Source organism: Vibrio sp. T3Y01 (assembly GCF_013114525.1).
Classification (GTDB): domain Bacteria; phylum Pseudomonadota; class Gammaproteobacteria; order Enterobacterales; family Vibrionaceae; genus Vibrio; species Vibrio chagasii_B.
Genome location: NZ_VTXJ01000015.1, coordinates 1 through 115343, shown reverse-complemented (window position 1 = coordinate 115343; position 115343 = coordinate 1). Strand labels below are relative to the sequence as shown.

Here is a 115343-nt window from a genome sequence, read left to right as displayed (position 1 = left end):
GATGTACTGGAAGCTCTGGTACTAACAGGTAACCAGCAACTGGAAAGCCAACAATCATTGAGGCGATGAAATACTTATCCCAAACAGGCAGCAAGGCATTGATTCGCAGGAAGAACGCATGCAGTTTGTTGGTGCGCTGATGGCTCGACTTTTTGATAGAAACGTCTGCAGGGCTTGCTTTGTATGAACCAGATACCAAGGACAGTCGCTTATTAACAATGGCTTGTTTTGAGTTGAGCTTGATTAACCAAACCGTAGCCAGCAGCGCAGAAATAGTAAGAACAAGAATCATCCGGCTTCAAGCTCCATTGCCACCCTGAGTTGAGCGTCTAACTGGTGATATTTCGCTTTTTCGTTGAAGCTTGGTACGCACTTGGCACTCTTATATTCACCAATTAGGTTGCCTTGCTGGTCTTCCGATAGCGTTTTAAAGGCGAACAGTTCTTGAGTGACGTATTGCTCGCCCTCTAATCCTTGTACCTCGGTTATTGAAACAATGCGCCTTTTGCCATCACGCATTCGCTCTACTTGGATAACTACATCAATGGTGTCGGCGATTTGGCGACGTAGTGAAAATAGAGGCAGCGTCGCTTGGCTCATCATTAGCATGTTCTCCATTCGCACCAGTGCATCCGTTGCAGAGTTGGCGTGAAGTGTACACAGCGAACCATCGTGGCCAGTGTTCATTGCTTGCATCATCTCAAAGGCTTCATCGCCACGAACTTCGCCTAAAATGATGCGATCTGGTCGCATACGTAGGGCATTTCGTACTAACTCTCTTTGAGTAATCGGCGTTAAACCTTCTGCATTGGCTGGGCGAGTTTCTGCACGCACCACATGGGGTTGTTGCAGGCGCAGTTCAGCTGTGTCTTCAATGGTGATGATTCGCTCTTGAGGCGAGATGCTGAAAGACATCGCATTAAGCAGGGTGGTTTTACCTGCACCGGTACCACCCGCGACAAGAACGTTGAGACGAGAGCGAACGATAATATCAATAAGCTTAATCATCGAATTCGACATCGCACCAAACTGTGCCAATTGGCTCAGTGTCAGCTTCTTTTCATTGAACTTACGGATAGAGATGTAGGTTCCATCAAGCGCGAGCGGTGGGATCATGACATTGACACGGCTGCCGTCGTCTAGCCTTGCATCAACTAATGGGTTCGATTCATCGATTCGTCGACCCACTTTGCTCACGATGCGTCGCGCTAAGTTGAGAAGCTGCTCTTCATTACGAAATTGGACCGTGGTTTTTTGCAGTTTGCCTGAACGCTCGACGTAAACTTCACGGTAACCATTGACCATGATGTCAGTGACCGTTTGGTCTTCAATCAGTGGTTGTAGTGGTCCCAACCCTAGAAATTCATTTAAGAGCTGTTCTACAGAATGAGTCACATCCTGATGACCGAGTGGTAGCTGCTTAGAGACCACAATTTCCGATACCATTTCTGAAATTCGAGCTTCAAGATCGGACGCACTTAAACTCACAACCGCTGATGGATCGATTGCCTTGATGATCTCTTCATGAATCACATGATAATGATCACGTAGCGAAGGAGCGGATGTTAACGTTTCATGCAACCGAGCTTGGTTGACTTCAATCGGATCAACCGTGTTTGCTTTTTGACCAAACATTATGCACCTCGCTTCCAAAAACGGCGGCTGCTTTGCTGCGATTCACCTGTGATTAATTCAACCAAAGAATTGAATGCCACTTTCACTTTCCTGTTGCCTTTGTGGGCAGGTTGACCAAGTGATGACTTGCTCAAAAAGTGGTTTGGGGAGAACGGAATGACAACGTCTACCGGTACACCTAACGACTTTTTCACATCGTTAACTGAAATCATTGAGCCTGAATCAGACTTGGTGTGATTGAGCACAACAAGCGTTTGGGAGTCGGTTTGATTCTGAAGTCGTTTGATGATCTGGCCGGCATTGCGGATAGAGCCGAGTGTAGGTTCAACGACAATCACTCGGATATCGGCACTTTTCAGTGCGTCAAAGCCCACTTGATCACGCAAAGAGTAAGTTGGGATATCCACTAATAGGTAGTCTGAGTTTTGTAGGCAAAACTTGGTAAATTGGTCTAAAGCGCTCTTTTGTGGCCAAAATGGTGTGGCATCTAAAGGTAGATAGCCAGTAAAGAGGGTGTGCTTTGCAGATACGCTGATCCCACTACGTTCGAACACTAACGGGTCTAGTCTCTCTGGGTATTGTAAAAGCTCGATCAATGCTGAGTTCCCCTCAACATTAAGTAGCAGATCTAAATCGCCCATTGAAAAGTCTAGGTCTAGACAAGCCACTTTCTTGTTGAGCTCCGCAAGTTGCTGTGCAAGGGTTGCAGTAATGGTGCTGCTGCCTGAACCACCTTTTGCACTGACAACCGAGATGACTTTTTCATTTCGTTTTTCGCTGCTGTTTTGTAAAGCTGCGAAAGAAACGTGTTCCAGATCTTGTGGAGTCACAGGAGGTACTAGGTAGTCACTCGCGCCTGATGCCAGCATGCCACGGTAGATGAAAATTTCATCTGAGTGGCCAATAGCGATAACTTGACAACCTGTACGCTTAATCAAGCGCAGCACGGCTTGTTTCGACTCTGCCAGCTCACAATTCAACACATCGAGAAATACTGTCTTGATGCCATGCTTCAGCACGTGTCGCACTACGTCGTCTTCTTGATTTGAAGAGACAGTGATGTTGTGAATACCAAAGTCATTCAGTGTGTGCGAAAGCGCTAGGGTATCAAGTTGCTCAGACGCTGCGATCAGTACCGTTAACTGGTGTACTTGATTCATAGCGAACCTCCTTGCGTGGTCGTCGAAGAAGCATTATTTGTCTGTTGGCTTTGGGCTGGTGGAGCAAAGTAGTTATCGATACTAGACACGGCTTTCTGCCCTTGAGAACCACTGATCGGTTGACCGACGATTAGGTCTTTAGGGTTGGCGACCATTTGTGCAAGCGCGTTGGCATTTGCACACCCAAAATTGCGCTGAGTGCGGTAGGCGTTGAGCGTGGTTCTTGGCGTTTTACCCGCGTCACAGGCTGTGACTTTAGCGCGGTAAGATTCGACTAAAATAGTGATGTCGCCTTTACCTTCTGTTGCTTCGTCTGCTACCCAAATTTGTGATGGATAGAGGCCTGATTCGATAAGGTGAAGCCTTACTTTCTCGAGCTGTTTTTCACCTTTCGGCGTCGTTTTTTCTATTTTGATCATCAAGCTACTCGCGCTGCCTCGACGAGCGATAAAGTCAGAAAGATCCGCCTTTTCCTGAGCCGACAGTGTTTTCCCGGCAAGCGTTAGAGAGAACTTGTTAGTCACAGACACCACATCGACAGATGGTTGCTGAGTGGTTGGCGTAGGTGCGCATCCCGCAAACACAAATAGGGCAGGGAGCAATAAGGATAATTTATTCATGATGTCCTCAGTAATAGAACCCGTTGTCACCCAGCAAGCGAGGCTTGTGGTTGTCGGTGTATGTGTCTTGGTCGTGTGTTCTTTTACGTTGAATTCTTGGCCATGCTAGAAGACGTTCTACATCGCTTAGTGGAATGAGACCGTCGGTTGGTAGCTGCATCGAATCTGAACGAGTTGGCTTCACTAGGTAAGCCGTGACAATGATGATCAACTCTGTTTCTCGGCGAGTGAATTCAGTTGAACGGAACAGACTTCCTAGTACAGGTATTTCACCGATAAGCGGCACTTTTTGCAGTTGTTCAATGTCTTCTGATTTCAATAAGCCGCCCAAGGCAAAGCTCTGTCCGCTGGCCAATTCGATGGTGGTAGCAGCGCTACGACTAGTAAAAGAGGGGAAGTTAGTCCCATGTATCACTTGTTGGCTTTCGATGGAGAGGTTACTGACCTCAGGATTCACCTTTAAACTGATGCGATTTTGACTGAGCACCGTTGGCGTAAAGTTGAGTTTTACACCGAAGTCTTGGTACTCGATTTGAGTCGTATCAGCAGTGATCAAAGGCAATGGAACCCGGCCACCCACCAGAAACTCAGCGTCTTCGCCGGACATCGCCGTCAAGTTAGGCTCAGCCAGTACAGACATCATGCCGTTTGTCGCTAATGCATCAATCAGTGCGGTTATGCTTGGTTTAGTCCAACTGCTGATGTTCGGCAGTTTTGAGAATGAAAACTGTCCAACACCACCTGCGATAGAACCCCACTTGATCCCCAATTTGTTAGAAACATTTCTCGATACTTCAGCGATTTTCACTCGAATGTTGACCTGGTTTGGCATGGTCACAACCAATTGATTAATCAGCTCATCTTCATTGGATTGCATTGGCTGATCTTTCGTCGTCGTATTGCTACTACCTGCATTGTTTTGAGTGTTTGAGCTTTCTTGTTGCTGGGTTTGGTCAACAATAGGAGACAGGTAGCCTTTCGCTAAAGACACGATATTGTGCGCCATCATAGGTGAAGGTACTTGCCCTTTTAGCCATAGCTTTCCACCCAGAGATTCCGCTTTTACGGACGCTTCTGGGAACTTGTTTTTGACCAGTTCATTGAACTCGTGGCTGTTGTGAGTCACGCGAATCTTATTGGTATAGATGACACGTTCTTGCTCGTTCAAAACAGTGATAGTGGCACTGCCAGCTCGCTTACCAAATACCATCACCTTGGTGTTGGTTAATGTCTGGTAATCCGCAATGTGGGTGCTAGAGATGAAAATCGACTTCGCTTTTTCTGGTAAGCGAATCATTTTTGCCTCATTGATTGTTACATCAAGCGCAGATGCTGCTGACGCAAAAGAGAGGCACAGGCTTGATAGCAGGAGAATCCCCCACCAACGACAGGTACTAGCCATTGTTATCAGCTCCGGTTTTATTGTTGATCGTTTTGTTGTCGGCTCTAAATTCCACCAAACCGACGTCAGGCAGTACCTGAGTTGTGTCTGGTGAGATGGCTTTCAGCGTCGCTGAATTTGCGTGCTGAGTTTGACTTGGGTCTTCGTTTTGCCCGCGTAAGACAAGTGTTAACTTGCCTAATTGCTTAGCCAAAACAACTTGGTTTGCTTGCTCAGGGGTTACCTCTAAAGAGACACTGCTGTCGTCAGGGATACCGTTTTCATAATGATTAGATTCGCGGGCCTTTTGATAAGATTCAGCCGTTTGCTTGTCATTAAATGCCAAGACTCTCACATCATGAGCGATCGTTGTGACATACAAACCCTGCGATGAATTGCCATAACGAAGCAGCTCACCATCTTGTGAACCGAGCAGGAGAATATCTACGCGGTCGCCCGGCTCAATAAAGCCCGAATTTGATGTCACCTGATCAACAGGCACTGAGATAGCGCGATAACCTGGTTGTAGCTTTAATGAAAGCGAGTAGCCGCCTTCTGGCTCGGTAATATCCGCTTTCGACAATATCGAGTCTTTGACAAGCTTGGTACGCGCAAGCCCCGACATAGAGTGATCAGCAGAAATATCTTCTGGTGTCACATGGTCGATGTAGTTTTCCAACTCTTGTTGTGGAACCTCTTTCCATCGGAACGAGTTTGGTGTGTAGGCTTGACCTATCTCTATCGTGCGAGTTGGAACCAACACTTTGACCGTTTGCTTAACGGCTTGTTTAGAAGAAGTGGTCGCAGACTCGCTATTGGTTTGGCTCAACAGTAAAACGGATATTCCGAGCACCGAGCAAAATAACGACAGCAACATGAGTCGCTTGGCAGTCATAACTATTCCTTTAATTTGCAATAAACGGGCTTACTCTGAGGCTTGTTGTGCGTCTTTTAGCTTTTCGACTACAGTACCGTAGGCGTCACTGATAGCTTCTGTTAGCTCACCGTTCTCACCGCCAACAAAATTGAGTAGTACAACTGCCATTGCTGCTGCGAGAATGGCGTATTCGATTGCGGCTGCACCGCGTTGCTTTTTCTTGTTCAACATTTCTTGTTTCCTAGATGAAAACAGCCTCAGCAGAGGCTGTTGTAGTAATTAATAAGAGGTTTTAGTGCCTATTTGGCAACAAGTCGGTATAGGTAGCGGCCGTCGTAACTTTGAGTACCAACTTGGCTTTCATCCATGGTTGTCATATTCAATCCGAGGACACGACCATAAGGAGCGGGATCGCTGGTGATATAGGAGCTATGGTTGGAATAACCTCCACCAGTGACTTCGTTAAACTTAAAGACATCCGCATTGATAGGAAGTAATCCATACAGCTCTGCTTTCGATGGGTAGCGCCAGTTCGCTTTGCCACACACCTTTTGTGTATTTCGTGTTGAAATTAAAGGTGTTACCTCTACGTATTTCTTGAAACGACTGCTGTCTCCGTTGGTAAACAGTTGCCAAACGAGCTTACTGTCAGTGTCTTGCGCGCAAATGGCATTTTGGCGATCGGCAACAACGTTTCCTTGCATATCTAGATATTGGTATGTGTTTGCCTTCTCTCTAACCAGACGTCCTAAGATGACTGCATCTTTAGTACCGCCGACTTCCGAACGACGGACATCTTGGTAGCTGCGCTCAGAGCTGTAGTTTGTTATGTATTGTTTTGTGTCTTTTGCTTGATTCGACCAGTAGTAAAAAATTACACCACCGTAATAGCTAGATTTGTCATACTCCGGATCCAGCCCTCGGTGATGAGGGAATGCATCGGTATCGATTGTTATGGTCGAGTTTGAGCTAGAGATTGCTTTAGTTTGTAGTGAAAGTAGCTGAGACAGCGCCGGTACTTTCCAATCATTGAAGCCACATAAGTTCGCATCATTAGTGCTTTCTAACAGGCCGTTACTGCCTAAGACACTTGCTACACCAGATGCCGAAGCGTCATAAGCAAGATCGTCAGCACCTTTTGGTCGACCGTCTTTGAGCAGTGTCCAAACTCGGCGTTTGCCAGTGATGTTAGTGTCCTCAACACAACGCCAGCCTTGTTGGTAGGTAGTGCTTTTTGGTAGGTAGTTGCCTAATTCGTCCAATTTAGCGAAGCGGCTGCTTACGGTCGCATCTGCTTGAGAAACGCTAAAGCCATTGTCTTTTGCTAGTTTCAGTCCATCTTTTGCTAGCACTTTTGATTGTACTAGGTTGTGGATTGTGGCCGTCGTGTTCATCTCAGTGACAAACTTCTGGAACAATGTACTTAGGGTGGCAAACTCCGAGCCTAGCGTTTGTGTTGATGTATTCAGCTCGCTTACGAACGAATTAACCATTCCATATTGATGCTCGAGGTCTGAGATAGCCTTGTACAGGTCTAAACTTGCCTGGTGAATATCCTTAGCCAGTGACGCAGAGCTTAGTGCGTTGGTTGAGCTTGATAGAGTTACGGACTTTTGCTGCATGAACGCCAACTTTTGAGCAAATTCAGAACCAGAGACTAATGCGCTTAGTACAACGGTGTTTTGCTCTAATTTAGCGACTTGCTCCTTATACGCTTTGACCTTGTTAATGAATTCAAGGCTCTCAGCATCAGTTCGGCTTTGAGCAACAGATGCTTGAAATTCAAGAGCTTTTAGCTTTAGCTTCGTATTCTTAAGATCATCTGACCATGGTTGGGTCAAAGCCTGCAGTTCTGCTACTTTAGCTTTAGCTTCCGTTTCTAATGCAGCGTAACCTTTGCTCTTAGATTGGTTGGCGGTTAGCCAGGTTTCTAAATAAAGCTCCGTAGCGTTAATCTTCGTATCTTGTGTACTCAGAAAGGCGGCTATTTCAGTCGTAGCGCTATCTACACCAGTGAGTAACTCTGCACCTGATGGCAATTGCCATTTAGCGTATGCGTATTTGGAGTAATACTGCTCAACAGATTCTTGGCCTTTGTTGATAGTGACAGCGACGCCATTTTTATCCGCTAGCACATTCACTGACTGATTCGATACCAAGTAACCACTTCTTAGATTTGATGGCAGTGTTGCAGGATCTCTCTGCGATAACGTGATCACTTCACTAGTATCTGGAAGCGTCCAACCAGTGATATCACAAGCAATCAGTCGAGCGACTTTATCGAAGGCGGTATCGGTTTCTGAAGAGAATCGCTCCGCCCAAAACGTCGGCTCCCCTTGCCCTTTATCATCGTATTCAGCAATACAATTGAGCGAGTACGTATTCCATGATCCACCGTAACCAAAATCAGCAGCTTGTGAACGGGTTTTCATTGGTACGAATTTTAGGGCGGTAAAGCGACTGCTTGCTGCTGTTGCCCAAAGCGTGTCACTGGTCGAGTTTGCGACACCTTCTTTCGCATGTGCTTTTAGTCGGATACCGACATTAGCCTTGTCATATGCTTCAGGGCCAATGAACTGTGGGTTTGAAACAGCAGGTTGCCAAGTCAGGCCTTTGTCGTTGGTGAATTCATAGTATTCGGCTTCATCAAAGCGAACAGATTGACCATCAACGTTAGCCGTTAAGTAGTCCCATTCAAAACCATTGGTCTTGATTGGGTTTGAGCCAGTAAAAGTGTTGGTTACCTCAGGCGATGTTGGTGCTGGAATCTCAAACACTTTGGTGAAGGCTTGTGTGGTTAATGCTGCTACGCCATGAGGCATGCCATTCGTCGGGTTTTGAGCGACGCGCAATTGAACCTCACCGATACTCTTGTCGACGTTACCGATCACAACCGGTTTTGCGGTGACTTTAGTCCAAGTAGAACCTGAGTCGAGCGTGATTTCGAAATGCTCTGGTTGTGTGAATTCGCCAAAGTATGTCCAATCTAGCGTGTTGTCTATATCGTTCACCACTAGGCCCGTTGGAGCAGTGGGTGCTGATGGACGAACGGTAAACGCAGCATCATTTGTCAGCTCTGATCCACTAGGACGACCGGTAATTGGATCTCGTTTGACTCGCACTTGAATTGAGTCAATAGCGTAAGCTTGATCGTTTAATTGATAAGGTTTCTGAGTAACCGTTGCCCAACCTGTGTTGAGTACATTGATCTCGTAATCCGCAACTTCTGAGAAGCCTGTTACGAATGTCCAATCAAATGTGTCTAACCCATCGTGAGTGATTGGAGATGTTGGTGCCGATGGCTTGTCAGGTGTTACCGAATATGGCTTATCTGAGCATAGCGTTTCACCAGGATCATGTTGAGGGTCTGTTCCTGCTTTCACTCTCACACAGACTTGTCCCTTAGCAAACGTCTCATCTGGGATTGCTTGTGGGTTGCTAGTTACCGGGCTAAATGTAAGACCTCTGTCTAGTGAGTATTCGTAGAAGTCTTTGCCTGCAAACTCTGTAACTTCTGTCCACGCAAACGTGTTTTCAGCATCATCAATAATCGGCAGGGTTGGCGCAACAGGCTGGTTTTCTGAGCGAGTGAAAGCCGTACCAATCACTAGTGGATTGCCTGCGGGGCGAGCATCTTGCACATTGGATTTTACACGGATAGAGATGCTGTTAGCCGGAAGTGAAACGTTGCCAACCACATAGGGAAGTTCAGTGACAGTATTCCAACCGTTACCTAGATTAATCTCGTAGAAAGATGGCGCATCATATCCAGAGACCCAAAGCCAGTTGATCTGATTAGTGCTGTCGTTTGCAAAGTCCAGTACAGGTTTTACTGGTTGCGCCGGGGTTACTGTCATCGGTTTGTCTGACATAGCACTTAAACCAGTCGGGTGACCTAGGGAGTCGTCCTTCGCGATACGTACTTTTAGATGCCCAGCTGGAATATCTAAGTCTTGAATGCGTTGAGGTTTTTCGGTTGCTTTTACCCAGTTAGCACCGTTATCTAGAGAGTACTCGTAAAGAGATAATTCATTAAAAGAATCGACCAGCGCCCAATCGAATTCGTTGCCCGCATTGTCCACGGTGACCCAAGCGGGTGCTGCTGGGACTGTCGTAAGCGTAAATGCTTTGTTTGAAAGAAGCGGTTTACCTGCCGGGGTATTACGTGCACTAGAGGCTGCGACTCGAACCTGAATAGCGCCTTTATCGAATGCCTGTTCTCCAACCACAATCGGTTTGCGAATGACAGTCGACCAGGTGCTACCGGAATCTAAGGAATATTCGTAATCTGTGTTTTGGTTGAATCCACGCACAAACTGCCAGTTGAAAGTATCTGATGCATCATTGACTTTACCGTGCTTGGGCGCTGGTGGCTTAACCACGATTTCACTGCCGTCGATATCTTCTTGCGAGACTTTGAGCTGCTCTCGGTACTCCTTGCCGAGTTGCTCTAGAGCACTGTCTGTCCCAGACGCACCATGTGAAAGTCGATCTGTTTTGGCTTTGAACTCGACCAAATCAAGATCAGCAAGTTTATACATTGCACCTTTACGGGCGTTAACTTGGTCGACACCTGCGTCTACCGAAGCTTTTTGGGCTTCTTGCAGTACGCGAGTCACACCGCGCGCAAACATATGCACTTCACGGCTTTTTGCTGAATTTGAAGCAGAGTAATCACCCAATGCTAGGCTTTTGTCGATCCCTAGGTCGTTGGCAACAAGCTCAGTCGCATCATCGAAGCTGATACCGCTGGTCTTTGACACACTGGCAATCAGTGAGGTAACCGGGCTTACGACGTCCGAGTTGTTGCTTGGTACTTCTAAGGTAAACCCAGACTCAATTGCTTGGTTGGGGGAGTCCATATCTACGGTTATGCCTGCTACGGCTTCAACCAGCACTTTGTATTGAGCCAGATCATCGTCGACATCAAGTTGGAATTGTCCTTTGGCGTCCGTTGTCGCAATGTCTCCATCGGCAGAATCACACATCGCATTGCCATTTTTGTCTAAACAGACCTTGGCTTTGTGCAAATAACCATCTAACGCTATACCAGAAATATTCGAGGATTTTGGCTGAGTTTGTGACTGGCTAAGCTTGGGATCTGAGTCTGCACCACCACAAGCAACAAGCATTGTAGAAACGAGTGAAACACCCGCCAATTTGTATGGATTCCTTACCACTTGAACTCCAAAGATTTATAAATTACCCGCTAGAAAGGCTGAGAATATTAATTTAAATGATAGTAGTTATCAATATCATTTGATCTTTTATTTGGTTAAGTGATTTAATGGCAAAATAAAATACTACTCATACAACAATAAACTAGGTGAATCGGTCGAAAAAATGCGCAATAAATTTTTAGTATGCAAATTGTCACTAGCTATATCTAGTGCCCTAATGGTCGCAGGGTGTGGGGGGAGTTCTGATGGAGAGAATCCAGTTGGAGCGACCACTTCAGGCCATGCTTTTCAAAGTTCATTAGTATGTGCTGATGCAGATCTGAATGGTGTATGCAGTGAGCAAGAAAAACTCATTACAGACGTTTCCGGGTATGCACAACAGAGGCAATATGATGGTGCAATTTTAACCGCTTCTCCTGGTATGGAGCTGGTGACGCCTTTCACTACTTTGATTCATAGCGAGATGATGTTTAATCCAACGATTAGCAACGATATAGAACAGGCTAAAGCATCGCTTCAAAGTAAATTAGGTGATCATGTCGGTGTGAATTTTGCCTCACTAGACACAACGTATGGACCTAAAGATAAGTCTAATGTGTTGCTAAAATCGCTGAAAAAGGCACAAACTGACGGAAAGCAAGCTGCATACACAAATATTGCCCATGCTCTCGACCTCATGATCGAGCATAAAACGTTGGACCTTTCAGGCGTCGATGTCGCGGGAACTGCTTCGAGGCACTTGCAAATAGAGGATGCTCTGGTTGTTCGCGGTTCTCAATCGGTGCCAGAATTCTTTGGTGCCAAATCTATCGCTCTGAATCCAGCGAGTAGTCAGATAGTGTTTCTAACGGCGAATGATGTCGTGATGCAAATCGATAGCTCTTCACGTAATAAGCCAGTGACTCTTGATAATGGTTTGGCGTCCCAAGCTAATTCTGGCTTGATTAGTATTCGTTCTCATGACGACGATTACGACGATCATGATGACGATCATGATGACGATGACGATGACGACGATGATGACCACCATGGAGGCGGAACTGGTGGCGTAGAGATACCGGTAGAGTCTAATGAAATCATTCAGTTAGTACCTACATTGAATGGTAGCCAAGCCTATAAAGTTTATAAGCCTACGTCTTACGCCTCACCGACGGAGAGTGATATTTGTAATAGTAAAGGTGCCAACGGCATCTTCTTATCGAGTCTAACGAGTACCAATAATAATAGTGGTGCAAAGGCGTTTAAGATTGATACCTACAGTAGCCGAAGCGGAGGAACGCTGCCGCCAATTCCTACGCCGAAACCTAAACCGGCTGAAACTCCTGATTCTAGTCAATCATGTATCAACGATAACTTTACAAAAGTGATTCCACTGCTGCAAAGCGGCTCGTTATTGGCAGTTAAAAATACTGGTAGTTCGATTTACTCGCAGCAAGAGGTTAGATTACTAAGTGCTGACAAGTTAGCGATGAATAATTGGCGCCACGCACTCAAGTCCTCTTCGCCTCAGATCATGCCATCTTACGACCAAAGTGAAGCTTTGATTGTTTATAAGAATTATTTTTCGAGCGCCAATTTAGCGGCTGAGGTTATTAATACAACTAACTTATCCACCAAGATGACGATTGATAAGTTGAACCTGAAAACAGCCAATATTGTAGCGAACCAGCAAATTTTGTTGGGGCTAGACAGTAACAAGCTTGAATGGGTTTCAAACTCGATTCAGCAAACGGTACTTGGGGAGTTGGATGTCGATTCCACCATCAGTAAGATAGCAACATCGAAGGATGGCAAAATAAGTGCGGTTGCTACAGCGAACACTCTCTATATCGTTGATAACACGAATAGAACCTTGGTAGTGAAAGAGGTGTTGAGCAGTTCGGCAATCAACTCTTTGTATGTATTGGCTGAAAAAGTGATTGCGCTGACTTCTTCAGGAGTAGATTACTATCAATTCCGAAATATTAGTGGTCCTGCTCTTAAAGTTGGCAGCCAACTGGTAACAAAAGAACTCCTTAAAAAATGGGAAGACAGCGGAAACTCAAGCTGGAACTCTACTAACTTGGGCTACATTCTTTCTCAAACAGGAACGGAAAGTAGCATCTCTGATAAATTCAAAAATGTTAATCTTTCATTCTCTCCTTCTAACGCAACAACCTCGAGTGGCATCACTGGAGTGAACGTTAGCGGCTTAGAACGAGGCGAGTGGTTAACCTTTTATAAAGCCCTTTAAAGGCATTCAATCAATAAAGAAGGGAGGCTAACTCCCTTCTTTACTCAGATACTTACTACATATTCTCAGCCTGTTTCAATCGGCTTTGACGCCAGTAATTGAGCGAGGAGATAGCCGCTAAAAAGATAACGACGGCGGTCATCACATGTATGACTGACTCCGATGTCCCTTCGTACGCATTACTGCCTAAATCAATCGCTGCAGAAACGATAAATAGGCGAATAGCCGTCACCAGTGATGCTGCGATTCCTGTTAGATCTGGAAAAACTTGCATCGATTTAGCAAAGAACAATCCAATCGATAACCCTGCACCTATTGAAAACAAGCACATCGTCCCTGTTAGGATGAATGGTGAGTTGAGTTGCTCAGACGGTAATAAGAAAAAGATGAGCGTGGTGGTAAATATTAAGCCAAGCCCAGTACTTTTTAATTTATCGGTACCAAACCTGTCGATTAAGCGTGCGTTATTCAAACTCACCAAGACGAATGTGCCCAGTGTTGCCATTTGGAAAAACGGGAACTGATCAGGGCTGACTTCTAATTGCTCTATATACAATAACGACATGTTGGAAACATAAATCATATAAGCGGCAAGAATTAAGCTCGTCACTAGCGTGTTGTACCAAAAGGCTGACGAAGACAATAGGGTTTTATAGTCGCTTGCTATTCGCTTAGGCGCGACCTTCTTCCGTTTATCTTTGCTCAAAGATTCAGGTAAGAAGAAGAAACATTTGGTCGCAGACAGCAGTACTAAAATGGCGATAAAGACAAAGTTTGCTTTATACCCCATATGGAGACTTATCCAGCCGCCAATAAGAGGTGCAAAAGCCATCAAGCTGACCACTAACGTGTTGAGATCGGCAATAAGTTTGGCGGCGGGTTCTTCATCAAACAGATCAAAGATCATTGCGGTACCAACGATCACACACGCCGAACTGCCAAAGCCTTGAAGCAGTCGAAATGCTAGTAATTGCTCGATACTTAAAGCAAAAATGCAGCCGATACTTGCAGCAAGGAAGACACTAAAACCAAACATTAGTATCTTTCGGCGACCAAAATGATCCGATAGTGGTCCATAGAGTAAGGAACCAATACAGATGCCGATAAAGTTATAGCTCAGAATGCGCTGCACCATAACCGCGTCAGTGTTGAAGTCCTTCAATATATCGGGAAATGTGGGTAGATAGATATCCGTCTCCATGGCAGCACCAAGGAATATGAATACCATTAAAAATCGAAACCACTTCCCCTCATGAGAGATGGGAAACATAGTTAATCCAATGAGTTATTATTATAAAAGTCAGAAGCGCAGACGCTGCAAGTGCAGGTAGGCTTAGAATGAAATTTTGATATTGGGATACGCGTAGTAGAGAGGAGTGTTACGCAGGTTTGTCATTCCCGTCACTTGGTTGTGATCAAGTAGGATGTAAATGTAACATAATGTTTCATCATTTCAAGGTGTCGATTGCTGTTTTCACGCTCCCCTATGCAAACGATGAAAGTCATGTAATGTTGCTTTTATCCTAAGAAGTTAACCATTTGTTACTTGGCATAAAACCGGAGTATGATACTGGATTACTATTTAGGATTTGGCTGCTATGAGTGCATCGAAGGCGAGCTGGAAAACGCCGCAAAACTTTTTATTATTGATTTCGATTGTTGTACCTATCGCGTTTTCGAGCTGGATGGCTCTGTTGAACAACTTCGTGATAGAGAAAGCGAACTTTGACGGTGCCGATATCGGCTTACTACAAAGTGTTCGTGAAATTCCGGGCTTTTTAGCTTTTACTGTGGTGTTTGTGCTGGCTTTCATCCGCGAGCAGCGCTTCATGTTGGTATCGCTGGCTATGCTCACTATCGGGACGGCGATTACTGGCTTGTTCCCTTCACTTACTGGCCTTTTGTTTACCACCATTTTGATGTCGACGGGCTTTCATTATTTTGAAACCCTCAAGCAATCTTTATCCCTACAATGGCTGAGTAAAGAAGAAGCGCCAGAGATGCTAGGTAAAATGATCTCGGTTGGTGCGTTAGCATCTCTGCTTACTTACGGCTCTATCTGGGTGATGTTGGAGCAGTTAAAGCTCGATTTCGTTTGGGTATATGGCATTACTGGCGGCATAGGTTTTGTTCTGGTACTGGTGATGACTTTTGGCTTCCCTGAATTTCAAACGAAGACCCAGCAAAATAAGAAGTTGGTGCTGAGAAAGCGTTACTGGCTTTACTACGCGCTGACATTTATGAGTGGTGCCAGAAGACAGATATTCACGGTATTTGCAGGCTTTTTGATGGTAGAGAAGTTCGGTTACTCGGCGGCAGACGTTACTCTACTGTTCTTAATTAATTACCTGTTTAACTTCTTGTTTGCTAAGCGTATCGGTAAGTTCATTGGTGTAGTGGGTGAGCGTAAAGCGCTTATCTTCGAGTATGTGGGTTTGATTGGTGTGTTTGTCGGTTACGGCTTGGTACAAAGTGCAGAATGGGCGGCAGCATTGTACGTGATCGATCATCTATTCTTTGCTCTCGCTCTAGCAATCAAAACCTACTTCCAGAAAATTGCCGACCCTGCTGATATGGCTTCCACTGCGGGTGTGTCTTTCACTATCAACCATATTGCGGCAGTTGTTATTCCTGTTGTATTCGGTGTGATTTGGCTGTCTTCCCCTGCAACGGTTTTCTACATTGGTGCTGCGATGGCGGCGGTTTCTTTGGCGTTGTCTTTAAACATTCCTAAGACACCTGAAGAAGGTAATGAAGTGCGAATGTTTAGCTGGCGTTAACGCTAGGTAGAGACAAATAAAAAGCTCCAATATCGCTATTGGAGCTTTTTTTTATGTGCTAGTTTATGGTCGAGAAACGATATGCTTTAAACGGATGAACTTGAAGACTCGGATTTACGAACAGTAAGGTAAGGTGTGATATACCTTATCAACGCGAGACAAAATAAGCAGTTTTCGCTTCAGTTCTCTTGTTCAAAGGAATGTGTATAGCGGCCTAAATGGACAAGTCTCGTATGTTGGGTTCGAATCACGATTTTTGAATTGAGTATAGTGTGATAGGTCGAGTGAAAACTCGACCTTACGACTAAGTTAATACACGTGAATGGTTTATTTAATAACTGAGAAAAAGAGTGCAGCTATTGATAGTATTGTGGGAATTATCATTCCGAAGACCATAAATTTCATTTTCATCCAATATAGACTTCTCTCATACTGATGAATTCTTTCCAACAGAAATAATATACGATCCATTTTTATATCTTCACCACCAAAAATAAGTGATAGTTCACTTTCATAACCTGATCTCATTCCAATGTTCCTACTTTTTAGTGACTAATAGTATTTTAAATATAACTTTATAATAACTTACCTTGGCTCTGATTAATTATAGAGTGGTTGATACCATCAACAATGGATACGGGTATAAGTAAAGTCACCGAGTTTATTAACAGTAAAATAATCCGCTAACGTAAACTAATTAATAAATCACAATAAAACCCTAGATGTGAATATCTACGTTATTGATTCCATTAATTACTTTTCTCAAGTGAGGGTTGTAGTTTGGTTCCTCATACCTTTTCAGCTGATGTACAGTTACTTTACTGATTTAGAAAATGTACACGGCTCCAGCGTCTTTCCAAGAATTGTCACTCCAATCGAGAAGAGGATCAGAAGGATGTCCAGGTGCTCCGATAGCAAGCTCGTCAGTGCCGGGTTTAAACATCATTGATTTTCCGAACTCTTCTTTTACACCACTGACACTATCACCCGTAAAAACCCCTTCCCATGCATAGTCTCGATCACCATAGCTAGTTAGGTGGTAAATATAAACAGCACCATCTGGGTCGCCACCAACTTCTAAGGTATCAGAGCTGTGATGAAAACCAAATCCACGCCATGGGGCAAGCGGGGCGGATACCGCTAGATAACCATTGTCACTAAGCGAAATACCAGTACCAAACTTTTGCCCCTTAAACGCTTTTACTGGATCTATTGTATCGACGTTTGACCAAAACCCTTTTTGTGAATCGTATCTATAACTCAAAACTTGATCGATCCCCGGAGCTCCAACAAGAATGAGATCTGCGTCTTTATTTATAGTCACTGAAGACCCATAACCACTGTTCTCAGTTGGAATAGGTAATTTCAGTATGGTTTCTAAGTGCCAAATATCATTGTATTCGTTTGGAGAGGGATTAAGACGGTATACATAGACAGCACCACCGTGTTGGACTTCGCTTCCTGTCCCTTTTCGCATTGAATCCATAGGAGCACCAACAACTAAAACGTTGTCTTGTGCAATAGCGACACTAGCACCGAACCTTGCATCTACAGCTAGGTCATCTGGACGCTTTAGTTTCAACTCATTAGGGTGACGTAAAGTTTTTATGCCCGATTCAGGAGCTGCTGGAAAGTTGAGGTCTTTATTGATGAAGAATGAGACTTCCCCTGCATCATTTTTTTCGGGGTCTCCCATGATGATGATACCGCCATTTTCACCTGAACTAGCTAAAGCTTGCCCACTTGAATCGCTGTAATTTTTAAGCGAAAGTTTTGGACGCCCATTATTATCGTGGTGCATTTTGTTAATATGAACTAGCGCTTCTTTTTTCGTCGAACACGTAGATGTTGCAAGCATCATGTCTTCGAAAGTGTTACCTATGCCCACCAGACTATTCGTTGTTTTTTGTCCGTCAGTGTTATAGCTCGTACTATTAGCTATGTATTCATCATAACCATAATTGCCACTTTTCTGCTTTGTATAAATATCAACTACGCGAGTTGTATCTTTACCTGAATTGACAATTAAATGGTCATTTTGCCAAGTTATAGCTTCGCCAAATCGAACGTTGTTCCACTCAGAATGGTCAAGATATGTTTTAACGCGGATGACAGTTTGTTCTAGATTCTTTAATTGAAATTGTGGGGATTGAACAAGACAATAATCATTATCTTTGCAGGCTAACAGTTCATAATCAGAAGAAGCGGCATCAAAATCGACGAGGTCGATCTTTAGTTTATATGAAGTACCAGTGATAGAGGGGTCAACTACTTCGCTAATTAAACCTTGAGTCGAGGGTCTATAACGTATCAACTTATAATGTTTAATGCCTTCAATTTTATTCCATTCCAAAAGTATGCTTTTAGCTTGAATTGATTGGGATACGGTCAGAGAAGAGTTGTCTTGGTGAGTGTCTGATGATGGAGATGAACCACTTCCACATGCAGATAAGTTTAAGGCGGTGAATATAAGAAAAATGTACTTTTTGGTCATTGTGACCCTCCATAAGTAGAAAATTAACTCGAAGTGTTGATGAGTACCTGAAACTCTGTTTATTGATTAGTTGAGCCGTAGGATAATTACTAATCCCCGTTAATTCTAAATTTAAATTGTCAACATTACTTTTCAATAAACGTGATGTTTAGCACTTTACAAAGGCTTTAGTTTTCTAATTATTCAACCTACAATCGAATCAGTTACGCTAGCTTTAATGCACGTAATTTCGGAAAGTAGAGTAAACAGAGTTTATATGCGGCTGGAAGTGAGAGAGAGGTTTAAGTCGGAGTGGTAACTAAATAAAACCCTAGAGACTCATTGTGAGCCCTAGGGTTATATATACAGATTATTAGTCTAGCTTAGCCTAGTTGCTACTTACTGTTTTCAAAGAAGAGCGTAGCTTGAAGATTCCCTTAGGTGCCTTGGTCAGCAAGATGCCACAAAGTAGAGGGATCATCATAAGCAGAGATTGTTCAGATAGAACCTCACCATTGATGTAGCAAGAGATCAGTAGCGCAACCACTGGGAAGATTAAGAAGCAGATAGACGCTTGGAACGGCGTCGAAACCTGTCCTAATTTAAAGTAAGCCACAATGCCGCCAACACTCGCCACAAAACCTAGATAAACTACAGCTGAAATTGAATCCCAAGTGAAAGATTCAACATTCACGTTTTCACCAGCTGCCGACACTGCAAACAAGAAAATCGCAGCAATAAAACTTGGTACCGCGTTGTAAGTTAGTACTTCGATGCCTTTACAGTGCTTTTGAACCAACACGTACATCACCGCGTGAATCGCAACCGCAAGCCCCAGGCAAACCGTACCAATAAAGTAGTCATCACCACCCATCTGCATTTCGTTACCTAGAATTAAACACAGGCTCACAACCGCAGTAACTAGGCCGAATATTTGATGCCTTGCTAAGCGCAGCCCAAGGAACAAACCCGACATCAGCATCACAGCGACGGGCATGTTGGCGAAGATGATCGACGCTAGACCAGAAGAGATGTATTGCTCACCATAGATCATCAACGTAAACGGAATCGCGAAATACATCAGCGCAACAATAAGCAGCCATTGGCGCTTACCTTTAGGGAACAGCAGTGGTTGGTTGAAGACTTTCGCCAATACCGCAAGCAGAGGTGCTGCAAGTAAAAAGCGCAACGCAGTAGCAAAAATAGGTGGGATAGAATGCAATGCTACTTCCATAGCGAACCAAGTGGTTCCCCAAATTAAGCAAACAGAGACAAAAAGCAAGATAGTTAGCGACTTCGAATTCATGGTGACTACTCATTAATAATTATTTTAAATCATAGGCTTGTAGCGCCTTAATGACGTGGCACAGTATAAGGAGGTCGTCGGAGAAAAAGTTTGTCTTTTTGTCTCTAATTGAAATGAAATGTAGAAATTAAATCTCTAATAAACCACTGAAAAGTAAATATTTTCATAAATTGATACTTCTACAAAGTCATTGTTCTTTGTAAGGTTTAATTTTAGTTTAAGAATTGACCAATTTAGCGGCGCATAGTGATTTGGTTGAAATCAATCCAGCCGTTCGCCAACTGCTCCACAGGGTTCACGGTTTTGGCATAATTGAGCTGCTGTTTAACGTGGAAAATTGGTCGATAGATTCCGAATGTGATCAATTGCGCTTCTATGTCTAGGAAGACAGGTTGTCGTTGCTGGTAATCGGTGATTTTCCAAAGCCGTTCAAGGCTTTCATCTCGCCACTGTTTTTGCTCATCAGTGAGGCACACTTCTAATGCGATAGAGCTTTGTAGCCACCCCATCCAACTGCTATCGAGGTTATCTGAAAACACTTCGCCGCTAATTAATATGTCTGCATCTTTTAGGTTATCTGGCTGACAAAATTCAGGGAACTCGAGCACTTGATATTCGCAGATAAAACCAAGTTCATTTAACCGATCACAATAGTGGCGAGCCATTTTTATGTGGTCAAAAAGCTGATAGGTTAGGATCTTTAGCGGTTGTTTAGGCTTGCTATGCTGGTCAGCGAATTGTCGAGCCATTTGTAATGGGCTTTGGTTATTTGCCGTTTCTATCTTTGGCTGTGTTGATTGATTGGACGTCGATAGCATCCCCTCGGCGTAGCCGACGGTGTCCAGAGGTATGTCTTTCGCGATCCCTAGCAAACGTAGTAATTCACTCAGTGATTTAAGGTGTTGTGGGTTTGATAGCCAAGTGTGTCGATGTGGGTTTATTAAAGCGTACTCGCACCCCTTTTCCCACTGTTCTATCTCGGCAAGCTCGTTTGAGATGGATGAGTGTTGGTAATGTGGGTGTGAGTGAACAATATCGCAGTGCATTTCATAGTCTTTGGCTTTATCACCAACATTCCAAATTTCGATACCGTCTACCCAAGGTCGGTGCCCATGGTAGGAGCTGAAAACCTCGAGTCTGGTTAGCCATTCGGACTGTTCCACTAATTTAAAGCTGCCGCTACCAATGATTTTATCTCCTACTTTTTTGGCAACACCTGCGGCGGAGCACGATAGCAGTGATGGAAGGTAGCCTGTGTTGGCATTGATATCGAAACAGAGGTGGAGCGGATCGATAACAGTAATAGCGGAGATGCATTTAAATTGCTGACTATTGTGGTGACTGCTGCCTATCAGACGTTGAAAGTGTGCTTTGACGTCTTGCGCTAGAATCGGTGAACCGTCATGAAAGACTAAGCCTTTGCGTAACGTGAAGTGCCAACGGTGCTCTGTTTGATACCAATCAATGGCAAGATCACCGTCAAACGAGTGAGTTGACTTGTTGAAACGTAGTAAGTTACTAAAAAGGTAGCTAGTGATGTGAGCTTCAGTGCGTCGTGTGACTTCAATCGGGTCCAGACTGTGTGTCCCTCGATAAAAAGGGATTTGCAGAATATCTAGTTCAGTAGGCAAGCTTTGATAGCGGCTGATATAACCCAGTAGAAACTGATCCCGTTGTGATTCATCAACCAGATCCAATGCTTGGTCAACTTTATTCTCAGAGAGCAATTCATCTATTCGTACCTCAAGCTCACTGTCCAAGCTTTTTAATAGCGTGAGTGTGGGTAGGTTGCCTCTGCCAACTCCCGACTTCCAGTCAACCCAACCTTCGCTGACTAGCTTTTTGATCACCAATTGAGCGTTACGTTTGGTACAACCTAGCGCATTCGTTACTTCAGTTAAAGAGAGTGAAGTCGGTTGGTTAACGAGTACCCGAGAACGTAAAAATGCTAGAGCCTTCCAGTAATGCATAAAGGTGAAATCCTTGTTTAATCTTTCTATTTTTCTTCATCTTTTAATCTCGATAATAGAGTTATTCGATTGTTTTTAAAAGGAATGAGAAATGGAAAGTATAAAAGGTGCAGAGGTATCCCCCTCTATTTGGAAAAGCTCAAGCTTTATTGTTTTGTTCTCAACAGCGTTCTTTGTTGCCTTTGGTACCAAGATTTATGACCTTGCTTTGCCCTTGTTAGTTTACGAGTTGACAGAGTCTTCAGAGGTGATGGGTTGGATGAGAGCCGTCGAGTTTTTACCCAACCTACTATTAGCTCTGTTCATCGGTGTTTGGGTTGATAGGTTTAATAAAAAGCAGTGGTCACAATGCATGTTGATCGGGCAAGCAGCAGTATTGGTCGTCTCTTATATTGCAGTGAGATGGTTGCCGAACCCTTTGTACGCACTGTTTCCGTGCGCATTCCTGATGATGGCGTTTAACTATGGTTACCACAATGCGCGTATTGGGATGATGAAAAATGTTTTACCTCAGCACATGCAAAATACCGCCACCGCGAGAATGAGTTCTTTATACAGTTTGTTAGAAACTGTTGGCCCGGTTTTGTCTGGGGGGCTGCTTTTATTGTCTGCGTTACATAACGTGTTTTTGCTTATTGCGGGGATGTATGTGCTAGCGTTTTGGCAGCTCAATAAACTGGAATTCAAGCCATCAGCCCCCGTGGTTCAACAGTCGGTGCTGAGTGCGCTTAAAGAGGGATGGTTGATCTTATATGCGAACAAAAACATGTGGCACATCACCTTGGTCGTGATGGTGATCAATACCACGGGTGCAATTTTCTGGATTCAAGCTATCTATTTTGCCAAAGCTGAATTAGCGCTTAGTCATATCGAGGTGGGTTACTTGATCGCGGCGTCCGGTGTCGGTGGTTTATTAGGTTCTTTTACCGCGGATAAGGTTCGAAAGCGTATTGGGCTTGGCGTGCTACTTATTTTGTCTATTGTATTAGAGGCGTTTGGATTCTTGTTCCCTGCATTGCTGAGTCAAAGCTATTTACTGCAAGGTATGACTTCAGCGCACATGGTTGTCATTGAAAAAGGCGTATTGATGATGTCGTTCTTATGGGTGAGTGCGATTGGCGTCTACAGCAGCATTTGTATTTGGAGCTATCGTCAAGAAGCGTTCGAGGAAAAGCACCTTGGTCGTGTTGCTGGAATTACAGGGTCTTTGTTTAAACTCTTGATGCCATTTGGTCTGGCTGCTTCTGGATACTTGGTGACAATGTTTGGTTTGCCGGTACTCTTTGTCAGCTGTTTCGTGGCTCAAGTGTTGGCTGCCCTTGGGTTGATGATGACCAAGGTTCGCAAGATTCCTTAACGCTTCATTCTGGGTAAACCGTTATCAGCAGCAAAGTTATCGTATTAAGTGTTTAAAATTTATTTGGTTCACGTTCATACTGAATAAAGACCGACATAGTATGGAAATGAGGTAGGGCATTTGAAAAACACAATCGACTTAAATCTGTATCGATTTTTGGACCTGCTTTATGAGCAACAATCTCAGGCGAAGGTATGCCATATTCTGGATATCAGCCGCGCAACGTTTAATCGTCATCTTTCCGATTGTCGAGACTTGTTTGCTAATGAGTTATTCATTGCAACCAAAGGTGTTTATACGCCGACTTTGTTCACTACGCAATTGATGCTAGTGGTAAAAGAACCGCTGGAAAAGCTAGAGCAAGCGCAGCAAATATCGCAGTCGTTTATCGGTAACGATTCGAACATCGAATATGTTTTTCACGCAGCCAACCCGCTGAGCACACTGTTTACGGTCCCTTTGTTACAAGGGCTGACTAATGAGCAGTCAAAGCCCAAGATATCGATGATGGATTGGTCTTTAGATGGCGTTGAATTCCCTAAAGCAGGCACGTTAGCGATTGGTGTGTCGGGTTATCCTAATGAACTCAATGACCGCATTGTTGAGCGTAAAGTGGGTTCGTTGGAATTGTTTGCTTATGTGGCGGATACCCACCCTTTAGCAAAAAACGAAGCCATTGACCTTAACCAACTAGAGAGCTTTGATACAGTGCGCGTTTCGATGGGGTCATTGGATGCTAACTCCTACTACGAACGCCTAAAAAAACGCACCGGCTTGGTATTGCAACAGAAACTGACTGTTGCATCGGTATCCTCCGCATTGGAATGTGTTCAAGTCAGCCAGTATGTCTACGTTGGCTTTGATATGGATTTGGCTTCAATCCCAAGTGGACTGAGCAAACGACCTGTTTTATTCAATGGAGAAGCGGTGACTTTTGATGTAGGTATTCAGTATCACCGCGCTTGTTATCAGCACCCTATAGTGAAGCGTATTGAACAGATCTTAAGTGAGAGCTTAGAAAGCTATTGATTTTATGGATGACAACAACAAAAAACGCGCCGATTAAGGCGCGTTTTAGTTACTGTCTGCAGGTGTCTAATTGAACACTACAGAGCGTTACAGCTCAACTTCTTCAATGTCACTTGGCTTCCATGTTTGGTCATACCAAGCTTCTTGAGGGCCGTAGAGTCTTAGAATCGTGAACCAGCCTTTGCCCGGAACCGTCTCAATCCAGTTCGCTTCTTTGCCTTTTGGCGCTGTTGGGCCAAAGTACAAATCAACCGAGCCATCTTCATTTTCAATAAAATCATCACGCTGGTTGTTCTTGCTTGGCAGCGGCTGACTGGTTTGTAGCTCTGAACGCGTTTGTGTGTCGTAAGCTACAATAGACCAGAAGTTCTTAGCCGGAACATTCGCTGGGATATTCAATTTATAGTGCTTACCGCCATCAAAATATTCACCGTCTTTTGCTTGATCAAGTAATGCGTATTTAGAGCCTTTTTCTATCAGCTTGAGCGACATTGCTGGGGTATTCACCGTTGCAACATAGAAGAAGTAAGAACGAGCATCTAGGTTGCGTCCGCCTTCACCTTGGTCAACAAGCCATTGGTAATCGTCACCAATAAATGCAGTCTTCCATAAACGATCTTCATAAATGTAAGCCTTCTTGTCTCTTGGCTGGAAGTACAGAGATCTTGCCGTTGCGTTACCAATCGCGACGCCGTCTTTCATCAGCTTCTGCATGCGCTCATCGGGTGCAAAAGGTTTGTTCTTTTGAATACCAATGCTCGACATTAGCCCACGCAGTTCAGGGTCGATGAATGACACCGGTTCTTTGTCTAACACGGTTTTAATTTCTGAGTAGAAGTGCTCATCGTTCGCATGAATGGTGTTGAACGATTTGCCACTCCCCGAGATGAACTCCATTTCTGGCTGGTCATCTTTCTTCGCTAATGGGTAGATTTTTAGTTTCTCTTTATATGCCTTCACTGCAGCATCGGTTTTACCATCTTTCAGAAATCCGCGAGCGATAAACCAGTTGGTATAGCTGGTGGATTGTGAAACAAAATAACCTTCAGGCACTTCGCCTTCATAACCTGGAGGTAAAATCAGGTATTTACCGCCTTTGCCTTTATCTGGTCCTACGATGCCTAGGTCAGTCACAAAGCGGAAGAACGCATCGTTCACCGTAGTTGGCCCCATACCCTCAGGTACTTCAATGACGGTTGGGCCATCTTTCTCCAAGTCTAGGAAAACAGAAGCGTAAACCGTGTCGGTGTTACCGGTTAGAAATAGCGGATTCGAATCCATCAGGTTATCGAATACCACCACTTGGTTTGACGATGTTGAACCAATCTCGGCATGGCCTACACGCAGTGCTTCAACCGAAGCCATTGGAATTGCATTGAGGAACACTTCTGTTGAGCGAAGTGTATCTAAGTTGTCATACAGCTTTTGTGCAGTTTCAGCCGTTGGTGCACCATCTTTAAAGTTCAGCTCACCGATGCTGGTTTGTACTGTATCTGCCGTCATAATGCTCGGCGGGATATCGGTATTGTAGTTTTCCGTCGCCAGTACTTGATGTGAGATAAAGATACTGCTCGCCAATACAAGTGCTTTTAGCTTCGACTTAATCATGATGTCACCTTTCAGTTTCGTTTCGATGCACTTACTTTAAGCGAGTCGACAAAACATATCTGATACGCGATAGGCTCAAAAATGAGCTTTAAAGTGAGGGGTAATGTGCAAGGGTTAGAAGACGTTCGCAGAACGGTGTGAATACGCTGTAATAAACAGTTCTATAGACAAAACAAAGCCCGCACTTGGCGGGCTTATGAGTCGTAATCTAGATTTTTACTGAGTAACGGGTTTGACTGTCTTGGACTGTCGGATTGCAAGAATCAGTTGTGGTAGCAGTGACATGATGATCATGCCTGTCATGAGTGAGTATTGTACCGCAGTAAAGGATTCGCCCATTAACACCATACCTGTCACGATGCCCGCTACTGGGTTGGCGATACCACCAAAGGTAAAATCAACCACAGTCATACGTTGTAGTAGCCAAACATACATGCCGTAACCCAGCGCTGTGTTTAGCCCAATCACCCAAACCAAGCCCATTGCGTTGCGAGTATCGAAATGAGTCACAGCATTCACATAAGGCTGCGGGTCGATGAAGGCATGAACGCCAGACGCGACAGACAAGATTGCACCGCCCAAGATCAGCTGCCATGTCAGTACCTTCCACCAGTGCATACGATTACCCAGTGATTTGGTAATGCTGCTGCCAATAACGATACACATGATCGCGGCAAACATGGCACCTAAACCGATAGGGTTCAATGCGATTTGGCTTGGGTTGAATAGAATCCACGCCAAGGTGACCAGTCCGATACCTGACAAAGCTTGAATCAAATGTGGGCGCTGCTTTTTCACTACCCAATGGAAGATCATTGCGAACACAGGCACAGAGATCATACCTACGCCCGAAATCGCTGAAGGCAGCGTCAGTGCCATCACGAAGATCAAACCAAAGAAGGTCGCGATGTTGATCAGGCCTAGAGTGAAAATGATTTGCCACTCGCCTTTTTTCGGCAGTGTCGGTTTTACCGCTAGCAATAACAAACCAGCAGGTAATGCACGCAAAGCACCTAGTAATAGTGGTGGCCACTCCTGTAGCGTAAATTGCGTCACTGCATAAGTTGTTCCCCAAAAGAATGCGGGAATCATTGCTAATAATATGTTCATCTAAAATATCTTTACGTTAAGATAACTATTGTGTGAACTGTATACTGAGAACTAGTGGTTGTAAAGTATCTTTATGTTAAACTAGTTTAAAGTAATCAGACTAATAACGGAGCTAGATTGCAAATGGATGCTATCGACCGCGTTGTAGAGCAATGGGCAAAGGAAAAGCCCGAATTAGAAACTGAGCCTATGGCAATGATGGGCCGGATTATGCGTATTGCCAAGTATATGGAGACGCAAGTTGCCGACCTTCATAAAAAATACGACATGAAATTGGGTGAGTTTGATGTATTGGCGACCTTGCGACGCTCTGGAAAGCCATACCGACTAACGCCTTCTGAGCTTATTGGGTCAATGATGCTGACATCAGGTGCGATGACTAATCGTCTTGATAAACTGGAAGCTAAAGGGTTAATCAGCCGTGAGCACAGTAAAGAAGATCGACGCAGCGTCAGCGTGAAATTGACCAAAGATGGTTTAGTTCTGATTGATGAGATGATGACTGAGCATGTCGAAATGCAGAAAAAGCTCGTTAAGTCTTTATCGGCTAGCCAGAAGAAAAACACTAACCAACTTTTAAAAACTTGGTTGAGTGCCTACGAGTAGGTTCACTTATCTCTTTTTAGATTCATTAAAAAACCGAAGCCTTATGCTTCGGTTTTCTTTTTTAAGTTATCTCTATTTCTGAATTAAGCTTGAAGCATCTCGTCGCTAAACAGTTCTGCGCAGCCAATTCCGTTGATGGCGCAGCTTTCATCGATGTCTGATATGTCGCCGCTGACACCAATGGCACCGAGTACCGTTTTATCTTTGTCTCGAATCAGTAAGCCCCCTGGTACTGGTACCATGTTTCCGTGTGCGAGTACGTTCACGGCGGAGATAAATGCTGGCCTGTTGTCAGCATCTTGGGCGAGTTTTCTTGAGGAACACCCTAGTGCGAGTGCACCCCAGGCTTTAGCAATGGCGATGTCAGGTCGCATCATGCTGGAGCCATCTTGACGTTGCAGAGAAATCAGTTTGCCACCGCTGTCTAACACAGCAACAGTGAGGGGCTCTGTGTGAATCTTTTTGCCTGCTTTAAAGGTGCCATCTATGATGGTTAACGCTTGTTGTAGAGTCAAACTTCCCATGTTATCTCCTAATTTTCAGGGGCTTGGCTATTTCAAACAGAGCACTAATCAGTGCTAGTGGTCTGTTTGAATCGCCGCAAGACGCCTAGCTGGATTCTTGCAAAAGCCCATAGCTGGGTAAAGTTAGGAAGGCAGCGAACTCTTCGGCTGTAGAAAGTTGATAGAAAAGATCGGCTGTCTCTTCAAATCGACCTGCTGCGTAGCGCGAGTCACCGACTTCGTGTTTTATTGTGTTTAACTCTTGGTAAAGCCAAGAGTGGAACAGTTGTTTGGTAAAGGTTTGGCCTTCATCTAGTGTGACGCCATGATGGATCCATTGCCAAATGTTGGCTCTTGAGATCTCCGCGGTGGCGGCATCTTCCATTAGTCCGTAGATAGGTACACAGCCGTAGCCTTGGATCCAAGCCTCGATGTAATACAGCGCAATACGGATATTCTTGCGCACACCGGCTTCGTCGCGGCTGCCTTCACATGGTTTAAGTAAGGTGTCGGCATTGATGGTGTGTTCAGGGCTTTGGAAATCCATTTGATTGACTTTGCCATCAAGGTGCTTGTCGAAGATCGACATCGCTAAATCAACTAAGGCAGGGTGCGCGACCCATGTGCCATCGTGGCCGTTTTGCGATTCTCTTTGTTTGTCTTCAATAACCTTAGCGGTAACACGCTCCATCTCTTGCGGATCTTTTGCTGGAATGAAGGCTGACATGCCCCCCATCGCCAGTGCCCCACGAGCGTGACAAGTACGCACCAACAGTTGGCTGTAAGCGTTCAGGAATTCTTGATCCATTCCGATCCCGTGACGGTCTGGCAAGATACGATCTTTATGATTTTTCAGTGTTTTTATGTAGCTGAAGATGTAATCCCAACGGCCGCAGTTCATCGCAACGATGTGATCGCGCATGGCGTACAAGATCTCTTCCATTTGGAAAACGGCCGGCAGCGTTTCAATCAATACGGTCGCACGGATGGTGCCTTTTGCTACGTTGAAGTAATTCTCGGTGAAACTGAAAATGTCGTCCCACCATTGTGCTTCTTCCATGCTCTCAAGCTTTGGTATGTAGTAGTAAACGCCCAAGCCTTGCTGTGCACGTGATTGATAGTTGTGGAAAAAGTACAACGCAAAGTCCATCAGACAACCCGCGATAGGCTGATTGTTGAATTGAATCGATTGTTCAGGGAGATGGATTCCACGAGGGCGAGCGATTAACAACGCAGGGTCGCTGTTTAGCTGGTAGTTCTTTTGTTTCTTCTCATCGAAATAGCTGATGGTGCCTAAATTGGCATCTCTTAAGTTAATTTGCCCTTCGACCATGTTGACCCAAGTTGGGGAAGACGCATCCTCAAAACAGCACATGAAGACCTTCGCACCTGAGTTTAATGCGTTAATCACCATCTTTCTCTCGATAGGGCCTGTGATCTCTACGCGACGATCCAGTAACTCTGGTGGCGGTGTTGCGACTTTCCACTCTTTATTCTGACGAATAGATATAGTGTCTTTTCTAAAATTAGGTAGCTCACCGTCATCATATTGCGCTTGTTTTATGTCGCGATCATTTAGCAGGGCATGACGGCGATCTCCAAACTTGTTAACGATAGCTTCTAAGAACTTCAATGCATCTTTAGACAAGATCTCTTTGTACTCGGGGTTGTCCATATTCCCAAGCACCTGCATACACAGTGTTTCTTCTCTTTCTTTCACGTCATTCATCATTGCTTGTCTCCTTTACACAATACGATGTCATTTTGTATACAAAATGTTCTTTTTAACGGTATTTATATTGTAGAAATTGTAAACAAGCAAATGCTATTTAACATTTATTTATCATTTGATCTTTTTGGAATTTATTTTTACGTAAAGATATTTTATGTAAAGCAATGAATTGTAAGCTTTTCAGGCTTAATTGCTGTTCAATAGGATAGCTTGATGTAACAAAATTGTTTCAAATTGGACTTGATAAATGCTGAGGATGATTCATAGTACACAAAAGTTAATTTAATTGTATACAATCTGAACTGGAGGTTCGAATGGCAATTATGAAAGCGATTGAAGCGGCGGTTGAAGTGCTTAAACGTGAAGGAGTAGACATCGCATTTGGTGTTCCCGGCGCAGCAATAAACCCAATGTACGCAGCAATGAAAAAACTCGGAGGGATCGATCACGTCTTAGCTCGACATGTAGAGGGTGCCTCACACATGGCTGAAGGCTACACACGTACGAATCAAGATAATATTGGTGTGTGTATTGGTACTTCAGGTCCAGCAGGGACGGATATGATCACAGGCCTTTATTCGGCATCGGCTGACTCGATCCCTATCCTATGTATTACTGGTCAGGCTCCACGTACTCGCCTTCATAAAGAAGACTTTCAAGCGGTCGACATCGAATCCATTGCCAAGCCTGTTACTAAGTGGGCAACCACGGTACTGGAGCCCGCGCAAGTGCCACGCGCTTTTCAAAAAGCCTTTCATTTGATGCGTTCAGGACGTCCTGGCCCTGTACTGATTGACCTACCTCTAGATGTACAGTTAGCCGAAATTGAGTTCGATATTGATACCTACGAGCCGCTTGAACCATACAAACCAAAAGCGACTCGCGAACAGGTTGAGAAAGCACTCACCATGATGGCACAAGCTGAAAAACCTCTGATTGTCTCAGGTGGTGGTGTTATCAATGCAGGCGCATCTGAGTTGCTGCAGCAATTTGCTGAGATCACAGGTGTACCAGTGATCCCAACCTTGATGGGGTGGGGTTCTATCCCAGATGACCACGAGTTAATGGCGGGCATGGTGGGTCTACAAACCTCTCACCGTTACGGTAATGAAACCATGCTGAACTCTGATTTTGTATTTGGCGTTGGTAACCGTTGGGCTAACCGCCATACCGGCTCTGTTGATGTTTACACGGAAGGTCGCAAGTTTGTTCATGTCGATATTGAACCCACCCAAATTGGTCGTGTGTTCTGCCCTGATTTAGGCATTGTTTCAGATGCAAAATCGGCACTTGAGCTCATGGTTGAGGTCGCTAAAGAGTGGCGCGATGCAGGTAAATTACCAAACCGAAGTGGCTGGGTTGGCGAGTGTCAGGAGCGCAAGTCGACCATGCTACGTAAAACCAATTTCGATGAAGCACCGATGAAACCGATGCGCGTTTATGAAGAGATGAACAAAGCATTTGGTCGTGATACTTGCTACGTCAGCACTATCGGCTTGTCGCAGATTGCCGCAGCGCAGTTCCTTCATGTGTACAAGCCTCGACATTGGATCAACTGTGGTCAGGCTGGCCCGCTTGGTTGGACAACACCTGCTGCACTGGGCGTTCGAGCTGCGGACCCGGATCGCGATATCGTCGCTATCTCCGGTGACTACGACTTCCAATTCATGATTGAAGAGCTGGCGGTAGGTGCTCAATTCAATCTGCCATACATCCATGTACTGGTGAACAACTCTTACCTAGGCTTGATTCGTCAAGCGCAGCGTCAGTTTGATATCGATTACTGTGTGCAACTGGCATTTGATAACCAGAATGCGCCAGAGCTTGAGGGCTACGGTGTTGACCATGTTGCTGTTGTTGAAGGCCTTGGTTGTAAGGCGATTCGAGTTCGTGAACCAGACCAAATTGCAGCTGCGTTTGAGCAAGCTAAAGAGCTAATGAACAAGCACAAAGTGCCTGTGGTTGTTGAGCTGATTTTGGAGCGCGTGACCAATATTTCTATGGGCGTAGAGATCAACGCCATCAACGAATTTGAACCGCTTGCAGAAAGCAGCAGCGATGCACCAACCGCGCTAGCGTACAAGTAATCACGAAGTAATGTGTGTCCGTAGAGCGAGATTGAGCTCTACGGAAAGCCTCCAATAAAGCGAGGCTTCTCCAAACCACATTAACTTCATCAAACAAAGAGTAAGGACAGAATCATGGCAAAATTTGCAGCAAACTTGTCAATGTTATTCACGGAAGTTGATTTTATGGACCGTTTTGAAGCCGCCGCAGAGGCCGGTTTTCAAGGCGTCGAATACCTTTTCCCATATGCCTTTGATGCGGATGAGATTAAACAAAAGCTTGATGCTAATAATCTAGAGCAAGTGCTATTTAACTTGCCTGCTGGTGATTGGGATGCAGGCGATCGTGGTATTGCAGTTGACCCTACGCGCATTGAAGAGTTTCAAGCAGGCGTGCCTAAAGCGATAGCTTATGCGAAGAAACTGGGCTGTAAACAGGTGAACTGCTTGGCGGGCATTGTCCCACAGGGAGTGACTGCGCAAGACGCTCAGGCAACTTTTGTGATTAACCTTCACTATGCCGCAAATGCTCTGGCTGCCGAAGGCATTAGCCTAGTGATTGAAGCGATTAACACGCGCGATATTCCGGGCTTTTTCCTGAACACCACAGAGCAAGCGAAGGCCATCATTAAAGAGGTGGCGAGCGATAATCTTTCTATCCAATACGATATTTATCACATGCAGATTATGGAAGGCGATCTTACGCCGACCATGCAGCAGAATATTGGTCAAATCGCTCACGTGCAGCTGGCTGATAACCCTGGTCGACACGAGCCGGGTACCGGAGAAATCAATTATCCATTCGTACTTAACTACCTTGATGAGCTTGGCTATCAGGGCTGGGTTGGCTGCGAATATAAACCGAAAACGACAACGACAGAAGGCCTTGGTTGGCTGAACCAGTACCGTTAATTGCGCCTGGTAACCCTCAAACGTTAAGGAGAACAACATGTCTAAAATTGCATTTATCGGAACTGGCATCATGGGTAAACCTATGGCGAGTAACCTTCAAAAAGCGGGTCACGATTTGATTCTGTCGGATCATTTCAACGCTGCTCCTGCCGAGTTGGTTACAGCAGGTGCAACGGTTTGTCATTCCCCAGCCGAAGCCGCGGAACAGGCAGATGTCATTATTCTTATGGTGCCGAACACCCCTCAAGTAGAAGAGGTGCTGTTTGGTGATAACGGTGTCGAGCAAGGTCTTACTGCTGGTGGTGGTGCGACGGGCAAGTTAGTCATCGATATGAGTTCTATCTCACCTATCGCGACGAAAGCCATTGCAGCGCGTATCAACGAAGGTGGTGCGTCATACCTAGATGCCCCGGTTTCTGGTGGTGAAGTAGGCGCGATCAATGCTGCACTGACTATTATGGTGGGTGGTGAGCAAGACTCTTTTGATAAAGCTCGACCTCTATTTGAAGTGATGGGCAAAAACATCACGCTGGTGGGGGATAACGGTGCTGGGCAAACTTGTAAGGTTGCCAACCAGATCATCGTTGCATTGAACATTGAAGCGGTCTCTGAAGCGCTAGTGTTTGCATCAAAAGCCGGCGCTGACCCAGCACGAGTTCGTCAGGCGCTACTGGGCGGCTTTGCTAATTCTAAGATCCTTGAAGTTCATGGTGAACGAATGGTGGAAGGCACATTTGACCCTGGCTTTAGAATTTCGCTTCACCAGAAAGATCTAAACCTTGCGCTCACTGGCGCTCAAGAGTTAGGCGTTGCGCTGCCAAACACAGCTATCGCGCAAGAGCTATTTGGCGAATGTGCTGAAATGGGCGGTGAAGGCTGGGATCACTCTGCGCTGATTCAAGCGATAGAGAAGCGTTCTGATCACTCAATTCGCTAATCCTTAACGAGTAATCCGTCTAAATAATTGGTTTTGTCGTTTCTACTGAAATGAAAACCAATGAATCAGGGCTAGCTTCGATAAGTTAACCCCCCAGTTTCAAACAGTTTGTTTATAAATCGCGTAGTTTCGTCTCCTTTTATACGCGTTCCCGATACGAGGCAAAGGTTGAAGTTGTTCCTTTCCAACTTAATCTTAGCAGGCACCCTTTCGCCTTGTATTGGGGTTCTTTTTTCCTCCGTCAACTAAGGAGTGGCTTATGGACATTAATGCTAAGCAGTTTCTGCAAACCCTTTTCTCAAGTGCTGTAAATCAGGCACTACCCAAAAATCACATCGAACCTTTTCTTCCTCAAGACATATTTTATCGCTCGGCAAATCAAGCTGGGCGAACTGTCGTTATCGGGGCAGGGAAAGCGGCAGCATCGATGGCCGCTGAATTGGAAGCCGTATGGCAAGCCAAGAAACAGCAAGACCTTGCGCTACGTGATTTAGAAGGCTTGGTTGTGACTCGTTATGAACACCTCGCGTCATGTGAGTACATTGAGGTGATCGAAGCGGCGCACCCAGTTCCGGATGCGATGGGTCTTGAAGTCAGTCACCGGATGTTTGAGTTGGTGAGCAACCTCAGCGAAGACGATACAGTGATATGTCTCTTGTCGGGAGGTGGCTCCGCATTACTGAGTCTGCCTGGTGGCGATATTAGCTTGGCAGAGAAGCAACAAATCAACAAAGCACTGCTTAAATCTGGCGCAGCCATTGATGAGATGAACTGTGTTCGTAAGCATCTATCTTCGATAAAGGGCGGCCGACTTGCCAAAGCAGCGTATCCAGCAAGAGTGGTGTCATTGGCGATTTCGGATGTACCCGGTGATGACATCAGTGTGATTGCATCAGGACCAACCGTACCGGACACCACCACGCGCTTTGATGCCCTCGCCATATTGGAACGCTACCAGATAGAAATACCAGGCTCGGCATTTGAATGGCTGAATAACCCACAATCTGAAACCATCAAGCCAGATGACATTTGTTGGAAAAACGCCGAGCACCATATTATCGCGACTCCCATGTCTGCCCTTGAGTCAGCGGCGGCAGAAGCTGAAGGTTTGGGTATTCCTGCGTATGTGTTGAGTGATTGTATCGAGGGAGAGGCGAGAGAAGTAGCGAAGGTGCACGCAGCATTAGCTAAACAAGTCGCTAATAATAAGCACCCATTCGAGACTCCTTGTGTATTGCTTTCAGGTGGTGAAACAACAGTAACGGTTAAAGGAAACGGTCGTGGTGGGCGCAATTGTGAGTTCCTTTTAAGTTTGTACAACGAACTGAAAGGGCAGGACAACATATTCGCGTTGGCCGCTGATACGGATGGTATTGACGGTGTGGAAGACAATGCTGGGGCATGGATAACACCAGAAACTTGGCAAGAAGGTACTCGCTTAACACTCAAAGCCGATAATTATCTAGAGGCGAATAATAGTTATGATTTTTTCAAGCAAACAGGCGTCCTGCTGACGACAGGGCCCACGCTGACTAACGTCAATGACTTCCGTGCAATATTGATTATCTAGCAACCGGATAAAAGGGCCGCTCCTCTGTGTATGTGGGCGGCCATTTTTTGTTATCAATGCGGTGACCTTGAGTTCTTGAATTATCTTCTGGACTAATGAAGCACGTTGATTACTATGGTTTAAGTAATGAGCTGTAAAGGAAGTCATATGTCTAGGATCAGACAAAAGAATCAAGATTTAATCATCGAAGTGGCGTGTGAACAATTCGCTACTCATGGTTATGCCGCAACCAAAATGGCGGATATCGCGAAGGCGGCCGACATTCCCAAACCCAACGTATTCTATTACTTCAGCTCGAAAGACAAGCTCTACAATGCCGTTCTAGAAACCGTCACGCAGCCGTTACTTGAAGCCTCTCGCCCTATTGAAGAGCTGAACGATCCCGTTGAAGCTTTATCTCAATATATTCAAACTAAGTTAATCATCTCACGCGACCATCCACACGCTTCTAAAGTGTTTGCCAATGAAGTGATGTCGGGCGCTAAAGTGCTTCCGAAAGAGATCGGCGATGAGCTGTATAACCAATCGCAGATGATCCTCGATAAGTTCTCGACGTGGTCGGCAAAAGGGCTGATGGACGACGTACCTGCGCACCACCTGATGTTTACCATTTGGGCGGCGACTCAAACCTATGCTGATTTTGGCTGGCAGATTTGCAGTGTAATGCAGAAAGATAGGCTCGATGATAAAGACTACGAAGAAGCCGCTGAGTTTATCACCCAGTTAGTGATCAAAGGTTGCGGTGTGAAAAGCTAACGGTATTTGAAGGTTTATTTAGGTCTGCGATTGCGGGCCTTTTTTGTTTTTGTACAGGAGTGGCGACTAGTGTAAAGCCACTTTTTGTGACCTGTTGTGCAATTACTTATTTCTCTTTAATTTGGCTCGATTTGGTATGCCATTTTATTTAAAGATAAGGGTATAGTGTCGCGAAAATTTGCGGCACTGTTGTTCTTAAGCGCGAATAGCGCAGAACACTAAAGTGAAGCTTCTAACAATATTACACGCATAACATATAGGTTTAGCAATGACGCTTAAAAGCTTGGCATGCACCATCAGCGCCGTTTTACTGGCTGGCTGTGGTTCGACAGTGGCAACTCAAACATACAACGCCGATCTGATTATCACTAATGGACAAGTCCTGACGATCAACTCTGAAATGGATGTGATTGAAGATGGCGTTGTTGTTGTGAAAAACGACCAGATCATCGCGGTGGGTAATGAGAACTTGATTACTCAATACCGAGCTGAAAAGGTGATTGATGCTCAAGATGGCATTGTTATGCCTGGCATGGTCAATGCTCATAACCACCTTCCTATGATTGCGTTTCGCGGTTTAGGTGAAGAGGGGATTTCCAACCGATTATTCGCTTACTTCTTTCCGCTTGAAGCAGAAAAGCTAAGCCGTGAACTGATTTATAACGCGACCAAGCTGGGCAGTATCGAGCTGGCACAGAGTGGTGTCACGACTTACGCCGATATGTATTACCACATGGATGAAATGGCAAAAGCGACCAAAGAAGTTGGCCTGCGTGCGGTACTCGGCGAAACCGTGATTAAGTTCCCTGTGGTAGACGCTAAAGAACCTTATGGCGGTATTGATTATGCCAAAGGCTTTATTGAGCAATACCAAAACGACGAGCTGATTACACCTGCTTATGCACCACACGCGGTCTACACAGTGAGCAAAGACAAGCTTCAAGAAATCAACAAACTGTCTGCTCAATACGATGTGCCGGTATTAATTCACGTTGCTGAATTCCCGAATGAAGAAAAGCGCATCAAAGATGAAACTAAGGCTACGTCGCCAGTTGAATACATGGATGAAATTGGTGTGCTGGATGAGCGTGTAGTCATTGCTCACGGTATCCACCTTTCAGAGAACGATCAAAAGCTTCTCAAGCAAGCTGACGCAGGGATCTCATACAACCCAATGGCGAACGCTAAAGGCGCAACTGGCATCGCACCAGCATGGGATATGTACCGTGCTGACATGCGAATCGGTTTGGGAACAGACGGCCCTATGAGCTCGAACCAAGTCGATATCATGCGTACCCTAAGCTACGCAGCGAACATGCAACGTTTGAAGCACTCAGATCGCACCATCATGATTCCTGAGCAAGTGATCGAGATGGCGACATTAGGTGGTGCGAAAGCCTTACACATGGAAGATCAAATTGGTTCTCTGGAAGTCGGTAAGAAAGCGGACATCGTGATTGTCGAAACACAGTCAGCGAACATGATGCCGAGCTATGACCCATACGCAACCTTGGTTTATCAAGCGAACCCGAGCAACATCGATACGACGATTGTGAACGGCCAAATCGTGATGGAAAACCGCGTGATGCAAACTGTTCAACTGGATGAGATTCGTCAAAGCGTCGATGAGTTTGAAGCCGACATTACCGAGTTTGCCAAAGAACTGTCTAAGAAGGCGATTAAGTCTAAGAGTTTGATGGATTAGACTCCAAACGCTAAGTAGTTAATCGAATAAAACAAAAAAGGCCGACAAGATGTCGGCCTTTTTCTGGCTATTAGATAGCTTGGTTATTTCTCATTTCAGTTTGAACAACTGTTGCCATTCGGGATACCACTGCCTAAGAACTCAACCCTAATTTGTTCGATATCTTTTAGGTATTGGTTGTTGGCTTGGTCTGCCTCATCGAAGTTGTTGAGGGTGACATTCCACGACGAGAATGGAGTGGGTTGGAAGTACGCATACTCGAACTTATTCGCCACTGCACCATCGGTGATGATGCTAACGTCATTGGTGGTAGGATCATCCAAGCGGTAGTAAAACGCACGTGAGACTGGGTTAGAACTGAATTGGTAATCTTGATTCTGGTATCGGTCAGCATAGTTACCTGAGCTAGATACTCTCAGGTTGAGCTGCTTGCCATAAGGTAAGTTTTCCCCCTCTAAGAACACGCGTACTGTAGAGAGTCTGACTCGGTCGAATGAACATAGCTGTGCCTGTTCCAATGGAATAGTGAAGTTCAACTCACCAGTGGTTGCGAAGTTATCGAGTTGTTCTGGGCTAGAGATGGTGTAGTTGTCGATAGTGAAATCTTGTGGTGCTGGCTGGAATGAAGAGAGCGCATTCACATACTCACTTTCGATGGACGCGAGGTCAAACTGGTAGTCCAAGTAACTTTTATTCAGTGAAGGCGTGATCTCACTTGGTTTTAACGCCCAGTATTCGTATGCCTGAACATAGTTAGACAAAGCCACATACATTGGACGTTTGAAGTGCATTAGCACTCGCGAAAGCTCACGCTCGATGGAGTCGAAACTTCCACTGTCTACCTGATAACCCTCAATGGCATCACTCAATCTTTGCTGTTGATTAGCGGTGACGTTTTTGGTCAATAATAGGTCGACGAGTTTAGCTTGCTCTTGCGCAAAGTTAAGTTGAGTGGTGTTAATGGCTTTGCCTAACAGCACCTGTTTTTCGAGTTCGACTAGATATTGTCTTGCGCCTTTAATTCCCAAGCTATCAGCAAGCCTTAAATTACTGCGGATCTCGGTGATCATCAGATCCCAAGCTAGATTGCTCTCATTCAAAGTCGGAATATTAAAGTCAAAGCCATCCATCGCTTCGGAGATTTTATGAAGTTTGATGGTCGATTTCACATCGGCGGTGAGCTGCGCGATGCCCGAAATGGTCTTGGTAACGCTATCAATGATCCCCGTGACTGATTTGATATTGGTGACTAAGTTTTTCGCTTTATCCAGTGCTTCTGGCGTTTTAGCCAACTGCTCGGTGAGGTCGTTCACACCAGATAGATTCCCTGTGAACACACCACTGACGGCACTGCCAATCTCTGCGATGGCTTTGAAGATAGCCAAGGCTGCATTGAGCTCTTGCTGAGTTTTCCAGTTTTCCACGCCGACCAAGTAAGTGGTTCTTGCACTCAGTGTCACAAGCTCCTGAGCTTTGTATTGACTGTCGATTTCGGTCAGGCTGTCGCCTATTTTGTCTATATTGGATTGAGTTTGAGTGATGATCGAGTTTTGCGCTCTAAGAACGTCTTCAACGTTAGCGAGTGCTAACTTCGCAGCTTCAATCTTGTCTTCGATCACCGTACTTCTGTCTTGAATGACATCCCACTGCGCTTGATACGCGATCATTGCGTTCAGGTACGCTTCGTATTTGCCTTGGTAGAGCACCTTGTCGAGATAAGGCACATAGTTGCTCTCTTTAGTGCTGAAACTAATGAACTGTTTAAAAGCAACGGTTTGGAGGTACAGGTCTGAAAGGATAGGGTCATCTTCCACCACTGAGCCTGCGTGACGCAAACTCTGCTCAATCCAATTAATCAGTTCGAGACTAAGTTCTGGGTTGGTGTCGAATAAGCTGGCTGCCATATCAAAAGAGCGGTTAACAATGTCGGTAAAAGGTGTGGTCGCCAGTTTCATTTGCCCAGTAATGTTCGAGTCGATGGTGGTTCTGCGGTAGTGTTCTCCTGCTAATACCACAGAGGTTCCATCGCCATCTTCTGCTGAAAGGGCATCTCGTGTAATGCTGCCATCGTTTTGGAAAGCGAGGACATTAATCGGAGTGTCGATCTCTCCTGCAATCACAGTCACTGATGCCGCAGCGCCTTGTTGCCCGAGAACGAAAGTTGGGGCTCCTTGACCGACAATTTTACGGGCAAAAATGAGAATGTTTTGGTTATTCACTACCAAGTTGAAGTTTTCTGGAACCTCAATAGTATCGGCAAAAACGACGATCTTTGAGGGTTTAGTCACGTAGAGGTTCTGCTCCGCAATCCAGTCACTGAGGTTGATGTGGAGATCAGATGTAGAGCGAGAGAGAACATCGACATCTGAATAGGCAGATTGAACCCAAGTTGGGTATTCGGTGGAATTAGGCAAGTTATTAAGTTCTAACCAGTCACTAGCAAAAGCTTGTGGAGATAATGAAAGAGAAATAATAATCGGTAGAATTCTCATATTAATGTCCTGTCGAAATGAGTATTAGCCAAATTTTGGGTAGCAGAAACCAACACCTTATTTTTCATAAGGCGTGGTGTTCTGTTGTTATTTTGTTTTTATTGGTCTTGCTGGTTTAACTTATAGCGAGGCGTCGCTTTGCCGAGCTATTTGTCGATGGGTATGGACTACTCCATTTCTTGAATATAAGCATTATTTGCAAATGCCTTGGCTTTCTCGCTGATGTTATTCCAGTTCATTTCTGCAACCGATGTATTGGCTAATGCACCGATAGCACCAAGCATTGCGTCGTCTTTCATGATATCGGCATTGTTTTGAGCTTCATCCAATGCTGCAAGCAGTGATGTGAAGTCGGTATTCATTTTCTGCCAATTTAACTTCAGCTTATTAATATGTGGGATAGCATCTTCAATTTGCTGAGATATAAGATCAATGCTTTCTGAAGAGCGATGGTAAGAGTTATATACCTTTTGTGTGTAAGACAATTGTTCTTCTAAATCTTTAACTTCATTTTGCAGTTCGTTGCGAAGCTTACGCGCTTTCTCTGCTTTATCTCCGTAGACACCCATAATTGGTACGGCTACTAAAGGGAACCACGCGTAGGTGACGGCAGTAGAGGCAACCGTGACATAGTGCGTGTAGTCTTTGTTGAGTTGTGCGATTCGGGCATTGATATCGTTCACTTGCTGTTGAAGTACGCTGCCATCATCCGTTAGATACCCGTTATGGGTCCCTTCCAACACTTCAAGTTGTAGCTTTTGCGTGTCTAGTTGCGCAGAAAAGTCCAACAAGTTGTCACCCACATCGGACACCTCTTGCTGGTATCTCAATGAAAAGTTTTGCAGGCTTTTCAGATAAGCAATCGCCATTTTTCGGTTGCGTTCAACAGCCTCGATATCTTCCGGTAAGGGTGAAAATGCTTTTGCCAACATCTCATTAAGGGCGTCGCTCAAAGGGTTGAGCATGTAGTCTTTGATTTGTACGTAGTTCGCTAGGCTCAATGAGAGGTTCACGATGCTTGGATACAGGTCCTTTTTCCAGTAGAAAGCGGTGTCATGGATATTGGAATATTGCTGAACTAAAGCTTGGAAGTTAGAAAAAGGGATGTCGTTAGGAATGCTAAAAGCCGATTTCATGCTGGCTTCTGTGACGGGCAGTGCCAGTGCTCCCTCGACATACGCTTGAATCTGATACCACTCTTGCTGTTTGAGGATGAAATTGTCGGTTTCTAGATCGATAAAAACGCCATTTTCACCGGTGATCGTATCGTAGGTGATTTGAGGTATGTTCTGTTCGGCTGACGCTTGATTGACTTGAATTGGCGCTGCTTGAGAAGTGAAAGCAAAAGAGGAAAGCAGTCCAATCGAGATCGAAGATAATACCAGCGTTCGTGTGATTTTTTTCATGTTTTATCCCTGTTAGATTTGTTATTAGCTTTTCTAGAGACAATAAAATCCCCTACCATGAAATGGTATTCCTATATATTTATGCGGGTTTATTGAATTGTTTATATTGCTATTCTTGTAATTATTTTGTGGGTTTTAAATATACTCTCCATTAATATGTTTTTTGTTTTTATAAGATTTGGTCAATCTATAGCAAATTTATAATGAAAAGTTCTATTTAGATCACATATTTGAATCCATATTGTTTGATTGTTGATCTATTGAATTTAGTGATATTTAAATCATTAGTTTCTATTCTTTCTTCAGGCTATATCTAGAAAGGCGTCGGAGGTTTTTATTCTATTCACCAATGAGTTAAGTGATAGAAATGTAATTATCATAATTGTTGTGATTATTACTAAATCTGTTGATTGAATTGATGTTTATATAATTAGAACGAGCGTTTTAAATTTGACCTGTGCCAAATAAATAATAGGTTTAATATTTAGCTTTAATTAAATTAGCTGTATTTAAATTAGTAATTATTAAATTAGAGATGTTAATTATAGAGTGGATTTTGGTTGAATATTTAGGGGGAGAACAACCAATAGGATGGCGTATTTAACAGTCAGAATTGAATTTTTATTAGTAGTAAGGAAGCTTGCCCATCATAGTGAGGTACACACTGTTTGATGGACAAGCATTGGCGTTAGTTATTATTCATTGCCAGTTTTCCGAGTTTCATCGCAGCGGTGTGGTGACGGTGCATTAGCTGCTCCATGTCTACCCCAATCACAGCGCCATCGTTAACTCGCCACTTACCTGCAACCATCACTTTATCTGCTTGTTGAGCGCCGCAGAGTAGTAGTGCTGCAAGTGGATCGTGGCTGCCAGAGAAACGAATGTCATCAAGCTTGAACATCGCGATGTCGGCTTGTTTGCCGACCTCTAGCGTACCAATGTCGGTTCTGCCCATTGCCGCAGCAGAGCCTGATGTTGCCCAGCGCAGTGCGTCGAAGTGAGATACGTTTGCTGAGCCATATTGCAGACGTTGTAGATACATCGCCATGCGAACTTCGGCAATCATATTGGAGCCGTCGTTTGAAGCAGAACCGTCCACACCCAGCCCGACCTTTACACCCGCGGCCTCGAGGTCATTATTCTTACAAATACCGGAAGCCAACATCATGTTGGAAGTTGGGCAGTGGCTGATACCTATTCCTGCTTTACCCAAACGCTTAATCTCTTCTGGGTTGAAGTGAATACCATGAGCAAGCCAAGTGCGTTCATTGAGCCAGCCGACATCTTCTAGGTAATCGACAGGGCGCAGGCCAAACTTCTCAATACAGAAGTCTTCTTCGTCTAAGGTTTCGCACAGGTGGGTGTGCATCATTACGTTCTCACGCTCACTGATCTTGGCGGTCTCTTTCATCAGATCTGTGGTGACCGAGAATGGCGAACAAGGCGCGAGTGCGATTTGAATCATCGCCCCTTCATCACGCTGGTGGTAATCACGAATCAAGCGTTGGCTGTCATCAATGATGGTTTGTTCGGTTTGAATGGTGTGTCGTGGAGGTAGTCCACCTTCATCTTCCCCAAGGCTCATGGAACCGCGAGTGAATATCGCCCTTACGCCCAATTTCTCTGCCGCCTCGACTTGTAAATCAATGGCGTGTTCAAGCCCGTTTGGCAGCAAGTAATGATGGTCCGACGCTGTAGTACAGCCCGACATCATTAACTCGACAAGCGCCAGCTCAGTAGCAAGGCTCATCATCTCAGAATCGAGGTTCGCCCAAACCGGGTAGAGGCTTTGTAGCCAATGGAAGAGTTCTTTATTGAGTGCGCCGGGGTAGGCTCGCGTTAGGGTTTGATAGAAGTGGTGGTGCGCATTGATAAGCCCAGGAGTCACAACATGACGAGAGGCGTCGACGCTGTAATCTACGGGGGAGGTCGGCTCTTTGTGTTTGCCAACCAGTTCAATGATTTTATTACCTTTAATGACAATGCCGCCTTCTGCATCAGCAAGTGAGCCAGTGTAGATTGCGAGAGGATTCTTAATCCAGATGGTTTCCATTCATAGTAGTCCTTAGCCATCTCAGCCTTTTCAGGGAAGAGGGTCTTTATTTGGTATTTGTTGTTAAAAGATAAATTCGAATCAAGGGCGATGAAACATTCAGTGTTCTCATTACGCCCGTGATTCTACGGAAATCGGTTTTACGCTAGTTCAAGAATCAGTTAGTTCGTTTTTGGCTCAGGGTTATCTGATGCCGTTTGAACGTCAGTTTCTGTTGTTGCTTGTTGAATCTCTAGCTGCTCGTTTGAGTGTAGTTCTTCTTCAGCTTGTTCTTTCATTTCTAGCTCAACTTGCGCTTGGCTTTCGGCTAACGCTTCTTGTTCTTCTGCGCGTGAAGATTTAGGCAATACAAGGTTAAGAACAACCGTCATGATGGTGCCAGTCGTAATGCCAGAGTGCAGGAAGTTCGCTAAATCGTGTGGCAAGTGTTGCAGCAATCTTGGTTCGAAGGTAACGGCCAAACCAGATGCCAAACCTACACAGATTACCAAGGCATTTCGCTTGGTGTCTGCGGCTTTGATCAACATGCGGATACCCGCGTAAGCAATCATTCCGAACATCACAAAGCCCACACCACCCAAAACGGGTTTAGGGATCGTGACGGCAATAGCGGCTAATTTTGGGAATAAACCGCCTAAAATTAGTAAACCACCGGTTGCGGCAACCACGTAGCGACTTGCTACCCCTGTGATACCGACAATACCAACGTTTTGGCTGAATGAAGCGAGTGGCATTGCAGTGAGAATCGACGATAAGGTACTGCCGATACCATCACCCAGTAGCCCACGTTTTAGGTCTTTACCGCTGACTTGTGTTTGACAGTTGTTGCCCAACGCCATGAAGTCCCCTGTGGCTTCAGCGATAACCACGATGTACACCAAACTCATACTGATGATGGCACTGATTGAAAAGGTAAAGCCATATTTAAAAGGTTCAGGACCGCCAATCCAAGCCGCAGAGCCGATCTGCTCAAGGTCAACCATGCCAAGTGATAAAGCCACAATGTAACCGCCGGCTAAACCGATCACGATAGCGGAGGCCGCAACCGCGCCTTTACAATAAACCGATACGCCAATCACGATCCCCAAAGAGACCAGTGCGAGAAACAGTTTAGGTAGCGTGGCGAATTGTTCCGTGTTGGCAGGGGAGTCGCCAACCCAGTTCATGGCAACCGGTAAAATGGTTAAGCCGATTAGGGTAACCACTACACCACTTACCACGGTTGGGAACAATTTACGGACCTTGTCCATATAAAAGCTGGCACCAATCACTACGAACGAGCCAATAAGCGCTGAGCCCATAATGGCAGCGACGCCACCTTCGTTACCGATCGAAATGGCCACACCTAAAAAGGCAAAGCTTGAGCCCATTACCACGGGCAGTCGAATACCCACTGGACCAAAACCAAGACACTGCGCGACGGTCACAATACCTGACGCCAAGAGCGCAGCATTGATCAGTGAGACGATCTCGGTGTTGGGTAGGCCGATGGAAGCGCCGACAATAAGGGGGACAGCGACAATGCCACCAATCGAGGCGAGCATGTGTTGTAGAGCGAGTAGAAGGGTTAGCCCATGGGGCGGTCTTTCATTAAGGGTGTACAGAAGTTTCATTTGATATTCCTCTGCCTGCGTTTCCGTTTACAGGCGGTTGGCGGTCAAATAATGACTTCTACAAACTGCGTAGGGTCATAAAAAAGGTGCACCGAGTCGTTGGGAGCTCTGCTCTCGAGTCATCAATGCAATTAGCTTTCTTAAAAATGTTGTCGTTGCTTGGCTAGCGAGCGAGCCAAGCAACGTTTCTGAACGTTCCATGCCGAACCATTCAGGAGAGATAGGATTAACCGATGAACACTAGCTTGGCGATGAAGATAGCCGCTAGGAAGTACATCGAGATGGAGACATCTTTCGTTTTACCTGTCGCAAGCTTAAGCACGGTGTAGGTGATGAAACCCAGTGCGATACCATTAGCGATAGAGAATGTTAGTGGCATCATCAGTGCGGTAATCGCAGCTGGAGCACCATTGGTAAAGTCTTTCCAATCGACGTGCTGCATGCTGCTCATCATTACGAATGCTACATAGATAAGAGCGCCAGACGTTGCGTAAGCGGGGATCATGCCTGCAAGCGGTGATAGGAAAATCGCCGCTAAGAACAAAGCGCCAACTACGATTGCTGAAAGACCTGTACGAGCACCTGCAGCAACACCAGCAGCACTTTCTACGTAACTGGTTACTGGCGGACAACCCACACACGCACCTGCAACACTTGAGATACTATCGGCTTTGAGCGCTTTGCTCAGGCCTTCAATCTTGCCAGTTTCTGGGTTAGTGAGGTTTGCACGCTCAGCTACGCCCATTAGCGTACCGGCAGTATCGAACATGTTTACAAAAAGGAAGGCCAAGATAACGCTGATCATGGATACGTTCAGAGCGCCTGCAATATCCATTGCCATAAAGGTAGGTGCTAAGCTCGGCGGTGCAGCGAAGAAGCCATTGTATTGTACTAGGCCTAGCCCCATACCGATAAGCGTGACGCTTAAAATACCGATAAGTACCGCACCAAACACTTTACGCTCACTCAGAACCGCAATGATCAAGAATGCAATCGCAGCAAGCAGAGCTTCTGGTTTGGTGAAGTCACCCAGTGAAACCAAAGTTGCTGGGTTTTCGACGACGATGCCTGCTGTTTTCAAGCCAATTAGACCTAAGAACAAACCAACACCCGCAGTCATGGAATAGCGCAAGCTCTCAGGAATACTCTCGATGAGCCATTGACGGACTTTGTAGAAACTCATCCCGACAAACAAGATACCAGAGATAAACACCGCACCCAGTGCGACTTCCCAGCTATAGCCCATCTCACTCACAACCGTAAAGGAGAAGAACGCATTCAGACCCATGCCCGGTGCTAGGCCAACAGGCCAGTTCGCAAATAAGCCCATTAACAAACAACCGATAGCGGCACCGATACAGGTTGCAACGAATACTGCGCCAGCATCCATACCTGAAGCGGCCATGATTTGGGGGTTAACGAAGATAATGTAAGCCATCGTCGCGAAGGTAGTGACACCGCCGACTAACTCATTTTTCACACTGCTTCCGTGGGCCTTAATTTTAAAGAATTTCTCTAAAATTCCGTTATTCGCATCTTGGTTGAGTATTTCTGTTTTACTCTCACTCATGTCTGCAAGTCCTTTTATGTTGTGATCCATTTATTGAATACAGCGAAATTTCAATATGAAGTTTTAAGGTTTTTCCTAGCGCTAAGTCTCTATTGACGAGTTTCTCGCGACTCATTTTCTAACTGTTAACGTTGTTAGTATTTTTATGTGAGCGTGCTTAATGAGCATGCATCTTTTTAGATGCACGCATGAATCTGTTTATTACTGGTTGATTGAGCCTAGATCGGGATTCTAAGCATCGGGACTAACTGCCCCGATAAGTCGAGAAACTGTATGGCGAGACTAAAAGCGGAACGTGGTAGTGCGCATCGGGATCATCCAAGCCGAAACGAATAACCACATCGTCTAGGAAAGGCACGCCATCTAATTCGACACCTTTGCTTTTGTAGTAATCGGCTACATAGAACACCAATTGATATTTCCCCGGGCGGAAATCATTTCCTGCCAGAATCGGCGCATCGGTACGGCCATCGGAATTGGTGAGCACGGTCGCCAGCTTTTCTGTTGAGTCTTCGTTTACCTTATAAAGCTCTACCTTGATCTCTGCGCCAGGCAAGCCGTGTGTGGTGTCTAATACGTGTGTTGTTAATCTTCCCATAGTCCTTTAATAGCGCTTTTGGCGCTCCTCTGTTCCGTGGTTTATGTATCCATTTCGACCTTGCAAAAGAGTTCAGCTGGTCACTTTGTTATCACTAACTATGTACGAACTGTACACAATTAGTAAAGCGAATTGTTGGAAAAATGTTAACCATTGTATCTTTTTTTCTGACTTTATAGATCTTTATTATCGTTTTTTGGTGAGGTTGAGTTTTGTTAAGTTGTTGTTTTAAAGTCGGTAAATAGTTCAAATTTAACTTGAATAACAAAATCTTTACATTGAGATAAATAATTGTATACAATAAATGTACAGGGGTAAGGTTGCTCGGTTTTGAAATAACCAATAGCTGAATCATTTCGATGGGTCAGTTGAAGAGCGGCTAAACCAACCACTTATGTTAGGAGTACTTGGATGAATAAGGATTATTCAAGAAATTTGATCGGTTACGGAGCTAATCCTCCCAACCCTCAATGGCCAGGTAATGCGCGCGTCGCGGTTTCTTTTGTATTGAACTATGAAGAGGGCGGTGAGCGTTGTTTGTTACATGGAGACGACGAGTCTGAAGCCTTTCTTTCAGAGATCCCGTCAGCACAGCCGATCAAAGGCGAGCGTCACATCAGCATGGAGTCCATCTATGAGTATGGTAGCCGAGCGGGTGTGTGGCGTGTTCTTCGCTTGTTCGATGAATATGAAATTCCACTGACTGTATTTGCGGTCGCTATGGCAATTGAGCGTCACCCAGACGTAGCTGAAGCCATGGTAGAAGCAGGTCACGAAATCTGTAGCCACGGTTATCGTTGGATAGACTATCAATACATTGATGAGTCAGAAGAGCGCGACCACATGACCAAAGCGATTGAGATCATCCAACAGGTAACGGGTCAACGCCCGCAAGGTTGGTATACCGGTCGTACAGGGCCGAATACTCGTCGTTTAGTCGCAGAAGAAGGTGGCTTCCTTTACGACTCAGATGCCTACGACGATGACCTGCCTTATTGGCACACCGAAACCGGTCATCCACAACTGGTGATCCCTTACACACTTGATGTGAACGATATGCGTTTTTCAACGGCGCAAGGCTTCAACTCGGGTGAGCAGTTCTTCCAGTATTTAAAAGACACTTTTGACACCCTTTATATGGAAGGCAAAACCGCACCGAAAATGATGTCGGTAGGACTGCATTGTCGTCTTATTGGTCGTCCCGGTCGTATTGCTGCATTGAGACGCTTCTTAGATTACGTAAAACAGCATGACAGCGTGTGGCTATGTCGTCGAATCGATATTGCCAACCACTGGCACAAACATCATCCATACAACGGACAACAAAATTAGAACGAACAGCAAGGAGGCTTAACGTGACTGAATTTCGATCTTGCCAACCAACAACCATGGACCGTGACACTTTTGTCGCGCACTTTGCTGATGTTTACGAGCACAGCCCATGGGTTGCTGAGGCGGTATATGACCAAGGTTTGAATGCCGAAGACGACCACATTGAGAATCTTCATCTAAAAATGGCATCGACCTTGTTGAATGCCGACCAAGGCAAACAGTTGGCTTTGATCAACGCTCACCCAGATTTAGCGGGCAGAGCAGCAGTAAACGGCGAACTCACCGAGTCGTCGACCAAAGAACAAGCGGGGGCGGGCATTGACCAATGCAGCGCCGAAGAATTTGAAAAATTCACTTCTTATAACAACAGCTACAAAAGTCGCTTCAATTTCCCTTTTATCATGGCGGTGAAGGGAGCCAATCGTTACCAAATTCTTGAGTCGTTCGAGATGCGATTAGGAAATGATAGTGAAACTGAGTTTGCTACGGCGATTCAAGAGATCAATAAGATCGCGATGTTTCGTCTCTGGGATATGTAAGTTAACGGAGTTAACAGCTATCTCAGCCCAGTCTTAGTGCCTAAAGGTTCGATTTGTAAAAACATAAGCCACTAAGTTCTCATTTTATTATTACTTGATTAATTTCATAGGATTACACGGACATGACCCATAAATTTGAACAGTACATAAACCTTGCAGACGAAAAACTCGGCGCAGAAGCTATCTTCGCAACAGACGATTTTTTCGCCGATAAAAGCCGTCTACTCAGCCACGCAGCACCAGAGTGGAAAGACGACTTATACGACGATAACGGCAAGTGGATGGACGGCTGGGAAAGCAGACGTAAACGCGGCGAAGGTTACGACTACTGTGTCGTTCGCCTTGGTCTAGCTGGCACCATTGCTGGCGTTGATATTGATACCTCATTCTTCACAGGTAACTTCCCACCTTCGGCATCAATCGACGCATGCTATTCACCACAGGGTGAGCCAACAGACTCAACAGAGTGGCAAGAAATTCTGCCTTCAATGGCACTACAGGGTGATCATCATCATTTTGAAGACATCGAAAGCGACCAAGTATTTACGCACCTACGTTTGAACATCTATCCAGACGGTGGTGTTGCACGCCTTCGTGTTTACGGCCGACCAAGCGTTGACTGGGACGCAATAGACTCTCATCAACAGGTGGATCTAGCAGCCGTTGAGCACGGTGGCCGTGCACTGGCATGTAGTGATGAGCACTACGGTAATAAAGCCAACATCTTAGGCCCAGGCCGCGGTGAAAACATGGGTGATGGCTGGGAAACAGCGCGTCGTCGTACGCCGGGTAATGATTGGGTAATCGTGGCATTAGGTCACCCAGGTAATATCGAACGTATCGTTGTGGATACGGCGCACTTTAAAGGTAACTACCCAGACAGCTGCTCAATTCAAGCGGCTTACGTGAAAGGTGGTACCGACGATCAAGTGGAAACACAAAGCTTATTCTGGCGTGAACTACTGCCTGCTCAAAAGCTGCAAGCGCACGAGATTCACGAATTCATTTCTGAGGTAAACGACCTTGGTGCGATTACCCACGTACGTGCAAACATATTCCCAGATGGTGGTATTAGCCGTTTGCGTCTATTTGGTACGAAAGCGAAATAGGTAAGGAAATCAGTATGAGTAATGGAATACGTCGTTTAACTATCGAACCGTTAACTAAGCAAGCTTTTACTGAGTTTGGTGATGTTATCGAGTCTGATAATAGTGATTTCTTCATGATCAACAGTGGCTCAACACGTCGCTACCACAAGCTAGCGACAACGGACGTGCAAGACCAAGGCGGAGAAGCGATCATCAGCATCTTCCAAGCTACGCCGTTGAGCTACCCACTGACCATCAAAATGCTAGAGCGTCATCCACTTGGCTCTCAGGCATTCATTCCATTACTTGGTCAACCCTATTTAATTGTTGTTGCCCCAAAAGGTGGTAACCCATCGTTAGCCAATTGCCGAGCTTTCTTAAGCAACGGCCGTCAAGGAGTGAACTATCACAAAGGGGTGTGGCATCACCCGGTTCTTGCACTCACGGATCAAGACCAGTTCTTGATCGTCGATAGAGGTGGAGAAGGACATAACTGTGATGAAGTTTATTTTGAGAACGACCTGGTGGCATTGCATTTGGAAGATATGCCAACGGAAGACAACAAGGAAGAGCAACGCTTAGCTAAAGCGTTGTGATACAGGAGTTTATTATGGATCCGCATATTACAGAGTGGTTGAATTTAGCGATTCGCTGGATTCACATGATTGTTGGTGTTGCGTGGATAGGCGCATCATTTTACTTTGTTTGGTTAGAGAACAACCTTAACCGAGTTAACCCTAAAACTGGCCTTTCAGGCGACTTATGGGCGATTCACGGCGGTGGTATTTATCACCTAGAGAAGTACAAACTTGCGCCACCAGAAATGCCAGAGCACCTACACTGGTTCAAGTGGGAAGCTTACTTCACATGGATCACAGGCGTGTGTCTACTGGGTGTCGTTTATTACCTCAACGCAGAAATCTACCTGATTGCACCGGGCTCTGGCCTTGATTCAACAACGGCAATCGCGATTGGTATTGGTTCATTCGTTGCTGGTTGGTTTATCTACGACTTACTGTGTGACTCGCCATTAGGAAAAACCCCGGTGTTGCTTGGCGTTGTGCTGTTTGTGCTGCTCGTTGCTGCGACCTATGGCCTAACCCAAGTGTTCAGTGGCCGTGGTGCTTATATCCACGTGGGTGCCATTATCGGTACCATCATGGTGGGTAACGTATTCCGCGTTATCATGCCTGCGCAGCGTAACTTGGTGAAAGCGATTGAAGAGAAACGCGAACCGGATCCGGCACTACCTGCGAAAGGTCTACTGCGCTCTCGTCACAATAACTACATGACACTGCCAGTGCTGTTCATCATGATCAGTAACCACTTCCCAAGCACTTACGGCTCGGAATACAACTGGTTGATCCTTGCTGGCCTGGCAATCTTCAGTATATTGGTACGTCACTACTTCAATACCCGTCATGGCAGTCAGAAGTTCGCATGGACAGTGCCAGTAGCGGCATTGGGTATGATTACTCTCGCGTTTGTTACCTCACCTTACGCGAAAAAACAGATGACCCCGGTAGTGCAAGCACCAGTGGTACAAGAAGTGCAAGTTAGCACGACCGAATCGTCTCCAGAAGAACTTGCTGTGAATAGTACGCCTTCTGCAACGACTGATGCTCAACAAGCTCCAGCACACGCAACGCAACCTGCGAGTGCAGGTGTCAGCTTTGAAACCATCAACAAGGTCATTCAAGAGCGCTGTTCAGTGTGTCACTCTGCAACGCCTAGCCATGCCGCTTTTGCTGCCGCGCCAGCAGGTGTCATGCTTGATACGCCAGAAGAGATCAAAGCTAATGTACCTAGGATCGTTGCTCAAACCGTAACAACTCAGGTGATGCCTCTTGGTAACATGACTCAAATGACCGACGAAGAGCGAGCACTCATCGGCACTTGGGTAGAACAAGGTGCTACGATTCAATAACCGTACTTTTCAATAACAGTACTCAGAATCCTTTACCTAAGAGCATGAGTCTTAGGTGAGGCTTGGGGAGAGTTTGGTCTTACGGGCACGCGCCAAACTCATCCCACCCTGTTTCCCCGGTTCCTATAACCGGGGCTTTTTGATTTTGGATATCTGACAGGCGCTTCGAGAAGCTATAGTTGTTGCGAAGGGGATTAGATCTTACACCTTGGATTTACGTCCGTTTACCGTCTCCACCTTCTTACGTCTTGCTGCGAGTTTCTTCCTTAATTTAAGTCCAGGTCGTTCAATCAAGAAGTATGAAATGAGCGCGCATATGAATACGAGAACAATGTTGATAGGCCAAGTGGCATACCACTCACGAGTCCAAGAATTTAAGAAAGGTTCTTGCCACAGATACAGCGAGTAACTTAATACACCTAGCCACACAGCAAGTTTACTATTTAGGATAGTGAAGCTCAGGCCGTGATTAAACTGGCTATAGCGAAGAATCATAAGTGCAGCACAAACGTTGATTAATGTTTGGCCAAGTACGTAGAACCAAGCTGGGCTCAATTTATAGAGTGCGCTGGGAACTAAAATCATCGCCACAGGCACGACTATGAACCACCTAGAACTAAAACAACTGGGGAGTGTGAACCCAGCCTCTTTCATGTAGGCAATAATACAGCCCATGGCTAGTGCATCTGCAATTGCCTGAAACTCTCGGGTCATCGCTGAGGGGGAACTACCGGCTTCAAACCACATCCAATAGCGAATACAGGGGATAAATAAAACCGCTAATAGGAGCAATGACTTAGCGTGTTGTCGTCCCAGTGTCGTGAGTAAAAGTGGCCACAGTAGGTAGAATTGCTCTTCGACCGCAAGTGACCAGGTGTGATTGAGCCACCATTCGCGCTCGTGGTGATAATTCATTGTGTAGGTGACAGCGTGGAATAGGTCGCCCGGTAGCAAAGAGATGATGCCAACGTATTCTGCGATTGCGATACAAAGAATGTAGAAATAAAAAGCAGGGAATAAACGGAACATGCGCCGGATGAAGAATTGGGGAAGATTTATCTTATTGGTTAGCTTAAGTTCACTAAGCAATAGCGTTGTAATTAGGAACCCTGATATAACAAAAAATACTTTTACGCCGAAGTTACCCAAGCTATTGAGTGGCATAAATATTTGGGGAAAGTTAACTGTACCGCACAAGTGCCCTAAACAGACTAGCAATATAGATGCAGCACGCAACCCATCGAGAGATGGAATTCTATTCTCCATGTGACTTTTCCCCTTTTTGCTCGTTGTTTTTCTCAGAGTGTTTCGGTCATCACAATATGGTTTGCAAAGGGAGTGCCATTTATTATTGAGCTTATCTTGTTGTTATATTGAACTTATATTTTAAATCAATTTCTTACTTTCAAATTGCGAGTCAATTTAAGTGGGTACAATACTTTAGGCTTCATATCCGATTGAACTTTTTACCGCTCTTTCTCAATCGAAGGTCGAATGAAGCCTTCTTTCAATCGCTATTTCGTAGATAGTTCCGTATAAGCGACTTGATCTGAACCTATACCCATGGCATTTTTATTCAAAATTGACGTTCGTTAGGAAAGAAAATGGAAGATATAGTACTCACATTCTTTAGGTTCGTTGGTGCGTTCTTTCGCATGCTTTTCCAGTTCTTCATTATGGACATCATATGCTTCGGCGTGGGATGGGTTGTATCTAAGGTGTTCACTTTAGGGCGTTTTCCTTCGTTTACGCCTGACGAAAAAGAGCGGGATCGAGTGTCCAATATCGGGGCTATCATTCTATTGTTGTTTCTTTTGGCAATTGGTGTGTTTAACAGCCTTTAATGTACTAGTGCTAATTGAATAGTGAGGATGCATGCAATTTTACCCAGCAGAACAATACCAAGCTGCTTGCCGTGAGATGTTTGAACGATACGAGCGTGATATCAAGAAGCTACTCCCTACCGCGAGAGTAGAGCATGTAGGTGCATCATCCATTCCGTTAGCTTTATCTAAGGGCGATTTAGATATCTTCGTGGGTGTTGAGCTCAACGAGCTTGAGGATGCCGCAGAGCGACTCACAGCACTCGGCTTCAAAGAGAAGCTCGATACGCTAAGAACAACAGAACTGTGCATGCTGGAATCCATATCCTCTGATGATGTGGCATTGCAACTGGTCGCCAATGGTTCTGAGTTTGAGTGCTTTCTAACGTTTCGCGACAGGCTGAGGGCAAGCGCCGATTTAGTCGAAAAATACAATACACTCAAAATGTCTTGTGAAGGTTGGCCACAAGACAAATATCGTAAAAAGAAGTCAGCTTTTATTGAGTCTGTGTTGGGGCGAGAGTAGACGCGATAGTCTTCATTTTTGGTATCACTACTTAGTGAAAAATGCATTTATACAGCGTGTTAAGTCTCCACCTCTTACTTCCAAGTTTTACCTTCGTAAGCGTCCTTCCAATTTATCATTACATCTCTATCTTTATTTTATGCAATGAAACTCACATAAACTGCATTGAATACCTATTGTGACATTTGTGCATGATATGTTTCATTTGATTTTATAAAGCGGCTTTATTTATTGAAAACAAAGTGTTTTTCATACCTATTTCTACGTTTTTTATCAATAAATGAAGCTTTAGTTATCTGAAATCGCACTCTCTACATCAATAATCAACACTACCTTAGGAAAGGGCATGTCTGAAGTCATAGAAAATACACCCACAGTAGTTCTCGCATCTCGATGGTCTCGCTTTTGGGCGCTTTTTATTGATGGCCTCATTTACGCGGCTGCTATGATTCCAGTTGTTTTGTATACCGACTTGTTCGATCGAGCTGCTTCTAACGGAACGATAGATCTACACGAACAAATCATGGTGTTTGTTTATGGCTGGGTGATGTTTCTCTTGTGTCACGGCTACTTACTGCAAAATAAGGGACAAACGATCGGTAAAAATGTAATGGAAATTGCAATTGTTGATATGGATGGCAAACAACTAGGTTTATTCAACATAGTGATCAAACGAATCTTACCGATGAGTATCTTTGTCTATATTCCTGTTGTTGGTCAGTATATATCGACTCTTGATTACCTGTTTGCTTTACGTAAAGACAGACGCTGTTTGCATGACTTAATTGCAGGCACTCAGGTGGTGAGTGTTGCCGTGCCTAGAAACCTCGATTTCAGCACCATCGAATAAAACACAGTTACCAAAAACTTGATGTTACTTTAAGGATATTATGATCAATCAGCTATTCTCTGCCACTGCAATGTACAGGAACTTACCAAACAATATTTATTATTTAGCTGTGGCTAGAATGATTTTAGGGATGGGTAACTTCATTCTGCCATTCCTTGTCTTACTTTTTACTGACAAGTTGGGATACTCTGCAACGGTAGCTGGCACCTTAGCAATGGCGGGCACGGGAGGATACCTCTTCGGGAGCTTTTTAGGTGGGAGGCTATCGGATAGATTGGGACATAAACGAATCATGGTTTTTGGCGAGTTTACCTCTGCAGTCTTGTTGATTGTTTGTGGTTTTTTCGCTGATGATCCTGTCATCGTGCCTACGCTGTTGTTGTCAGCCTATTTCTTTGGTGGTTTAGCTCTGCCCGCGAGCAATGCTTTAGTTGCTGATCTTTCCACACCTAAAAATCGTGATGCAGTTATTTCGCTCAGTTATTTAGCGTACAATTTTGGTTCAGCCCTTGGTCCTATCATGGCTGGTTACCTGTTTTGGAATCATACTGAGTGGATATTCTTTGGTAACGGGGTGGCTGCTCTTTGCTGTGTTGTTATTGTTGCTACGTTTGTGAGAGTGCAAACTGGAATAGAATCGGCCAACGATAGCGAGCTCGAACAGCCGGTCTCAGGCTCTGTTTGGTCCGTTCTACGAGCAAGGCCAAGGCTTTTACTATTCACTTTTCTATGCGGATTGCTGTGGTACTCATTGAATCAAATGACAATGGCGAGCCCACTGTACTTGAGCCACGTGTTCGGAGAGCAAGGTCCTGTCATTTTTGGGCAACTAATGACTTACGCTTGTGTTTTAGTGGTGCTGATCACACCCATTTTAATGAGGTTAACCTCAAAGAAACTAGAGACAGTTAGCCTTGCTTATGCTGGTTTGATGTTTGCATTTGGTTACATGCTGGTGATGTTATATCCAACCATTCCTGTTCATTTCTTTGCTTGGTTATTTCTTTCTGCAGGCGAGGTTCTCCTTTTAACAAAAGAAGGGGTATACCTAGCAAACAACTCACCGTCGAGCCATCGCGGGCGTATTCAAGGTGTGTTGATTACATTAAGAATGCTTTTTGTTATGCCGAGCTTTGTTGTCATTGGCTATTTTATTGATGATTATGGTTACACCTTTACTTGGCTAAGTGTGGTTTTAATTTCCCTTGCTAGTGCGGTTGGCTTCTATTTTATGTCAGCTAAAGCGCAACGTTCTCCTACATTAGCTATCGACTAGTTTTTTATCAGTTAGCAAACACTATCTATTAATTTTTGGAGGTTAATTATGATTAATATAAGGAAAGCAGCTAGATCTGATGCCAAGGATATTTTTGATATTCGCAGTCGTGCCATCCTTGACCAGTGTTCCGCTTATTACTCGGAAGAACAGCTTTCACTATGGACGCCGGGCGAGATGTCAGAGGCATTTATTGCTGACGTGGGAGCAACCTTTTACGTTTCCGAAGTGGATGGCCAAGTGATTGGTAGCGGTAAGATCAATACCCAAACGGGTATGGTTGATGCGATTTTCGTAGACCCTGATTTTTACGGTAAAGGTGCAGCTAAAATGATGTTGCAATTCTTAGAGGGGCTAGCGAATCAACACAACTTGCCTCTAATGAAACTAGAATCGACTCTGAATGCAGCAGCGTTTTATCGTTCGTGTGGCTTTATTGGTGATGAGCTTTCCACTTATCATTCTCCTAGAGGTATCAGCCTCGACTGTATCCCGATGGAAAAGCATTTAATTAAAAGCTAAAGCTTGATTCCTCAGATATGCTGCTAATGCCTGATATGTTCAAATAAACAGCACTAACTCCAATTCTCTGTGCTGTTTTTACTTTCCTCTTACACTCTTTTCTAATATCACTCTTAGTATCAAATCACTCCTTGTTTAACAGCAAGTAACTCATTATGAAGAACTTCTTTGATAGCGAACTCATGCTCTCTAGCTCTTTGAATTTCGTTTTGCTATCACTGGGGCTAACGCTCCTTTTACACCTTCCTCTTTGGTGTGGGTTCAACTTGAGCCGACGAAAATGGAAACGGATGGACTATTTGTGGCCGCTACTGGCGGGTATTGGAATGCTCGGTGCTGTGTCTGAAATTCGTGCCAAAGTCGCAGGTGATTGGGTCGAGACAGAACAAACCAGAGCGGTGGCGATTTTGGAGTCGGTACAGCAGTTTTCTTTGGATAAGTTAAGAAGTGATGTCTGCAATGGACAACCATCATTAGACAATTATGGGCAGCACCATGAAGCGTGTTTGTGGTATTTGAACACCGCGATGACGTTTAAAGATGTGGATTTCACTCTATTGCCAAATGCGGCTGATTTTACGGTTCCTGCGCCTAGTGTTTCATTAGTAGAAAGTGATGCTGTGTGGGTGAGTGGTATGCTGAACCAGTATGAAAAACAGAAAAACCAGTATATTAAGACCAGAGAGGCACAGGTGAAGCAGCCACTAGAAAGTCTCTTTTGGTATGTAAGCCCTTATTTAGTTTGCTTTGCGATAGCCCTGCGCCTTACTAAGGTGACAGCGGAGCTTAAACTAGACAAGCTTGGGTAAACTACCGTTTAGATTCAGTGGGTATAGCTTTCTTTGACGAGGAAGCCTCTCGTTTTCTTTTCCGTGTTAGTCATTTTATTATTTGATAAATAACCATACGTAACTCAGTTTAAATTATTATGTGGCTAATATTACCGTCCCCTAATTTATAGACTTTTGTGTTCATTGGTTTTTTTCTTACTGAACTTGTTAAATGTTATATTTCTAGTTCTAAAGTATGATAGTTATATTATTATAAACCGTAAAAAAGTATGCGCCCCAACTTGATTCTAATATATTATTTTATCATGTGTTGTTTTGTTTGTTTTTTATACATAATATTCTGCCAGCTAAAATACTTATTAAATATTAAGGTCAGTATATGCTGGAGAAAATTAAACTTACATTTCTATTATTAACCTTGCTGTTTTCTAACTCGGTGCTAAGTTCAACGCTATTTATCAAGAATAGCTTGGACATGTCTGGAGAAAGTGGCAGCGAAGAGATGAAAGCCTTTTATTCAATTAATAAAGGTGCTTGGATTGATATTGAACAGCTTGATATGAATGACCCGAGCTCCCTGTCTAATCTCATTGGTTACACTGATGGTGATAGGTTAAGAATCAAAGTTATCACACCAACTAAGCGATTTGTTAGTCAAGGTATGTCGATACCTTACTTCCGTAACTCTCAACCTCATATGTTTGAAATTAAAGGCACGACATTGCCGGAAGAAGTGCATATTCAAATAGATGGTGTATTAGGGCGAGGAACGATCAAGCGTGCTTTTACTACCGATTCTGGCTGGCAATATCGTGTCACGACCTGTGGCGGTGCAGGTATTGTGATTGCCTGTGCTGTTGGTGATTATGGTGAGCTAGTGATGCGCTTCGCTGGTATTACAACAATCCCTGTTTTCTCTGGTTCATCTTATATTGATGAGCGATTCTTCGATAAGCTTGAGAAGGGAGAACAGATCGAATTACTCGATAATAAGGGGCACTACTTCAGCGGCTTGTTTTACCATGAGGTGAAAATTTGGGACCGAGAAGCTGGCGAGATTTTTGACCTTAAAGCTGGCGGACTAGGGCTAGGAATGGGTGAAGCAGTCTCAATTAAATTCACGCGTTGGTAATTATAAGTAATGGAAAGAATAATGAAAAAAGTAATTTTATCGCTTAGTGTGTTGTTATTTTCTGGAGTGTTAGGAACAGTCGTTCAAGCGCAAGAAATAGAAACATCTCGTGAGTTATCGTCCATGCATCAGGCTGTTATGGGGCCTTGGAATCTTATTCGTGTTAATGGTGAGCAACCGACGCACCAAGCATCAATACAAATAGCACGAGATAATATTTATGGTCGTACGGGCTGTAACCACTTCGTTACCCAAGTGACGACATTTGAACAAGGCTATTTGGCGTTCACACCAATTGCCAGCACAAGAATGGGCTGTAGTGGAACTCAAGCGATTCAAGAGAATCTGATTTTTGATACGTTCGAAGAGAGCGTTACGGTGGCTTACGACGATGCGGGTGAACAGTTGACGATCATCGGACATGACAATACGTTGGTCTTCGAACCATCAAGCTAGTTTGGATTGTGTCTAATTTGGCGGAGAACCACAGTGTGGTTTGGAATTGATTGGATGTTAAAAAGAGCCTCGATGAGGCTCTTTTTGTTATAGGTTATGAGTTGTCGGTCAAACCAAAGCTCGCATTGGCACTTCGTGGTTTACGCCGTTTTAGTTAGTGGTAATTTACAACCAACGAAGCATTCATATCGTACCCCATGGTCACATCGGTATCGCCATCGACAAGATACACATTGTCTGTGGTCAGTTTTGATGAAATCACACCTTCGACCCAAACTGGATACTGAACGGTTTCTACTTTGTAGCCTTCAGGGTAAGAGACTCTGACAATTTGGTTGGCTGGTGGTGGTGGCATATGTATACATGCTCCAGCAGTAGGAACTAACAAGAATTCGGTAGCGACGAGGGGCGCTGAGAAAGCAATTGGAACGAGGAACCCAGGTATACGCACCTTCTTACCGTCAAAGTCTTGAGTCACTGTTTCTGATGCTCGCTGTTGATTCGCGATGTACTCTGAACGCAGTTTCAGTAATTCATCGGCGCCTAGCCCTTCTGATGTTAATTTTTGCTGCGCTAAGTATGTTGAATACAAGATGTCTCATCAAATGGCTACTTTGCTTTTAAGAACATTTACTTACAGTCAGTTAACTAAAATTGTATCTAACACCAAGTTGTAATTGAGGCCCATAAATCCCGTTATTCTTAGAAGATATCGAGAATGCGGCTTTATCCGTTGCATGGAATCTCGCGCCAAACGTAAAGATCGAATGCTCTCCATTTGCACCTACCATGACATTTGCCTCTACTCGTTGGGTAATCCAGGCTCGAAGCCCAGCGTTGAATTCAATAAAGGTTTTGCTTTTCCCTGGAGCGTAAGATCCTTTGTTGTAGTGAAGCAATAGTTGAGTATTGAGATCGATGGCTTGGTTGATAGGCCCGTAAACTTGAGGCCCGATATAAACGTCATAGTTGTCTTCATCGAGATCGGCATTTGAGCTTACCCCACCCAGAAGCGCAAGGCTGTCATTGATATCTCTCCCCCCTTCCAAACTAATACCATTTGGCTTTGTTTGAATCCCAAGCTCTACAAAATCGGTAGTGAAATTTGCAGCAGACAATGCTTGGTGAGAGAAGGTACATAGCAGTAGAGGTATTAAATTTTTAATTTTCATATGACTTATAAAGACTAAGAGCAGTGGAGTGATGCGTATATATATTGTTATCTCAGGAAGATGAAGTTCGATGGGAATAAAGTCAAAGTAAGAATATTTTTTCGTTGCACACTTTCGCTGCTTTGTTCAGGGGAGTAAGGCCTTGAATGGAAAACTGAACGGTAGAGTTCGATTTTTGTCATCCACTTTTAGAGAGGCGTGCTCCCACTTTTTTGCTTTGATCGTAAGATAAATCCTGGATTTCAACTTGATATCGACAAGGCAAAAGATAGCAGTATCGGCAGCGTTACCACGCTTAAGAAGTTGCCGAACAACACCATAGAGGCGACCTTGGGTGGCTCTACGTTGAACCTTTCTGCAAACAGGTAATTCATGACTGCGGGTGGCAGCATGGTGAACAGCACCATCATCTGCAAGTGTAGAGTGGGTAGAGGAATGAAGAAGTAGATGATCGTAAAAGCGATCGCTCCAGTGAACAGAGATTGCGCTGTACATAACAAGCCGACTTTCAGACCGCTCAGCCTCAAGTTGACCATTTGTGACCCCAGCGACAGCAGCATGATGGGAACAGCAGCTTGCCCAAGCAGCGATGTGGCTTCGTAGATAGGATTCCACACTGTAATACCGGACAAATTCAATGTCATTGCTAATAAAGCAGCCAAGAATATTGGCATCTTGAAGATCTGCTTGATCGGGTTACCTTCGCTTAATAACGCTAAGCCTACACTGATATGAACACATGCTGACACCACAAACAGTAATACCGCTGGGGCTAATGCACTTTCGCCAAAGGTATACGTGAATAGGGGAATCGCAAGGTTGCCGCTATTGCGAAACATGTGTGGGGGAGCCCAAGCTTTGAAATTGAGCTTAAAGAGCTTACAGATCGGAATCATCAGCAGTGCGGGCACTAACACCGCAACCAAAGAGGCTGAAATCAGCGGCAGTTGTTCGGTGTCGAGTGGCATGGTGGTCAGTGATGCAAACACCAAAGCAGGAATACAGACATCCATGTTAATGCGATTGATTGGCTTGAAATCGGGCTTAAGCCAACGACCAACTGCAAAGCCAGCACTGGCGAGTGCAAAAACGGGAAACAGAATGCTAACGACCTGTTCGAACATAGAATTCCTTTCTAAGCGTGTGTTGTTTTGAGCGGATAATAGTTTTAAACGGACAATATTTGGTCTACCACCGTCTAACGTACCAACATAACTTGGCTGCGTCATGGGTGTTGAGCACACCACGAGTAATAATTTGTATTTCTTTGAATTAGGGACAAAAAAAGACCAGTGGCATTAGCAACTGGTCTTTTAAGCTAGGCGAATCTGGACGGGTTCTTTAACAACAAAGGTTATCTAGCATGTGTTCGTTGTTAGCGCGCTAGCTAACAAGTTTCTTGTAATCTTTGAAGTTGACGTCGTAGGCTTTCTCACCGTAGATGTAAGTCTCGCTGACGGTTCTGTCGTCACCCAAGCTCATCAGTACAAACAGTTTTTCTTCAAGCTTGGTCGCTTGTTCCATTCTAAAGCGCATCAGTTGTGTCGCATGCAGATCCAGTACCACGAAATCCGCTTCTTTTCCCACTTCCAAGTTACCGATTTTATCTTCTAAATGCAGAGAACGTGCGCCACCTAACGTTGCCAAGAACAGCGATTTAGCAGGGTGAAGTTTCTCTTGTTGAAGCTGCATGATTTTGTACGCTTCGCTCATGGTTTGCAGAATCGAGAAGCTGGTCCCAGCGCCAACGTCTGTCCCCATTCCAACACGAATACCGTGCTCTTCCATTTTTGGTAGCTTGAATAAGCCAGAGCCTAAAAACAGGTTGGAAGTAGGGCAGAAGGCGATTGCAGAATCGGTATCCGCTAGGCGTTTGCATTCACAGTCTGATAGGTGAATACCGTGTGCGAATACAGATCGTTTATGCAGCAAACCATAGTGGTCATACACATCTAAATAGCTGTCGCGTTCTGGGAACAATTCTAGAACCCAGTCGATCTCTTTCTTGTTTTCAGAAAGGTGGGTGTGCATGTATACGTCTGGATACTCTTCGAGTAATTTCCCAACCGTCGCCAACTGTTCTGGCGTACTGGTTGGTGCAAAACGTGGTGTTACTGCGTAGTGTAGGCGACCTCGGTTATGCCATTTCTCGATGAGTTCTTTTGAATCTTCATAGCCAGATTCTGGAGTGTCGGTGAGGTAATCGGGTGCATTGCGATCCATTAAAACCTTACCTGCGATCATACGTAGGTTACGTTTCTCAGCTTCTTCAAAGAACACGTTCACTGACTCTTTGTGTACGGTGCCGAATACAAGAGCTGTTGTGGTACCGTTGCTCGCCAGTTCGTCTAGAAATAGCTTTGCCACTTTGTGTGCGTAGACTGGGTTTTTGAAACGTTTTTCTTCTGGGAAGGTGTAATTCTCCAACCAATCAAGAAGCTGCTCACCGTAAGACGCGATCATCCCCGTTTGAGGGTAGTGGATGTGCGTATCAATAAAACCAGAGGTGATCAGTTTGTCTTTGTATTCTTTTACTTCGAGTGTTTTAGGTTGACGCGCCAATACGTCATCGGCATGACCCAAATCGACGATGTGGCCATTCTCAACTACTAAAACACCGTCTTCAAAATAGTCGTAAGACTCATCGATACCGACGTCTTTTGGGTCGGCTACGCTGTGTAAAATACTGGCGCGATAAGCTTTGCGTTGCGTTGTCATGTTTACTTCCTTTTAATGACTTCAGTAACGTTATGGCTACCGAAGCTTTGCGACTTGTATTAGGCGATCTTCTCTTCCAAAGGAGGTTCGCCTACATCGCTTGATTGACTGTGTTGATCGGTCAAATCCTGATTTTGATATTGTTTGGTTGGGCGCTTTTGTTCAAGCGCTTGGCCTTGATAGTGTGCGATCAGTTCACCCGCAACCGATACCGCAATTTCGGCCGGATGTTTGCCATTCACGGCACTAATGCCAATCGGGCAAACCATTGTTTCAATTTGCTCTTGGTTGTAGCCACGTTGCTCTAGGCGGAAGTCAAACTTCTTACGCTTGGTCAGCGAGCCGATCATGCCGAAGTAACGGCTGTCTTCACGGTCGATAATGGCTTTCGTTAAATCGAAATCAAGCTGGTGGTTGTGGGTCATTACTAGGTAGTAGCTGTTCGGTGGCATGTGTTTCACTTCGCCAACCGGATCGTCTGTGACTAGCTTTTTTACACCGTGAGGAAGCGTGTCAGGGAACACTTCTTCACGTTCATCAATCCAGGTCACACGGAAGGGTAGGGTCGCGACAATGTGCAGCAGCGCCTTGGCCACATGGCCAGCACCAAACAGCACGAGATGGTTCTGTTGAGTACCAATGGGTTCAAAGCTTAATGTTGCCATCCCGCCACAACATTGACCTAAACGAGCGCCTAGGTTGAAGCGTTCTACCTTGAGTGATTTTTCGCTGGCAATCAGCATCTCGCGAGCCATTTTAGTGGCCACATGTTCAAGGTGACCACCACCAATCGTAGCGATGATTCGGTCACGAGTGACAAGCATTTTGGTACCCGCATCACGTGGAACGGAACCTCTGTCTTCAAGAACCGTCACCATCACACACGGTTCGTAGTTCTCTTCCAGTTTTGCCAGTTCGTGAATCCAATTATCCTTAAACATATGTCCTCCTAAATCCCTTTTTATGCTTCCTAAGCTATTTATCGCGCTCTAAACGATCGATATGAGCCCTAAACGATCTACATGAGTCTTAAGCCGTTTCTGATTGAGCATCGACCGAAGTCGGAGCCGTTTCAGTTACTTCCTGTATCGCCATCAGAATACGTTCTGGCGTTGCAGGTGTGTTGAGCTTAGGAATCGCGCCATCGACAGCGACATAGCTTATGGCGTCTTTCAGTGCGCTCCATACCGACATACCCAACATGAAAGGTGGTTCACCCACGGCTTTCGAGTTGAAGACTGTGTCTTCTGGGTTGCTGCGGTTTTCCAAAAGGTGCGTTCTGAAATCAATCGGCATATCAGCAATCGCAGGGATTTTGTAACTCGCAGGGCCATTAGTCATTAAGCGACCTTGTTGGTTCCATACCAACTCTTCTGTGGTTAACCAACCGACACCTTGCACAAAGCCACCTTCGACTTGGCCGATATCAATCGCTGGGTTCAATGAAGCGCCCACGTCATGCAAAATATCAACACGTAGAATCTTGTTTTCACCGGTTAGAGTATCGACGATAACCTCTGAACAAGATGCGCCATACGCGTAGTAGTAGAACGGGCGACCGCGTGCTTTCTCGTGATCGTAGTAGATCTTCGGAGTGCGGTAGAAACCAGTGCTCGATAGCGAGATTTGGTTAAACCAAGCCAGTTCAACAAATGAGTTGAAGGTCATGATTTCGTTGCGGATCTGCACCATGCCGTTCTTAAACACCACTTCTTCAGGCCACACTTTGAAGTGCGAAGAAGCGAAGTCGATCAGGCGCTGCTTAATGGTTATTGCTGCGTTTTGCGCGGCCTTACCGTTGAGGTCGGCGCCCGATGAGGCTGCGGTTGGTGATGTGTTCGGAACTTTGTCTGTGTTTGTAGCGGTGATCTGGATACGTTCGACATCGACTTGGAACTCCTGTGCAACGATTTGTGCCACTTTGATGTTCAAGCCTTGCCCCATTTCCGTACCACCGTGATTCAAATGAATACTGCCATCGGTGTAGATATGGATGAGCGCACCTGCTTGGTTCAAGAAAGTCGCAGTAAACGAGATGCCGAATTTCACTGGTGTGATCGCAAGGCCTTTCTTTAAGATAGGGCTCTGCTTGTTGAACTCAGCGATGTCTTTACGACGTGCGTGATAGTCACTGCTGCGCTCAAGCTGTTCGGTTATCTCAGGTAAAAAGTTGTCTTCAACGGTTTGGTAGTAATGGGTCACGTTACGGCCTTCTTCGCCGTAGTAGTTCGCCTTACGTACTTCCAAAGGATCTTTTTTCAGGTAACGCGCAATCTCGTCCATAATGTGTTCAATGGTCATCATGCCTTGCGGACCACCAAAGCCACGGTAAGCGGTGTTCGATGCTGTATTGGTTTTGCATCGATGACCAACCACAGTTGCATCGCCTAGATAATAAGCGTTGTCTGAGTGGAACATCGCGCGGTCGACGATAGAACTTGATAAGTCTGGTGAGTAGCCACAGTTACCTGCAACGGTAATATCGGCACCTTGAATCACACCATTGTCGTCGAAACCGACTGTATATTGATTGTAGAACGGGTGGCGTTTACCGGTTTGCTGCATGTCTTCACTGCGCAGCAGACGCATTTTGGTAGGTCGGCCTGTAAGGTGGGCAATAACCGCAGCCATGCATGCTGGAGAGGCCGCTTGAGTCTCTTTACCACCGAAACCACCACCCATACGACGCATATCAATCACGACTTTGTGCATTGGTACGCCAATCACTTCCGCAACCAGTTTTTGAACTTCGGTCGGGTTTTGGGTCGAGGTGTAGACGATCATGCCGCCGTCTTCGGTTGGCATCACGCTACTGATTTGAGTTTCTAGGTAGAAGTGCTCTTGGCCGCCGATCTCTAGGTCACCAGAGATCACGTGTTTCGCTTTTGCCAGTGCGGCTTTCGAGTCACCACGTTGTTGAGTGTGGCTCTCTGTGACGAAGTGTTCTTTCTCTAGCGCTTCTTTTACGTCAAGAATCGCAGGCAGTTCTTCATATTCAATGATTGCAGCGTGTGCAGCTTTGCGCGCGGTTTCTAAATCGTTAGCAGCCACGGCAATCACAGGTTGGCCGTAATATTCTACTTTGCCATCGGCAAGCAGTGGGTCACCAGGAAGAATTGCACCAATATCCAGTTCACCCGGTACGTCTTTCGCTTGAATGGCAATTGCCACGCCTTCAAATTCGTAACACGGTGATAAATCTATTTTGGTGATGTTGGCGTGTGCTTGAGTGCTCAGGCGTGCGTAGACATGCAGCTGATTTGGGAACTCTAGGCGGTCATCAATGTACACCGCTTCGCCCGTGACTTGCTTGGCTGCACTGTCGTGTTTAACGCTTTTACCGACGCCAGTTTTTAGGTCTTGTTTTGCAATGGTAACCATCTCTTCGTGGGTCATCGCATGCTTGTTTGAATTAGACATAAGACGTTACCCTTGTTTCGATTTGGTTGTTTTTGTTCTGTTGTTCAATGAAGTAACGACGTAGCATGTTGGCCGCCGACAATGAACGGTATTCTTGGCTTGCACGGAAATCAGAGAGCGGCTCAAAGTCGTTATACAGTTCCTGCATTGCTAACTTAATATTAGCGTCTGTCCACGGTTTGCCTAATAACGTATTTTCACATCGCGCCGCGCGCTTAGGTGTTGCAGCCATACCGCCAAAGGCGATACGAGCGTAAGACACCTTGCCGTCTTCAATTTGAATATCAAACGCACCACACACTGCAGAGATGTCATCGTCTAAACGTTTAGACAGTTTGTAAGCTCGGAAGCTATCGTTAGTTGGTTTAGGAATGATGATCTGTTCAATGAATTCACTCTCTTTTTGCGCCGTCACTTTGTAGCTGATGAAGTAATCTTCAATCGGCATGGTGCGAGACTCATCACCACAACGAAGTTTGATCTTCGCGTTTAGGGCAATCAGCAGAGGAGGGGTATCACCGATAGGCGAGGCATTCGCAACGTTACCGCCGATGGTGCCTTGGTTACGTACTTGCAGTGAAGCAAAGCGATGCAGCAGTTCACCAAAATCTGGGTAGTGTTTTTTCAGTAGTGAGTAAGAATCACTGATAGGCAGGTTAGCGCCAATGATTAAATTGGTGTCGGTCTCTTCACATACCTTCATGTCTTCAACAAGGTTTACGCTGATTAGTGTTTCAATCTCACGATGGAATTGCGTCACTTCCAGAGCTAAATCCGTACCGCCAGCAACCAGCTTAGCGTTCGGGTGGGCTTGAAAAAGCTTGGCCAGCTCATCGGTACTTTTCGGGGAAAAAGCGGTGAGGTGACCAAGGCGTAAGTTGGCCTCCGTGTCTTGAATACTTTCTAGCTTCTTGATGGTGTTGCGTTCAAGTTCAGCGAATTGGTCGATCAAAGGTTGGTCTGTTGAAAGCGACATCGCAGCATCAACAATTGGTCGGTAGCCCGTACAGCGACATAGGTTACCCGCCAGTGATTCCATGACGTCTTCTTTGCTCGCATCGGGTTTGTTTTTGCCTAGTGCAAACATCGACATGATGAAGCCCGGCGTGCAATAACCACACTGTGAACCGTGAAAATCAACCACCGCCTTCTGCACTGGGTGCAATGAGCGATCTCGATTTTGCAGATCTTCTACCGTGATCAGTTGTTTGCCATGCAACGCTGAAACGAACGTTAGGCAAGAGTTCACCGAGCGGTATTGCAGTTGTCCATCAACCACCTCACCCAGAACTACCGTACATGCGCCACAGTCACCCGACCCACAACCTTCTTTGGTACCCGTCTTATTTATTTTGGTACGAAGGTAGTTGAGCACTGTCATGTTAGGTGACAGATTGTCTTCACGTCTTATTTCCTGATTGAGCAAAAAAGTAATCAAGAGACCTCCTTGTATATCGACATATTTCCATGTGTATTCTTTTTGACTTCTAGGTCAATAATTATCCATCCTGACCCTGTGGTCAACTATTTATTTACAAAAATGCAACAATGAGTTGTCGCGTTGAATTGTGTACAATTTATTTCATTGTCTATTTATTTGTTTTATAAAGAGTTGACGGTCTTTTGGTAACTTTAATGGTGTGAATGTGTTTTTATCTATGTATACAAAAATTGTAGGAGTTTAAGGAGGCGAGCGCATCGGTGTTATTCAGTTCTATAGCCTCATTCAGGCAAGTAATAACAAGGCGAACAGGGGAAGTTGTGGTGATTTTCTAACGATGGAGGAGGGCTTTACGCATAAAAAAGAGAAGTAAACGCTGAGGCTTACTTCTCTTCTGTTTTGTTAACAAAAAGTTGTTAACAAAAGATTTGGCTATTTAGTTAGCAGGATTATGACTTGCTCTTGAGCAGATCAGAGAACACCACATGCAGATCGCTCGAAGCTGTGTTGCTGTCTAGGTTGAGCTTGGAGCGAATGTGGCTTAAATGCTCTCGCATTAGGTCAACGGCTTGCTCTTCATCGCCGGACTCTATCGCATCCAGCAATCCTTCATGCTCATCCAAAGAGCAGTTCGAGTGGCTACCGGTTTCGTATTGGGCAATAAGTAGAGAGGTTTGCGATACCAAGCTGCGTTGGAAAGCCAGCAGTGGCGCGTTCTCAGCCATTTCAGCCAGTTTGATGTGGAACTCACCAGATAAACGTAAGCCAGAACCATAGTCACCTTGGTCAAAGGCGCAGTTCTCTTTCGCGACCAGTTTTCTACACTCGTCGATTTGGGCTTTGGTTGCATTCTTAACTGCTAGCTCAGTGATAGCAATTTCCATCACTTCACGTGCTTTAAATATCTGCTTGGCTTCGTCTACTGTTGGGGCTGCAATCACAGCACCTCGGTTAGGACGGATCACCACAACTTGTTCTAAGGAAAGGCGCAGCAAGGCACGGCGGATAATAGTACGGCTAACGCCAAAGATTTCTGCGAGTGCTTCTTCGCTTAATTTGGTGGCTGGTGGCAGCCTTTGTTCTAGTATCGCGTCGAAGATATGGCAGTAAACAACATCGTCTTGAGTCTGGCCTGTTACTTTCGTTTTTACACCTTTGGAGACAGAGTTTTTGAGAACTGTCATAGAGATAAGGACCCTTGTTTAGTCGAGTTGGCTTGGTCGAGAATAATTCATGAGTATTACTCTATATTGTATACATTTATCTATACAATGCCACTGGATGAAAGTGCGATGCACGCTTATTTGTTAATGACTTATAACATTTAGTTTGCAGGGAACTGTGTGCAATCTAGAGCTTTAAGTCATTCGCCCTAAAACTAGACGCGATTATCACCACAGCTGTACGCTACGATCTGGCTGATTTCGCTCAGGCTACGACCTGATTGCTGCTGCCATTCGTTGAAAGCCTTACTCGCCGCGACTTGTGCTCGCTTGGTGTTACGACCGCTATCGACCACATCGGTACTGCGTAGGTGTGCTTCAACATCTGATGACAAGATGAAGGTGTCTTTACCCATTTGGCGCAGAGTGTAGGCACCAGTATTTCCGCCCAGTCGCTTGCCGTGTTTCTTCAGATAATCCCAAAGTTCTGTGATGCGTTCTGATGGCCAGTCGGCAACCATTTGTGAGAACGAATCGGCCTCACGCTTGGCGTTGTGAATCATGGTGGCATTGGCAGGGATGGTCATCACCTTAGTCAGGTGACGAATAATGCGCGGATCTTGCGCTTTCTGTTCCCACATCTCATTCGGCAGCATTAGCATTTTTTCGATATTGAATTCAAAGAACACTTCTTCAAATTGCGGCCATTTCTTTCTCACCACATTCCATGAAATACCACATTGGAATACCTTTTCGGTAAAGGCAGCGAGCCAACGGTCGTCGGTGATCTGTGATAGCTCGGCTTGGGAAAGAGGTGCACGAACAATCTTTTCGAGCTCGGCCGCTCCACCTTTACGGTGAGCCGCACGTTGATAAATAGTGTCGAATTTTTCTTGGGTCATTGGAGGTTCCAAACTAAAGCGATTCTTTATGATATGGGGACTAATTTCTATATGAAAAGGAGCTTAAGCCATTGTCTTCAAATCAAATGAAAGCCAACTAAGAGAGTTTCAATTCCATCTGATACAAGGGCCATATTTTACCATTGAACTCTTTCACGCTCGGCTCTTTGTCGACAACCTCAAAGCCCGCTTTGTCGTAGCAGCGTTTTGCGCCGTGGTTTTGTTTGAATACGGCCAAGGTGATGGTGGTGACATTCGGTATTTCTTTCGCCGCCTCTAAGGCCGTTTCAAGCATCGATTGTCCTAACCCTTTGCCTCGTTGGTTTGGGTGAATCGCAACTCGGCAAAAGCGAAGTTCATTGTCTGACATGCGTTGAAATTCCATAAAGCCAAGTAAGTCCCTGGCGTTTGAGTTGGTGTTTGAATCGGCGTTCGGTTCAGAGTATGACTTAGGTGCAGAGAAGGTATATAACTCGACATGTGGCTCTTGAGAGCGTTCGATGATAGAGGCGGCTTCTAATGGCCAACCAAAGGTTCGCCCTCCCCACAGAACGTAGTCTTCTAGGGATGTAAACCAAGTGACGATCTCTTCGGCGTCGGATGCTTTAAAGCGGTTGATTTCCATATCCTTCTCTCTCCCTTATCGCGTGTCTCTTTTGTAATCCGTTAAACTTCTGCGCCCAACTGTTCTAGAAAACCGCGCATGTAGTCGGTGCGCTTGTTGGCTTCTAATTTGGCGGATTCTGTATTCATGGTTTCAGCCAGCTTGAACAGTTTCACGTAGAAATGGTCGACACTGTAATTCTTGTCATCCAAGTCACGCAGCTTGGCGAACGGGTCTTCGTGGTTATAGAGCTCTGCGTTAAAGCTTTGGCCAACGTATAGGCAGCGAGCAATGCCAATCGCACCGAGAGAATCTAGGCGATCAGCATCTTGAACAATCTGTGCTTCCAAGGTTTCTGGTGTGATGTTGGCACTGTAACTGTGAGTGACAATCGCATGATGGATCTCGTCGAGATAGGGCGCAGGATACTCGATAGATTTGAGGAAAGAGATCGCCTTGTCTGCCGCCATTTGTGAGCTTTTGGCTCTGTCTGGGTGGTTCTTGGGAAAGGTGAAACAATCATGAAGATAAGCTGCAGGTAACACGACTTCAAGCTTAGCTTGTTCTTGAGCACACAAAGCTTTGGCGGTTTTGACAACACGCTTAATATGGCTGATGTCGTGTGCTGCATCTTGTGTCATTTCTTGTTGTGCAAACTCAAGCAGTTGGTCTTCAAACTTTTCCTTCACGCGTCTCTGTCTCCATATTTAGACGCTAGCAATCTTGCTGATTACTTAGCATTTATCCCCAATCGACTTTAACAGTTTCAAGCGCGAGTTTTTATCTTTTATAAAAACTATACCAACAAAAAAACCGACTCTGTGAGTCGGCTTGATAGAGAGGCTTGTCTACGTTGATAAAAGCATTATCAACGGCAGTGAGAGCCTAAGCTGCAGCTTGTTGAAGCTGTGCTAGCACATCATGTAGAGAAGGGCTGATGGTGTGTCCAAGCGCTTTTACTTCGTCACATGGCTCTACTAAATCAGGGATCTGGAAACTGATCATGTTGGCTGCCATTGATGCACGAATACCGTTGTTCGAGTCCTCAAACGCTAGGCAGGTTTCAGGTGCAACACCTAAGCGTTCTGCCGCTAGCAGGTAGATCTCTGGATGAGGCTTGCCGTGAGTCACTTCGCAGCCTGTGCTTAACGAGGTGAAGTACGAATCTAGGCCAGCCAGCTCAAGCTTCTTCTTCGCGATATCTAGCTGAGTTGAGGTTGCCACCGCGATTGGAATGTCATTCGACTTTAGCCATTCAAGCAGCTCAATCACGCCATCTTTTACTGGGATGGCTTGGTTTTTAACTATCGCACTATAGCGGGTGCGCCATTCATTATTCAGTGCTGGGTAGTCTAGGTTTTCACCGTAGCCATTTCGAAAAATCTGTTCGATGGTTTTTGCGTTACAACCAATGATGCCTAGGTAAACATCTTGCAAAAACGGAACACCTTGCGCGTGACATGCTTCTTCAAAAACCTGCATACAAAGTCGCTCGGTGTCGAGCAGCAGTCCATCCATATCAAAAATAGCAGCTTGAAAATTCATATTCGTGGTTCTTTCTGTATTGTCATCGTAAGGGCGGGTATTTTGACACAGTGTATGGGGATAGGCGAGTTAGAGTTAAGTCAAAATGGCAAGAATTGTATTACAAAAATTGAGGAGAATAGGGGGAGTCCGTTATGGGTTTCTGAATGGGTGATAACGTTTAGTTATGATATTTAAATTTTATAGATTCAGGCGTTCTAAAAGAAACAATGAACATCAGAATGCATAACAATCCTAGAGTTTCACTTTAGTGAAAAATTACATTTTAGATACTTAATCGCCTGTTATCGTGACCCTAATCTTATAAAAAACAATCCATTAAAACGCTCAATGATTGTGTGATCTACCAATAAGTAACGCATTGAACATAAAGACAAAATAACCATATTCCACATTTTTAGTAGGGTTGATTATGTTGTATTTTGAGTTTCTATTTTTACTTGTTGTTCTCTATATCGGTTCTCGGTATGGCGGTATTGGTTTAGGGGTTGTTTCTGGTATTGGTTTGGTAATTGAAGTCTTTATCTTCAAGATGCCGCCAACATCCCCACCTGTCACCGTAATGCTGATCATTCTCGCGGTGGTAACCTGTGCTTCGATCCTCGAAGCAGCTGGTGGCTTAAAATACATGCTGCAAGTGGCGGAAAGGGTGCTGAGAAAGAACCCGAAACGCGTCACCCTGATAGCTCCGTTCGTGACTTACTCGATGACTTTCCTATTGGGCACTGGTCACGCGGTGTATTCAATTATGCCTATCATCGGTGATGTGGCATTGAAGAACGGGATTCGTCCTGAGCGCCCAATGGCGGCAGCTTCTGTTGCCTCTCAACTTGCGATTACCGCATCGCCAATCTCGGCGGCAGTGGTGTACTACTTAGCGCAACTTTCAGATATTCAACACTCTATCACTTTGCTTTCGATTCTATTGGTGACGGTGCCTGCAACCTTGTTCGGTACGCTGTTACTTTCTTTGTACAGCTTGAAACGCGGTAAAGAACTGAACGACGATCCTGATTATCAAGAGCGCTTAAAAGATCCTGAGTGGAAAAAGCGCATTGAAAACACGACGGCGACATCTTTGGATGAAGTGCTTCCAAGCTCAGCGCGTAATGCAGTATTGATCTTCCTATTGTCGATTGTGGTGATTGTTATTGTGGCGATGGTGCCAGAGATCAGAACCATCGTAGACGGCGACAAGCCAATCAAGATGTCGGTGATCATCCAAATGATGATGCTCTGTTTCGGCGGTATCATCTTGCTGGCGACCAAAACCGACCCACGTGATGTGCCAAATGGTGTGGTATTCAAATCAGGTATGGTGGCAGCGATCGCTATCTTCGGTATCGCTTGGATGTCGGATACTTACTTCCAATACGCAATGCCTCAGTTCAAATCGGGCATCGTGGAAATGGTAACCAACTACCCATGGACGTTCGCACTAGCGCTATTCATCGTATCGGTTGTGGTGAACTCGCAAGCCGCAACGGCACGTATGATGTTGCCTGTCGGTCTTGGTTTAGGACTAGACCCAGCACTGCTAATCGGTTTGATGCCAGCGGTTTACGGTTACTTCTTCATCCCGAACTACCCATCAGATATCGCAACAGTGAACTTCGATGTTTCTGGCACTACCAAGATTGGTAAGTGGTACTTCAACCACTCATTCATGTCGGTCGGTTTAATCGGTGTAGTAGGCGCATGTTGCTTAGGCTACGCACTGGCACAGATTTTTATCGCTTAATTTAACTTAGCTTTCTTTGATATAACCAAGACAACAACGAAAAACAGCGCCTAAATTGGCGCTGTTTTTGTTTGGGATATTTGAAGCATTGGTTTTCCGAGTCGATACTAACGAGCTTCAAAAGCCAAAGACTGAATTGCTTCTTCAATCGTTGGGAAGTGAATTTTCATCAAGCATACTTCAGCTTTTTGGAACTCGTGATTTCGAATCAGTTTAGTCACGTTTTCAACCGAATATTGCTCAGGTCGTTTGGTGATAAATAGTTGGTCTGAGCTGGATTGTAGCGAGTAGCTTTTACCTTCAGAATCAATGAGGTAATCATCTTCGCCCAAGATCATGTCTGAGCATTCTGCCTGAAAATCGTTCTCGGATGCGACGTAAATCAGTTCATCATCGCCGTCGAGTTTTACCAAAGATGGCCAACGGATCATTACAGCCTCTAAATCATGTATGTTGAAGTGTATCGACTATAAACAGTTTTGAAGATTGGATCACCTATTGATCTAGCTGTTCAAAACGCTACTTACTTAAAGAGCGGCCTAGCGGTGCAAAGTACCCTTGTATCGCGTTGTAGATTTCCTCTCTATGCGTGAGATCTGGATAGAGGGGGAACATATCCGGCTTGGTTGTACCATCGACTAGGTACGAGTTTTCGATATCTGAGCAGGATTCAATCGCAGATTCAAAAGCGCGCGCCATCATCTCTGTTGGTAACGAGAAGTAACGAGCAGACGTCGCTTTGTCGGCGATGACACTTCGAGCAACGTAATCGTGTTTATCCAAGTTATTCTCGCTAAGTAGCGTGGCATCGAACAGCGACATCAGACTCTCGTTTAATGGATGAGGTCGCACCTTTCTATCGTGTAACCAACAATCGCTAGCAAACAAGATGTGTTTACGCGGCCCTGAGGTATCACCAATCTCAAATGCTTTTTCAGCAATGTAGTGATCAAATGCATGCCAAAACTCGTGAGCGAGCGCACCGGCACCTGCGTTTTTAGCGAGCGCTAGTTCACGTTGGTTTGGGGCATAGTGTGCTTGCACACCTTTTCTGCCTCCACTGCCGAACGCTAAACCTAATGTACCGCGCAGACCAATCGCTTCAGGTGGTAGAGCCAAGATATAAGCGAGGTCCGCTAAAGAGTCGAATATCAAGTTCGCAGCCAAGTCTTTCTCTTCTTTGGTTACCCAAGCGCCCACACGAATACTGCCCATACCGAAGGTCTGTTTAATGTCCATAAAAGACACCTGATCGCCATGTCGATAGTCTGGGCCTTTGCGCGTCTTGTATTTAAAGTGGGTTAACTTCAAAGGATTCCTTAGAAATGAGTGTATGACGTAAATGCTATCAGGTACGGCCCAGTGCCTTACAAACCTAAGCCGAGGAAGTTACCACTTTTCGTAGCCAATTTCTGAATAAAATGACTTTGAGTTAGGTTGAAGGACCTACCATGAGGTGGGATCGCCTTCGCGAGTTAACGGAAACAGAGGTTCATCGGGTTTGGCGTAGCTTAGTCGGTGCAGCCTTTGTGTCACGTGATAGCTGTCTAGGCCTGATATGGTGACTGTGTCTAAAGCCTCCAGATCCAAGTACCCATCGGGCATGAAGGCACTTTTTGGGGCGTGAAGCGTGACGACTTCGCCAATCAGCATTTGGGTGTGATTACTCTCTATCTGAATATGTTCTTTCAACTCCAACCCAATTTTCAAAGCACTTTCTAATACAAACGGCGCTGAGAAGTCATCGTCATAATAAGGTGTCAGGCCGACCGACTCGAATTCGGATACTTCTTTAGGATATCGCGCAGAGGTTTGGTGAGCCTGCTTGAAAAAGTCAGCGCCAATACTGTTAATCGTGAACTGTTTGGTTTCGAGAATGTTGTCCAAGGTGTGGCGGCGTCTTTTACACGGGCGAACAATGAATCCGAATAGCGGGGGGTGAGAGCCTAAATGTACTACCGAGCTTATCACAGCCAAGTTTGCTGCCCCTTGACTGTCACAGCTACCAATCAAATTTGCACTCTTGAATCCTGACAATGAGTTGACTAGACGAGTGCGCCCTCGCTGCTCCATGGCTTGAAGATCGTTCTTTGACAGGGTGATGTCCTTCATACCTTTCTCTTCCTACTTGATTAAATGAACCTGCGTTTTTATGAGCCTATATGTACGAACATGGGCTTTTTATCGATCAAAGAAATCACGAACCCAGAGAGCCCACTTGGTGCGATCGGTTATGTAGTTCAATCGCGAATCGGGAACTGTGGTTCAGCTAGCACATGGTAGTTAGTCGTCTTTGCATAGATTTACGCATGTTGACGTCGCTTTACATGACGCAAGCTAAAGTAAGGGTGTCGTCTTTAAGAGTGTTAAAAAATGAAAACAGTCCGCAATATCATTTGGGCAATGATTGCCACAATGTCAGCCTTTTGGTTTGCGATGGAACCGCAATTATTCGCTTCAAGCAATGTCTTTGAATGGCGCTCAGCCATGATTCAGTACTCAGGTATTTTGTCTCTGATGTTAATGTCCATCACCATGGTTTTGGCAATGCGTTTGCCTATAGTCGAGAATTGGCTCAAAGGTATGGATAAAGCGTATCGAGTCCATAAATGGCTTGGTATCGGTGGTGTGGCATTGGGTGTCACACACTGGTTGTGGTACCAAATTCCTAAGTCACTGGTGACTTTTGGCATCTTGGCTAAGCCTGTTCGACATGATGGTTCAGGGCCACAAGCGGTCTTGACTGGTTGGGAAATGTGGGTCAACGAACTGCGCGATATTGCTCAAAGTATCGGTGAATGGGGTTTTTACTTATTACTTGTTCTATTTGTGGCATCACTATGGGCGGCAGTGAAGTATAAACCGTTCAAATTGTCGCACCGTCTGATGTCGGTCGCGTATCTGTTTATCGCTTTTCACTCGGTAATACTGCTTAAACGAGCGTATTGGGGAGAGCCTATTTATTACCTAACGGTGGCATTTGCTTTGGTTGGATCTATCGCCGCGATTTACAGCTTGTTGGGTTTGGTTGGGCGTCGTAATCGTCACTCAGCAACTATCGCTTCGACTCGCTATTTTCCACAGGCTGAAGTGATGGAACTGGTGTTAAAGCCGGATGCATCTTGGCAAGGTCACAAAGCCGGGCAGTTTGCTTACTTGCGTTTCGGTAATGAAGACCCGCATCCGTTTACCATTGTTTCTGGCAGTGAAGATTCAGAGTTACGTTTCTTGATCAAAGAGTTGGGTGATTTTACTAATGGCTTGTACGAGCGAGTCAAAGCGGGTGATACCGTAAGAGTTGAAGGGCCTTATGGCCGTCTTGAATTTGATTTGAGCAAGCCACAAATTTGGGTTGCTGGTGGTGTCGGGATTGCTTCGTTCTTTGCCACACTTGAAGCGCTCAAGAGTGAACCAGATCACCCTCGAATCGAGTTGTTTTACTGTACTCGTGGTATCGACGAGCATTTGGTTGATGAGCTACTAGGCTTAGCTCATGAGGTGGGAGTAAAGCTGAACGTTATTGATACTTTGCATTCTCCAAGGTTAAACGCCGGACTAATCGCAAACCAATGTGGTGACCTGAATGATTATGAACTCTATTTTTGTGGACCTGAGTTGTTCTCAACATCATTGAAGAAAGAGTTAGACGCTTATCAATTTGATATCGAAAAGCACTATCACGAAGAGTTGTTTGTGATGCGCTAAAGCTTGAAATAGATTCGTGATAATTGCGCGGAGTAGCACTATAACAGTGCTACTCCGATGTTATGTTTCTAGGAGCAGTAACGATATGTTTAAACCGATCTAAAGTGCTGCATTTTGAATATCATCCAAGGCATCGCAATAGAAAGGGCCACTAAACTCCAATAAGGCTTGCGGCATCTCTATGGTTTCGGCCAAAACGTTGTGCTCATATAAAGAGACATTAACCGCAGCCTTCATCGATTTCATGTACTTCTGCTCTCCGCCAAAGATAATCACAGAAGGGAAGGCCAACGGGTAAAAGCTTTCTAGTTCGGATTTTACTTCCATGACCATCTTGTACTTAATTTTGTTCATTTCGAGTTTTAAGTACCCTGCGCAGGAATCTACCTCTCTTTTCAGTGAAATATTGCCAATCGCCGGGTAGAAGATCAGGTCATAATTAGGAGAGATATAGCGGCCAGCCCACAGTTCAATATTAGAATTTCCAACTTTTGCACCTGTAAACATGTAGTAGAGTTCATCAGAAAGTCCCATGGTGTAGATCATTCCTGCGCTAGACTCTTTGTCGTACCACCCTTTATCAAGCTGAGCGTATCCGCTTCCAAATAGAGATTGCTCACCATCGTAGAAACTGTACTGAATCGGCGTGCCGACGGTATAAAGAAACCATTTACCTCCGACTCCCGGTAGTTCAGGAATAATACCGAAAGGCGTTTGTCCCGGATTTCTGCCACGCCAATAATGAGCATGTTCGCCATCCCAACGCATCGAGAATTGAAAGTCTTCGAAAGTTACATTCAGTGTGTCTTTATTGGCGACGACAATCCCCGGTATTTCGTAGTGGAACTGTTCCGAGTCGTTAAAACCACGGAGTATTAACTCATCACGAAAGATGTCGTATTTTACTGTCTTGCCGTTTACCGGTGTAAACGCGAGATGCACGTATGCCTTAGGCGTTGGGTCAGTAAAGTCAGGAGCAATGTAGGTTTGTAGGCTGACTTTAAAGTAGCCGACCTCTGGTACGGCGATATTGTAGAACCATTGTTCAGCCCAAGTTTGTTGAGATGATGGAGTATGAGGTCGTATATCCTCGAGTGTGGTAGCAAATCCTTGTGCTACGAACAGGCAGCAACATGCTAGCCCTAAACGCAGTAGTTGGCAGAGGTTCATTGAAGTGATGTCCTTTTTGGGATCCTTTGGAAAAGCGAGTATCAGGCATAGAGCGCAGTGCTATATGCCTGACGAGCCGGTTATTTTCGGCAGATACGAGCGTCAGTGAAGTAGAGCCCTGATTGACAAGTCGTCCCTGATTGACAGTGGGCATCTTCTTGACAGTAACATTCGCCACGCACGTTACATCCTGGTTTTAGATAATCTTCTAATGGCGTTTCACCACTCACACGCTCCCAGAATGGGTTGGTGAAGGTATCGAAAGGGTCCAGCTCCGCTTTGGCTTGCAAGAACTCAGGCCACATCGGGAAGCGAGAGGGCATGTCCTCAAAAATAGCGACTGAGTTTTTACCCCAGTGAGGTCGCGCATCATATTTTCGCAGCGACATTTGCTCTATTTCTAGGTTCACGAAGTAGTTTTTAGGTTCTTTCTTACCCTCTTTACGCAGTGTGTATTCAATGCCGACGAAAGCGGTATCTCGCCCTGCGCTCATTCCTAAATAACTGTCAGAAGCTTTACCAAATCGGAAGTAAATACCATTGAGTGGGAAGCAAGTACGTGGGTGTGCGTCGACGATCTGGCGGACATCATTGATCCAGTTTGGTAGGCGCTCAATGTCGATAGCAACTTCTTGAAGCGCGATAGGCAGACGATCCCATATACATTTGTTCGGGTCCTTGCATTCGAAGTACTGCATTTGGTCTGAATAGCCGATAGGCTTATCAACTGTCTTACCTGTGATACTGTCCCTGAAGTAGGACTTTGCTCGGCCATTGTAACGAGCGACGGCAGCAAGACATTGCAAACCAGCCCCCGGGAATTCGTGTGCGGCATTAAACAGTAGCCCGAAGAAAAACTCTTCCGCATCTGTGACATCGGCTTGTGCATTGTAGGCTTGGCCTTCTGTCTCGATTGGTACTGGGTTGTAAAGTGTGGTGGTGTAACGCCCTAGACCAGGGAACCATGCGATGTTCGCAGAGTAGTTGTTGTGTGCAATATCCAGTACCACGTCTTCAAGGTCGGAATCATCTCGATAACCGGTGATTTCTGCTTTCACTTTAAAGGCATCTTCAAGTTTTAAGGTCGCTTCAACCACTACGCCAAGTACACCAAGGTTCACTCTTGCGGCGTCCAGTAAATCGCCCTCAAGTACTCTGACCTCGCCTTGCCCATCAACAATTTTTAGCTGGGTAACGTAGTCAGCGAGCATGTTGCTTGGTCTATCTAACGTAGAGCCGTGTGTGCCACTGCCCAGCATGCCACCAACGGTAAAGATAGCTAACTCAGTCACCATGTTGATCGCGTAACCTTGCCCGCGTAAGAAGTCATTGAGATCGTTGAACCGCATACCGGCTTCAACAGTGACGGTCTTATTTGTTGCATCGAAGTGAACGATCTTATTCATATTCTTCAGAGTGATTTGAACTTGGTCGTCACCGGCGCAGGCGGCATCGATTTGGCTGGCGAACTTGCGATTTCCCGTCATCACTTTCTTACCGCGTATCAGAGCGTCTTGGACGATGTTCTGCACTTCATCAATAGAACGTGGGTCGTAAATCGCTTCAGGGTGGCAGGTGTATGTTCCTTGGTAGTTAGAAATCTCTCTTTCCGGTTCATAGGAATGAAGAGAGAAAGCTGTCCCCATTACCGCAGCAAGCAAAGCGTTACCAAGTACCATGGTTTTTATTTTCATTAAGACTTCCTTGTGGTTTAGTCGAGATTGATTTTTAACGGTGGTTTTCTTTATCGAATGGATTAGCCAAATCGAGGCAGAATGTGTTGTTGAATGACTTCTTGAACAGCGCTGCGATGACTTGATAAACGTGAACGGAAAAAGTCTCCGACGTTGGCTTTATAGGCATCGGCAGGTCTAGGGCCTATCTCTGCCACCCAGAGCGCATGATTTGTAGTCGCAAAGTTGAGCTGTGGATGTCCTAAGATCGCTAGTGGGCCTTGTGCTAAGTTTTGTGCGTCAAAGATCCAGACCTCTTTGCCATTTCCAATGCCATGAGTAGGGTGGCTACGAACCACGGCTGTGAATATATAGCCGTCGTCTTGAGAGGTGCTGTTAGGGCGAGCCATAAACTGAGGCGTTCGCATCACACAATCTGAGGGAAATTGATACGCATCGGCGAGATTCATCGAAAGGCAGTCCATGTGCACTAAAGCCGAGGGTTGGTCGGTTTGAGGTAATGAATCGTTGGTGAATCTTCTATTGGGGTAGTGCTCATAGGCGTCGGCGACACGCTTGATGACATGGTCTTTACGGTAGCCAACGGCAGCCCAATAAATGTGTTCAAATTGCTCTGGGAACTGAAAGTGTCCACGGTACGCGGGATCATTCATATCCCAAAAAAGTTGGTCGTCTCGTATCAGCCTGAAGTCTTCATTTATGTGACGGACGGATTGCGACTGAACTTGGATCCTTGCGCGTACTAAGCCGCCGACATCAATGGGTGCTGCCGGGTAACCTGCCAATTGACTCGGAGTTCTTCCACCAAACCATCGCTTATCGCGCGTGTATTGGGGCTCTGATTTGTCCATCGCTCCTAGGTATTGGCCGTATAGGGTGATTTCGTTGTCTTGGTCATCGTAATTACACATGATGTCTGAGGTATCGAAATCCAGTTCTAGGTAGTCGGCAACCACATAATCGCGCCCGGGGTAGAGATCTTTCTTACGAATAATCCAAGTTGGAGTCCGATGTTGCTGAGCATTAACCGACGATATACCGATCATACGTAGCGGCTCGACTTGCGCTGCAGTTTCAAATACAAGGATGTGGTGGCGTGTTACACCAAGAGAGTGAGCGGTTGCTGCGATAAAGGAAGGCTTACCGTTACGGCCAATAATGTTCCAGCCTTGTAGAGGGCTGTGCTTATCCCATTTCAGAAGCCGTATAAATCCATTTTTAGTACCCGTGTTGGAAATGTTTCCACCGTAGTTAATGGTGAAACATTCATCCGACTCGAGATCAAAATACGGATGGCCTGTGGTGCGTACTTGTGGAAACAGCCATTTGTCAGGAATAAAAGGGCTCATCCAAGGTGGAAGACTGCTCTGCCACTCATCATAGTGACCAATCGGTGTGACCAGGTCTAAGCTCAGCGCATCAAATTCGTAGGGAACTCCACCTTCGTAGCTGAGCGCGAAACGATTGTCACCCAGGTAGTTGGGTGCGGTATTACAATAATTGACGAATCCCATCGTCGGGCTGTAATAAGCCATACCACCGAGTAATTTAAAGCTGTCATAGCCATAGGAGATATGCTGTTGCATGATGGCTGACGGGGTGTCAATCATCTTACGCAAGAAAGAAACTTTGCTTGGCGAAAAGTCGAGACGGGTTAGAGCGCCGCGGCCGTTCGGACTCAGGTGGTCTGGCTCCAATGGTATCCCTTCAGAAAAAAACACATGACCATGGATATCAGCTGGCAATTCTCCACTAAGAAGGTGCAAATCTCCCGAGGTTGCGCTGCGCCCAGCCTGCATAATTGAGACCGGAAATAAGGAAGGATTGTTGCCTTGCGAAGCCAAAAGTTGGGTTGGTACAAAGGCAGCCCCAGCTACGCTTTTCAAAAATGTACGTCTTTTCATTGCTCTGATTTATATGTTTATCCATGCATATAAACAAAGTAGGTGAGTTTTATTGGCTAGAATGAGTAATGTACAAAACTATGAATGAGTGCAAAGAAGTCGTGTAATTTGACGGGTGAATTACACGGATTAATATCAATAAACTATTGATTTAAATGTTTTTAATTTCATTTTGCTTGTGTTTGGTTTGGCGAGTTTTAACGGTGTGGTTAGCTCTTTATTTCGTTTCTAACGCCAATATTTGAAGAGAGGGTGCTTCTTGATGCGTGGCACCAATACTTTCTGTAGCGTTGTATTTAAAGGCGTGAGATAAGTTAATTTGCTATTGCAGCCATTCGCTATTGAGCGATACCATATAGGGCTATTTCTTTGGAAAAGATTCGATTATGTCAGATGAAAAACTCGCACTAGAGTGGATGCGCCAACAGGCACATAAAGTAGACCCATACGTTATCAACCCATCGTTTGATGAGTGCGTTGAGCTGCTTGATCCTGCTTTTAAGAAGGGCAAGAGTGTTGCGCAGTTAAAGTATCTGTTATCAGAAGCGGATCGTAGAGCTGGCGCGGCAGAACGTAAGCATGCGGCTTTAAAATACGCCAAAGAGAAAAGCCCAAATGCTGGTCAAATCTTGCGACTGCAAAGCAAGCTTCAACAAGTTCAGTTGGCTCTCAAGCTTGCCACTGGCGATAACAATATGACCATATCTCAGTTCTGTGCGGAGTACGATGTCTCTAAGCGTGATGGCAATACCGCATGGAATGAGAAGTTAGTTGAACAGGGAAAAAGAAAGTAGCACATTCAATATTTCATCGTTCTAAAGCTCACTCCAGTTGAGTTTTAGATTTGGATAGCTGACTGTTGGATTTGTACTTTCTCTCCAAATATTGATAAGCAGTGCCGCGGTTTTGAGCATTGTGTAACGTCTTAACGATGCTCTTAACATACTAGCGGCACGCTCATGAACCTCTCTCAGATAGATCTCAACCTTCTTTTCGTACTTAAGCACTTACTCGAAGAAAAACATGTTTCCAATACTGCTATGTCTCTGAACATGAGCCAGTCTTCGGTAAGCCGTACTTTGCAGAAAATGCGAACCTTCTTTGATGATGAACTGTTAGTACGTAAGAAATATGGCTATGAGCTGACCCCAAAAGCAGAGTCGATCAAAGACGATATCAACACCGTCATTACTAATTTGGAAAAGCTGGTTCATAAGCAATCGTTCGACCCAAGTAAGGTTGATAGCACGGTCAAGTTCTATGGTTTGCTACCTCAAATTAACACCTTGATGCCGAAGGTGATCGCTAAGATCCGCAAAGAAGCGCCGAACATGATCGTGAGTTTAGATTCTGCGCCCAAGCGTCATTTCGAAGCCTTGGTCGCAGGTGATGTGCACTTTGCCTTATCTTCGCACCAACCGCCTTCTGCTGAGCAAAACATCTATCGTATGACAGTGGCGAAGCGTACGTTCCGTTTGTTGATGAGCCGAGAGCACCCATTGGCGAATGAAACTCTGACCCCACAAAAGCTGGCGGAATATGATTTTGGCCAAGTCTCTCTACAAGGTGAGAAAAAGCTCTCTTTCGAACACAAGTACCAAGAACTCGGTTTAGCCAATAAAAAGCAGCGCCTATCTGCACCTGTGCAGTTGAGCAACTTCAGCTCTGCACCAAGTATTGCTGCTGAAACCGACATCATCTTTCATCTTCCAACGCCTTTTGCAGAAGCGGCGTGTCATGATCCCCGTCTGATCACCAGAGAAGTGCCAGAAGAACTCCACTTAAGCTTTCAAGAAGTTTACTTGTACTGGCACAAGCGATTTCATGATGACCCGATGTGTGAATGGGTGCGTGAAATATTCAAAGACCTCTATGTAGGCAAAGATACGTACTCTTAAAAGAGAGTGACTTCTAGTTAAGTAAGCCCCGAAGTCTGAGTGATTTGAGAGCCGTTATTCGCCACATCATCAGTTTCATATCAAGCATAAGGTAAAGATAACTATCCGTCTGGCGGATAGCGATATTCTATTTTGGCGATAGCAATATGCTTGAAGCGAATGATTTACGCTGCTCTAATTGAGAATGATTATTAAATGCAATCTCAATTTAAGTAGAGCCAAGATGAACACTATTCAAACGTTTACTCGTTCCCCCCTTTCTAAATCTATAGCTGCTGCGTGTTTTGTATTCCCTGTAATGGGCTTTGCTAACGAACAAGCAAACCAAGTTGATTCTCAAGCTTCAACGACAGAAGTTACGACAATGGAAACCATGGTTGTGACAGCGGCGGGTTATGAGCAGGTTGTCACTGAAGCGCCGGCATCGATCAGCGTGATTACTCGTGAGCAGTTGGAAAACCGATCGTATAAGGATTTGACGGATGCACTGCGTGATGTACCCGGTGTGATAGTGACAGGTGGTGGTTCGAGCCAAGACATTTCAATACGTGGTATGCCTGCAGAATACACGGCGATTTTGGTCGATGGACGCAAGCAATCTGGCCTAGAAACACAGCAAAACAGCAGTGGTGGTTTTGAGCAAGATTGGCTACCACCTCTAAGCGCGATTGAGCGAGTTGAAGTTGTGCGTGGCCCAATGTCGACGCTTTACGGTTCAGACGCGATTGGCGGTGTGATCAACATTATCACTCGTAAAGATTATCAAGAGTGGCATGGCAGCGTACGTGGTGAAACAACACTGCAAGAGAACTCAGACTCGGGCAATTCATATCAAAGCCAAGTACATCTAGCGGGTCCGCTTATTGATGGTTTGTTGAGCGCTTCTTTCTCTGGCTTATATCAAGAGCGTAAGGAAGATGAGATTCTTTACGGATACGGCGGCAAAACATTAGAGAGTTACCGTGGCGCACTGCACTTGACGCCTACGGATGACGATACCTTCTCGTTTGATTACACCTATCACGATCAAGAACGAGTGACGACGGATGGAAAATCGAAAACCACAGATTCTGAGCGTGTGAACAATCGTCAATCATTGGGCCTATCTCACTCAGGAAACTACGACTGGGGCTCGGGCACTTCATACATCAACAATGAAACGGTTGAGAATGAAGGCGGAGAAATGGAAGTGGAAAACCTGACTCTGAACTCACAATGGTCTATGCCTGTACTTGAGGCGCACTACCTGACGATTGGCTTCAACTATACACGTCAGGAACTGACAGATTCTGGAGAAGATCATGTCTTCAAAAATAACCAATGGTCACTGTTTGCGGAAGATGAATGGTACATCACCGATTCGTTTGCTCTAACAACTGGCCTTAGATTTGATCAAAATGACGTGTTCGATTCTCATCTGAGCCCTCGCGTTTATGGTGTGTGGAGTGTCGACTCATATTGGACAGTGAAAGGCGGTGTTTCAACGGGTTATCGAGCACCAGGCTTAACTGAGATGGAAGCGGGTTGGGCGCAAGAAAGTTGTGGTGGCGACTGCTCTGTTTACGGTAATCCTGATCTAAAAGCCGAGACGTCAGTGAACAGTGAAATGGGCGTGTACTTTGTTGGCGATGCAGATTTAAGCTCGAACATCACCGTGTTCTACAGTGACTTTAAAGACAAGATCGACAAGAAAGAGCTGAGCACTAACTGTGGCCGACGTGGTTGTGATTCTACCTACGTGAACATTGAAGACGCGATTACTTACGGTGCTGAATACACGATAAACAAAGGCATTACCGAGACGATTTCTGTCGGTTCGACGTATACCTATACACATACTGAGAAGCAGTCTGGTGAAGATGAAGGTAAGCCATTAACACAAATTCCTGAGCATTTAGTTACCGTAAATGCAGATTGGCAAGTACGTGATGATGTCCAATCTTGGATGCGAGTGACATACCGTGGCAAAGAGTCAGAACCGACAACGAGTAGTTCAAGAACACAATACGAAGCGCCATCAATTACTTATGTTGACTTAGGTGCCAACTGGTATGTGCAAAAGAACCTTAAGCTGATGGCTGGTGTTTACAACCTATTTGATGAACAAACCGATTACCAAGAGTTTGGCTACGTTGAAGATGGTCGTCGTTACTGGTTAGCGGCAGAAGCGTCATTCTAGATAAGAGGTTCACAATGAAAAAGATAACAAAATTACTGATTCTTTCATTTGTTGGATTATCGGCTGCTAATGCTAATGCTAATGCGGTATACACAGTAGAAAAGGACATCTTGTTTAAGACGGTAGAAGCACGAGAGATCAAGCTTGATCTCTACCTTCCCAAAACAGAAGCAAAGGTTGATGGAAAATATCCGTTGCTCGTTTGGGTACATGGCGGTGCGTGGAAGCGTGGCACTAAAGACGATATCCCGACTAAAAACCCGTTGTTGCTTAATTCTGTTTTAAGTGAAGGTTATGCGTTGGCTGCGGTCGATTATCGTTTAAGTGGCGAAGCAACCTTCCCAAAACCAGTCGCAGATATTAATGATGCCATTAACTATCTTCATGACCATGCTAACAAGTACAATCTTGCCGCCGATAACGTGGTTATGATGGGGCGTTCAGCTGGTGGTCATTTAGCGGGATTGGTCGGAGCAAGTAATATGCACGGTGACATTAGCTTTTACTCAGAATCTAAGTATCGAGTGGCTGGAGTTGTAAGCTTTTTTGGCCCGACGGACCTGCTAGAGCTAGGTAATAAAGGGAACAGACCGACTAGTAAAAAGTCGTCGGTGTCTCGCTTCTTAGGTGATATCCCGAGTGAAGTGCCGGAGCTAGCGGCACAAGCTTCAACGACCAGCTATATAAACAGTGATGCTCCGCCTTACATTCAGTTCCATGGAACGCTGGATAAGCGAGTGCCTTTAGCGCAAAGCCAGATCCTCAAAGATGTTTTGGACAAATACGGCATTGAGAATAAGCTATTTATCGAGGAAGGTGTTGGCCATAGTGCTCCGATATTTGATACCGATAAGTACGTACCGCATGTGATTGCGTTCTTAGAGCGACATTATCCAATTAAATAATCTCTACTTTTGTGGCGTTACAACGCGCTAGAAAGCATTCATTGAGCCATTTAAAGCCAAGTTGATCACTCAAGTTCAACTTGGCTTTTTTATTGGATGCTTTCATAAGTATCTAGATTCATTTCTAACTTCCACTTTTATGATTCGATCGTCATTTATCAGATCGAACAAAACCGTCTTAACTTTCGATAATCGAGTTGTTCATCAGTTAAAGGTGGTGGTTATTGTGTTCTGCATCACGCTTTGTGCGTAACTGACTCTAGCTTATCTACGACCTTGATAAAGGCTTCAATGTGCGCGAGACACAGTTTTTCGCTTATTAATCAATTCCACTTGTGACAAAGTTATCAGAATTATGCACTTTCGGTAACGTTCCCTAAAATATCGATCTATCATCCAGGAAGATACAAAATATGAAGAGATCAACACAAGTGATTTCTATTTCTTCTTCGATATTAAGCTTGTACATCAAAGTATAAGCTTGAAATTCGCTTACGAATTATTTTGGGAACGTTTGCAGTTCATCCAAAACAATTAACGTGAGAACATCAGAATGAAACGACACATTTTAGCGGTTGCTGTAACAATGGGGCTAATGACTACATCGGTATTAGCAAGTGAAGACGTTGCAGCATTAGAGCAACGTATTAATGAATTAGAACAAAGGGTTGCACAAACGGAGCAGGTTTCTACCGAGGCCAATGAAAATGCTTCTTCGTTTGAGTTTCACGGCTATGCTCGCTCTGGGTTATTGATCAACGACGACCTCAATGGCGCGACAGGCACTGGACCTTACATGACGGCAGCTGGTGCCATTGGAGCTCCAATTGGACGTCTTGGTGTTGAAGATGATCATTACGTTGAAGCGAACTTGATTCATAAGCGATTTGCAGACGATGGCTCTAGTGCCATGTTTCGTATCATGTTAGCCGACAGTACTGAGACAAATAACGAGTGGACTGCGAGCGAAAGCCAGTTGAATGTGCGACAAGTGTATTCGGAACTGAATCGCCTGAGTATGTTCTCTGAATCCGAAGCGTTTTCTGAAGCAACGTTCTGGGCGGGTAAACGATTCGATCGCGACAATTTTGATATTCACTTTTTCGACTCGGATATTGTCTTCCTGTCAGGCACTGGCGCAGGTGTTTACGACGTTCAAATGAGCGATGACTGGAAAGCGAATTTCTCTATTTATGGGCGAGATTTTGGTGAGATTGATAGCTCATCAACCGATGTAGAAAACTACATTGCAACCATGAATAACCGTATTGGCCGGTGGCAGGTGATGTTGAGCGGCATGACCTCAGCAGACAACGATAGTCGTTCAACTGGCGCAGCTGAAAGCGGTGTACACGCAATGTTTGCGTACCATGGAGACAACTTCTTTGGTGTAAGCGAAGGCTTCTCTAAAACGGGTATGTTAGTGGGTAGCGGCCTTGGTGCAGAGCTAAAAGGCATCGGCTCAAATGGTGATCTGCTGGATGACGCGAAAGCCGTTCGCCTGTTTAGCTACGGTGTGACTCGCATTGGCGACAACTGGCGCTTAGCACCTGCATTAATGGCAGAGCATAGCCAAGACCGTTTGAAGAAGAATGACGAGTTCACATGGGCTTCTTTAAACGTTCGATTAGCTCAAGAGTTCACAGAGAACTTTGAGATGGTTTACGAAGGTTCATTGCAGTACATGGATTTGGACAACGCGACCGAGCAAGCGAGCGGCGGTTTCTACAAAGCGACAGTTGCACCAACACTCAAGCTTTCAACCAGTACTGGCTTTTTTGATCGACCAGAACTGCGTTTTGCTGTGAGCTATGTGGATTGGAGTGAAGACCTGAATGGTTACTCGATCAGCACTGACGCAGATGCAGCAACAATGGGAGAGGGTGGTGAGGTTCTATTTGCACTGCAGATGGAAACTTGGTTCTAATTGCTTGATATATCGTTTAGATAGAGAGTGTTATTCATGATGTGAGATCCACATCATTAAATGCCAACCTTATCGTTTCAACTCGAAGGTTGGCATTTTTTTATCTTAAGAGCACTTGAACTCTCAAGTAAATCGTTAGCAAGACTCTCGGTCAATGATGGTGAAGGTCAACACAATCTTGCTCATTTCAAAGCCTTTTTTCTCAATACGGTCGAGTAGCAGCTTGGCTCCATTTTCTCCCGCTTTATCAAACGCATAGTTAAACGTAGAAAGCGTTGGCGTACATACTGAAGCGAGCTCATCGTCACCCACACCCAACACCAATACATCCTTTCCTGGAACGAGCCCCGCTTCCTGAATCGCTCTGATCGCGCCGATTGCGATACGGTCAGTGGCGCAGAACAGGCCGTCGAGCTTGGTGTGCTCCTTGAGATACTGCTTAGTCAACTTGTAGCCAGAATCGATGGTGAAGTCGCCACGGGCGTGAAATTGCAGTGTGAGATCGTTGAATTGAAGTGATTGAGCAAAGCCTTCCGATCTCATCTTATCAACCGCAATATCATCGCCTTGTACGCCAATGAACCCCATGTATTTACAACCCTTCGAGATAAGGCGGTTGCCTGCTTCAAACCCTACACGAGTATCGTCGTGCACAATGCTTGGGATGTTAAACATTGAACCGTCTTGACCAACCAATACCACGGGTACGGCAGAGCTTTGAATCGCTTTGACCAATTGGTTGTCGAGGTGGGTCGCGTACAGGATGATGCCTTCAACACGCTTCTGGTTAAATATCTGAATATATTCAAGTTCTTTGTGGTGCGTTTGGTGCGTGCTCGCTAATAAAACATGCTTGCCCGCTTGCTCTAATACTGCGGTTAAACCGTCGACACCTTGAGAGGTAGCATGGGAAGAAACCCTAGGAACAATCACGCCAACCAGGTTGGTTTTCTGAGATTTTAAGTCTTTAGCGACTTGGTTTGGGAGATAGCCACACTCTTCAACCGCTTTGCGAACTTTAATCTTGGTCGCATTTTTTACGCCATACTCATCATTGATTACTCTTGAAACCGTCGACTTGGAAACTCCAGCGAGACGAGCGACATCATGAAGACTAGCCATTATAAATTATCCATTATCATTTTAGTTTTGGGATTGTTTGCAAACTGGTCATCAAATTCCCCTGTTTATGAGGAGATTTTAACCCTCTCTCCTCATCCTAGGGAGATAATTTAAAGATCATTCTCACACTATTGAGCAGTTATCTTTGATCATTTGTTATTTCTAGGCAAAAATTTGTTTTGCAAACGTTCCCGAAAATTCAAAAGCTCAAATGATAATCCAATGGGGTATGTAATGAATTATCCAAAAATAGCAAAAGAGCTGCTCACTCTATTAGGTGGTAAAAGTAATATCACTGCACTCGCACATTGTGCGACTCGCTTGCGTCTTGCTGTCGCAGACCAAGATAAAATTGATGAACAGGCGATTGATAACCTAGAAGGGGTTAAGGGCCAGTTTAAAGTAGCCGGTCAATATCAAATCATCTTTGGTTCAGGCATCGTCAATCAAGTTTATGCTGAGATGGCAAAGCTTACTGAGATGACAGAGATGTCGACTAACGATGTGGCGTCTGCAGGGGCTGAAAACCAAAACATCATACAGCGCGCGGTTAAAGGCCTGTCTGATATTTTTGTACCAATTATTCCTGCGATTGTAGCTGGTGGTTTGTTGATGGGTATCTACAACCTATTGACGGCTCAAGGTTTGTTCATTGATGGCAAATCTTTAATTGACGCTAACCCGGGTTTGACCGACCTAGCAAACATGATCAACACATTTGCTAATGCACCTTTTGTGTACTTACCTATTTTATTAGCATTCTCAGCGAGCAAGAAATTTGGTGGTAACCCATACCTTGGCGCGGCTTTAGGTATGTTGATGGTTCACCCAGACCTTCTTAACGGTTGGGGCTTCGGTGGCGCATCGGTGGCTGGCAATATTCCGGTTTGGAACATTCTAGGCTTCGAGATAGAGAAGGTTGGCTATCAAGGTTCTGTACTGCCAGTTCTCGTTTCTGCGTTTATTCTCGCGAAAATCGAACTTGGCCTGCGTAAAGTCGTGCCTTCAGTTCTGGATAACTTGCTAACGCCGCTACTGGCTATCTTTGTGACAGGCTTACTCACATTCACAGTCGTTGGTCCATTGACTCGTGATATCGGCTTCTTGTTGGGTGACGGTCTGAACTGGCTATACAACAGTGCGGGCTTTATTGGTGGTGCGGTATTTGGTTTGATTTATGCGCCATTCGTTATCACAGGCATGCACCATAGCTTTATCGCTATAGAAACCCAATTATTGGCGGACATTGCCGTAACGGGTGGTACGTTTATTTTCCCTATCGCGGCGATGTCTAACGTGTCACAAGGGGCGGCGGCACTGGCTGTTGGTTTCATGACTCGCGATACAAAAATGAAGAGTATCGCTATTCCTTCTGGTGTGACGGGACTACTTGGTATTACAGAGCCTGCAATGTTTGGTGTGAACTTGAAGCTTCGCTATCCATTCATTGCTGCGGTTTGTGCCGCTGCGGTTTCAAGCGCATTCATCACCATGTTTAATGTGAAAGCACAAGCGCTCGGTGCTGCTGGTATTCCAGGTATCATCTCAATATCACCAGAAAAAATCGGTTACTACGTGGTCGGTATGATTATCGCGTTCGTGACTGGTTTTGCACTGACCGTAGTTTTAGGTCTGCGCGAGCGTAATAAACAAAACATTAAAGCAACGGCTTAACGTTTCTCCCTAGAAGTGAAGTCCCCCTTTTCACTTCATTTCCTAAGCTTTGGGGTGCTAGCTAGGTGATTTGGCTTAGCTAGCCTTTTTATATTTTTACATGACAGCGTGAAGTGTCACCTTGCTTTCGGTTGTCATGATTTTCAGTTTTAAGGTAAGAAAGATGAATCAAGTTTGGGTAACTGGAGATGCTGTTGTCGACCTCATTCCGGAGACAGATAAGACATTGTTGAAATGTCCGGGTGGTGCTCCTGCTAATGTCGCGGTAGCGATTTCTCGTCTTTTAGGCAAAAGCGCCTTTTTCGGCCGAGTGGGTAACGACCCGTTTGGCACGTTTATGGAAGTGACTTTGCAAAACGAAGGTGTGAATACCGAACGTTTGGTGAAAGATCCTGAGCAGCATACGTCAACTGTTGTGGTGGACCTTGATGACCAAGGCGAACGCAGTTTTACGTTTATGGTGAAGCCAAGTGCAGACCAGTTTATGTCTGTGGATGACATTCCCGAATTTAAGAAAAACGAATGGCTACACGTTTGTTCAATCTCTCTGGCTAATGAGCCAAGTCGAAGCAGTACCTTTGAAGCCATCCGACGCATGAAAGCGGCTGGTGGTTACATCAGCTTCGATCCAAACCTTCGCGATGAAGTGTGGCAAGATCCATCTGAAATTAAGCCTGTGGTAATGAAAGCGGTTGAGTTGGCGGATGTGGTTAAATTCTCTGAAGAAGAGTTGGATTTCTTAACCGGTTCAACTTCGATGGAGCAAGGTTTGGCTCATATTGCAGATCTTAACAACACGCTTGTTCTGGTTACACAGGGTGCGAAAGGTGTTTGGCGAGTATTTGAAAAGCAAGGCGTGTTGATTTCAGGTCGTTCAGTGACGCCAGTGGATACTACAGGGGCAGGCGATGCTTTTGTTGGCGGCTTGCTTGCAAAGCTTTCTCAACATGATGAGTGGAACAATCAACAAGTTGTCGATTCTGCAATTCAGTGGGCGAATGGTTGTGGTGCTCTGGCGACAACGCAAAAAGGCGCAATGACCGCACTTCCAACGCAAGAAGATCTAACTCAGTTTATTCAAAAAAACTCTTCAAATACGAATACCGTAGAGGAGAGTGTATGAGTTTGAACTCGAACTGGACAGTAGAGCAAAGATACCGCCGTATAGAAGATATTTCTCAAGAGAGTATTGATGCGATGGTAGAGCTTCGCAAACAAGACTTTGGCTATCCAAGCTACCATGTTGCGCCTAAGTTTGGCCTGCTCAATGACCCAAATGGTTTGTGTTTCTTTAATGGAGAGCACCACTTATTTTATCAGTGGACGCCGGTTGGTCCTGTCCATGGCATGAAGTATTGGTACCACCTTTCAACCAAAGACTTCGTTAATTTTGAAGACCACGGCATTGGCCTACACCCAGACCAAGATTACGATTCTCACGGTGTTTATTCTGGTGGCGCATTGGTTGAAAATGGCAATGCACTGCTGTTCTTTACGGGTAATAAACGTGATGAAAACTGGCAACGAGTCCCAACTCAATGTTTTGCCAAGATGTCTGCCGACGGCAAAATAGAAAAGCACGGCGTGGTTATTGAAAACGATCACTACACCGAACATTTTCGTGACCCAAAAGTGTGGAAGCAGGGTGACGATTACCTGATGGTTGTGGGGGCTCAAACACCTCAAGAAGCAGGCTCAATGGCACTATATTGCAGTCGTGACCTGATGAGTTGGCAACACAAAGGCCCAATTAAGACTCGTTACAACAACCTTGGCTATATGTGGGAGTGCCCTGATTTCTTTGAAATAGATAATCAGTCGGTGATGCTGTTTTCTCCGCAAGGCGTGTCTAGTGAAAACCCATACGACTTCAAAAATATCTATTCTGTGGCTTACATTTTGGGTGATCGCTTGAACCTAGATACTGCGGAATTGGAAAACCATCAAGATATTGCCCAGCCAGATTACGGCTTTGATTTCTACGCACCACAGACTTACTTAGATGATAAAGGCCGTCGCATTTTGATTGCTTGGGTTGGTCTGCCTGAGATTGATACACCTTCTAATGCGCATCAGTGGGCGGGCATGTTGTCGTTACCACGCGAACTTCAAATCCAAGATGGCTATCTTGTTCAGTCTGCTTTACCTGAATTGAAAGCGCTACAGGGTGAAGCTGTGGTGGTTGAAAAGGCTCTTGAACTGGATACAACCAGCTTCATAGTTGAGCTTGAAACGGATACTGACGAGTTTGAGTTTAGACTTGCCAACGTTGCGGGTGATAACATCGTGTTCAGTGCTACAGATAATGAGTTCATTCTTGATCGCAGCAATATGTCTCAACTCTACGCTGAAGAGTTTGGGTGTGTGAGAAAAGCGCCGAGGTTGAGCACCAAGCAAACCATCGAGGTTTATGTCGACAAGTCGGTCATCGAAATCTTCATCAATGGTGGTAAGCACACAATGACTAGCCGCTTCTTCATTGATGACTTAAGTATGCTGTCCATCAAAGGTGACGTAAAAACCGTTTATCGTTCAATGAGCCCAATTAAAGGGCTAGATGATTAAGCCATCTTTGTTTCACCAAAAAGCCGCTGTCCAACAGCGGCTTTTGTTTGAGCCTGTTGCATCGTATTGTGCAGGCTTTCTGAGCTTATCTGTTGCTCCAAGCAATTCAGAACCAATACCAGCGCTAAGGTCGAATGTTATTGAAACTGACCTTCTGGGTTCCGTCGTCTAGGTTTTCTAACTCAACCACATCCCCTTGATAGTAATAAGGTTCCATTGGTATCTCGCTGTTGGTCGGCCTTGCGTAATGTAATACTGCTGGCTGCGCGTCAACTTGCTGAGCGAACAAATAGCCAATCAAAGCATGTTCAAACTGGTGATAACCGTTACCCCAATGGAAAGCTTTGGTGCGTTTTGGATCAAGCCCAACGCCGCCGTATTTGTGGTCGACCCATACATCATGAAACGTAGGTAGGGTGTATTGCAGTACTTCTTTCATCGAACCATCTACAAGCGATACCGTCATTGCCGCTTGGTCGAGCTCAGCCCATTCCCATGACGAAGCCCAATGAGTGTTTGGTCTGCTTTGCCAGCCAGTAATCTCTCGTCCTTGCCATGCCTTCTGAAGCTTGCCGCCAAAGTACTGGAATACATCGGTGAAATCTTTTTGGTACTGCGCTTGGGCTAAAGTGTGCTTCATCCCTTGCATACCGAACTCTTTCCATTCGGAGTTATCCAGAGTTTGTCCGGTAAGGTAAGTCATCCAATACGCTTTGATGGTGTGACCAAAATCATTGTGATTGGCGTTCGGCATCATGGCTGCTTTGCTGTGAATGGCACCGTAAAAGCGTTGTTCATCTTCGGAGTGGTAGTGCTCGATCATGGTTTGTGTCAGCCAATTCAGATCATCAAGCCATTTTGTCTTGGTAGGCTCTTTCAGTAGGGGAGCTATTAACAGCATGTAGCCGTTAATCTGGTCAAGTTGTGCAACCAATTCCCGCTGAGTGGCTTTGCCATCTTCACCGTCGGCAAGCACCCACGCTAGGCCGCTGCTGTCGTTAAGTCGATATTTATTAAAGATAAAAGCTTGTTGAGCGATGAGAGCGTCCTCTACCTTCTTATCTTGAGTTAGGTAGTAGTACATGGCTAAGCCAACTAGCGCATATGCTTGATCTTGAGCCGTTCGCTGTTGCCACTCAAGCCCTGCTTTGCCGTCTTTGGTGAAGCTGATGAAACCACCATTTTGTTTATCTTCTAAGTGTTCAATGAGGTAGTAAGCCCCTTGCTTAGCGAGCGCTAATGCTTGTCTGTCTCCGGTTAGGTGGTAGAGCACGCCATAAGCATAGGTTTGGCGTGACTTCATCCGAGTGAACTCTTTGCCGAAGTGTGGCGTGATCCAGCCTCGATCTAACTCAGGACAAACGTTGGTCACATCAAGCAATGTCCCATCATCACAACGGAAAGTCGGGAAGTTGCCTATCGGTTCTCCTTGAGCACTCGTCATCATCCAATAAGGCGCTAATCCTTCGCTGGCATGAGCTATCCAGTCCTCACCTGAGGGTAGGGATATATTGGCAGATACAGCCAAGCTTGTGACACTGAGTAATGCGATAGAGGCTCGTAACATGATGTTTATCTTAATGAATTGAATTTGCTTGAATATAAACAATCAGGTCTGCACATTGTGATTAGGCGATCACAATCGATCAAATTAGAGCGGTTTAGAGAGAAAGATTCAAGGTCTATGAGTTAATCGAATTTCATCTAGTATTATCCAAAATTAGAATAATTAGTAATGACTATAAGTCATTGGATGAATTTTGGTCTCGTTCGTATACTGGATTCAAACAAAGGATGTTTTTTAAACAATTGAATGTTTCACCTTTACGAAGAGATATGCTCAACATGAAAAAACTACTATTAGCTTCGCTACTCGCTATCAGCACAGTGCCTGTCTATTCACAATCATTTGATGATACCGATGACATCCTTAACCGCGCATCACAGATTGAAAATCTTGAATACAAAATGATGGTGCAGCGCGCTACTCAAACGGCGATTCACTATATGCCTGCGGTAACTCAAATTGATTTCTTAAAAGCGACTCGCCGTGACCTGAATGGTGATTTCAATGATGTGGTTTACGTTAATGAACCTTTTGGCTCAGAGAAAGGCTTCCTTACTGCTAACGACACCACGGCTTATGCATGGGCGACCACAACCTCTAAAAATGGTCCTGTCGTTATTGAAGTGCCTGCCGCGACCGACAAAGTGAATTACTTTGGCTCGGTTGTGAACCAATGGGAAGTTCCAATTACAGATGTGGGTTACAAAGGTGCCGACGAAGGCAAAGGTGGAAAATATTTATTCTTACCACCAGGTTACGACAATGAGTTCGGTACCAAGCAAGAACTTGAAAGCCAAGGCTACTTGGTATTTGAAACCGACACTTACCTATATGGATTCTCTTTCAGACCATCGCTAACCAATGGCGCAACAGATTTGGATGCAGGGAACTACGCGAAGAAAATCAAGATCTACAACCTTGCTGAATCTAACAATCCACCAAAAACAGATTACTTGGATGCAACAGATGTCGCTTATGACAGCCTTCCGTATTACAACGAGACGTTCTTCCAAGACATCGATGATGTCATTCAGGAGAACCCGGTAAGAACGCAAGACAAAGCGATGGTTTCGTTACTAAAAGATCTTGGTATCGAGAAAGGCAAAAAGTTCGACCCGTCAGAAGAGCAGAAAAAAGCCATGCGTGAAGGGGTTCTAATGGCATATGCACACATGCAGTCGAAATTCGTAGAGCCTGATCAAACGGTTAGCGCACTATGGAAAGATGAAAATGGCAAACCACTTTCACAATGGTCTTTCTGGAATTTTGGCCCTCAAGCTCAGCTTGGCTTCCCTTTCGTTGATGAAGATGAGGTATTGGTGGATAAGCGTGCTGCATCTTACTTCTACGTAACTTACTTGCCGAAACAGTTGGGTGGTTCAACTTTTTACCTTACGGGCCTACGAGACTCAGAAGGTGAGATGTTAGATGGCAAAGCGACGTACAAGCTCAATGTACCCGCCGATACTCCAGTCGAAGATTTCTGGTCTGCGATTGTTTACAACATGGAAACCAAGAACTTCGTGAAAGGTGCCGACCGAGTAGGACTATCTTCTCGAAACGCTGACACGATGAAAAAGAATCCAGACGGCTCTTACGACCTGTACTTCGGCCCAGAAGCACCAAAAGGGCAAGAGGAAAACTGGGTTCCTACAGGTGGTGAAGATTACTTCTTATTGTTCCGACTTTACCGACCAACCTCGAAAACATTCTTTAAGAACTGGATGCTAGAAGACATGGAGAAAATCAGTGACTAGCCAGCGATAGAGACTCGACCGTCTCTGGAAATAAATAACCTAGTGCGTCCCACTCAATATAGAAAACATTGGTGCTGCCTAGGTTATGTGAGTCACTTTAGACAAGAGAAACTATCATGAAAAAATCGATTATTGCTACGTTACTGATTACTTTAGGCTGTTCATTTTTCGCCTTTTCTGAGCCTCAATATAGTGCGCAAGTGCCAGAGAGCATCATTACACCAAATAAGGTTGAGTCAGCCTATCTAGGTGAGTTGAACTATACCGATGGCGCACCTACTGAAGAAACGCACGACAAGGTGCAAGACTTTGTGCAAGTCTCCAATGCGGTTCGTGTCTTTCTATCCGGTATTCCTGTTGCTTCGATACAAGGGTTATTGCTTGGGCACGAAAGTATTGGCATGAAGCCGAACCAAACCATTGCGGTTTCTGAAGGCAACTTAGATGCCAATAGCCTGTGGTTAACCGCCAATACAACAACGCCGTATATCACTTCTGAAATTGATGTGAAAAATGGCCCGGTTGTTCTGGAAATACCTACTCCTGTACTTGGCTTACTCGACAATGCGGCGTTTAAATATGTAGACCGAATTGGTGTTACCCACCCTGACAACGTCGAAAAGTCAGGTAAGTACTTTATCCGTCACTCTTCGTGGAAAGGAGAGGTGCCTGAAGGATACATTGAGGTTGTCAGTGAAGGTTACCAGCACTGGCTATTGCTGCGCCTTGTAAGCTCGCCAGATGAAATGCAAGCGAGCATTGCGACACTGAAAGAGACCACTAAGCTTTACCCGTATGGAGAGAAAGACAAAACAGAGTTCATGAATATTTCAGGTGTCGACTACAACACCATTCATGCCATGGATGCGACATTTTACGATGAGGTGAATGCACTCATTCAATATGAGCCTACGGCTATTTTTGATGCTGAATGGTTGTCGCTAGCCAAAGATATCGGAATCGAAAAGGGTCAGGATTTTTCTCCTAATAAACGCATGCAACGAATACTGTCGGAAGCGGCAAAAATAGCAACGGCTGAAGCGCGTTCAACCTACTTCCATCCTAAAGAGGAAATGTTCCGCTACGATGATAGGCAATGGTTTACTCCGTTGGTCTCAGGCCATGAGTTTAAAGACACCAATGGCGTGATTGACTCTGACATGCGAGCAACTTTCCACTTTATGGCTACGGGTATTACCCCGAATATGGTGACGAAAACCGTAGGTAAAGGGTCAGATTATTTATTGGCGACGCGTGATGCCAATAAAGAAGTGTTAGATGGTAGTCAGCACTATACGGTGACACTGCCGCCGAATGCGCCTGTAGAGAAGTTCTGGTCGTTTATGATCTACGATAATCAGACGCGTTCGATGTTAGAAACCGACCAAAAATCTGCGGGTATCGATGGTTTGAGCGAAGGAATTAAGAAAAACAGTGATGGTTCAATCACTATACACTTTTCTCCAAATGCACCAAAAGGAATGGAAAATAACTGGGTTCAAACGACCGAAGGTAAAGGTTTTAATATCATCTTCCGTATGTATTCACCGACAGAAAAATGGTTTGATAATTCATGGAAACCGAGTGATTTTGTTAAAGTAAACAAGTGATTTTATCAAAGTGAAATAGAAGATAATCAAGATAGGATACACCCTTTTAGAGGGTGTATCTTTTCGTGTTATGGTTATCTCGATCTAAACGACGTTATTGCCCATATTACTAGGAGATTTATGCAAAAGGATATTTCATATCAATTGAATCGAGTCGACTTAAATCTGCTGGTGGCTTTTGATTGCTTATTGAGAGAACGTAACGTAACCAATGCTGCAAAAGCGTTATTTGTTTCACAGTCAGCGATGAGCCGCAGTTTAAAACGTTTGAGAGAGACCTTCGATGATCCCTTGTTTATTCGAACATCTACCGGCCTGACACCTACATCAAAGTCACTAGAATTAGGTCAAGAACTGCAACACATTCTTCCTCAGTTAAGCGCGTTGTTTCACCGTAATCAATTTGATGCTCGAAAATGCAGTGATACGTTTTCGATTTCATTGCCTACTTTTCTAGGAAGTACCATTCTTCCCAATCTAGCCTTGGATTTATTTGAAGAAGCTCCGGATGTGAACTTGATAGAGATGGCTGCGAAAAGTAACCCTTATGACTTATTAGACAAAGGGAAACTCGACTTTGCTATTCATTATGCAAGCTCGTTAGATCAAAAATACCAAGCGACAAAGTTAGGAACCATTTACCCCAAGCTTTTTGTTCGGAGAGACCATCCTCTAGTGGGAAGTAACACTACGTTAGATGAAATCATGCGATACCCGGTGCTCGCTATGAATGTAGAAGAAGACCACAAACAAGCATTTAACACGCCTCTTCAGCAAATATTGTTAGAGCTTGAGAGCGATAAGCGACCAAAACTTAGAAGTACTCAAACTCATGTGTTAATGGAGATCGCATCTCGCTCAGATGCGGTGATTTTTGGTATGAATGCGTTGAGTTCACTACCGGATTTCGACCGTCGGTTTGTGGACATTTACGATTTTGTAGACAGTAAACAATATCACGTAGATCTCTATTTATTACAGCATCAACGTACATTTACATCTGCTTCGCATCAGTGGATAGCGTCTAGATTTAGTGAATTGTTGAATAACACACTCTGAATATAAATAGTAAACAGCTTCTTTTGATAATCCTAGTCAACAATAAGTTATCGCAAAACGATAATTTATTGTTGATCATCATTTGTTTTGATCTTAGTATCCTCCTGTCAACTTAACAGGAACATTAACTATGTCTAACATCCAAAAACAAAGCCGACGTGTCCGCATGCTATTGCAGTCTTTTCTTGTGCTTACTCCTATCATGGTGTGCTACTTCTGGTTAACCGTTGAGACTCCTTATGACTTTATAAGTTCGACTGGTATTTTTTACCTCACTTATGACATCGAGAGTTACACGATGTTGCCACTTACTATGACAACAAGAATGGTTGCTGCGTTCACAAGCTTAGCGATGTCTAGCATCCTGATATACGCACTACTCGTTCTGATACGTTTATTCCGCAACTATGAGCGAGGCGAAATCTTCTCTCTAGAAAATGCACTGTCTTACCAGAAGCTCGGGTATAGCTTGTTTTATTGGGTTTTGGGGTCGGTTATCTATGGTTCATTGATGTCAGTGATTTTGTCGTTCAATAATCCACCAGGTGAGCGTATCTTTGAGATTAGTTTTGTGGGGATGGACTTTTTGACACTTATATTAGGTATAATAATTTTGATCATCTCATGGGTGATGAAAGAAGGTTATATTCTGGCTGATGAGCACAGCCAAACGATTTAAAGGACTTGTCATGACTATCCGCATTAATTTAGACATTATGATGGCCAAGCGAAAAATGCGATTAAAGACATTGGCACAAGAGGTTGGGATAACCGAAGCCAACTTGTCGGTGTTAAAGAATGGCAAGGCCAAAGCGGTAAGGCTATCGACACTAGACAAGTTGTGTGAAGTGTTAGAGTGCCAACCGGGTGACATATTGGAATTTGAAGCGAACGTTCACCAAGAGAGCGTTACTGCTGAATAGCGAGTCAGTAAATCGTATTCCCTTATGAAAACAATGAGTCTCGAAGTTATTCGAGACTCATTCGCTACATGTTAAACAGGCTCTCCTGCCTCGTCTTCTTCAACGATATCTTTTTCTAAACTCGCCTCTGCCAACCATTTCTTTATCGACGGACTATTCAACACACGTTGTTGATACTGTTGGGCTTTTTCCGAAAGCTGAATGCCGTAGGTTTCTGCGCGTAGTGCTACTGGTGCAAACATAGCATCAGCAATCGACCATTCACCAAATAGCCAGCCCTCTGGGTATTGCTCCATTTGTTCTGACCAAATGGCATCGATGCGAGCGATGTCTTTTAGTGCACCTTCACTCAAAACCAGTTTTCTTTTGGCTCGGCAATTCATTGGTAATTCATTTCTGATGTTGAAAAAACCAGAATGCATTTCTGCCGAGATAGCTCGGGCTAAGGCGCGCTCTGCAACGGATGTTGGCCAGGCAGCGCCGTTTAGGTAGGCATCATTAACGTATTCGAGAATTGCGAGTGAATCCCACACTGCAACGTCACCATCAACTAGAGTCGGCACTTTTGCGGTGGGCGTAACTTTCGCTAACGTGTCATAAAAATCTGGAGTGAATAGCTTAAGTTTGATGACGTCTGCGGCGAGGTTGTAGTGATCGAATATTAGCCATGCGCGTAGTGACCAAGTTGAGTAGTTCTGATTAGCGATATAAAGCTGCATAAATGCTTCCTTGCGTCTGGTGGGTATGCATTTGAGCTTAAGGGATTGTATTACGGCGTACTAACGGATAATTTTGATGCAATACATTAATAAAAACGATGGGTGGTGATTTCAATATGGATATTGATGCGTTGCGAGGCTTTCTTGCGTTTGTGGAGACCAGCAGTTTTACACGTGCTGCAAAGCAGATTAATCGCACCCAGTCGGCCTTTAGCGCTCAGATGCGTAAGTTAGAGGAAGAACTTAACGTTACTCTGTTTCAAAAGGAAGGACGCAACCTAGTATTGACTGAGGCGGGCTTGGCATTGCGTTCTCATGCGGAGCAGCTCGTAGCACTCCACAATACGGCATTGAAACAAGTAAAACGTTATGAGGACAAACAGCCTCTACGATTAGGTTGCCCTGAAGACTATAACGACAGCATCTTGCCGAAAGTGATTAAGCTGTTGCAAAACGCAGAACCTACGTGTTCCATTCAAGTATTTAGCTTGCCGAGCATTACGCTTAGAGAGTGGCTTGATGATGGTAGGCTTGATGCTGCGATCGTGACCCGTGCTCCCGATAGCGAAGAGGGGTATTGGTTAACCAATGATGTGGGCGTTTGGATAAGTAGCCCTGATTTTGTGTTTGATGATTCTAAACCTGTCCTACTCGCTCTGTTCCAGACTGACTGTAAATACCATGCTGCTGCGGTGAATGGTTTAACCAAACAAGACACGCCATATCAGCTTTTGGCGTGTAGTAATACGGCTTCAGCGCAGCGTGCAATTGTCAAAGCTGGGTTGGCAATTGGTGCGATGGGCAAGCTCAGTGTCACACCTGATTTGAAGATTCTCGATGATATGCCGCCGTTACCTGCGGTGGATATCGTACTGTTGCTCGCGAGTAAGCACCACCCTGTGTTGGACAAAGAGGTGCTCAATCAGCTGATTGAATTAGATTCCAATTAGATTTTGCTCGGTGAGAGGCATTGATGCTGCGAGTGATCAATAAATAGAAAGGCCGAGAACATTGCGTTTCTCGGCCTTGTTTTTATGGAAGAGAGGGTGAATTACGAGAGCTTAAATTTGCTCAACTCTCCGTGTAAATCTCCGGCTTTTACTGTCAGCTCATTACTGATTTCTACCGAGGATGTCATGGTGTCCATCACTTCCACAGCGGTGTCGTTAATGATGACTACGTTACGGTTAATCTCTTCAGATACTGAACTTTGCTCTTCAGCTGCAGAAGCGATTTGATTGTTCATATCGTTGATGACTTCAATGGCTTGGTTAATCTCAGACAGCGCTAAATGAGCGGCTTGAGTCTCGCCTTTGGTATCATTCGCTTGCTTTTGACTTTGTTCCATCAATACCACGATAGATTGGGTCTCTTGTTCTAGGCGCGCTAGCATTGAACGGATCTCTTCGGTCGAACCTTGAGTACGGTTTGCTAGGTTACGCACTTCATCGGCAACCACAGCAAATCCTCGCCCTGCTGAACCCGCGCGAGCAGCCTCAATGGCAGCGTTCAGAGCCAGTAGGTTCGTTTGCTCTGCAATCCCCCCAATTTCGCTCAAAATACCTTGAATAGCGGTGCTCGAATCGACCAAATTTTGCGTTTGTTGCTGCGCATCATTCACTTGAATGGCTAAGCTATCAACTGCGCTGGCGGCATTGTCCATGCGTGTCATGCCGTTAAGGCTATTACTTTGTACCTGGCTAGCGGCCGCAGCGGCTTGAACGGCTGAGTTCGCTACTTCTTGTGCAGTGGCACTCATCTCATTGATTGCAGTGGCGAGTGAGTTCACTTCGTTTACTTGAGCGTTCAACTGGTCACGGGATACCTCTGCACGCGCTTGACCCTCAGTCGCGTTTTTATCGACTTGGTCTGCTGTCGCCATTACAGTAAGCAGCATCTCTTGTATGCGAGATAGGAAGGTATTGAACCAGTGAGCAAGTTGCGCGGTCTCATCTTTCCCTTTTACTTCGATGCGATAGGTTAAATCACCTTCACCTTGTGCGGCATCTTTAAAGCGCTCGACCAAGTTATTGAGAACTTTGCCCAGAGAGTTGGCAATCAATGCCATAGAGATGATGCCTAGAAGAACGGCGACGATCCCCGCCCACACACCTTTTTCAAGCGCTTTCGAATTCTGTTCATCACTCCACTGGGTGTATTCGTCGACACTTTTTGCAAGGTGACTACTGGGAACCGACACCATGACTACCCACGGTGCGTCGCTAGTTTCGATTGCAGTTATGGCGTATTCCTCTCCGCCAAATGTAACCAACCCAGCCCCAGACTGTTTAGCGATAGACTGAACTCGCGACCATTCTTTTTCTAGCTCTGGCGAGACTTTCTTACCCACCATGTTTCCAGCGCTGCTGTTGGCTAGGGTGATACCTTTCCATGAAGTGATGAGGATTCTACCTTGTCCATCGAACAGGTGACGAGCAAGACCTTCACTCTGGCTTTGCAGTTCATGAAGTGACAAATCGAAGCCAAGTGAGCCAATGATCTTACCGTTCTGTTTGATCGGCTGGCTGATTGTCGTAATGAGTTCTTGCTTACCACGAACCGGATAGAAGTACGGCTCCATTACGAATGTTTTACCGGTTTGGTAAGGCATTAAGTGCCAGTCGTCTTTGCGTTCACCATTGTTGTTTAGCTCGGTATTGCTGAAGCTCTCCATTGCGACCGCGTCAAAGCTGTTTTCGTCATTGGGAGAGAAGAAAGGGGCAAGGTAGCCCTGACTATTAAAGCCTAATTCGCTGTCCAAGCTGATCTCGTCATTGAGATCGGTTTGTTGTGGCCAAGTCTTGTTTTCCCACACCATGTAGCCGGCAAATACGGCTTTGTTTTGTGCTTCTAGCGCGGCAGTAAACTGTTTAACGATAAGGTCTGCGCTAGCGTCCGTTTCTGAACTCAACTCAATGATTGAACGTGCTTGTGTTAAGTTAGCTAGTACCGGGTTAAGTTGGTTAGAAATGTTTAACCCTTGCTGAAGTGCCGTATTTTGTAAATCGGTTGTCGTAGCATCGGTTAACTGTAGTTTTACTTTCTCTGTGACTTGTTTGTTCACATCAGTAAAAGCGCTAGTGGTCATGCCCATTGCGATCAACAGGGTGAAAGCCATCGCCCCGCCTGCACTCACCGCAATTCGCGTTCGTATACTGTTAAACATGTGATCTCTCTAGCTAAATAGTGGTAGTTTTGCAGAGATTTTAAACAAGATAAGTGAACGGAAAATGCAAAAAAATGAACACAAAAAGAATAGGGAGATCAAAAATATAAACAAGATTGCATAGTGCGCAGTTTTGGCTTTGGTCGCAACGTTTAGATGGATATGAAAATCATCATTTAGCAATCGCTAACTTTCTGTATTTATTAGTTTTAATGATACTTAGGGCCGCTTGATGTTTTCTTAAGGCTGCAATTTAGCCTCTCTAGTTTGTGACCGCGAGTCTATTACTCATTATATGACGACGGTCACAATTAATTTTATTTAACTCAATGAATTACCACTCTTTTTATAAGTAATTTGAAGAGGGAATGCGTTGTATTAGCTTGCCCGTGTGGTTTTGCTTTGTTTCTTCGGTGGCCTAACGTGGCGTGACAAAATACGACTTCGTTCTTGTTTCACTTCCGTCAGCTTTCTCCATGACCATAAACGCACTCTCGCTTCTTTGGCGCTAACTTCGAGATCGACGACTGGATTGAGGTAAGGGGAATCTGGTTCAAGCTCGTGCATCATGACTTCCATAGGTGTCATCTTCCAAGGCTCAAATAGAAGTGGAGTGGGGATATCTGAGAGCTCTGGAACCCATTTACGGATGAAGTCCCCATCAGAGTCATGCTCTTGGGCTTGCTTTGTTGGGTTGTAAATTCGGATGGTGTTGATGCCTGTTACCCCGGCTTGCATTTGAAACTGTGGGTAATGAATTCCGGGTTCAAAATCGAGGAACAGCTGCGCTAAGTGTGTGACACCATCACGCCAGTCCATGTTCATATGGTGAGTGAGAAAGCTCACCAGCATTGAGCGCATGCGGAAATTAATGTACCCCGTATGATGTAGGCAGCGCATACAGGCATCGACCAATGGCACACCTGTCATCCCCATCTTCCATGCCTGAAGATGTGTCGGATCTTTTACCGTCTCTTTTTGCAAGAGTGCTTCGTAGGCATGATTGATGCAGCGATATTCCATCGCGCATTCCGATTCAAACTTCTGCATGAAATGACAGTGCCAATGAAGCCTTGAAGAGAGGGCGATTAAGCTGCGACGAAACCCCGCGACTTGCCAGTGCCCCAATAAGTGTTGATAAACCTCACGCAGCGATATATTGCCCCAAGCCAAATATGGGGATAGACGTGTACAGGCATGTCGTGAAGCTTCTGGGCTTGAGATGCTGCGATAGTAATCGCGACCACGGCGCTCAAAGAAGTCGTGTAACGTTGCCCATGCCAGTGCACTTCCGCCCGTTTGTATGCCGTTAATTTTGGTTAACCATGCTTGTGGAGGTTCCATAGCGAGTTCAAGCTCTTCAGGAGCAAGGGTATGCAGTGATTCTGTCGTTAACTGGCTTTCTTCTATGGAGGCGCGCATGACACTGTTCCAATGCTTGTCCCAATCGATTCTGTCTTTCGATCCTCTCACGACAGCGCCTTGTGCGAACTCTTGCCATGGGATGTCGTGTTCTTTAAACCAAGCAGAGAGTTGTATGTCGCGCTCAAAGGTGCAATTTAACCCTATCTCTTGATGAGAGAAGACGTTTTTTATGTGGTAACGAGATTGAATCGCTTCGAAGCAGTCCATCGCACTCCCATGAAGTATTGAGACCTGATGTCCATACGCCTTCAATGACTGGTTCATGCATTGCAGCGACTGCCAAACAAACCGCCAATGTCGCTCAGAGTAGTGGGCATTGTTTAGCAGCATAGGTTCGAAAATGTAGAGCAATATCGTTGGGGGTTGACCTGATAAAGCGTGTTGTAAAGGTGCGTGGTCGGTGAGTCTTAAATCACGCTTTAGCCACACTATGTTGATTGTTTGCATCTGAGCCCTCTTTCGTTTTCAAGCATTACGAACCAGAGGGCAAAACGTCTCACTGGAAGTGAGTTTTATTTTCGATAATGAAAGGGCAGGTTATGATCTCCTGTTTTCATTATTAGAGAATGCCTAAGCTTTTTAGTTTTCGATAAATCGTATTACGGCTGATACCAAGTATGCGTGACGTCTTACTGATGTTGCCTTGGTTGGCTTGATAAGTTTGCAACAAGGTTTCTTCAACGGTGCTTCTTAAATCGTTACTCGCTGTACCTTTTATGGCATTAGAGGTTGTCGATTGGTGGTGATTATCATGCGCTAACGACGTGAGGTGTTGAGCTAGATGGCTGGGCACATGCTCGAGTGTGAGTTGTGGTTCGTCGTTTGCCAGTAAAGTGGCGACTTTAAGTAGGTTGTCTAACTCGCGGATATTACCCGGCCATGAATAGGCGCATAGCAACCCCATCAAATGCGGGCAGATTGTTTGCTCATCTTCAGCGTATTTACGGTGAATGTTTTCGATTAAAGCGTGTTTATCTTGTCTCTGTTGCAGGCTTGGTAAGGTAAACGCCAAGCCATTTAGGCGATAGTACAAATCTTGTCGAAACTCTCCAGTTGCGACTAGCTGCTCAAGGTTTTTATGTGTTGCGGCGATGATCTGACAATCGACTTGATAGCTCTGATTGGAACCTACAGGCACCACGGATTTGTCTTGCAGAACATGCAGCAATCGACATTGAGCCTCTAATGGCATGTCGGCAATCTCATCTAGAAACAGAATTCCCTTATCTGCTTGGCGGATCTTGCCTTGGAATCCTTTGTGGCTCGCGCCAGTAAAAGCCCCCGGTGCGTAGCCAAACAGTTCAGATTCGATAAGATCTTTCGGTAGTGCACCACAATTCACTGCGACTAAGGGCGACGATTTACGCTGGCTTTGCTTGTGTAACGCCTTAACAAACTCGCCCTTTCCGACACCTGTTTCACCAAGGATTAATAGGCTAATGCCTTTATCGAGAACCTTATTGGCCTGTTGCCAAGCGTGCTCTATCTGTTGTTCACCATGGTGTAAATCACACGACGCTGAAATAGAGCGTGTGCGCTTGGCTGTTGGGCGTTTTAGGTGCTGTTTTTCAAACACAAAGGGCGCATCTATTGAAGTTCGGTTGAAGAGGGTGTCGATACTCTCACCGACGATCGAGGTTTGATCTAAAAGTTGTGAAGCGACCTGATTATGCGCGACTACCTCACCTGCTTCATTGGCTATCACAATCCCTTGCCAACCACTATGAAGTAGCGATTTCTCACATGCGAGATCAATGCGAGTCGTGCCTTGTGGTATATGGCTCAATAACTGATTCTCAACAAGCTGAACCATGTTTTGAACGAGCAGTTGCACCGAACTATCGTGTTGCTGCTGCTCACTGGTAATGTCCAATACGCCAACCATTTGCCCTTGATGATCAAACACTGGGCTTGCTGAACAACTGATAAATCGATGCTGGTGGATGAAGTGCTGCTCACCAATGATGGTTACAGGTTTAGCTTCCACGATCGCCGTGCCAATGGCGTTGGTCCCTTTGAGTTGTTCCTGCCAACACGCTCCAGAGCTGAGTGCAATCGAAGTCAGCTTTTCCTTGAATCTCTCTTGTCCCCAACTAGCCAGAATCACCCCTTCAATGTCGGTCAAGATCAAACGACTGTCGGTACGTGCAAACATCTGGTTGAATAGAGGCAGTGCATTGCGCTCGACGATTTGAATCAAGCTCGATGACTGATGACGTCGCTGCTTAAGAATCGACTGTGGTAGGCGAATATCTTCGGGAAGACGTCTCTGTTTTAGCCCCGCTTCTGTGCTGCGGTGCCAAGAAGATGAAAGCCAATCTGATGTGTTTGCTTGTTGAAGGTGCATGACTGTTCCATGTCGTAACAGTGAGAGTGTACCAAATTGGAACAGTTGAACACTGGAGTGGTTTCCATACGGCCGTTCAATGCCAACTCACTTTGGGTTGTAAATGTTTGGTAATCATAGTTTTACAATTTATTAACAACAAGTTTTGAGGTTGTGGCGTGTGATTTGCGTTGTTCTTGTTGTGAAGAAAGCACGAAGTATCAGTGTTTTAAACAGAAAGCATAAACATGGGCGTCTTGTTATGAGTTCTTTTCTCAGGATAAGTCGCCAAAAAAAGACAGCTCTCGCTCAATAATGAACAACAAATCTAAGAAGGATCTAACTATGATTTACGCACAGCCGGGTAGTGACAATGCAGTGGTGAACTTTAAAGCTCAATACGATAACTTTATCGGTGGTGAGTGGGTGAAGCCTGTCAGCGGCGAGTATTTTGATAACACTTCACCAGTGAATGGTCAGGTGTATTGCCAAGTGGCGCGCTCAACCGAGGCAGACATTAGCTTAGCGCTCGATGCGGCACATGCAGCTCGTGCAAGTTGGGCGGCGACCAGTGTGACAGAGCGTTCGAACATCCTACTTAAGATTGCTGACCGTATTGAAGCAAACCTAGAAGAGATCGCAGTCGCTGAAACGTGGGAAAACGGCAAACCAGTTCGTGAAACTCTGGCGGCAGACATTCCGTTGGTTGTCGATCACTTCCGTTACTTTGCGGGTTGTATTCGAGCGCAAGAAGGCAGCGCAGCCGAGCTCGATTCAAACACTGCAAGCTACCACTTCCCAGAGCCAATTGGCGTAGTAGGGCAGATCATTCCTTGGAATTTCCCGATTTTAATGGCGGCTTGGAAATTGGCCCCCGCACTGGCAGCAGGCTGTTGTGTGGTGATGAAGCCAGCTGAGCAAACACCAACATCGATTTTGGTGATGATGGAGAAGATAGCGGATCTCCTGCCTGCAGGTGTGGTCAACATCGTGAATGGTTTTGGTAGCGAAGCAGGTCAAGCGTTAGCAACTAGTGACCGCTTGGCTAAATTGGCGTTTACAGGCTCAACTGAGGTTGGTCATCATATTCTAAAATGTGCGGCTGAAAGCTTGATTCCATCAACGGTTGAACTGGGTGGTAAGTCACCGAACATCTACTTCCCAGATATCTTTGATCATGAAGATGAATATCTCGATAAGTGTGTTGAAGGTATGTTGCTGGCGTTCTTTAACCAAGGTGAAGTGTGTACTTGTCCTTCTCGTGTGCTGATTCATGAATCGGTCTACGACAAGTTCATTACGAAAGTGGTCGAGCGTGCTCAAACCATCAAGCAAGGCAACCCGTTAGACACTGACACTCAGGTTGGCGCACAAGCCTCTCAAGAGCAGTTTGATAAGATTCTTAGCTATTTAGAGATTGGCCGCCAAGAGGGCGCGAAAGTGTTAACTGGTGGTGAAATCGCGCAGCAACCAGATGATCTGGGTAATGGTTATTATATTCAACCAACCATGCTCGAAGGCAATAACAAGATGCGCGTCTTCCAAGAGGAGATCTTCGGCCCTGTTATCGCAGTAACCACCTTTAAAGACGAAGCCGAAGCGTTGGAAATTGCCAACGATACCGAATATGGCTTGGGCGCTGGCGTTTGGACTCGTGATGCAAACCTCGCGTACCGCATGGGACGCAACATTGAAGCGGGGCGTATTTGGGTGAACTGCTACCACGCTTACCCAGCACACGCGGCGTTTGGTGGTTACAAGAAGTCGGGCATCGGCCGTGAGACACATAAGATGATGCTCGATCACTACCAAAACACCAAGAACCTGCTGATCAGCTACGATACTAATCCGTTAGGCTTCTTCTAATACAGGTTCGTTCTAAAAGTATGGGAATGAATCATGGATACAAAGAATAACTAACAACGCAGTCGGCTTGATCAAGAAAAATAAAAAGTGAAAGTAAAACCAAAACGCCCAATTCATTAGAGTTGGGCGTTTTTATGTTTGAAGTATTCTAGCTTTTCGAAAAGAAGACCTCTGGCTTATGGTTCGGGCCATAGTTGCCTTCTAGTTGAGTCAGCTCTAATCCTTGTTTGCCCACCAAAGACGCGACCATCTGGCGGTTGAACGGGTAGTTTTCAGTGTTGCTGATGAACTCTTCTACATCTACCCATTTGGCTTCTGCAATTTCATCCGTGTCTTGAATCGCAATCTCTTGAGTTTGAGCGATAAGGTGGCAAACAAAGTAGAGGTTCGATTTACCAAATTGATATGGGTGGCGCGTTGCCATGCCAACCACTGAAACGAACGTGGCTTCTATGCCTGTCTCTTCCATTGTCTCTCGAACCACTGACTCTTCAATACCCTCGCCAAGTTCAATGTGGCCACCTGGTAGTTTGTAGCCCTTCATACCGTGCTCTTTGATCATCAGTACTTGGTTATGCTCATTGGTGATCAATGCACCAGCACCCAAAGTATGGGTAGGGATGAAAGGTACAAACTCGACGATTTCGGATTTGTGGATCAGCGTAATCTCGTCTTCTAGACAGTTATGGAACACAAAACCGAGTTCAGTCGCTACTGGGATAAGATGCGATAGTGAAATAGGTAAACTGATCCAGATAATGCCTTTGTTATTTTGCTTTGAGAACTCGGTGATTTCGCTGAGCTCAGCGTGGAATGAGTCAGCATCGTTCGGTGCAGTCAGCGGGTCGATGATGATGCCGTTAAATTTGTCGAGCGTAAATTCCACGGTTGGTCCTTTGTTGTTTTGATTTATTGAGAGCCGTTTATAGAGCGAGCTTATAACAGATGTCGAGGTTATGACACCCGTAAAGCCGGTGACTCGGAGATTGCTGGGGAAAGCGGTAGGTAAGAAACAAAAACTGCGCTTGGAAACCAAAGCGCAGTTTTAAAGTTGGAGTTATTTGAGTTCGTATCTAACGAACGTAGTTCGCATCAACGCTGACATACCAGTGTTGAAGCTTACCGTCAGATTTTTCAATCCACAAATCGTTGGTGTAGCTCTCTATCTTGCCGTTTACCGTTAACTTGAATGTGTTTTCATCGAAGTCACCAAGCTTCACAAACTGATCGGTCGTAATCAAAAACGGGTCCATGTCATCGACACCAACGGCATCGGATATCACGTAGTAGTGATAAGTGAATGGTTTGCTCGCGTCATTTGGGTTGCTGCGATACGCCACAAGCTTGAACGGCTCCGTTAATGGAACATCGAGCGTTTGCTTGTCCATAGTCGCGGGGATTGGAATAAATAACCAAGCCGTAAATAGGCCGCAAGCCAAAACCATCAGGAAGAAAAGAGTCTTAATTGCTTTCATAGCAACCTTCAAAATAGGTGATGTTGAAGGCGCTATGGTAACAGGTTTGATTTGTCGATTGTAAGAGTATGAATAAGTGAAGGCGGCACCACTCTGTTAGGAAATTTGAACAAATTGACTCACTGTTCATAATTTGTGGCTTGTAAATCTGAACGGGTAAGCCCCTTACGACAACTCATAGTTCAATTAATGAGCGTGGCCTTGTGATAGGTTGATCAACATGACGCCTGCGGCAACAAGCCCCATGCCAATCCAAACTTTTGTGTCCAGGTGTTGGCTGTAAACGAAGGTCGAGATTAAGCTCACTGTCAAAATGGCTAATCCAGCCCATAGAGAGTGCACCACACCAACAGGCATCCCCTTCATCGCTTGGCTCAAAAATAGAAACGCTGCCAAGTGCCCTGAGATCACCAGCAATGCGGGCACTGGCTTAGACAAACTAAACCCGTCAGTGGCTTTAAGTGCAACGTGAGAAAGTGCTTCAGCCATTACGCCCATCATCAAGAAAAATCAGCTCATATTCGTACCTTTATCTTTGTATTGTTTGTGTTGGTATAGCGTTGGAGTTTAAAAGTGTTAATCGTTGTTTAAGATAGTTGCAGCCAAACAGCAGGCACAAAAAAGCCCACACCTCACGCTTTTGCAAGGTGTGGGCTAAATAGATGTGACTACTTGTTTAGGTAAGCTGCGTGGAACTCAATATGCTCATCAATAAAGCTAGAGATAAAGTAGTAGCTGTGGTCGTAACCTGGCTGCATACGTAGCTCTAAATCGGCATTGGTTGTCTTCGCTGCTTCTACCAATTGCTCAGGTTTCAGTTGCTCAATTAGGAAGTTGTCCGCTTCGCCTTGATCAACCAACATTGGCAGCTTAGTGCCTTTCGTTTTTAGAAGCTCAGAGGCGTCGTACTGTTTCCACTCTTCAATATCTAAGCCTAGATATTGGTTAAATGCTTTTTGGCCCCAAGGACATTGCATTGGGTTACTGATTGGGCTAAATGCAGAGATAGAACGGTAGCTATCTTCGTTCTTGATGCCAATCGTAAGGGCACCGTGTCCGCCCATGCTGTGACCAGAAATTGATTTCACTGATGTCACAGGGAAGAAAGACTCAATCAGTGCTGGAAGCTCTGTTACCACGTAATCGTACATGTGGTAATGGCTGTCCCATGGCGCTTGAGTAGCATTCACGTAGAAGCCAGCACCTTGGCCTAAGTCGTAGCTTTCATTGTCAGCAACGTTCTCACCACGTGGGCTTGTATCTGGTGCAACAATAGCGATGCCTTGCTCAGCTGCAGCTTTAAATGCGCCGGCTTTTTGCATGAAGTTTTCATCGGTACAGGTTAGGCCTGATAACCAATACAAAACAGGAACTGGGTTTTCTTTGCTTGCATTTGGTGGCAAGAAAATCGCGAAACGCATATCGCAGTCAAGCGTTGCAGAAAAGTGGGTGTATTGTTTGTGCCAACCACCAGCAACCTTTGCTTGGCTAATGTTTTCGATTGTCATTTATTGTGCTCCGTTAGGTTGATGGTTTCGGAATTAATGTATTGGGTTTTGTCTAGCTTAAGCTAGAGGTTTCACCACCCACCGGGCAGGAGGTGGTGAAGACAGTTTCGCTCTGATTTTTAAGTCAGAACTGTGGTCTCGACGCCTAAGTGCCGAGACCAAGGAGAATTATCTGTCCATGTGTAAAACAGTACGGATAGATTCACCTTTGTGCATTAGGTCGAATGCGTCGTTTACTTCGTCAAGGCTCATTGTGTGAGTAATGAACTCTTGAAGGCCAAACTCACCCGCCATGTAACGGTTTACGATTTCTGGTAGCTCAGAGCGGCCTTTAACACCACCGAAAGCAGAACCACGCCATACACGACCTGTTACTAGTTGGAATGGACGAGTTGAGATCTCTTGACCTGCGCCTGCAACACCGATGATTACAGATTCGCCCCAACCTTTGTGACAACATTCAAGAGCTTGACGCATCACATTTACGTTACCGATACACTCGAATGAGTAATCAACACCACCGTCTGTCATCTCAACGATAACGTCTTGGATTGGCTTGTCGAATTTCATTGGGTTAATGCAGTCAGTCGCGCCAAGTTGTTTTGCTAGCTCGAATTTGCTCTCGTTGATATCAACACCGATGATTTTGCTTGCACCAGCCATACGAGCACCGATGATTGCAGAAAGACCGATACCGCCTAGGCCGAATACAGCAACTGTGTCGCCTTTTTCAACTTTAGCTGTGTTTAGTACCGCACCCATACCAGTGGTTACGCCACAACCTAGAAGACAAACTTCTTCAAGAGGTGCTTCTTTAGCTACTTTCGCTAGTGAAATTTCTGGAAGTACAGTGTACTCAGAGAAAGTAGAACAACCCATGTAGTGGAAGATTGGCTCACCGTTGATAGAGAAACGGCTTGTGCCATCTGGCATTAGGCCTTTACCTTGAGTTTCGCGAACCGCTTGGCAAAGGTTAGTTTTACCAGACTTACA

The 115343-nt window shown here is 45.1% G+C and carries 93 protein-coding genes (1 of these 93 running past the window's edge); 41 read left to right on the top strand and 52 right to left on the bottom strand.

The window, feature by feature from the left end:
• The 8 genes from F0232_RS16590 to F0232_RS16555 all read right to left on the bottom strand — a co-directional run.
• Nucleotides 1-292 carry the 5' portion of a type II secretion system F family protein gene (locus tag F0232_RS16590; RefSeq protein ID WP_105058744.1) on the bottom strand. 623 nt of this gene lie to the left of the window's left edge, so only the first 292 of its 915 coding nucleotides appear in the window; the start codon lies at nucleotides 290-292; the stop codon falls past the left edge of the window.
• Nucleotides 289-1635: a CpaF family protein gene (locus tag F0232_RS16585; RefSeq protein WP_105058745.1), complete on the bottom strand. Its 1347-nt coding sequence runs from the start codon at nucleotides 1633-1635 to the stop codon at nucleotides 289-291. The genes F0232_RS16590 and F0232_RS16585 overlap by 4 nt, the downstream gene beginning before the upstream one ends.
• Entirely contained in the window at nucleotides 1635-2795 is a 1161-nt protein-coding gene (locus F0232_RS16580) for a P-loop NTPase (protein ID WP_105058746.1), read from the bottom strand. Before F0232_RS16580 ends, F0232_RS16585 begins: the two co-directional genes overlap by 1 nt.
• A complete protein-coding gene (locus tag F0232_RS16575; RefSeq protein WP_105058747.1) occupies nucleotides 2792-3415 on the bottom strand; it encodes a CpaD family pilus assembly lipoprotein in 624 nt (207 codons plus the stop codon). The genes F0232_RS16580 and F0232_RS16575 overlap by 4 nt, the downstream gene beginning before the upstream one ends.
• Nucleotides 3416-3422: 7 nt before the next feature.
• Nucleotides 3423-4817, bottom strand: a complete 1395-nt coding sequence (locus F0232_RS16570; RefSeq protein ID WP_105058748.1) for a type II and III secretion system protein family protein — start codon at nucleotides 4815-4817, stop codon at nucleotides 3423-3425.
• Entirely contained in the window at nucleotides 4810-5691 is an 882-nt protein-coding gene (gene cpaB / locus F0232_RS16565; RefSeq protein ID WP_105058749.1) for a Flp pilus assembly protein CpaB, read from the bottom strand. The genes F0232_RS16570 and cpaB overlap by 8 nt, the downstream gene beginning before the upstream one ends.
• Before the next feature lie 30 nt (nucleotides 5692-5721).
• Nucleotides 5722-5904: a Flp family type IVb pilin gene (locus F0232_RS16560; RefSeq protein ID WP_060980966.1), complete on the bottom strand. Its 183-nt coding sequence runs from the start codon at nucleotides 5902-5904 to the stop codon at nucleotides 5722-5724.
• A 68-nt stretch (nucleotides 5905-5972) separates the two neighbouring features.
• Nucleotides 5973-10805, bottom strand: a complete 4833-nt coding sequence (locus F0232_RS16555) for a DUF1566 domain-containing protein (RefSeq protein WP_105058858.1) — start codon at nucleotides 10803-10805, stop codon at nucleotides 5973-5975.
• Between the two features lie 265 nt (nucleotides 10806-11070).
• Here F0232_RS16555 and F0232_RS16550 point away from each other — a divergent pair, with 265 nt between their 5' ends.
• Nucleotides 11071-13086, top strand: a complete 2016-nt coding sequence (locus F0232_RS16550; protein ID WP_171750878.1) for a hypothetical protein — start codon at nucleotides 11071-11073, stop codon at nucleotides 13084-13086.
• 55 nt (nucleotides 13087-13141) lie between these two features.
• On the opposite strand, the gene F0232_RS16545 is transcribed toward F0232_RS16550, so the two are convergent.
• A complete protein-coding gene (locus F0232_RS16545; RefSeq protein WP_105058751.1) occupies nucleotides 13142-14356 on the bottom strand; it encodes a multidrug effflux MFS transporter in 1215 nt (404 codons plus the stop codon).
• Between the two features lie 328 nt (nucleotides 14357-14684).
• On the opposite strand from F0232_RS16545, the gene F0232_RS16540 reads away from it, so the two are divergent.
• Nucleotides 14685-15866, top strand: coding sequence for an MFS transporter (locus F0232_RS16540; RefSeq protein ID WP_105058752.1), 1182 nt, complete (start codon nucleotides 14685-14687; stop codon nucleotides 15864-15866).
• A gap of 826 nt (nucleotides 15867-16692) precedes the next feature.
• On the opposite strand, the gene F0232_RS16535 is transcribed toward F0232_RS16540, so the two are convergent.
• The 3 genes from F0232_RS16535 to F0232_RS16525 all read right to left on the bottom strand — a co-directional run bounded on the left by F0232_RS16535 (nucleotide 16693) and on the right by F0232_RS16525 (nucleotide 21615).
• Nucleotides 16693-18360, bottom strand: a complete 1668-nt coding sequence (locus F0232_RS16535) for a hypothetical protein (RefSeq protein ID WP_059018083.1) — start codon at nucleotides 18358-18360, stop codon at nucleotides 16693-16695.
• Between the two features lie 367 nt (nucleotides 18361-18727).
• The gene (locus F0232_RS16530) at nucleotides 18728-19645 is read right to left on the bottom strand and encodes a DMT family transporter (protein ID WP_105058753.1); all 918 of its coding nucleotides are present in this window, start codon (nucleotides 19643-19645) and stop codon (nucleotides 18728-18730) included.
• A gap of 233 nt (nucleotides 19646-19878) precedes the next feature.
• Nucleotides 19879-21615 carry an SgrR family transcriptional regulator gene (locus F0232_RS16525; RefSeq protein ID WP_105058754.1) on the bottom strand — a complete coding sequence of 579 codons (1737 nt, stop codon included), beginning with the start codon at nucleotides 21613-21615 and terminating at the stop codon, nucleotides 19879-19881.
• Nucleotides 21616-21706: 91 nt separating this feature from the next.
• Between F0232_RS16525 and F0232_RS16520 the strand changes: the two genes are divergently transcribed.
• Together F0232_RS16520 and F0232_RS16515 are read left to right on the top strand one after the other, a co-directional pair.
• Nucleotides 21707-22972, top strand: a complete 1266-nt coding sequence (locus tag F0232_RS16520; RefSeq protein ID WP_171750877.1) for an MFS transporter — start codon at nucleotides 21707-21709, stop codon at nucleotides 22970-22972.
• Nucleotides 22973-23092: 120 nt separating this feature from the next.
• Nucleotides 23093-24001: a LysR family transcriptional regulator gene (locus tag F0232_RS16515; protein ID WP_105058756.1), complete on the top strand. Its 909-nt coding sequence runs from the start codon at nucleotides 23093-23095 to the stop codon at nucleotides 23999-24001.
• 87 nt (nucleotides 24002-24088) lie between these two features.
• Here F0232_RS16515 and F0232_RS16510 read toward each other — a convergent pair whose 3' ends face one another.
• Nucleotides 24089-25609 carry a DUF1254 domain-containing protein gene (locus F0232_RS16510; RefSeq protein WP_105058757.1) on the bottom strand — a complete coding sequence of 507 codons (1521 nt, stop codon included), beginning with the start codon at nucleotides 25607-25609 and terminating at the stop codon, nucleotides 24089-24091.
• Nucleotides 25610-25825: 216 nt separating this feature from the next.
• Nucleotides 25826-26719 (bottom strand): DMT family transporter, encoded by an 894-nt coding sequence (locus F0232_RS16505; protein ID WP_004737458.1) that lies wholly within the window; start codon nucleotides 26717-26719, stop codon nucleotides 25826-25828.
• Between the two features lie 123 nt (nucleotides 26720-26842).
• Here F0232_RS16505 and F0232_RS16500 point away from each other — a divergent pair, with 123 nt between their 5' ends.
• On the top strand, nucleotides 26843-27325 hold the full coding sequence (locus F0232_RS16500; RefSeq protein ID WP_004737459.1) for a MarR family winged helix-turn-helix transcriptional regulator: 483 nt from the start codon (nucleotides 26843-26845) through the stop codon (nucleotides 27323-27325).
• A gap of 83 nt (nucleotides 27326-27408) precedes the next feature.
• Here F0232_RS16500 and F0232_RS16495 read toward each other — a convergent pair whose 3' ends face one another.
• Nucleotides 27409-27849: a heme-binding protein gene (locus F0232_RS16495; RefSeq protein WP_017631066.1), complete on the bottom strand. Its 441-nt coding sequence runs from the start codon at nucleotides 27847-27849 to the stop codon at nucleotides 27409-27411.
• 85 nt (nucleotides 27850-27934) lie between these two features.
• Nucleotides 27935-29560, bottom strand: a complete 1626-nt coding sequence (aceB, locus tag F0232_RS16490) for a malate synthase A (RefSeq protein ID WP_105058758.1) — start codon at nucleotides 29558-29560, stop codon at nucleotides 27935-27937.
• A gap of 314 nt (nucleotides 29561-29874) precedes the next feature.
• Here aceB and gcl point away from each other — a divergent pair, with 314 nt between their 5' ends.
• The 6 genes from gcl (at nucleotide 29875) to F0232_RS16460 (ending at nucleotide 37506) form a co-directional block, all read left to right on the top strand.
• On the top strand, nucleotides 29875-31647 hold the full coding sequence (gene gcl / locus F0232_RS16485) for a glyoxylate carboligase (RefSeq protein WP_105058759.1): 1773 nt from the start codon (nucleotides 29875-29877) through the stop codon (nucleotides 31645-31647).
• Between the two features lie 114 nt (nucleotides 31648-31761).
• Complete coding sequence (gene hyi, locus F0232_RS16480) at nucleotides 31762-32538, top strand: hydroxypyruvate isomerase (RefSeq protein ID WP_105058760.1); 777 nt, start codon at nucleotides 31762-31764, stop codon at nucleotides 32536-32538.
• Between the two features lie 37 nt (nucleotides 32539-32575).
• The gene (locus tag F0232_RS16475; RefSeq protein WP_105058761.1) at nucleotides 32576-33475 is read left to right on the top strand and encodes a 2-hydroxy-3-oxopropionate reductase; all 900 of its coding nucleotides are present in this window, start codon (nucleotides 32576-32578) and stop codon (nucleotides 33473-33475) included.
• A 259-nt stretch (nucleotides 33476-33734) separates the two neighbouring features.
• Nucleotides 33735-35045, top strand: a complete 1311-nt coding sequence (locus tag F0232_RS16470; RefSeq protein WP_105058762.1) for a glycerate kinase — start codon at nucleotides 33735-33737, stop codon at nucleotides 35043-35045.
• A gap of 147 nt (nucleotides 35046-35192) precedes the next feature.
• A complete protein-coding gene (locus F0232_RS16465) occupies nucleotides 35193-35801 on the top strand; it encodes a TetR/AcrR family transcriptional regulator (protein ID WP_105058763.1) in 609 nt (202 codons plus the stop codon).
• 268 nt (nucleotides 35802-36069) lie between these two features.
• On the top strand, nucleotides 36070-37506 hold the full coding sequence (locus tag F0232_RS16460) for an amidohydrolase (RefSeq protein WP_105058764.1): 1437 nt from the start codon (nucleotides 36070-36072) through the stop codon (nucleotides 37504-37506).
• Between the two features lie 95 nt (nucleotides 37507-37601).
• On the opposite strand, the gene F0232_RS16455 is transcribed toward F0232_RS16460, so the two are convergent.
• The 6 genes from F0232_RS16455 to uraH form a co-directional block, all read right to left on the bottom strand.
• Nucleotides 37602-39998, bottom strand: coding sequence for a hypothetical protein (locus F0232_RS16455; RefSeq protein WP_105058765.1), 2397 nt, complete (start codon nucleotides 39996-39998; stop codon nucleotides 37602-37604).
• A gap of 167 nt (nucleotides 39999-40165) precedes the next feature.
• The gene (locus F0232_RS16450) at nucleotides 40166-41404 is read right to left on the bottom strand and encodes an alpha-xenorhabdolysin family binary toxin subunit A (RefSeq protein WP_105058766.1); all 1239 of its coding nucleotides are present in this window, start codon (nucleotides 41402-41404) and stop codon (nucleotides 40166-40168) included.
• A 688-nt stretch (nucleotides 41405-42092) separates the two neighbouring features.
• Nucleotides 42093-43457, bottom strand: a complete 1365-nt coding sequence (locus F0232_RS16445; protein ID WP_105058767.1) for an 8-oxoguanine deaminase — start codon at nucleotides 43455-43457, stop codon at nucleotides 42093-42095.
• Nucleotides 43458-43618: 161 nt separating this feature from the next.
• Nucleotides 43619-45070: a nucleobase:cation symporter-2 family protein gene (locus F0232_RS16440; protein ID WP_105058768.1), complete on the bottom strand. Its 1452-nt coding sequence runs from the start codon at nucleotides 45068-45070 to the stop codon at nucleotides 43619-43621.
• Between the two features lie 226 nt (nucleotides 45071-45296).
• Nucleotides 45297-46640, bottom strand: a complete 1344-nt coding sequence (locus F0232_RS16435) for an NCS2 family permease (RefSeq protein ID WP_105058769.1) — start codon at nucleotides 46638-46640, stop codon at nucleotides 45297-45299.
• 244 nt (nucleotides 46641-46884) lie between these two features.
• The gene (uraH, locus tag F0232_RS16430) at nucleotides 46885-47238 is read right to left on the bottom strand and encodes a hydroxyisourate hydrolase (protein WP_061033007.1); all 354 of its coding nucleotides are present in this window, start codon (nucleotides 47236-47238) and stop codon (nucleotides 46885-46887) included.
• Between the two features lie 411 nt (nucleotides 47239-47649).
• On the opposite strand from uraH, the gene puuE reads away from it, so the two are divergent.
• The 5 genes from puuE (at nucleotide 47650) to F0232_RS16405 (ending at nucleotide 52124) form a co-directional block, all read left to right on the top strand.
• The gene (gene puuE / locus F0232_RS16425; RefSeq protein ID WP_105058770.1) at nucleotides 47650-48570 is read left to right on the top strand and encodes an allantoinase PuuE; all 921 of its coding nucleotides are present in this window, start codon (nucleotides 47650-47652) and stop codon (nucleotides 48568-48570) included.
• A gap of 23 nt (nucleotides 48571-48593) precedes the next feature.
• The gene (gene uraD / locus F0232_RS16420; protein ID WP_061033009.1) at nucleotides 48594-49109 is read left to right on the top strand and encodes a 2-oxo-4-hydroxy-4-carboxy-5-ureidoimidazoline decarboxylase; all 516 of its coding nucleotides are present in this window, start codon (nucleotides 48594-48596) and stop codon (nucleotides 49107-49109) included.
• Between the two features lie 122 nt (nucleotides 49110-49231).
• Complete coding sequence (gene alc, locus F0232_RS16415) at nucleotides 49232-50218, top strand: allantoicase (RefSeq protein WP_061033010.1); 987 nt, start codon at nucleotides 49232-49234, stop codon at nucleotides 50216-50218.
• Nucleotides 50219-50232: 14 nt separating this feature from the next.
• Complete coding sequence (locus F0232_RS16410) at nucleotides 50233-50793, top strand: ureidoglycolate lyase (protein WP_061033011.1); 561 nt, start codon at nucleotides 50233-50235, stop codon at nucleotides 50791-50793.
• 14 nt (nucleotides 50794-50807) lie between these two features.
• The gene (locus F0232_RS16405) at nucleotides 50808-52124 is read left to right on the top strand and encodes a urate hydroxylase PuuD (protein ID WP_061033012.1); all 1317 of its coding nucleotides are present in this window, start codon (nucleotides 50808-50810) and stop codon (nucleotides 52122-52124) included.
• 201 nt (nucleotides 52125-52325) lie between these two features.
• Here the strand turns inward: F0232_RS16405 and F0232_RS16400 are convergent, their stop codons facing one another.
• Complete coding sequence (locus tag F0232_RS16400; protein WP_061033013.1) at nucleotides 52326-53390, bottom strand: acyltransferase; 1065 nt, start codon at nucleotides 53388-53390, stop codon at nucleotides 52326-52328.
• A 338-nt stretch (nucleotides 53391-53728) separates the two neighbouring features.
• On the opposite strand from F0232_RS16400, the gene F0232_RS16395 reads away from it, so the two are divergent.
• The 8 genes from F0232_RS16395 (at nucleotide 53729) to F0232_RS16360 (ending at nucleotide 59500) form a co-directional block, all read left to right on the top strand.
• Nucleotides 53729-53968, top strand: coding sequence for a hypothetical protein (locus tag F0232_RS16395; protein WP_105058771.1), 240 nt, complete (start codon nucleotides 53729-53731; stop codon nucleotides 53966-53968).
• A gap of 31 nt (nucleotides 53969-53999) precedes the next feature.
• Nucleotides 54000-54473, top strand: coding sequence for a GrpB family protein (locus F0232_RS16390; RefSeq protein ID WP_105058772.1), 474 nt, complete (start codon nucleotides 54000-54002; stop codon nucleotides 54471-54473).
• 346 nt (nucleotides 54474-54819) lie between these two features.
• Entirely contained in the window at nucleotides 54820-55323 is a 504-nt protein-coding gene (locus F0232_RS16385; RefSeq protein ID WP_105058773.1) for an RDD family protein, read from the top strand.
• Between the two features lie 40 nt (nucleotides 55324-55363).
• On the top strand, nucleotides 55364-56599 hold the full coding sequence (locus F0232_RS16380; RefSeq protein ID WP_116871016.1) for an MFS transporter: 1236 nt from the start codon (nucleotides 55364-55366) through the stop codon (nucleotides 56597-56599).
• 48 nt (nucleotides 56600-56647) lie between these two features.
• A complete protein-coding gene (locus F0232_RS16375) occupies nucleotides 56648-57121 on the top strand; it encodes a GNAT family N-acetyltransferase (RefSeq protein ID WP_105058774.1) in 474 nt (157 codons plus the stop codon).
• A 155-nt stretch (nucleotides 57122-57276) separates the two neighbouring features.
• Complete coding sequence (locus F0232_RS16370; RefSeq protein WP_102425831.1) at nucleotides 57277-57930, top strand: hypothetical protein; 654 nt, start codon at nucleotides 57277-57279, stop codon at nucleotides 57928-57930.
• 457 nt (nucleotides 57931-58387) lie between these two features.
• Entirely contained in the window at nucleotides 58388-59044 is a 657-nt protein-coding gene (locus F0232_RS16365) for a hypothetical protein (RefSeq protein ID WP_239940652.1), read from the top strand.
• Between the two features lie 21 nt (nucleotides 59045-59065).
• Nucleotides 59066-59500, top strand: a complete 435-nt coding sequence (locus F0232_RS16360) for an META domain-containing protein (RefSeq protein ID WP_061033019.1) — start codon at nucleotides 59066-59068, stop codon at nucleotides 59498-59500.
• A 154-nt stretch (nucleotides 59501-59654) separates the two neighbouring features.
• On the opposite strand, the gene F0232_RS16355 is transcribed toward F0232_RS16360, so the two are convergent.
• The 12 genes from F0232_RS16355 to F0232_RS16300 form a co-directional block, all read right to left on the bottom strand.
• Nucleotides 59655-60092 (bottom strand): DUF3299 domain-containing protein, encoded by a 438-nt coding sequence (locus F0232_RS16355; protein WP_219846968.1) that lies wholly within the window; start codon nucleotides 60090-60092, stop codon nucleotides 59655-59657.
• 52 nt (nucleotides 60093-60144) lie between these two features.
• Entirely contained in the window at nucleotides 60145-60672 is a 528-nt protein-coding gene (locus tag F0232_RS16350) for a hypothetical protein (protein ID WP_061033020.1), read from the bottom strand.
• Nucleotides 60673-60914: 242 nt separating this feature from the next.
• Nucleotides 60915-61796: an AEC family transporter gene (locus tag F0232_RS16345; protein ID WP_061033021.1), complete on the bottom strand. Its 882-nt coding sequence runs from the start codon at nucleotides 61794-61796 to the stop codon at nucleotides 60915-60917.
• 259 nt (nucleotides 61797-62055) lie between these two features.
• Nucleotides 62056-63390, bottom strand: a complete 1335-nt coding sequence (guaD, locus tag F0232_RS16340; RefSeq protein ID WP_061033022.1) for a guanine deaminase — start codon at nucleotides 63388-63390, stop codon at nucleotides 62056-62058.
• Between the two features lie 59 nt (nucleotides 63391-63449).
• Nucleotides 63450-64331 carry a xanthine dehydrogenase accessory protein XdhC gene (xdhC, locus tag F0232_RS16335; protein WP_061033023.1) on the bottom strand — a complete coding sequence of 294 codons (882 nt, stop codon included), beginning with the start codon at nucleotides 64329-64331 and terminating at the stop codon, nucleotides 63450-63452.
• An 88-nt stretch (nucleotides 64332-64419) separates the two neighbouring features.
• On the bottom strand, nucleotides 64420-66810 hold the full coding sequence (gene xdhB, locus F0232_RS16330) for a xanthine dehydrogenase molybdopterin binding subunit (protein WP_105058775.1): 2391 nt from the start codon (nucleotides 66808-66810) through the stop codon (nucleotides 64420-64422).
• The gene (xdhA, locus tag F0232_RS16325) at nucleotides 66803-68248 is read right to left on the bottom strand and encodes a xanthine dehydrogenase small subunit (RefSeq protein ID WP_105058776.1); all 1446 of its coding nucleotides are present in this window, start codon (nucleotides 68246-68248) and stop codon (nucleotides 66803-66805) included. Before xdhA ends, xdhB begins: the two co-directional genes overlap by 8 nt.
• Nucleotides 68249-68700: 452 nt before the next feature.
• Entirely contained in the window at nucleotides 68701-69435 is a 735-nt protein-coding gene (locus F0232_RS16320) for a GntR family transcriptional regulator (RefSeq protein ID WP_048611788.1), read from the bottom strand.
• Between the two features lie 194 nt (nucleotides 69436-69629).
• Nucleotides 69630-70316: a DNA-3-methyladenine glycosylase I gene (locus tag F0232_RS16315; protein WP_017101307.1), complete on the bottom strand. Its 687-nt coding sequence runs from the start codon at nucleotides 70314-70316 to the stop codon at nucleotides 69630-69632.
• Nucleotides 70317-70413: 97 nt separating this feature from the next.
• Nucleotides 70414-70941 (bottom strand): GNAT family N-acetyltransferase, encoded by a 528-nt coding sequence (locus F0232_RS16310; protein WP_105058777.1) that lies wholly within the window; start codon nucleotides 70939-70941, stop codon nucleotides 70414-70416.
• A 41-nt stretch (nucleotides 70942-70982) separates the two neighbouring features.
• Nucleotides 70983-71609, bottom strand: coding sequence for an HD domain-containing protein (locus F0232_RS16305; protein WP_105058778.1), 627 nt, complete (start codon nucleotides 71607-71609; stop codon nucleotides 70983-70985).
• Between the two features lie 196 nt (nucleotides 71610-71805).
• Nucleotides 71806-72465: an HAD family phosphatase gene (locus tag F0232_RS16300; RefSeq protein ID WP_008221043.1), complete on the bottom strand. Its 660-nt coding sequence runs from the start codon at nucleotides 72463-72465 to the stop codon at nucleotides 71806-71808.
• A 412-nt stretch (nucleotides 72466-72877) separates the two neighbouring features.
• Here F0232_RS16300 and F0232_RS16295 point away from each other — a divergent pair, with 412 nt between their 5' ends.
• Nucleotides 72878-74206: an anaerobic C4-dicarboxylate transporter gene (locus tag F0232_RS16295; RefSeq protein WP_017630706.1), complete on the top strand. Its 1329-nt coding sequence runs from the start codon at nucleotides 72878-72880 to the stop codon at nucleotides 74204-74206.
• A gap of 107 nt (nucleotides 74207-74313) precedes the next feature.
• Here F0232_RS16295 and F0232_RS16290 read toward each other — a convergent pair whose 3' ends face one another.
• From F0232_RS16290 to F0232_RS16280, 3 genes are all read right to left on the bottom strand, one after another.
• Nucleotides 74314-74637 carry a DUF4144 domain-containing protein gene (locus tag F0232_RS16290; RefSeq protein ID WP_105058779.1) on the bottom strand — a complete coding sequence of 108 codons (324 nt, stop codon included), beginning with the start codon at nucleotides 74635-74637 and terminating at the stop codon, nucleotides 74314-74316.
• 88 nt (nucleotides 74638-74725) lie between these two features.
• The gene (locus F0232_RS16285) at nucleotides 74726-75517 is read right to left on the bottom strand and encodes a CLCA_X family protein (RefSeq protein WP_105058780.1); all 792 of its coding nucleotides are present in this window, start codon (nucleotides 75515-75517) and stop codon (nucleotides 74726-74728) included.
• Between the two features lie 135 nt (nucleotides 75518-75652).
• A complete protein-coding gene (locus F0232_RS16280; RefSeq protein WP_105058781.1) occupies nucleotides 75653-76318 on the bottom strand; it encodes a flavin reductase family protein in 666 nt (221 codons plus the stop codon).
• A gap of 261 nt (nucleotides 76319-76579) precedes the next feature.
• On the opposite strand from F0232_RS16280, the gene F0232_RS16275 reads away from it, so the two are divergent.
• Nucleotides 76580-77911, top strand: a complete 1332-nt coding sequence (locus tag F0232_RS16275; RefSeq protein WP_061033033.1) for a ferric reductase-like transmembrane domain-containing protein — start codon at nucleotides 76580-76582, stop codon at nucleotides 77909-77911.
• A gap of 99 nt (nucleotides 77912-78010) precedes the next feature.
• Here F0232_RS16275 and F0232_RS16270 read toward each other — a convergent pair whose 3' ends face one another.
• From F0232_RS16270 to F0232_RS16260, 3 genes are all read right to left on the bottom strand, one after another.
• On the bottom strand, nucleotides 78011-79081 hold the full coding sequence (locus tag F0232_RS16270) for a hypothetical protein (protein WP_105058782.1): 1071 nt from the start codon (nucleotides 79079-79081) through the stop codon (nucleotides 78011-78013).
• 80 nt (nucleotides 79082-79161) lie between these two features.
• Nucleotides 79162-80775: an FAD-binding protein gene (locus tag F0232_RS16265; RefSeq protein WP_105058783.1), complete on the bottom strand. Its 1614-nt coding sequence runs from the start codon at nucleotides 80773-80775 to the stop codon at nucleotides 79162-79164.
• A gap of 62 nt (nucleotides 80776-80837) precedes the next feature.
• Entirely contained in the window at nucleotides 80838-82679 is a 1842-nt protein-coding gene (locus tag F0232_RS16260; RefSeq protein ID WP_105058784.1) for a carotenoid oxygenase family protein, read from the bottom strand.
• A gap of 386 nt (nucleotides 82680-83065) precedes the next feature.
• Here F0232_RS16260 and F0232_RS16255 point away from each other — a divergent pair, with 386 nt between their 5' ends.
• The 5 genes from F0232_RS16255 (at nucleotide 83066) to F0232_RS16235 (ending at nucleotide 89588) form a co-directional block, all read left to right on the top strand.
• Complete coding sequence (locus F0232_RS16255) at nucleotides 83066-83473, top strand: hypothetical protein (protein ID WP_061033036.1); 408 nt, start codon at nucleotides 83066-83068, stop codon at nucleotides 83471-83473.
• 165 nt (nucleotides 83474-83638) lie between these two features.
• Nucleotides 83639-84577, top strand: a complete 939-nt coding sequence (locus tag F0232_RS16250; RefSeq protein ID WP_061033037.1) for a LysR family transcriptional regulator — start codon at nucleotides 83639-83641, stop codon at nucleotides 84575-84577.
• A gap of 223 nt (nucleotides 84578-84800) precedes the next feature.
• Entirely contained in the window at nucleotides 84801-86756 is a 1956-nt protein-coding gene (locus tag F0232_RS16245) for a TonB-dependent receptor (RefSeq protein ID WP_171750876.1), read from the top strand.
• Nucleotides 86757-86770: 14 nt separating this feature from the next.
• A complete protein-coding gene (locus F0232_RS16240) occupies nucleotides 86771-87661 on the top strand; it encodes an alpha/beta hydrolase (RefSeq protein ID WP_105058785.1) in 891 nt (296 codons plus the stop codon).
• A gap of 553 nt (nucleotides 87662-88214) precedes the next feature.
• Nucleotides 88215-89588, top strand: a complete 1374-nt coding sequence (locus F0232_RS16235) for a carbohydrate porin (protein WP_105058786.1) — start codon at nucleotides 88215-88217, stop codon at nucleotides 89586-89588.
• A 135-nt stretch (nucleotides 89589-89723) separates the two neighbouring features.
• Here the strand turns inward: F0232_RS16235 and F0232_RS16230 are convergent, their stop codons facing one another.
• On the bottom strand, nucleotides 89724-90710 hold the full coding sequence (locus F0232_RS16230) for a LacI family DNA-binding transcriptional regulator (RefSeq protein WP_105058787.1): 987 nt from the start codon (nucleotides 90708-90710) through the stop codon (nucleotides 89724-89726).
• 234 nt (nucleotides 90711-90944) lie between these two features.
• On the opposite strand from F0232_RS16230, the gene F0232_RS16225 reads away from it, so the two are divergent.
• The 3 genes from F0232_RS16225 (at nucleotide 90945) to F0232_RS16215 (ending at nucleotide 94949) form a co-directional block, all read left to right on the top strand.
• On the top strand, nucleotides 90945-92384 hold the full coding sequence (locus tag F0232_RS16225; RefSeq protein ID WP_061033042.1) for a sucrose-specific PTS transporter subunit IIBC: 1440 nt from the start codon (nucleotides 90945-90947) through the stop codon (nucleotides 92382-92384).
• A 163-nt stretch (nucleotides 92385-92547) separates the two neighbouring features.
• Entirely contained in the window at nucleotides 92548-93507 is a 960-nt protein-coding gene (locus F0232_RS16220; RefSeq protein ID WP_061033043.1) for an aminoimidazole riboside kinase, read from the top strand.
• A complete protein-coding gene (locus tag F0232_RS16215; protein ID WP_105058788.1) occupies nucleotides 93504-94949 on the top strand; it encodes a sucrose-6-phosphate hydrolase in 1446 nt (481 codons plus the stop codon). The genes F0232_RS16220 and F0232_RS16215 overlap by 4 nt, the downstream gene beginning before the upstream one ends.
• Before the next feature lie 124 nt (nucleotides 94950-95073).
• On the opposite strand, the gene F0232_RS16210 is transcribed toward F0232_RS16215, so the two are convergent.
• The gene (locus F0232_RS16210) at nucleotides 95074-96516 is read right to left on the bottom strand and encodes an N-acylglucosamine 2-epimerase (RefSeq protein WP_105058789.1); all 1443 of its coding nucleotides are present in this window, start codon (nucleotides 96514-96516) and stop codon (nucleotides 95074-95076) included.
• Between the two features lie 278 nt (nucleotides 96517-96794).
• Here F0232_RS16210 and F0232_RS16205 point away from each other — a divergent pair, with 278 nt between their 5' ends.
• From F0232_RS16205 to F0232_RS16185, 5 genes are all read left to right on the top strand, one after another.
• Nucleotides 96795-98273 (top strand): DUF1214 domain-containing protein, encoded by a 1479-nt coding sequence (locus tag F0232_RS16205; RefSeq protein ID WP_105058860.1) that lies wholly within the window; start codon nucleotides 96795-96797, stop codon nucleotides 98271-98273.
• A 116-nt stretch (nucleotides 98274-98389) separates the two neighbouring features.
• Nucleotides 98390-99883: a DUF1254 domain-containing protein gene (locus F0232_RS16200; RefSeq protein WP_171750875.1), complete on the top strand. Its 1494-nt coding sequence runs from the start codon at nucleotides 98390-98392 to the stop codon at nucleotides 99881-99883.
• A gap of 120 nt (nucleotides 99884-100003) precedes the next feature.
• Nucleotides 100004-100942: a LysR family transcriptional regulator gene (locus F0232_RS16195; RefSeq protein ID WP_105058791.1), complete on the top strand. Its 939-nt coding sequence runs from the start codon at nucleotides 100004-100006 to the stop codon at nucleotides 100940-100942.
• Nucleotides 100943-101072: 130 nt separating this feature from the next.
• Nucleotides 101073-101621 carry a DUF2975 domain-containing protein gene (locus F0232_RS16190; RefSeq protein ID WP_061033048.1) on the top strand — a complete coding sequence of 183 codons (549 nt, stop codon included), beginning with the start codon at nucleotides 101073-101075 and terminating at the stop codon, nucleotides 101619-101621.
• Between the two features lie 10 nt (nucleotides 101622-101631).
• Nucleotides 101632-101865, top strand: a complete 234-nt coding sequence (locus F0232_RS16185) for a helix-turn-helix transcriptional regulator (RefSeq protein ID WP_102425503.1) — start codon at nucleotides 101632-101634, stop codon at nucleotides 101863-101865.
• A 71-nt stretch (nucleotides 101866-101936) separates the two neighbouring features.
• Here F0232_RS16185 and F0232_RS16180 read toward each other — a convergent pair whose 3' ends face one another.
• A complete protein-coding gene (locus F0232_RS16180; protein WP_105058792.1) occupies nucleotides 101937-102584 on the bottom strand; it encodes a glutathione S-transferase family protein in 648 nt (215 codons plus the stop codon).
• A 98-nt stretch (nucleotides 102585-102682) separates the two neighbouring features.
• Between F0232_RS16180 and F0232_RS16175 the strand changes: the two genes are divergently transcribed.
• A complete protein-coding gene (locus tag F0232_RS16175) occupies nucleotides 102683-103534 on the top strand; it encodes a LysR family transcriptional regulator (protein WP_105058793.1) in 852 nt (283 codons plus the stop codon).
• Nucleotides 103535-103635: 101 nt separating this feature from the next.
• On the opposite strand, the gene F0232_RS16170 is transcribed toward F0232_RS16175, so the two are convergent.
• The 3 genes from F0232_RS16170 to F0232_RS16160 form a co-directional block, all read right to left on the bottom strand.
• A complete protein-coding gene (locus F0232_RS16170) occupies nucleotides 103636-105750 on the bottom strand; it encodes a methyl-accepting chemotaxis protein (protein ID WP_105058794.1) in 2115 nt (704 codons plus the stop codon).
• Nucleotides 105751-106128: 378 nt separating this feature from the next.
• Nucleotides 106129-107622 (bottom strand): cryptochrome/deoxyribodipyrimidine photo-lyase family protein, encoded by a 1494-nt coding sequence (locus F0232_RS16165; protein ID WP_105058795.1) that lies wholly within the window; start codon nucleotides 107620-107622, stop codon nucleotides 106129-106131.
• 112 nt (nucleotides 107623-107734) lie between these two features.
• Complete coding sequence (locus tag F0232_RS16160; RefSeq protein ID WP_105058796.1) at nucleotides 107735-109522, bottom strand: sigma-54-dependent Fis family transcriptional regulator; 1788 nt, start codon at nucleotides 109520-109522, stop codon at nucleotides 107735-107737.
• A gap of 324 nt (nucleotides 109523-109846) precedes the next feature.
• Between F0232_RS16160 and F0232_RS16155 the strand changes: the two genes are divergently transcribed.
• Nucleotides 109847-111367 carry an aldehyde dehydrogenase family protein gene (locus tag F0232_RS16155; protein ID WP_060468983.1) on the top strand — a complete coding sequence of 507 codons (1521 nt, stop codon included), beginning with the start codon at nucleotides 109847-109849 and terminating at the stop codon, nucleotides 111365-111367.
• A gap of 148 nt (nucleotides 111368-111515) precedes the next feature.
• Here the strand turns inward: F0232_RS16155 and F0232_RS16150 are convergent, their stop codons facing one another.
• The 5 genes from F0232_RS16150 to F0232_RS16130 form a co-directional block, all read right to left on the bottom strand.
• On the bottom strand, nucleotides 111516-112253 hold the full coding sequence (locus tag F0232_RS16150; protein WP_105058797.1) for an NUDIX domain-containing protein: 738 nt from the start codon (nucleotides 112251-112253) through the stop codon (nucleotides 111516-111518).
• Nucleotides 112254-112440: 187 nt separating this feature from the next.
• Nucleotides 112441-112842 (bottom strand): hypothetical protein, encoded by a 402-nt coding sequence (locus F0232_RS16145; RefSeq protein WP_105058798.1) that lies wholly within the window; start codon nucleotides 112840-112842, stop codon nucleotides 112441-112443.
• 186 nt (nucleotides 112843-113028) lie between these two features.
• Complete coding sequence (locus F0232_RS16140) at nucleotides 113029-113343, bottom strand: multidrug efflux SMR transporter (RefSeq protein ID WP_253821965.1); 315 nt, start codon at nucleotides 113341-113343, stop codon at nucleotides 113029-113031.
• 167 nt (nucleotides 113344-113510) lie between these two features.
• The gene (fghA, locus tag F0232_RS16135; RefSeq protein ID WP_008218063.1) at nucleotides 113511-114350 is read right to left on the bottom strand and encodes an S-formylglutathione hydrolase; all 840 of its coding nucleotides are present in this window, start codon (nucleotides 114348-114350) and stop codon (nucleotides 113511-113513) included.
• A 168-nt stretch (nucleotides 114351-114518) separates the two neighbouring features.
• A partial coding sequence (locus tag F0232_RS16130) for an S-(hydroxymethyl)glutathione dehydrogenase/class III alcohol dehydrogenase (RefSeq protein WP_171750874.1) occupies nucleotides 114519-115343 on the bottom strand: 825 nt, incomplete at its 5' end.

What these genes read in the sequence shown, in the direction of transcription:
- F0232_RS16445 (WP_105058767.1), bottom strand. Translation starts at nt 43,457, where the DNA reads ATGGAAACCATCTGGATTAAGAATCCTCTCGCAATCTACACTGGCTCA.
- F0232_RS16265 (WP_105058783.1), bottom strand. Translation starts at nt 80,775, where the DNA reads ATGAAAATAAAAACCATGGTACTTGGTAACGCTTTGCTTGCTGCGGTA.
- F0232_RS16175 (WP_105058793.1), top strand. Translation starts at nt 102,683, where the DNA reads ATGGGTGGTGATTTCAATATGGATATTGATGCGTTGCGAGGCTTTCTT.
- F0232_RS16400 (WP_061033013.1), bottom strand. Translation starts at nt 53,390, where the DNA reads ATGGAGAATAGAATTCCATCTCTCGATGGGTTGCGTGCTGCATCTATA.
- F0232_RS16580 (WP_105058746.1), bottom strand. Translation starts at nt 2,795, where the DNA reads ATGAATCAAGTACACCAGTTAACGGTACTGATCGCAGCGTCTGAGCAA.
- F0232_RS16160 (WP_105058796.1), bottom strand. Translation starts at nt 109,522, where the DNA reads ATGCACCTTCAACAAGCAAACACATCAGATTGGCTTTCATCTTCTTGG.
- F0232_RS16370 (WP_102425831.1), top strand. Translation starts at nt 57,277, where the DNA reads ATGAAGAACTTCTTTGATAGCGAACTCATGCTCTCTAGCTCTTTGAAT.
- F0232_RS16165 (WP_105058795.1), bottom strand. Translation starts at nt 107,622, where the DNA reads ATGCAAACAATCAACATAGTGTGGCTAAAGCGTGATTTAAGACTCACC.
- F0232_RS16310 (WP_105058777.1), bottom strand. Translation starts at nt 70,941, where the DNA reads ATGGAAATCAACCGCTTTAAAGCATCCGACGCCGAAGAGATCGTCACT.
- F0232_RS16290 (WP_105058779.1), bottom strand. Translation starts at nt 74,637, where the DNA reads ATGATCCGTTGGCCATCTTTGGTAAAACTCGACGGCGATGATGAACTG.
- fghA (WP_008218063.1), bottom strand. Translation starts at nt 114,350, where the DNA reads ATGACAATCGAAAACATTAGCCAAGCAAAGGTTGCTGGTGGTTGGCAC.
- F0232_RS16435 (WP_105058769.1), bottom strand. Translation starts at nt 46,640, where the DNA reads ATGAGTGAGAGTAAAACAGAAATACTCAACCAAGATGCGAATAACGGA.
- xdhB (WP_105058775.1), bottom strand. Translation starts at nt 66,810, where the DNA reads ATGTCTAATTCAAACAAGCATGCGATGACCCACGAAGAGATGGTTACC.
- guaD (WP_061033022.1), bottom strand. Translation starts at nt 63,390, where the DNA reads ATGACAACGCAACGCAAAGCTTATCGCGCCAGTATTTTACACAGCGTA.
- F0232_RS16280 (WP_105058781.1), bottom strand. Translation starts at nt 76,318, where the DNA reads ATGAAGGACATCACCCTGTCAAAGAACGATCTTCAAGCCATGGAGCAG.
- F0232_RS16505 (WP_004737458.1), bottom strand. Translation starts at nt 26,719, where the DNA reads ATGAACATATTATTAGCAATGATTCCCGCATTCTTTTGGGGAACAACT.
- F0232_RS16555 (WP_105058858.1), bottom strand. Translation starts at nt 10,805, where the DNA reads ATGCTTGTTGCTTGTGGTGGTGCAGACTCAGATCCCAAGCTTAGCCAG.
- F0232_RS16455 (WP_105058765.1), bottom strand. Translation starts at nt 39,998, where the DNA reads ATGAGAATTCTACCGATTATTATTTCTCTTTCATTATCTCCACAAGCT.
- F0232_RS16200 (WP_171750875.1), top strand. Translation starts at nt 98,390, where the DNA reads ATGAAAAAATCGATTATTGCTACGTTACTGATTACTTTAGGCTGTTCA.
- F0232_RS16525 (WP_105058754.1), bottom strand. Translation starts at nt 21,615, where the DNA reads ATGCATTACTGGAAGGCTCTAGCATTTTTACGTTCTCGGGTACTCGTT.
- F0232_RS16260 (WP_105058784.1), bottom strand. Translation starts at nt 82,679, where the DNA reads ATGAAAAGACGTACATTTTTGAAAAGCGTAGCTGGGGCTGCCTTTGTA.
- F0232_RS16540 (WP_105058752.1), top strand. Translation starts at nt 14,685, where the DNA reads ATGAGTGCATCGAAGGCGAGCTGGAAAACGCCGCAAAACTTTTTATTA.
- F0232_RS16450 (WP_105058766.1), bottom strand. Translation starts at nt 41,404, where the DNA reads ATGAAAAAAATCACACGAACGCTGGTATTATCTTCGATCTCGATTGGA.
- F0232_RS16220 (WP_061033043.1), top strand. Translation starts at nt 92,548, where the DNA reads ATGAATCAAGTTTGGGTAACTGGAGATGCTGTTGTCGACCTCATTCCG.
- F0232_RS16170 (WP_105058794.1), bottom strand. Translation starts at nt 105,750, where the DNA reads ATGTTTAACAGTATACGAACGCGAATTGCGGTGAGTGCAGGCGGGGCG.
- F0232_RS16410 (WP_061033011.1), top strand. Translation starts at nt 50,233, where the DNA reads ATGAGTAATGGAATACGTCGTTTAACTATCGAACCGTTAACTAAGCAA.
- F0232_RS16155 (WP_060468983.1), top strand. Translation starts at nt 109,847, where the DNA reads ATGATTTACGCACAGCCGGGTAGTGACAATGCAGTGGTGAACTTTAAA.
- aceB (WP_105058758.1), bottom strand. Translation starts at nt 29,560, where the DNA reads ATGATGAATGACGTGAAAGAAAGAGAAGAAACACTGTGTATGCAGGTG.
- F0232_RS16140 (WP_253821965.1), bottom strand. Translation starts at nt 113,343, where the DNA reads ATGATGGGCGTAATGGCTGAAGCACTTTCTCACGTTGCACTTAAAGCC.
- F0232_RS16575 (WP_105058747.1), bottom strand. Translation starts at nt 3,415, where the DNA reads ATGAATAAATTATCCTTATTGCTCCCTGCCCTATTTGTGTTTGCGGGA.
- F0232_RS16180 (WP_105058792.1), bottom strand. Translation starts at nt 102,584, where the DNA reads ATGCAGCTTTATATCGCTAATCAGAACTACTCAACTTGGTCACTACGC.
- F0232_RS16255 (WP_061033036.1), top strand. Translation starts at nt 83,066, where the DNA reads ATGTCAGATGAAAAACTCGCACTAGAGTGGATGCGCCAACAGGCACAT.
- F0232_RS16230 (WP_105058787.1), bottom strand. Translation starts at nt 90,710, where the DNA reads ATGGCTAGTCTTCATGATGTCGCTCGTCTCGCTGGAGTTTCCAAGTCG.
- F0232_RS16315 (WP_017101307.1), bottom strand. Translation starts at nt 70,316, where the DNA reads ATGACCCAAGAAAAATTCGACACTATTTATCAACGTGCGGCTCACCGT.
- F0232_RS16185 (WP_102425503.1), top strand. Translation starts at nt 101,632, where the DNA reads ATGACTATCCGCATTAATTTAGACATTATGATGGCCAAGCGAAAAATG.
- F0232_RS16390 (WP_105058772.1), top strand. Translation starts at nt 54,000, where the DNA reads ATGCAATTTTACCCAGCAGAACAATACCAAGCTGCTTGCCGTGAGATG.
- uraH (WP_061033007.1), bottom strand. Translation starts at nt 47,238, where the DNA reads ATGGGAAGATTAACAACACACGTATTAGACACCACACACGGCTTGCCT.
- F0232_RS16500 (WP_004737459.1), top strand. Translation starts at nt 26,843, where the DNA reads ATGGATGCTATCGACCGCGTTGTAGAGCAATGGGCAAAGGAAAAGCCC.
- F0232_RS16145 (WP_105058798.1), bottom strand. Translation starts at nt 112,842, where the DNA reads ATGAAAGCAATTAAGACTCTTTTCTTCCTGATGGTTTTGGCTTGCGGC.
- F0232_RS16205 (WP_105058860.1), top strand. Translation starts at nt 96,795, where the DNA reads ATGAAAAAACTACTATTAGCTTCGCTACTCGCTATCAGCACAGTGCCT.
- F0232_RS16405 (WP_061033012.1), top strand. Translation starts at nt 50,808, where the DNA reads ATGGATCCGCATATTACAGAGTGGTTGAATTTAGCGATTCGCTGGATT.
- F0232_RS16510 (WP_105058757.1), bottom strand. Translation starts at nt 25,609, where the DNA reads ATGATTAAGTCGAAGCTAAAAGCACTTGTATTGGCGAGCAGTATCTTT.
- F0232_RS16570 (WP_105058748.1), bottom strand. Translation starts at nt 4,817, where the DNA reads ATGGCTAGTACCTGTCGTTGGTGGGGGATTCTCCTGCTATCAAGCCTG.
- F0232_RS16545 (WP_105058751.1), bottom strand. Translation starts at nt 14,356, where the DNA reads ATGTTTCCCATCTCTCATGAGGGGAAGTGGTTTCGATTTTTAATGGTA.
- puuE (WP_105058770.1), top strand. Translation starts at nt 47,650, where the DNA reads ATGAATAAGGATTATTCAAGAAATTTGATCGGTTACGGAGCTAATCCT.
- F0232_RS16395 (WP_105058771.1), top strand. Translation starts at nt 53,729, where the DNA reads ATGGAAGATATAGTACTCACATTCTTTAGGTTCGTTGGTGCGTTCTTT.
- F0232_RS16350 (WP_061033020.1), bottom strand. Translation starts at nt 60,672, where the DNA reads ATGAAAATTAAAAATTTAATACCTCTACTGCTATGTACCTTCTCTCAC.
- F0232_RS16440 (WP_105058768.1), bottom strand. Translation starts at nt 45,070, where the DNA reads ATGAAACTTCTGTACACCCTTAATGAAAGACCGCCCCATGGGCTAACC.
- F0232_RS16365 (WP_239940652.1), top strand. Translation starts at nt 58,388, where the DNA reads ATGTCTGGAGAAAGTGGCAGCGAAGAGATGAAAGCCTTTTATTCAATT.
- cpaB (WP_105058749.1), bottom strand. Translation starts at nt 5,691, where the DNA reads ATGACTGCCAAGCGACTCATGTTGCTGTCGTTATTTTGCTCGGTGCTC.
- F0232_RS16195 (WP_105058791.1), top strand. Translation starts at nt 100,004, where the DNA reads ATGCAAAAGGATATTTCATATCAATTGAATCGAGTCGACTTAAATCTG.
- F0232_RS16295 (WP_017630706.1), top strand. Translation starts at nt 72,878, where the DNA reads ATGTTGTATTTTGAGTTTCTATTTTTACTTGTTGTTCTCTATATCGGT.
- gcl (WP_105058759.1), top strand. Translation starts at nt 29,875, where the DNA reads ATGGCAATTATGAAAGCGATTGAAGCGGCGGTTGAAGTGCTTAAACGT.
- F0232_RS16360 (WP_061033019.1), top strand. Translation starts at nt 59,066, where the DNA reads ATGAAAAAAGTAATTTTATCGCTTAGTGTGTTGTTATTTTCTGGAGTG.
- F0232_RS16240 (WP_105058785.1), top strand. Translation starts at nt 86,771, where the DNA reads ATGAAAAAGATAACAAAATTACTGATTCTTTCATTTGTTGGATTATCG.
- F0232_RS16225 (WP_061033042.1), top strand. Translation starts at nt 90,945, where the DNA reads ATGAATTATCCAAAAATAGCAAAAGAGCTGCTCACTCTATTAGGTGGT.
- F0232_RS16245 (WP_171750876.1), top strand. Translation starts at nt 84,801, where the DNA reads ATGAACACTATTCAAACGTTTACTCGTTCCCCCCTTTCTAAATCTATA.
- F0232_RS16375 (WP_105058774.1), top strand. Translation starts at nt 56,648, where the DNA reads ATGATTAATATAAGGAAAGCAGCTAGATCTGATGCCAAGGATATTTTT.
- F0232_RS16190 (WP_061033048.1), top strand. Translation starts at nt 101,073, where the DNA reads ATGTCTAACATCCAAAAACAAAGCCGACGTGTCCGCATGCTATTGCAG.
- F0232_RS16495 (WP_017631066.1), bottom strand. Translation starts at nt 27,849, where the DNA reads ATGGGAAGTTTGACTCTACAACAAGCGTTAACCATCATAGATGGCACC.
- F0232_RS16520 (WP_171750877.1), top strand. Translation starts at nt 21,707, where the DNA reads ATGGAAAGTATAAAAGGTGCAGAGGTATCCCCCTCTATTTGGAAAAGC.
- F0232_RS16585 (WP_105058745.1), bottom strand. Translation starts at nt 1,635, where the DNA reads ATGTTTGGTCAAAAAGCAAACACGGTTGATCCGATTGAAGTCAACCAA.
- F0232_RS16460 (WP_105058764.1), top strand. Translation starts at nt 36,070, where the DNA reads ATGACGCTTAAAAGCTTGGCATGCACCATCAGCGCCGTTTTACTGGCT.
- F0232_RS16465 (WP_105058763.1), top strand. Translation starts at nt 35,193, where the DNA reads ATGTCTAGGATCAGACAAAAGAATCAAGATTTAATCATCGAAGTGGCG.
- F0232_RS16560 (WP_060980966.1), bottom strand. Translation starts at nt 5,904, where the DNA reads ATGTTGAACAAGAAAAAGCAACGCGGTGCAGCCGCAATCGAATACGCC.
- F0232_RS16380 (WP_116871016.1), top strand. Translation starts at nt 55,364, where the DNA reads ATGATCAATCAGCTATTCTCTGCCACTGCAATGTACAGGAACTTACCA.
- F0232_RS16270 (WP_105058782.1), bottom strand. Translation starts at nt 79,081, where the DNA reads ATGAACCTCTGCCAACTACTGCGTTTAGGGCTAGCATGTTGCTGCCTG.
- F0232_RS16530 (WP_105058753.1), bottom strand. Translation starts at nt 19,645, where the DNA reads ATGAATTCGAAGTCGCTAACTATCTTGCTTTTTGTCTCTGTTTGCTTA.
- F0232_RS16250 (WP_061033037.1), top strand. Translation starts at nt 83,639, where the DNA reads ATGAACCTCTCTCAGATAGATCTCAACCTTCTTTTCGTACTTAAGCAC.
- F0232_RS16535 (WP_059018083.1), bottom strand. Translation starts at nt 18,360, where the DNA reads ATGACCAAAAAGTACATTTTTCTTATATTCACCGCCTTAAACTTATCT.
- alc (WP_061033010.1), top strand. Translation starts at nt 49,232, where the DNA reads ATGACCCATAAATTTGAACAGTACATAAACCTTGCAGACGAAAAACTC.
- F0232_RS16470 (WP_105058762.1), top strand. Translation starts at nt 33,735, where the DNA reads ATGGACATTAATGCTAAGCAGTTTCTGCAAACCCTTTTCTCAAGTGCT.
- F0232_RS16345 (WP_061033021.1), bottom strand. Translation starts at nt 61,796, where the DNA reads ATGTTCGAACAGGTCGTTAGCATTCTGTTTCCCGTTTTTGCACTCGCC.
- F0232_RS16210 (WP_105058789.1), bottom strand. Translation starts at nt 96,516, where the DNA reads ATGTTACGAGCCTCTATCGCATTACTCAGTGTCACAAGCTTGGCTGTA.
- F0232_RS16320 (WP_048611788.1), bottom strand. Translation starts at nt 69,435, where the DNA reads ATGACAGTTCTCAAAAACTCTGTCTCCAAAGGTGTAAAAACGAAAGTA.
- F0232_RS16300 (WP_008221043.1), bottom strand. Translation starts at nt 72,465, where the DNA reads ATGAATTTTCAAGCTGCTATTTTTGATATGGATGGACTGCTGCTCGAC.
- F0232_RS16475 (WP_105058761.1), top strand. Translation starts at nt 32,576, where the DNA reads ATGTCTAAAATTGCATTTATCGGAACTGGCATCATGGGTAAACCTATG.
- xdhC (WP_061033023.1), bottom strand. Translation starts at nt 64,331, where the DNA reads ATGTTTAAGGATAATTGGATTCACGAACTGGCAAAACTGGAAGAGAAC.
- F0232_RS16275 (WP_061033033.1), top strand. Translation starts at nt 76,580, where the DNA reads ATGAAAACAGTCCGCAATATCATTTGGGCAATGATTGCCACAATGTCA.
- F0232_RS16215 (WP_105058788.1), top strand. Translation starts at nt 93,504, where the DNA reads ATGAGTTTGAACTCGAACTGGACAGTAGAGCAAAGATACCGCCGTATA.
- hyi (WP_105058760.1), top strand. Translation starts at nt 31,762, where the DNA reads ATGGCAAAATTTGCAGCAAACTTGTCAATGTTATTCACGGAAGTTGAT.
- F0232_RS16235 (WP_105058786.1), top strand. Translation starts at nt 88,215, where the DNA reads ATGAAACGACACATTTTAGCGGTTGCTGTAACAATGGGGCTAATGACT.
- F0232_RS16550 (WP_171750878.1), top strand. Translation starts at nt 11,071, where the DNA reads ATGGTCGCAGGGTGTGGGGGGAGTTCTGATGGAGAGAATCCAGTTGGA.
- F0232_RS16385 (WP_105058773.1), top strand. Translation starts at nt 54,820, where the DNA reads ATGTCTGAAGTCATAGAAAATACACCCACAGTAGTTCTCGCATCTCGA.